Genomic DNA, 115,343 nt, shown 5'->3' with positions numbered 1-115,343 from the left:
TATGGAGATCGACGTATTCAGAGAGTCTGAAGTTTATGAAGAAGACATCAGTCTGGAAGAATTTACCGACGAGATAGAAGACTGGGTAATTGCCGAACTGCGTCGTATTGGTTTGGATACCGCCAAGAGCGTACTGGCCGTGAGCAAGGAAGACCTGCTGCGCCGCACCGAGCTGGAAGAAGAAACGATAGACGATGTATTGGCTATCCTGCGCGAGGAGTTGGAAGAAGAAGACAATCAATAGTTGTGCATTGTGTCTCATTCCTCTAATTTTGAAGAAGTAAGACACAAACTATAGTTTATAGTAAGGCAACGAGTTATTTATATTAAGATTAAAAGACAGCATATTAGAACAACATGGCAGAAGAACAAATAAGGAGGCTTAAACAGGTTGCGACTACGTTAAACATTGGTACATCTACCATTGTGGACTACCTTTCTGCTAAAGGTTTTGACGTGGAAAACAAACCCACTACCAAAATCACAGCAGAGCAGTTCAATATGCTGGCTAAGGAATTCGCATCCTCTATGCAGGATAAAATAGAGGCCGAAGAACTTAATATTGGTAAAAAGCCGCAGAGCAATCAGGTGGTAGAATCGGATGTTCAGCATCACGAACCAAAGAAAACAGCTGAACCAGAGCAGGAGATCTTTATTAAAACCGTGCACCAGCAGAAAGGTGAAGCACAAGAGCAGAAAGCTCCTGAAGCACCTGCACCCGCACCAGCTCCTGAAAAGCCAGCTGCTCCTGAGCCTAAGCTACCAGGGATAAAAATTCTTGGCAAGATAGACCTGGATGCAAAAGGCAACCCAATTCCGAAGCAGGCACCGAAACCGGCACCAGCTCCTGAAAAACCAGCTGCTCCTGCAGCAGAAAAACCTGCAGCACCTGCACCGGAAGCTCCGGCTAAAAAAGCAGAAGAGGCTCCAGCAGAAAAACCAGCTACACCTGCGCCATCGCAACCGGCAGCTCCGGTAGCTGAAAAACCTGCTGCTCCGGCAACACCAGCAGCTCCGTCTGAGAAACCTGCTGCACCAGTAGCAGAAAAACCAGCGGCTCCTGCCACAACGGCAGCACCTGCTACTCCTTCAGAACAAGATTCAGAAACAATAGAAACAATTACAGCAAAAGCCGACCAGTTAAAAGGCCTTACTGTATTGGGCAAGATCGAATTACCAGACAGCTCACGCAGAAAAGGAACCAAACCGGTTGCTTCCTCAGACGACAGGAAGAACGGCAAAAAGAAAAAGCGCAAGCGCATTATAGTACCAACTGAAGGCGGTCAGCAGCAGCCACAGCAAGGTGGTCAGGGACAAGGACCAGGTCAGGGCCAGGGAGGTCAAGGTCAAGGTCATGGTCATGGACAGCGACCTGGTGGCCAGCATGGCGGGCCACGACCAGGCGGTGGTAAAGGCGGCAGACGCGAACCATTTGTTCCACGTCCTGAGAAGGCTGAAGTAACCGATAAGGAAATTCAGGAGCAGATTAAAGCTACGCTTGCTAAACTGAGCGGTGGCAAAGGTGGTGGCGGTAACCGTGCCAAGTATCGTAGAGAGAAACGTTCGGCGATAGCAGATGCTACCGAGGAACGTCGTATGATGGAGGCCGCAGAGTCGAAAACACTGCGCGTAACTGAATTCGTATCAGCAAACGACCTGGCATCCCTGATGGATGTGAGCGTTAACGATGTGATCAAGGTATGTATGCAACTGGGCATGTTCGTTTCCATTAACCAACGCCTGGATGCTGAAGCCATCACAGTTATTGCTGACGAATTTGGCTATAGTGTAGATTTCATTTCTACAGAAGATGAGCAGGCACTGGAGCAGTTAGAGGAAGATGCAGCAGAAGACCTGGAAGAACGCGCTCCTATCGTTACGATCATGGGCCACGTTGACCACGGTAAAACATCCCTGCTTGACTACATCCGTGATGCAAATGTAACTGCCGGCGAAGCGGGTGGTATTACACAGCACATTGGTGCCTATAAAGTTAAAACCGAAAGCGGACGAACCGTTACATTCCTTGATACGCCTGGTCACGAAGCCTTTACAGCGATGCGTGCCCGTGGTGCCAAAATAACAGACGTTGTTATTATTGTGGTAGCAGCCGACGACTCTGTGATGCCACAGACCAAGGAAGCTATCAACCACGCACAGGCAGCCGGTGTACCGATAATTATTGCACTAAACAAAATAGATAAGCCTACTGCTAACCCGGATAAAGTTCGTGAAGAACTCGCTCAGCTGAACATCCTGGTAGAAGAGTGGGGCGGTAAATACCAGTCTCAGGAAGTTTCAGCAAAAACCGGATTAGGTATAAACGACCTGCTGGAGAAAGTATTGCTGGAGGCTGAATTACTAGAACTGAAAGCCAATGCTAACAGGAAAGCAGTAGGTACTGTAATTGAAGCTGCTCTGGATAAGGGTCGTGGATATGTCGCTACCATGCTGGTCCAAAATGGTACACTTAAGATTGGTGATGTAGTACTGGCTGGCTCACACTACGGTAGAGTAAAAGCCATGACTGATCATCGTGGCCGTAAGATGAAAGAAGCAGGACCATCTACACCAGTACAGTTGCTGGGTCTTGATGGTGCGCCGCAAGCAGGTGATAAATTCCTTGTAATGGAATCGGAGCGTGAGGCCCGTGAGATTGCTACAAACCGCTCGCAGGTGCAGCGCGAACAGAGCTTACGTACCCGTAAACACATTACACTTGATGAGATCGGTCGTCGTCTGGCAATCGGTACCTTTAAGGAGCTTAATGTTATTGTAAAAGGTGACGTGGATGGTTCGGTAGAAGCACTTTCTGACTCGTTGCTGAAACTATCTACACCAGAAATCCAAGTTAGCATCATTAACAAAGGTGTTGGCGCCATCTCAGAGTCTGATGTGTTACTTGCATCTGCATCCGATGCGATCATCATCGGCTTCCAGGTACGTCCGTCGCAGAACGCGCGCAGGCTGGCAGAGCAGGAGCAGATTGATGTACGCCTGTACTCTATCATCTACGATGCGATAAACGAAGTGAAAGATGCAATGGAAGGTATGCTTGCTCCTACCCTGAAGGAAGAGATTACCGGTAATGCTGAAGTTCGCGATGTATTTAAGATCACGAAGGTAGGTACCATTGCAGGTTGTATGGTTACCGATGGTACGATACAGCGTAACTCGAAAGTACGCCTGGTACGTGATGGTATTGTAGTACACGATGGCGACGTACTGGCACTGAAGCGCTTTAAGGATGATGTTTCGGAAGTGAAACAAGGTTACGAGTGCGGTATCAGCCTGAAGAACTATAACGACATACAGGTTGGCGACGTGATTGAAGCCTACGTAGAAAAAGAAGTGAAGCGTACCCTATAGTTTTACTCTTCAATTATAAAAAGAAAAGCCCCTGATGCTATATCAGGGGCTTTTCTTTTTATAATTGAAGAAACTAGCGTCGGCTACGTGCCAACATGCGCTTATCGCGGCGATGCTTCTTATGCATTTCTTTCTCCTTCTTCTCTATTGCTTTCATCTTTTTGCTTTTCACACGCTTCTTATCGAAAGCTGATTTTCTACCACCCTTGGTTTCATAATCGTTGTAGCGCTTATCTAAGCCAGTGGCACGCTGCCCTACTTCATCTACAGAAGCACCACGTGTCTGCGTTTTAGTTGTCCCCCAAAATTCATCTTTTGTAGAAGACCCACTGCTGGCAGAATTCTGTGCAGATGCATCCGTAAAGGCAAATAATAGGCCCAGGCTAAAGAAGGTGAACAGTAGTTTTTTCATGCGAAAAGTTTGTTTAAAGGTGTAAATATAACGGAGTATAATCCGAAATTGTATATAACCGCCTGTAAAACAATAAAAAAAGATTAATAATTCGCTTAGTCGAACTTATGTGACAAGCCAATACCAAGACTCTGTTTTACCTGCAGGCGCGGCCCACGGGTAACAGTTCCATCAGGATTATGGCCTGTTTTGATCTTGATATCGTCGTCGTAAACTATGTGCAGGAATACGCTGGCAGATAAGAAACGGTTAATTTTCATATCAACCTGACTTTCCCAGTTTAGGTCTACGTTCTCCGGGTTGCGCATATAATTCGAGAACAGGTCCAGCTTCGACTGTAGTACAACGTTTGTCAGAATTTCGTTTTTATAACGTACGTTCACAAATCCCCCGAACTCACGGCGGAGGTTCTGCCCGGTTCCTGGTATCAGGTTTCCTTCCAGGTCTTTCCTGGCTGCCTGCACACCAAAGGCTCCGGCATCGGCAAGCTCCTGGTTAAGCACTACAGTATATTTACCAGTAACCGGCGATATAAACACCGAGAGCTTATCATTTGGCTTATAGTCCATACCCAGCGACGTGAGCACATACCCCGGCGACAGGAAGTTTGACAGAATAGTATCGCGAGTAATATTATAAGTTGGCAACATCTGGCTCTTGAAGTTAATCTGGGCAGAGTAAAACCAGTCTGTGGAAGCATTACGACCATATTTAATGTTCAGCTCGAGGCGGTCGTCGCTTTTACGGATTCGCTGGTCCTGCAATTTTACAGTTCCATAAGTTAAGCTCAGGGTGTTGTTCCAGGTGTTTTTACCTTTCTTATAGTTGCCGAACATGCCGGCTGTTCCTAAAACCGACAAAGAGCTTTGTCCCCCGGCGGCCCAGTTGCTCAGGCTTACCTGACTAAAGTTTATAGTTCCGGCCCCGCCAAAGTCCCAGTTCTTCTGAACAGTCTCAAGGGAGTCGGTAAGGGTGTCTTGTGCAATTGTATGGTGGTGGGTAACTATAGTTATTAAAAGAACCGCAACAAGGCGTAGTAACATTCGGGGCATAACAGGTAAACTTATTAATACACATTAAACCGGGCACACTAGCGGGCTTCCGGTTTATTTTTCAGGATATCTCGGATTTCGGTGAGTAGCATTTCTTCTTTGTTAACCGGCGGTGCAGGGGCAGCAGCTTCTTTCTCGCGAAGGCGGTTGATGGTGCGTACCAGCAGGAAAATCGCAAATGCGATGATCACAAAGTTAAAAACCGACTGTATGAACATGCCATAGTTGATAGAAACTGCCGGCGCAACTATAGCTCCGTTCTCTACAACAGCTTCTTTCAACACAAGTTTCAGGTTACTGAAATCAACCTGGCTGATGAGCAACCCAAGGGGAGGCATAATGATATCGTCTACCAACGATTTGGTGATACCGCCAAAAGCAGCACCAATTACAACACCCACAGCAAGGTCAATTACGTTACCTTTAACAGCAAACTTTTTAAACTCTGACAGAAACCCCATTCGCATGATCTTAAAGAAGTTCAAATATAAAAAATATTGCGCGATGAATTAAACTGACTTTACCCCGCCTGCAATTGAGCGGGAAGACCTCTGCACAGATAAATTAAATCAAATCACTATATTTGTGGTTTAAACAAAGAAATTTTAAAGAGCTGAAAATAACCTATGGGCACTTACGAAAACCTGTTACTGCAACTTGAGAACGGCATTTTAACGATAACTATAAACAGAGCAGATAAATTGAATGCTCTGAACATAGATACCGTTCGCGAAATAAAAGCAGCCATGCAGCAAGTGTATGATGACGCTACTATAAAAGCGGTTATTATAACAGGTGCAGGCCAGAAGGCATTTGTTGCCGGCGCTGACATTGCCGAAATAGCAGAACTGAGCGAAGTGAATGCACGCAACTTTGCCGAGCGCGGCCAGGATATTTTCAGTATGATAGAGAACTGTAACAAGCCTGTAATTGCAGCCATTAATGGTTTTGCACTGGGTGGCGGCTGCGAGCTGGCCATGGCCTGCCATATGCGCGTGGCTACAACAAATGCAAAGTTCGGTCAGCCGGAAGTTAACCTTGGCCTGATACCAGGCTACGGGGGTACACAGCGCCTGCCCCTGCTGATTGGCAAAGGCAAAGCCATGGAGCTGATGATGACCGGCGACATGATTGGCGCAGACGAAGCCAAAGCCTTGGGTTTAGTAAACCATGTAGTTGCTCCGGAAGAACTGATGTCAACCTGCCAGACTATCCTGAACAAAATCATGAGCAAGGCACCACTGGCTATCGGGCTGGTGATTGAGTGCGTAAATGCTGCTTACGACAAAGAGGAGAACGGCTACCAGACAGAAGCCAACTCGTTTGCCCGTTGCTGTGCTTCCGAAGATTTTGTAGAAGGAACAAACGCTTTCCTTGAAAAACGCAAGCCGGAATTTAAAGGCCTGTAAGCCCATTCTTTTTCCCGACCTGAGATAACACCATGAGTATAGCCAAAAAGCTGGTCGGGCAGACTGCTGCCTATGGTTTAAGTAGTATAGTTGGGCGCATGCTCAACTATATGCTTGTGCCGGTGTATACAGATGCCTTTCTGCCACCGGAGTTCGGTGTAATGTCTTATCTGTATGCCTTTGTGGGCTTCTTTAACGTGCTGTATACCTATGGCATGGAAACCGCCTTTTTCAGGTTTGCCAACAAGCCTGATGCCGACCAGCGGAAACTATACAGCCAGGTATTAAGCATTATCCTCAGTACCAGCCTTGCCTTATCGGCGATCATAATGCTGCTGTCCGGCAAAATAGCCGACTATAAGAACTATAGTTCGCAGGAGCAAAGCTATATTATTATGCTGGCTGCCATATTGGCCATAGATGCTATAGTTGCCATACCATTTGCCTGGCTCCGTTTGCAGAACAAAGCAGTAAAGTTCGCTTCTATAAAACTTGCCAATATTGTAATCACGGTAGTTGCTAACCTGTTCTTTTTATGGTTCTGCCGTGAGGTATATAACGGAACATTTCTGCAGGCACTGCGTCCGTTTGTAACTATAGTTTATAACCCCGATTTCGGTATAGGCTACATTTTTACGATAAACCTGGTAGCCAATGCACTGCTGATCCCGATGCTTTGGAAGGAGTTAAGTATTTTCAGGTTTCAGATAAACTGGGAGTTCTTAAAACCGATGCTGGTGTACGCTTACCCGCTGATGCTGATGGGCATGGCCGGCATGGTGAACGAGATGATAGACCGTATTTTATTGGAAGACTGGCTGCCCGAAAGTTTTTATCCTGACCACAGCAACAAAGCTATAGTTGGTATTTACAGCGCCTGTTATAAGCTTTCTATCTTCATGACGTTGGTGATACAGGCCTTCCGTTATGCCGCCGAGCCGTTCTTCTTTTCACAGTCCAGCGATAAAAATTCACCGCAGACTTTTGCCCTGATCATGAAGTGGTTTGTGATAGCCTGTGCGTTTATTTTCCTTTTCGTGTCTGTTTTCCGAGATGATTTTGGCTACGTTTTCCTGCGCAAGCCTGAGTACCGTGAGGGCCTGATGGTAGTACCGGTGCTGCTGCTGGCCAACCTGTTCCTGGGTGTGTACTATAACCTGTCGGTGTGGTTTAAGCTGACGGATAAAACGCGGTTTGGTACTTACATTAGTTTTGGTGGCGCCTTTGTAACTATAGCTGGTAACCTGCTGCTGATTCCGGTGTTGGGTTATATGGGCTCTGCTATTGCCACTTTTATCTGCTATTTTGGTATGGCCCTGGCAAGCTACCTGCTGGGTAATCGCCACTACCCTATTCCTTACCCGGTTAAAACTATGGCAGGCTATATCCTGTTAGCAGTTGGTCTGGTATGGGCAACTATAGTTATTGATATCGAGAACTGGTGGGTACGCCACGCTTTTCAGCTGTTTGTATGTGCTGCATTTGTAGCTATCGTATGGCTGTTTGAGCGGAAGCGCCCGCTTAAACTATAAATCTTTACAAAAGATGAACAACAAGAACTTAACAGTTAACGTCATTAACCAATCCAAGCACGCGCTGCCACATTACCAGACCGAGCATTCGGCAGGAATGGACCTGCGTGCTAACCTGGAAACACCTGTTACTTTAAAGCCTTTACAACGCGCCCTTATACCAACCGGCTTGTTTATAGAATTACCGGAAGGCCACGAAGCACAAATTCGCCCAAGAAGCGGCCTTGCATACAAACACGGCATTTCTATCGTTAACACCCCGGGAACTATAGATGCTGACTACCGTGGCGAGATAAAAGTGTTGCTCGTAAACCTCTCGGACCAGGATTTTGTGGTAGAAGATGGCGAACGCGTAGCGCAAATGGTAGTAGCCAAATATGAGCGCGTAGCATGGCAGGAAACTGAAGCGCTATCTGATACCGAACGCGGCGCCGGTGGCTACGGCAGTACAGGCACGAAGTAATTGTTGGGTATTAGTTATTTGAATTTTGATTCAAACTATAACTATAGAAAACTAGCAACCAATAACTATCAACTATAACAAAGCTACAGTACAAAGCTGTGGCAACAACTATAACTTATACTTAATTTAAATATCAGCTATGAGGATAATTATACCAATGGCGGGAATGGGCAAGCGTATGCGCCCACATACTTTAACGGTACCTAAACCATTAATTCCAATTGCAGGCAAACCGATTGTGCAGCGCCTGGTAGAAGATATTGCAAAAGTTTGCCACGAACCTATTGAGGAAGTTGCTTTTATTATTGGCCATTTTGGCGAAGCAGTAGAGAACGACCTGAAAGCCATTGCTAGCAAGATCGGTGCAAAAGGAACTATAGTTTACCAGGAAGAAGCGCTGGGAACTGCGCACGCCATTATGTGTGCCAAGGACTCTCTGGAAGGTAAAGTGGTAGTTGCATTTGCCGACACCCTTTTCAAGGCCGATTTCCAGCTGGACACAAACGCCGATGGTACCATCTGGGTGCAGCGCGTGGAAGACCCGCGTGCTTTTGGCGTAGTAAAACTGAATGACAGCGGCGAGATCACAGACTTTGTAGAAAAGCCACAGGAGTTTGTTTCTGATATGGCCATCATCGGTATCTACTACTTCAGAGATGGTGCTTACCTGCGCAGCGAGTTGCAGTACCTGCTGGACAACAACATTATGGACAAAGGCGAATACCAGCTAACCAACGCGTTAGAGAACATGAAGAACAAAGGCACCAGGTTTATACCTGCTGTTATCTCTGAATGGCTGGACTGCGGAAATAAAAACGCAACAGTTTATACTAATCAACGCTATTTAGAGTATATAAAGAACGAGCAAGGCCTGGTAGCAGCTACTGCTAAAGTGGTAAACTCAGTGGTTATTCCGCCGGTATATATCGGAGAAAACGTGGTGATAGAGAATTCTGTAGTAGGTCCGCATGCTTCTATCGGCAACAGCAGCATTTTAACTAATTCCATCGTGAGTAACTCAATCGTGCAGGAGAACACTTCGATCAAAAACGGGAACATAACAAACTCAATGTTAGGCAATTTTGTTTCCTATGAAAGAAGCCAGTCAGACCTGAGCCTTGGCGACTACAACACGCTTTTAGAATAGGATTACCATGATACTACAGTTCAGAAACATCGTGCTGGCTACCTGCTGTTTTGTCTTAGTGGCAACCAGCGCTGCCAATGCCCAGTCGGGTAAAAAAAGGGGCAAAGCTAAACAGCAGCAAACTGCTGTAACAGAGGCTCCGGTACAGGCGCAGCCAACGGAGCAGGAAAAGCAGATAAGCGAGTCGTTGTTTCTGGATGGAGTAAAACATTTTATGCTGGAGGACTTCGAAAAAGCCCTCCAGCTTTTTCAGAAAGCATATACCCTTACCCCTGATAATGCGGCTATAAACTATAAAGTAGCTGAAACTTACCTGGTGCTCAAAAACCCGAGAGCTGCCATTCCTTTTGCCCAGACCGCCATCAGCAAAGAGCCTAAAAATGCTTATTACTACCTGCTACTGGCGCAACTCCACACTGAGCAAAAGCAATATACCGAGGCTGCACAGGCTTACAACAACCTGATGCAGAACGTTCCGGGCTCAGACCAATACCTTTTCCAGCTGGCAGACCTGTACCTTTCGCAGGCAAAGTACGCAGATGCGCTGAAGACCTATGACCGGATCGAGAAGCAATTCGGGCCAATGGAACAGCTGAGCATGAACAGGCAACAAATTTATCTGCGTCAGAAAAATGTACCAAAGGCCATAGAAGAAGGTGAAAAGCTACTTGCCAAAAACCCTACTGAAATACGTTATTTTCTGGCACAGGCCGAACTATACAACGCCAGCCAGCAGCCAGATAAAGCTATTTCCACGTTACAGCAGGCCTTACGCATAGAGCCTAACAACCCGTATGCCCACCTGATGCTGTCGGACCTGCACCGCCAGAAAGGTGACCGAGCGCAATCAGAAAAAGAAATTAAACTTGCCTTTGCGAGCCCTGAGCTTGATATAGATACCAAAGTGCGTATCCTGGTAGATCTGATCCGCCAATTGCCTAACACCGAAATTGAAGACGTATCGCTGGAATTGGCAGACCTGACCATACAAAACCACCCTGAAGAAGCAAAGGCTTACGCTGTAGCCGGCGACCTGCAAACTATAGTTGGCAAAAGACTTAAAGCCCGCGACAATTACCTGAAAGCTGTAAAGCTGGATGATTCGCACTTTAAGATCTGGCAGCAGATCGTGTTACTGGATGCTGAACTGAATGAATCTGCTGCGCTGGTAGAGCACTCGGAGCAGGCCCTGGAGTTATTCCCGAACCAGGCCGTATTCTGGTTTTACAACGGCACAGGCCATCTCATCGAGAAAAATTATGACAAAGCAGTAAAAGCTCTGGAGCACGGCAAACGCCTCTCGGCCAGTGAGCCGGAACTGGTGGCGCAATTTAACATGCAGCTCGGCGATGGCTATAACTTCCTGAAAGACTATAAACGCTCCGACGAATCTTACGAAGCCGTACTGACGCATGACCCGGATAACGAGCATGTACTTAACAACTATAGTTACTTTTTATCGGTGCGTAACCAGAACCTGAACAAGGCTAAGGAAATGGCATCGCACCTGGTCCAGAAGTACCCGAATAACCCGACTTACCTGGATACTTATGCCTGGGTACTTTACAAGTCAGGCGACTATAACAACGCACTAAAATACCTGGAACAAGCAGTAGCACTATCTGATGACGCAACTATAGTAGAGCATTATGGCGATGTGCTGTTTAAGCTTGGCCGTAAGGATGAAGCCCTTACCCAATGGCAGCGCGCCAAAGTAAAAGGAGAAGCTTCTGCGTTTATCGATAAAAAGATAAAAGATAAAAAGCTCTATGAATAGAAGCCTGCTCTGCGGCCTTGTCGCTCTGCTGTTACTGGCTGGTTGTAAAAAAGAAGTGATCCCTACCGATGCCGCTACTGTTACCGAAACGGTTGGCCGAGTGTCGGTTAAGAACATCGACTTTAATTACCTTACCGCCAAGGGCCAACTGAAACTGGAAGATAAAGGCGAAACCACTACATCGGGGTACACCATGCGCGTTAAGAAAGACAGCGTGATATGGGTATCGGTGCAACCGGGATTGGGCATAGAAGCAGCCCGCCTGAAAATCACCCAGGACTCAGTGCTGCTCATCAACCGCATACACAAGGAAGTGCTGGCTACAAACTATAGTTTCCTGAGTAACCGATTTAAAGTACACCTGAACTTTGATGTGCTGCAGGCAATTTTGCTGGGCAATTACCAGCCACAAGGCCAGGAAAAGGTAATGGAAGCAGCGCAACTACAGCATATACAGCAATTACGCTCTAACCTGCTATTTGACTATTTTATCTCGCGCGACTCCCAAAAACTGCAGCAACTGAACGTGCAGGATCGCCTGAGCAGCAGTACCATTACCGTTAAATACAACAACTTTCAGGAAGTAGGGCAGGTTGCCTTTGCACACCTGATGGCTGCCGAAGTACAGCAGGCAGGTCAGGCATCGGTATTCACGCTGAACCATAGTAAAGTAACCATCACCGATGAAATTCTGACTTTCCCGTTCGCAATTCCTGCCGACTACAAAAGGCTATAGTTTAATAAATTGCTGGTGCTGTTGGCAGTTGGCATATAGTTTTCCATATTTGTAAGTTCAGAGCAGAGAATACCATAGCTGATGAAGGCCCTTTACAAAATAGTCCTTCTCTTGCTTATAGTTGTGTTTCCGTTTACTGCCGACGCGCAGAAACAAAAATCGAAAGCACAACTGGAGCGGGAAAAGAAGGAAAACCTCACCCGTATAAACGAAGCAAACCGCATTCTGAAGCAAACCAAAGCGCAGAAGGAAGCGAGTATTGGGCAACTCAATGCATTAAAAGAGAAGATTAATGTACAGCAGGGTGTTATCAAGAACATCTCCCGTGAGCTAAACTATATTGAATCCGATGTTGCTGAAACGGAAGGGATAGTTGGTTCGCTGCAGGCCGACCTGGAAAAGCTGAAAGCAGAGTACGCTGATATGGTGTATGCTGCCTCCAAAACTGCCAGTAACTATAACAAGCTGATGTTCTTGTTTGCCTCCGAATCTTTTAACCAGCTGGTTATGCGTCTGCGTTACCTGCAGCAGTATTCCGAGGCCCGCCAGAAACAGGTGCAGCAGATAAACAAGGTACAGGCTGTATTGTCAGGGCAGATAGAATTCCTGGAACAGAAGAAAAGAGAGAAAAAGAACCTACTAACTATACAGCTGACCGAAACAAAAAACCTGCAGACCATGAAGGTACAGCAGGATAGCGTAATTAAACAGCTGAGCAAAAAAGAACAGGGGCTGCAGCAGGAAGTAGCCCAAAGACAGCAGGCTGTTAAAAAGCTCGATAACCTGATCGCTGACATTGTGCGGGAAGAAATTGCGCGGGCAGCCCGTGCGGCACGTGCATCAGGCAAAGCAACATCCGGCAGCAGCAACAAAGTAACCTTAACACCGGAGGCCGCTCTTATCTCATCTTCGTTTGCCGGAAACAAGGGAAGACTGGCCTGGCCTGTAGAACGCGGCTTTATTTCAGAAAAATTCGGCAGACACAATCACCCTGTACTGAAGGGCGTAGTTGTTGAGAACAAGGGCATCGACATCCAGACATCACAGGGAGCAGCAGTTCGCGCCATTTTTGAAGGAAAGGTAGTAACAGTAGCTAACGTGCCCGGCATGAACAACATTGTTATGATCCAGCATGGCGAGTATTTTACCGTGTATGCGAAGCTAAAGAACGTATCAGTAGAAACCGGGCAAACCGTGAAACTGAAGCAGAACATAGGCACAGTTTACACTAACTCCGAAGGTACATCTGAGCTTCAGTTTCAGGTTTGGAAAAATAACGTAACGCTTAACCCACAAACCTGGATCAGCCCTAAATAGAAACTGAAACTAAAATAAAAAGACAGAGCCGCAACTATAGACTATAGTTGCGGCTCTGTCTTTTCAGGGTAAAGATGATCAAACCAAACCGCCCTAAAATAAAAAAACACCCTACAATGCAGGGTGCCTTTCCAAGCTATGAAAACAAACTTAATTTTATATATCTAAACATCCCGGAATGAATCCCGATCTGCCAGAAATACCATACTAAGGTACAACAAAGGCTGTACAACTACAAATATCACACTTCTTGTACAGCGTTCCAATCAGCCATTTAAAGGTAAATTCGGGGCTTCTCCCCTACTCTGAAACTTTCGGTGTTGTAATCTGCAATCCGTATAAACAATTCCGGTGCCAAAAACCTGAAAATACGTAAGTAACTGATTTGCAGTATAAATATACGAAACCACTAATACTTAGATTCCCAAAACAGGAAATATTTTTACAAGAATGGGAATAAATTCAGGCTAACTCTCAGAAAAACAGGATGCTTCGAGCCTAAAAAAAATTTTTTATTTTTTTTCAAAATGGGAGTTAAGCGCCAGCAGAAAGCGGTTTTATAAAACCAAGTCTTAAATTACAGATCGCTTCAGTAGTGTTATACGAGATTCATGCGTAATAGGATCCGGTATGTGCAATGGCTTCAGGTAAATCAAATGTAGGCAGGTTTTATAGTTGCCCGGCTCCTCAGATTTAAACTACGCCTTAAATAAACTAATCTGCTTTGTTGTGAGTTTATTTAAAATATAACCTGTAATTTTGTGGGCATTTACCTTTAAATCTAACATCATGAGTATTACCACCATTTTCTGTTTTCTTCCGAACCTAGGGGGCACTGAACTTATACTGATTATGCTTGCTATCCTTTTATTCTTTGGTGCTAAGCGTATTCCTGAATTAGCGCGCGGTCTAGGTAAAGGTATCCGTGAGTTTAAGGACGCTACCAAGGAGATCAAGAGCGAGGTAGAGAATTCAGTAAACGACGAACCTGCTAAGAAATAATAAATAGAATACTTTAAGCTATGTGCTTGGGTACAATACTCCTCTTCCTGGGTGACCTGGGGGGAGGCGAGATGATGGTTATATTAACCGCCATCTTATTACTGTTTGGCACTGATAAACTTCCGGGTATGGCACGCGGCCTGGGTCGTGGTATCCGGGAATTTAAAGATGCCACCAACGAAATCAAACAAGAACTGGAACGTACTATCGAGGACGATAACAAACCTAAAAAAGTTTGAGACCATACAACTCCCTACGCGACATCCGCACTGATATTGCCAGCGGGCAGGTTACGTGCAAACAATTAGTTGAGCATTATCTCCGTAACATTAAGGAGAAAGCCAACCTGAATGCCTTTTTAGAAGTTTTTGAAGAAGAAGCGCTTGAGCAGGCCGCTGCCGTAGACCAGAAACTGGCAAACGGCACTGCCGGTAAGCTGGCAGGCATGGTGATTGGCGTGAAAGACGTGATCGCCTATAAAGGCCATAGTTTGCAGGCTTCCAGCCAGATTCTGAATGGGTTTAAGTCGCTGTATACAGCTACGGCTTTGGAGCGCCTTATTGCTGAGGATGCCATTATTATTGGCCGTCAGAACTGCGATGAGTTTGCCATGGGAGCCTCAAACGAAAATTCATCTTTCGGTCCAGTACTCAATGCCGATGATACGACCCGTGTGCCGGGTGGCTCATCTGGTGGTTCTGCTGTATCGGTGCAGGCGGATATGTGCCTGGCAGCGCTCGGTTCTGATACAGGTGGTTCTGTACGTCAGCCGGCATCGTTCTGTGGTGTGGTTGGCCTGAAACCTACCTATTCCCGTATTTCCCGCTACGGCCTTATCGCCTATGCCTCTTCTTTCGACCAGATTGGTTTGTTTACGAAAAGCGTAGAAGATGCCGCCCTGTTGCTGGAAATAATGGCCGGACCAGATGAGTTCGACAGCACAGCCAGTCATCAGCCGGTTCCGAACTATAGCACTTTGCTGCAATCAGACAAAAAGTATAAGATCGGTTACATCCGCGACTGCTTCGAGAGCGAAGGCCTGGATACGGAAGTAAAAGATACAATACTTGGCGTTAAGGATAGACTACAGGCAGAAGGCCATCAGGTAGAAGCTGTTGAGTTCCCATACCTGGATTACATGGTGCCGACCTACTATATTTTAACCACGGCAGAGGCCAGCTCTAACCTGGGCCGCTACGATGGTGTAAAATATGGTTACCGCAGCCCCAATATCTCAGACCTTACGTCGTTGTATAAAAAAACCAGATCAGAAGGTTTTGGCAAGGAAGTACAGCGCCGCATTATGCTGGGCACTTTCGTGCTAAGCGCTGATTATTATGATGCCTATTACACAAAGGCTCAGAAAGTTAGAAGGCTGATAAAGGAAAAAACAGATGAATTGCTTCAGAAGTATGATTTCCTTATCTTGCCTACTGCCCCGACAACAGCCTTTAAAATCGGGGAGAATACAGCTAATCCGTTAGCAATGTATCTGGCTGATATTTTTACAGTACAAGCTTCTTTGGCAGGTGTTCCGGCTATCTCTATACCAGTTGGTCGCGACACAAATGGCCTTTCCATCGGGTTACAGTTGATGACCCGCTCGTTTGATGAAGCAGCCTTGCTGGCTTTCTCGAATTACATACTGGATAAGATTCCCGTAGAAGCCTAATATAAAATGACTTATTCTAAACGCTTTACCGTAGTTGCGGCTATTGTTGGCAGCATCTGGGCAAACTATGCCCTTGCCGATCCAATCAGCTCCAAATATGATTTTCCTGTAACCGAAGACACACTGCTGGCTTTGGGAGATACAACACTGCTCTCGCCGGAAGAGCTGGCGCTGCTGGTTGAATATATCCCCAATGAACCAAACGAGGTGATACAGGATCGCTTAAGCTGTATAGAATCAGAGATCCCGCTTACATTCAACCCGTTTGTCCGCAACTTTATAGATTACTTCACTATCCGCAACCGGAAGTACTCACGTACTATGATCTCGCGGCAGAATGTTTATTTCCCGCTTTTTGAAAAGTACCTGAAGAAGTATGACATGCCGGACGATATCAAGTACCTGGCTATAGTTGAGTCGGGGCTTAACCCGAAGGCTGCGTCGTGGGCAAAAGCGGTTGGCTTGTGGCAGTTTATACCAACAACCGGCAAAGAGTATGGTCTGGACCAGAACGCTTATATTGACGAGCGCATGGATCCAGAGAAGGCAACTGATGCGGCATGCCGTTTCCTGAAGCGCCTGCACAAAACCTACGGTGACTGGGAATTGGCACTGGCTGCTTATAACTGCGGACCTGGCAACGTAAACAAAGCAATACGCAGAGCGGGTGGCGGCAAAAAAACATTCTGGGAAATCTTCCCATACCTTCCGAAAGAAACACGCGGCTACGTACCATCCATGACAGCCGTGATCTACACCATGAACTTTGCACCGCATCACAATATCTTCTCCGATTCTGTTCTGTATGCCCATGATGTAGAAACGCTAACTATTAACCAGGCCATTGATCTGGAGAAACTGGCAGAAGAGCTACACGTGGAACCTGCTACGCTGCTGGCGCTTAACCCAGAGATAAAGAAAAATGTATTGCCAGCATCTACCCGCAACTATAAACTGCGCGTACCCGCGGATCGTGCTCCTTTATTGGCTTCAGCTGCAGATGTAAGCTGCATGATAGCGGCCGCATCGCCGATGGCTCCTGCACCTGCACCGGTTCTGCAACCAGAACCTGCAACCGCTCCTGCCTTGTTGGCTTCTACAGCTACTCCAGCTCCGGCTGCTACTAAAACAGAAGAGCAGGTATATATAGTTAAGCGCGGCGATAACCTTTCTGCTATAGCAACGAAGCATAACGTTACCATAGACCAGCTAAAAGAATGGAACAATCTGCAGCGATCAACTATAGTTGTAAATCAGAAATTAACGCTACAGCAGCCTGCCAATACTGAGGCTTTAGCTATGGCTACTCCTGCTGAAGAGGCAAAGCCAGCGATGGCCAAGCAGCCGGTTAAACCTGCAGCAAAGCCAACACAAAAGCAACAGGAACTTATCCATCATGTACAGCCAGGCGATACCCTTTGGACAATTTCGCAACAGTACGAAGGCATAACTGTAGAGCAGATCAAGAAGCTTAACAGGCTCAAGAATAACCAGATCAAACCTGGTCAGAAACTGATTCTTGGCTAGATCAGAAACTATAACACTTTAAAAAACAGCACTCCTCCTCGGGGTGCTGTTTTTTTATTAGAATCAACTATACTTTAGCGTGTATAGCAGTATCTTTAACACCTGTTTTTTTGATAACCAACAATTTCTTTGGAAATTGGCTGATTCCGGACAATTGAAACGAGAGGGCGCCTGCCCTTATCAGATAGAATTTATTAATACCTATGATAAAAGTTAACAAGCAAGACGCCCTGAACTACCATATGGAGGGCAAACCAGGCAAAATAGAAGTTATACCTACCAAAATGGTAAGCACACAGCACGATCTGGCGCTGGCTTACTCGCCTGGCGTAGCTGAACCATGTAAGGAGATCGCAGCCGATAAAGACAATGTATATAAGTACACTGCCAAAGGTAACCTGGTAGGTGTGATATCAAACGGTACGGCTGTTCTGGGGCTTGGAAATATTGGCCCGGATGCGTCTAAACCGGTAATGGAAGGAAAAGGCGTACTATTCAAAAAGTTTGCTGGCATTGATGTATTTGATATTGAGATTGACTGCACTGACCCTGCTGAGTTTGTACGCATCGTAAAATCGTTGGAGCCAACATTCGGCGGTATTAACCTGGAAGACATCAAAGCTCCGGAAAGCTTTAAGATAGAGAATGCTCTAAAAGAGCAGATGAACATTCCGTTGATGCACGATGACCAGCACGGTACAGCTATCATATCGGGCGCAGCACTACTTAATGCCCTGGAGCTTGCAGGTAAGCGTCTGGATGAAGTGCAGATCGTGATAAATGGTGCCGGGGCAGCTGCCATTGCTTGCACCAAACTATACGTAGCACTGGGAGCACAGCTCGACAACATCGTGATGTTCGATAAAGACGGCATTATTCGCCCGGAACGTAACGACCTGGATATTTACAGAGCTCAGTTTGTAACGCTGCGCAAAATCAATACTCTGGAAGAAGCCATGCACAACGCCGATGTTTTTGTTGGCTTGTCTGCAGGGAATGTATTGCCGCCAGAGTACGTAAAACTGATGGCGCGGAATCCGATCATTTTTGCATTGGCTAACCCCGATCCGGAAATCGATTATGACCTGGCCATGTCTACTCGCGAAGACCTGATCATGGCTACTGGCCGCTCCGATCATCCTAACCAGGTAAATAACGTGCTTGGTTTTCCATACATTTTCCGTGGAGCGCTGGATGTAAGGGCCACTGAGATTAATGAGGAAATGAAGCTGGCTGCCGTATATGCACTGGCAAAGCTGGCAAAAGAGCCTGTACCGGAAATAGTGCATAAAGCCTATGGCGATAACACGATCTCTTTCGGCAGATTTTACCTGATCCCTAAACCACTGGATCCACGCCTGATCACGACAATTTCGCCGGCTGTAGCCAGAGCGGCCATGGAGAGCGGAGTAGCCCGCTTCCCGATCACAAACTGGGAAGCATATGAGCACGAGTTACAGGAGCGCATCGGTATCGACCAGAAACTGATGACGCGTATCACCAACCAGGCCAAGAAAGACCCGAAACGTGTGGTATTTGCCGAAGCCGACAACTATAAGATACTAAAGGCAGCTCAGACTGTAAAAGAGCAGCGCATTGCCGATCCGATACTGCTGGGTAACCGCAGCCGCATCGAGGCTATCATTGCCGAAAACAACCTTGACCTGCAGGGTGTTCCGATCATCGATCCGTTTGAAGAAGATGCGAAACGCGAAGAATTTGCTCAACTACTTTACCAGAAGCGCCATCGTAAAGGACTGACGCTATTCGATTGCCGTCGCCTGGTACGCGACAGAATATATTTCGGCAGCCTGATGCTGGAAACAGGCGAGGTAGATGCACTAATCTCAGGCCTTACCCGTGACTACTCCAGAACAATACTGCCGGCCATACAGGTAATTGGTGTAGAAGATGGTGTGAATAAAGTGGCGGGTATGTACATCATCCTGAACAAGAAGGAACCTTATTTCTTTGCTGATACAACCGTAAACGTAAACCCAACAGCCGATGAACTGGTAGATATAATCGGCCTGACAGCACGAACCGTACGCTTCTTTGACCAGGAGCCGAGAATGGCCGTATTGTCTTACTCAAACTTCGGTTCGGTGCAGGGCGATATACCTAACAAAGGTGCCGAAGCGGTGCGTAAAGCCAAGATGCGTTACCCAGATCTGCTGATAGATGGCGAGATGCAGGCAAACACTGCCCTGAATAAAAACCTGCTACGCGAGCACTATCCGTTCAGCGAACTGGCAGAAAAAGGAGCAAACACACTTGTTTTCCCGACGCTAACCTCAGGCAATATTGCGTATAAGCTACTGCAGGAGATTGGTGGTGCCGAAGCCATTGGTCCGGTGCTGATGGGGATGCGAAAACCTGTTCATATTCTGCAACTTGGCAGCTCTATCAGAGAAATTATAAACATGGTAGCCATTGCTGTCGTAGATGCACAAAACTATAACGATAAACATATATAGATGATAGCCTATATTGACGGCAAGCTTGCTTATAAAGATCCGACCTATGTCATCATTGATGTGAATGGCATAGGGTATCAGATCAAAATCCCATTAAGCACGTACTCTTCACTGCCAGAAGGTGAGCGTTGCCGGCTTCATACTTACCTACACATCAAAGAAGATGCCCATACCTTGTATGGCTTCATGACCGCAGCAGAAAAAGAGACCTTCCTGCACCTGATCTCCATATCAGGTGTGGGCCCTAATACGGGACTGATGATCTTGTCGTCGTTGTCGGTAGATGAAGTGCAGCAGGCTATAGTTCGGGAAGATGTGCGCACTATACAGCATGTAAAAGGTATAGGTGCCAAAACTGCCCAGCGTATTATTCTGGAGTTAAAAGATAAGATTAAAAAAGAAGTGATGCTTGCCGATGCCGGCGTGCTGCCGGCAGGTTCAGCACACAATACCAACCGGGCCGAAGCGTTATCAGCATTAGTTACCTTAGGATTTGCTAAAAACGTGGCTGAAAAGACCCTGGATGCCATAATTAAGCGGGAAGGCAACGGCCTGAGCGTTGAAGAACTAATAAAATTTGCGTTAAAATCGTCTTAGATTTATACCCGTTTGATCTGGAAGAAAGAAAAGAGCAGCCTTGTATTTGCTTCGGTTGTTACTATAGCTTTGCTGGCCTGGTGGTCGCAGGCGGAAGCCTTGCGCCTGCCGGGTATGTACCGGTATAGTAACCTGGCTTCTCTTATTTCTCAGGATACCATTCGAAAGGATACAGCTTACCTACCAAGCCGTAGACCAACCTTTGTACCATCAGACAGGCGCGGCAACCCGTTCAGCGACCGGAAATATAGTTCGCCCCTGCTCTTGGGGCAGCCAGGCAACATCCAGCTAAATGTGGAGTACGATGATAGCCTGCAACTATACAATATAAACGAAACAATAGGCGACAGCATACCTTACCGCACGCCATCGTCGATGACCTTAAAGCAGTTCTCGGAATTGCAGCAGCGCCAGGCGATCCGCGATTACTGGCGTACCAAGTCGGGTGGTTTGGATGGCGAAGACCTGACCAGCAGCCGCAGATTGGTACCCAAGATCTACATCAGCCCGGTGTTTGACCGTATTTTTGGTGGTAACTATGTCGATATCCAGCCAAATGGTAATATCTCGCTGAAATTTGGGGCCCGCTTTAACCGCAACCAGAACCCAACTATACCACTGCGTCAGCAGCGTACCGGCGACTTCGAATTTGACCAAAACATCTCGCTTAACCTGGTTGGTAAGGTTGGTGAGAAATTAGCGATCAATTTTAACTGGGACAACAACGCCAACTTCGACTTCGAAAACAACATGAAGCTGGATTACACTGGCTACGAAGAAGAAATAATCCGGAAAGTAGAAGCGGGTAACGTGAGTCTGCCCCTGAACAACTCGCTGATAACCGGCGCGCAAAACCTGTTTGGTGTAAAAACACAACTGCAGTTTGGCCGCTTAGGAGTTACAGCCATCGCATCGAACGTGCGCGGCCGCAACGATGAAGTGATCATCCAGAATGGCGCTCAGAATCAACCTTTCGAAATCCGTATAGACCAATACGATAAAGACCGCCATTTCTTTCTGTCGCAGTTTTTCCGCAACCGTTACGACAGGTCACTGGCTACACTTCCGCTGGTAAATTCTGGTATTGTTATCCGCAGGCTGGAACTGTATGTAACCAACAACAACCGGGCTACAGAGAACCTGCGTAACATGGTTGCCTACATGGACTTAGGCGAGCCGGACCCTTACCGTAACCAGTTTGAACGGATAACTACAGCCCCGGCCAGCAACGCCGTAAACACACTCTATAGTTTAATAGCCAATAACGCTACTGCCCGTAACAATGCCCAGGTAGATGAATACCTGCGTAGCCAGGGATTACAAAAGGGCATTGATTTCGAACACGTACGGGCCCGTAAGCTGGACCCAAGAGAGTATAAATTCAATCCGCAGCTTGGTTACATTTCACTAAATACAGCACTGTTGCCAGATCAGGTGCTGGGTGTGGCTTTTGAGTATACTTTCAATGGCAAAACCTATAAAGTAGGTGAGTTGATGGAAGATTACCAGAACCTGCAGGACGACCAGATCATCCACATGAAGTTGCTGAAAGCCACAAACCCATCATTAGAATACCCAACCTGGGACCTGATGATGAAAAACGTGTATAGCCTAGATGCAACACAGGTGAACCGCGAGAACTTTCAGCTGCGCATTGTTTACAAAGACGACGAAACAGGTGTAGACATCACAGCCCTGACCGAGCAAAGCCCGATACAAGGCATACCGCTGGTAGAAGTATTTAACCTGGATAATGTAAACTCCAATAACGACCGGCCGAGCGACGGTAACTTCGACTTTTTGCCGGGCATAACGATAGACCCTGAAACAGGGCGAATCTATTTTCCGCAGGTAGAGCCCTTTGGAGATTACCTGCGCCAGCAGTTCCGGAACAACCCGGAGCTGGCCGAACGCTATGTATTTGAAGAACTATACAACCAGACCCAGACGGATGCCCAGCAGAACAATGTAAAAGCCAAGTTCTTCCTGACAGGTAGAGTACAGGCTACCTCTGCCGATGAAATTGTGCTTCCGGGTTTCCGGATTGCAGAAGGCTCGGTGGCAGTATACTCCGGCGGTACACGCCTGACTGAGGGCACAGATTACCAGGTGTTTTATGACATGGGCCGGATCAAAATCCTGAACCCAAGCTATATCAGCTCGGCCAGCGACCTGCGGGTAACCTATGAGAAAGCCGAACTGCTGAACATACAGCCGCGCGCGCTGGTGGGTGCCCGCTTTGATTACCGCCTGAACAACGATGTGAATGTAGGGGCTACGGTGCTGCACATGAGCGAGCAACCTTACATTAACCGCGTAAGCATAGGCGATGAGCCAACCAACAACACCATTTACGGCTTCGACATTAACCTACAGAAAGAATCCAGGTTACTGACCCGAATGACCGATGCTTTGCCACTGATTCAAACCAAAGCGCCTTCAAGCATTACTTTTAGCGGCGAATTTGCGCAACTCGTACCAGCCAAAACCAAATCGCCAGCTAACGAGGATGGCACTTCTTACATAGATGATTTTGAAGGTTCTGAAACACCCTATAGTTTAGGAGGATTCAGCAACAACGGTTGGCGCCTGGCGGCTACTCCTGCCCCGCTGGTTCCCGGCGAAGGCCTTGCCTATAGTTACAACCGCGCCAAGCTAGCCTGGTACACCATCGATCAGATCTTTTACCGAAATTCGGATGGTCTGAAACCTAACAACATTACTGATGAAGAGCTGAAGAACCATTATGTGCGTGGGGTACGTCGAAACGAGGTTTTTCCAGGTCGTGACCCGGAAGTATCTAACACCTTTGAGTATACTTTTGACCTGGCTTATTACCCGCGCGAACGTGGCCAGTATAACTATAACCCGAACCTTACCCCTCAGGGTTTGCTCTCTGGTGACCCTCGTAATAATTGGGGCGGTGTCAGCCGCGAAATTACCTTCGATACCGACTTTGATAATGCGAACGTAGAGTACATCGAGTTCTGGATGATGGACCCTTTCATTTCGGGACAGAATGGCCGAAAAGATGCGCAGGGCAACCCTATCCCTAACAATACTGGTGGCGAACTGGTATTTAACCTGGGTAGCGTTTCAGAAGACATTCTGCGTGACAATGTTTATTCTTTTGAGAACGGATTGCCTACGTCGCCTGAAAACGCTTTACAAAATGTGCAGGAAACGATCTGGGGCCGTGTAACCACGCAACAATTCCTGACCGACGCCTTTACAGGAGTAGCAGGTGCACGCCAGTTCCAGGATGTTGGTCTGGATGGTTTGAACGATGCTGCAGAGGCTGATTTTTTCCGCAACTCTTTCCTGAACCAGATACCGGGAACACCACCGCAGATTGTAGTGGACGACCCATCGGCTGACAACTTTCTGCATCACCTGGATCCGATTTACGACCAGCAGAACGCCGGTGTACTGGCACGTTACAAGAACTTCAACGGCATGGAAGGCAACTCTCCTGAGAACAGCCGCTTTGCTAACTACGCTTTCCCGGACAAAGAAGACCTGAACCGCGACAACGTAATTAACGACGTAGAACAGTACTATGAGTATAAGATAAACCTGCAGCCAGGACAGCTGAATGTAGGACAGAACTATATCGTAGACCAGGTATCACAAAATGTGAACGGTGATAATGTAACCTGGTACCAGTTCCGTATTCCGGTGCGCCAGCCAACAGGCAATGTGGGCAATATCAGCGGCTTTAAGTCTATCCGGTTTATGCGTATGTACATGACCCAGTTCCAGGACCCGGTGGTGCTGCGCCTTGTGCAATTCCAGTTTGTAGCTAACCAGTGGCGCGAATTCCTGCAGCCAATTACCGAAGGCCGCCCATGTCTCACCTGTACCGACGACGCCCGTAACTTTACCATCTCTACTGTAAACATCGAGGAAAATGGCCAGGTAACTGAAGGCAACATTCCATATGTAGTACCGCCAGGTATTGAACGTCTGCGAGACTATGCTTCTACCAATAACCGCCGCCAGAACGAACAATCGTTGCAGTTGTGCGTGGAAGACCTGCGCGACTCATTCTCGAAAGCCGTGTACAAAAACATCTCGTTAGACATGCTGATTTATAAGCGCCTGAAGATGTATGTACACGCCCAGACCCAGGACCCGAACACCCGCAGTGGCGACGTGCAGGCTTTTATCCGTATTGGTACCGATTACACTCAGAACTATTATGAGTATGTAGTGCCGCTAACTATAACACCACAGGGCAGCACATCGCCTAACGATATCTGGCCGCAGGAAAATATGGTGGATATTGCTCTCGAAGAACTGGTAAACGCCAAAGTAGCCCGAAACAGAATTGCCGGATTTGACAAAACAATACCTTATGAGGTACAGCTGGGTAATGGCAAGATAATACGTGTAGTCGGTAACCCTGATTTCAGCGAAGTACAGGGTGTGATGATTGGCTTGCGTAACCCAACTATAGCCGGCTCCGATGCCCGTCCGCACTCGCTGTGTATGTGGGTAGATGAGCTACGCGTGACAGACTTTAAAAACAGCTCGGGCTGGGCTGCCAATGCGCGTCTGAACACCAAACTTGCCGACTTTGCCAATGTAACAGCTACGGGTGCCTATACTACAGTTGGTTTTGGCGGATTACAGCAGAAGATAGCTCAGCGCTCCCGCGAGAACACGGCTATGTTCGATGTGAGCGCCAACATTGTAGCAGACAAGTTTCTGCCAGAAAAAGCAGGTATCAGAATTCCATTGTCGGTGCAGTATGGTACCCTGAACAGTGAGCCACAGTTCGACCCGCTGGACAAGGACGTACCGCTGGAGCAATCACTTTCTAAGTTCGACTCCAAGGAAGCGCGTGATGCCTATAAGAAAGAAGTAACTACCCGCGAAACCCGTAAGAGCTTTAGTTTACTGAACGTACGCAAAGAGCGCACCGACCCCAACGACAAAGTACGCCCTTACGATATCGAAAACATATCGCTGAACTATGCTTATGCCGAGCGCCTGTTCACTGATATCGAAACGGATCGTGATTTTACGAAAAGCTATACTGGTGGCATTGCCTACAACTATAACAACCCAACAGCGAAGAACTATGCGCCTTTCGCCAACTCAAACTCTTTTAAATCGCCGTACCTGCGCCTGATAAAAGACCTGAACTTTACACCGCTGCCAAGCAGTTTTGCTTTCCGAGCCGACCTGGACCGTCGGTATAACGAGACTTTCCTGCAGCGCCGCGATCCGGTTACTGGCCTTACCACTACCCGTGGCATACAGCCTACGTTCCAGAAGTTCTTCTACTTCAACCGTATCTACGATATGAAGTGGGACATCAGTAAAAACCTGTCGCTAGACTATACAGCTACCAACCGCGCTGTAGTTGATGAGCCGGACAACCGCATTAACAATGAAATCGACTCGCTCAGGTATAAGAACAAGATCATCTGGGAGAACCTGCGACGTGGTGGCCGTACCACCAACTTTAACCAGCTGATTGCCCTGAACTATAAACTGCCGCTAGATAAGTTTCCGCTGGTAGACTGGATTGGTGCTGAGACACGCTATGCTGCCACTTATATCTGGACAGCAGGCTCAACAGCACTGAACAGCGACGATCAGTTCAGGTTAGGAAACACCGTGGAGAACAACAAAGAGTTTACCGTTAACGGTCGCCTGGACCTGGTTAAACTATACAATAAGGTAAAATTCCTGAAGAACGCGAACACGCCGCCTGGCCCGGTACCGGCACGGCCTGCTAATGATACGACAGCCAAATCAGGTTCTGATAGCAAGATATTTAACTCAGTTGCCAGGTTCCTGATGATGACCCGTTCTGTTAACTTTACCTACCTGCAGAACCAGGGAACCATGTTGCCGGGCTATTTGCCGAGCACCAAGTTGCTGGGTTTTGATGATGGCTTTGATGCACCCGGCCTGCCGTTTATTCTGGGCCGCCAGTATAACCTGGACGACTTGTACAACCGTGCAGATCGAAACGGATGGTACACAGACAGCAGCCAGTATCTGAATACTCCGTTAAGCGCCATACTTACCGAATCGTTTACAGCGAGGGCTAACCTGGAGCCGTTTAAGGCCTTCAACATTCAGCTGGATGTAATGCGTAACAAATCAGAAATAGACGAAGTATTTTACCGCCGCGAGTTTGATGATTTTGGTAACCTGAGTAACGAAGCCCAGCGCCAGAACCCAATCACGACCGGAGCTTTCAGTACTTCGTTCCTGGCATTGGGTACCTTGTTTGAGGCAGGCGATGCAGGCGTATCCGGAGCTTTTGAGAACTATATCCGGTACCGTTACGAAATACGTGAGAAACTTGTAAGTGCCAACCCAATTGCCGGTGATGCAGGCTACACTCTGAACTCGCAGGATGTGTTGCTGAATGCCTTCCTGTACGCTTACCAGGGCCGCGACATAAATGGGTACAAAGCTGAATCGAAGAGCCCTTTCAGCAGGCTGCCTATACCAAACTGGCGACTGGACTATAACGGGCTATCCACACTTCCATTCTTCCAGCAATGGTTCAGCCAGGTAAACCTGACGCACGGCTATAGTTCAACGTTCAACATTACGAACTTTACTACGTCGCTAGCCTACACCAGCAGGCCAAATGGTTTCCCAACGCAGATAAACGAGTTCGGTCAGATCATTCCTTATTACATTGTTACACAGCTTACCGTATCGGAGAGGCTGGCGCCGCTGCTGGGTGTAAACTTCCGTACCAAAACAAACATGACGGGCCGCCTGGAATACAAAGTAGAGCGCAACCTGTCGCTGAACCTGACCAACGCCCAGATAACAGAAACGAACGTGAAGGATTATGTGATAGGGTTGGGTTATGTAGCTAACAGGTTCAGAATTCCGATCCGGATTGGCGGCGAGCGTAAAGTTTTGGAGAATGAGCTAAACATGCGACTGGACTTCTCTGTTAGAGATAATCAGACAGTGCAGCGCGCCATAGCCCGCGATGCGCAAGGCAACGAAACCAGCCAGAACCAGATCACGAACGGTACGCGCCAGCTGCAGCTTCGCCCAACTATAGATTACCTGCTGAGCGAGCGTGTAAACATTCAGTTCTATGTGCTTCGCACGGTGTCCGATCCTAAAATATCGACATCGTTCCGCAACAGTGTAACGGAGGGCGGCATACAGCTGAGAGTTAGTTTGCAATAAAGTTTTTGCATTGCAAAAAACAACGTATTTTTGAGTCAGTCATCAATTAAACAGATATAAAAATGAATCTACCAGAAAACCTGAAGTATACGAAAGACCACGAGTGGGTACGCATTGAAGGAGACGTAGCAGTAATCGGCATCACTGATTTTGCACAGAGCGAACTTGGCGATATCGTTTATGTTGATATTGACACTGTTGACAAGCAGATCAACCAGAACGACGTGTTTGGTACAGTTGAAGCTGTTAAAACAGTATCTGATCTGTTCAGCCCACTGAGCGGTACAGTTCAGGAGTTTAACGACAAGCTGGAAGGCAACCCAGAGCTTGTAAACTCAGATCCGTATGGCGATGGCTGGATCATTAAAATGTCTATCGACAATACTTCGGAAGTTGATGGTTTGCTAACAGCAGATGCTTACCGCGAACTGATTGGCCGCTAGTTGTAATCTGATACCTGTACAGGTTTGATTTTACGATACAATTTTTTTACCATACTGTGGGCAGCAGCAATCTTACTTACCACGCTGCTGCCCTCAGCTTCCATGCCATCGGTCTCACTCTCCGACCTCTTTTCGTTCGATTCCTTTGCCCACGCCTGCATGTTTGCCGTGCTGTGTTTCCTGATGATCGTGGGGTTTACCAAACAATTTACTTACCCTAAGCTGCAGCACTTCGCTGTCCGGGCATCGCTGCTCATTTCCACCCTATTTGGCATCCTGATCGAGATCCTGCAGTTTACGCTGGTACCAGGCCGTACTGCTGAGATCATGGATATTGTGAGCAATACAATTGGCTGCATCATCGGGATTATCATTTTTAAGTGGGTTTACATCTGGTAACCAAAGCAAAACTATGGCCTTGCCTTCCTATATTTAAGGCATGAAGCTATTCCGATACATCCTTATACTTTTCTTCTGCTTAGGCTCCTTGCACCTGTATGCACAAGATATGCTACGTGTGCGCCAAACTATAGATACCCTAACCAGCTCTTACTTTCATGGGCGCGGGTATATTTTTGAAGGCGACACTCGGGCCGCAAACTACATCCGCGACAGGTATAAAGCAGCAGGCTTGCAGCCGGTTGGCAGTTCGTACATGCAGGAATTTACCTTGCCCGTAAACCGCATTACCGAAACACCGGAGCTACAGGTTGGCAACTATAAACTCACCGCCGGAACAGATTTTGTAGCCAGCGCCCGCAGTAGCAGTGGTAAGGGAAAAGCCGATGTTCTTTACCTGGATACTTTGGTGTTCTCAAACGAGGCTGCTTTACAGAAATTCTTCGCGCATAACTTCCGGAAAAAAGCGCTGGTTTATCCTCAGAAATTTCAGAAGCAACTATGGGAACTGCCCCTTCCCTATTTGCAGAAATTAAGCAGCGCCGCTCTGCACATTGTGCTGCAACCAAACGGCCTGCTCACCACTGTAGCCGCACAGGCCGCGCCGTTGCCTATCCTGGAAGTAAAACAGAGTGCCTGGCCGGCTGGTGCCCGTAAGCTAAAGTACAAGGTTGTTTCAGACCATACTCCAAACTATAGAACCCAGAATGTAATTGGTGTGATACCTGGCGCTGTGCAACCCGACTCGTTTATAGTTTATACTGCCCATTACGACCACCTGGGAGGCCAGGGCAAGGGTGTATATTTTCCGGGCGCAAACGACAATGCGAGTGGTACTACCATGCTGCTGGAGCTGGCAGAATACTATAGCAAGCCTGAAAACAGGTCAAACTATAGCATTGCATTTATAGCTTTTGCTGCCGAAGAAGCAGGTCTGCTGGGCTCCTTCCATTATGTAAACAACCCGTTGTTTCCGCTCTCCAACATCCGCTTTCTGGTAAACCTGGACCTGCTGGGCACCGGCGACGATGGTATGATGGTCGTGAATGGCAGTATCCACCCGGCAGAATTTGCGCAACTACAAACTATAAACAAGAAGCACAACTACCTGCCACAGATAAAAATGCGGGGCAAAGCAGCCAACTCCGATCATTATCCGTTTTCTGAGCGTGGCGTTCCAGCTTTCTTTTTCTATACACTGGGCGGCACAACAGCTTACCATAACACCAATGACCAGGCCCGGCAGCTGCCACTTACCAAATTCAGCGAAGTATTCCGGCTGATCACTGATTTTGCCGCTGCGCTGCAAGGGCAACGTTAGGGTCTTAATTCGCTGTTGCAACGCTGAGTTTTTACGCAATTCAATGCTCCCCGAATTGTGAAATTAACTGACAATAAGTACATTGTACTTCTTAATTTTAAAGGAATACTGTTTGCAACACTTTTTACAGACTGCTGTGGGAGAACGATGGAATAGCCTTGTAAAGCTAACGCGATGGGCACTTTGTATAAGTATAGTTTTGCTGAGCATTCTGGATACCTTTGCTCAGCAACAGCCTTCAGCAAAGCCTTTTCATAACCGCCTTGCTCCTGGCCTGCAGCAAAGCATACGCAGCCACAATGCGGTTCGGGTGCAGGTCAAAGATAAAGCGCAGTTCCTGCTCTGGCTTTCAGAAAATAACATTCAGAGCAATGTGCAGCACACAAAATCAGACCGTATTGTTACGCTGAGCAATGTTTCTGAGAAAACGCTGCAGCAATTGGCCAATTCGCCTCATGTAACTTACATCGATAAACCTAACCGCCAGGCCCGCGAAGAAATAGAACTCCGGGATGCCGATTTCTCCATCAATACTATTTATGCCTCGCTGGGCGCATTCCCGCAGTTAAATGGCCAGCAAATGGCGGTGTCAATAAAAGAAGGCGCTTTCGACCCGAATGACTTAGACCTGAAAGGCCGTGCCATTTCTCCGGAAATTTTTGGAGATGAATTTTCTATACATGCCACTACGATGGCAACTATAATAGCAGGAGCCGGCAACACAGGTCCCAAAGGAAAAGGAATTGCACCCTATGCTAGGCTTGGCTTTTCTGATTTTGCAGAACTTTTCCCGGATCAGAGTCAGGATTTACTCAGTAAAAACATCCACCTGCAGAACCATTCTTATGGTGTAGGCGTGGAGAACTACTATGGCCTGGAATCAGCAGCATACGACCGGGAAACCTATCACAACCCTACCCTGCTGCATGTTTTTTCTTCGGGTAACAGTGGCGATAAAGCAGACGAAACAGGTAACTACGCCCATATAACCGGATTTGCCAACCTGACGGGCCAGTTCAAGAATTCGAAAAATACGTTGAGCGTAGGTGCTGTAGAAGCCGATGGGCAAGTGGGCGTGCTCAGCTCCAGAGGTCCTGCCTACGACGGACGTGTAAAACCGGAGTTGGTAGCGCATGGTAAAGGCGGCACCTCAGAGGCCGCAGCAGTGGTGTCGGGGGTGGCATTGCTGGCGCAGCAGGCGTACAAGGAAAAGTATAACGCCCTGCCGCCTGCAGCACTCATAAAAGCTGTGCTCATAAACAGCGCCGATGATGCCGGAAAGCCCCAGGTAGACTTCGAGACCGGGTTCGGAAATACGGATGCCCTGGGAGCAATACAAACGATAGAGCAGGCAAGATTTTTTCAGGCTGAAGTGGCTCACGCTGCTGAGAACCTGCACCTGATTACAGTACCCGCCGGTACCCAGCTACTGAAAGCAACATTGGTCTGGCACGACACCGAAGGTAACCCGGAAGCAGCCAGCGCGCTCATTAACGACCTGGACCTGGAACTGATTAATGTTGCAACCGGCCAGACCTGGAAACCCTGGGTACTCAGCAGTTATCCGCATCCTGATTCACTTGCCCTACCCGCAAAACGCCGCACAGACCGACTGAACAATGTAGAGCAGATCACGCTTGAGCTACCTGCTGCCGGAAGTTACCAGCTAAAAGTACGCGGGTATAATTTGCCAGCGGGCCGACAGTCCTATAGTTTAGCATTTGAATTTTCGTCGGGTATAGCGTGGGTGTATCCGGTAAAGGGGCTTAGCTTGCAGGCTGGCGCAAATAACCGGATCCGCTGGCAGGGCGCTGGTACAGAACCGGCCAGGCTGGAATACAAACTTTCCGGCAGCAACGAGTGGCAACTTCTTGCTGATAACCTGCCTGTTGATGCGCAACACTACGACTGGAAGACACCTGATATAATTACCCAAGCAGAACTTCGCCTTACCAGCAACAGCAATACTGCTACTTCAGGTCCATTTATTCTTAGCAAGCAATTAAAACTGAACGTAGGCTATAACTGCGATGACCAGATAATGCTGCACTGGCCTGAGCTACTTAATGTTAAGGAATACCAACTATGGCAGGTAGGCAGTACCCACCCCGAGCTATTAACTACTACCGCAGATACGCTGATCATCCTTTCCAGGAATGAGACTCAGGCTTTGCCGGAATATGTTAGTGTGGCCCCGGTAATAGCCGGCGTTGCAGCACAGAGCAGCGGCGCTATAGCGTTTAGCCAGCTGGGGGTAGCCTGTTATGTTAAAAGGTTTATGCCAGAGCAGTTTGTGGCTAAACAGGCAGCTTTACAACTCGAGCTGAGCTCATTATATAAAGTAGCATCTCTCACATTAGAGCGGATTTCTGGCAATAACTACGAAGCCATCCAAACTATAGCTCCTGTAACGCAACTCAACTATAGCCTCCTGGACTCTTCGCCTGCTTTAGGTAAAAATCTATATCGCGTAAAAATCACCACTACCGAAGGCAAAGCTTTTTATAGCCATACTGAAGAGATTCTTTTCACCAACGACAGTTTCGTACAAATTTACCCTAACCCGGTACCAGCAGGTCAGCCCTTTTATATTGCCATCGCTGCCGATGTTGCCGTCGTGCAACTATACGATGCGCTGGGCAAGCTGGTGTATGCGTCGGAAGAGTTTGGAATGGTGAAGGAGATTCCTACCAACAAACTGCGAAATGGGTTATACATCATCCGCATAAAGACAGAGAATGGTACTGTGTTATCTGGTAGAGTACTTGTGTTGTAGCTTCTTATATGTTCTATAGCTAACTATAGTTGCTGAATTGCCATCAAGCAGTTTGTGCTATAGCCACCATTTATCCTGAGAGCTCTACTCACCTACCGTTTCAATTTGGCTTTGGTGCGCTCCCGGCCGCGGGGCCCCGTCTTCGGGCATCGCGCGGTGTACATTTCTTTTGCTCCTGCGTCGCAATGGCTGCGCCACCAGAAATCTACAAGGCGCTCAACCCAAAGACTGTGATCATTCGATAGCTAATCTATAGTTTGTTGAACAGCTATAGTTGCTTAGCCTTTCCGTGGTAGTAGTTCCAAGGGGCAGGCTGCGCCTGCCTGCACGTGATCTGTAACTATAGCACTATAACCTAAACTATAGCAAAGGCAGAATTCCCCTCTTGGGAGAGGTAGGGGTGGGTTAATTGCCAACTATAGAATTATACTCCAAACTATAGAATGGCATAAGTTCTCTTTCTTCTGTTTTAGGAGAGTGCTGGTGTGAGGTAAAATTCCCCGCCTTGGATAAGGAGGGGTAGGGGTGGTTGGACAAACACCAACTATGAAACTATAGCTCCAACTATAAGTGATGACTTAATCCCCAAACCCATCCAATCACCCCAATCTCTAGTTCAAACAAAAAAGGCTCTGCCATTTCTGACAGAGCCTTCTATAGTAAAACTCAATTGTTCAAAAATTCAGTACTAAGCCAGATTAGAACACGTAGCGCACATGCAGGGCAGAATCCCAGAAACCGCCGCCGGACGGTATGTTAATATAAGGCTTGATGTCTGCACCGATGGTAAATGGAATGTCGCGGATGTAATATTCCAGACCAAGCACGCCGTCTACACCTAAGGCTACTACATTGTCGTGGTAGTGTTTGTGACCATGATCATAGTAGTGACGGCCTTCGTGAAAACCAACGTGACCACCTATACCATAGTACCACTGCAGGCCACGCGCGTTAAAGGCAGGTGCATGCTTCTCATACAAAACTGTAATTACAGTACCGCGGTGTCTGAAACTGGTGCTCAGAATACCTTCAATGGCAGCATCACTTTTGATAAAGTGCTTAACAGTAAGTCCCGAAGCAACACCGCCTCTGAAACCAATACCTGTCTGGTAGCCACTCTGGGCATTTGCACTAAAACCTACTGACAGAACCAGCGCCAGTGCAAAGAAAATTCGATAAAACGTCTTCATAAAAGGTTAAAAGTTGAAATTTGTGCGATCGGCAAAATTGTACTGCCGGTGCGGTAAAATTAAAACTTCTAACGCATTAAAAAATAAATATTGCACTACACAGTTACTTTTTAGGCGCTGCTTTGTAGCTCTGCAGGTAAGCAGTCCGGCGTGTACGACGGCCGATGAGTTTAAAGAATGATATAAACCGCTGATCATCAAACTTTAGCGCTTTTGCAAAAGCATCTGGTTTTTTCTCTTGCTCAAAATCTTTAATGTAATGCTCGCGCACCACGTCAGCTTCGGAAAGTTCTTCTGCAGCTTCAATTTGTACTAATCCGGTTTTTTTCCATAGTTTTCGCCACCACTCAATACTATGTATAAAGTACCAGTAGTTCTTATAGTCGCGGCGCAAAAACTTCGGCACTTCTTTCAGGCTTTCTATCTCTCTGGTAAAGCACACATCAACTATAGCAATGTACCCATCAGGCTTCACAAAGCGGGCAATGTAGGGCAGATACTTCTCGTCGGTTCCGAAATAGGTGTAAGAATCTACTACAATCACGGCGTCAAAATACTCTTCGGCAAAAGGCAGCGAGCGGGCATCAGCTTCGATAGGGATTACCATGTCTTCACATCCTTCCTCCAGTATGCGCTCATAGTTGTCGCTGGCCGAGATGGCTTCGTCCACGGCCCAAACCGTTACGCCAAATTCTTTTGCCAGGAAAATAGAACTGATAGCTTTGCCACAACCCAGGTCGAGCACGCGCATGCCTGGCTCAAGGTGCAGTGATTTGGTAAGGCTTTCGAGATTAAAAAGTACGTTCTCACCCATAGAGTGCTTGCGTACCCACTCTGGGTCGTATTGAGAGGCTTTCGGGAAAACGTGCCGGAGCTGGCGTTGCTTCATAAGGTATAGCTTTATTAGGTGCTATGCCTTTACGAACGGGTACAGCTATAGTTCGGCAGCCATCTCTGCTATTTTATCGGAAGGATAAATATGAACGCCACCGGTATTGTGTGTAGCAGCATGCACCATGGCCTTGGCCACATCTTCACCGGCAATAGGCTTGTACTTACGTAACGGCCCAACCATTAACTTGCTGAGTGGTGTCATTACTTTGGCTGCAAATTCTTCGCCGGTGCGGTGCTCTTCGCGCTCGCCCAGCAACAACGATGGCCGGAAGATGTGTACTCCCCTGAACTCCAGGTCCTGTATATCGCGCTCCATTTCGCCTTTTACTTTGTTGTAGAAGAACATAGAACCCGCATCAGCGCCCATCGCCGAAACCACCAAGAATTGCGCGGCATTTTTAGCTGCTGTAAGCCGGGCCAGTTCCACCACATAACTGTAGTCTACTTTGTAAAAGTTGGCCTCCGACCCTGCCTTTTTTATAGTTGTGCCCAGGCAACAGAAGACATCATCAGCAACCAGTTCGGTGCTGTACTTTTTCAGGTTATCGAAGTCGATTATTTTCTGATCGAGCTTGGGATGTATGAGCGGTAACTCGCGGCGACCGATGGATATGACCTGGCTATACCTGTCGTTGTTTAGGAGCAGGCGCAGGCAGTGGCTACCCACCAGCCCACTGGCACCGGCAATTAACGCATTTCGGGTTTTTTGCATAAATAGCAGTAGGTTTTCAGCTTATGCAGAGATTACGTTTTTTATACTAGCATAGTCTATATAGTATAATAATTTTACCGAGAAATTATTGTTCTGCGGCGCCTGTAGCATTTTGTTCATATTCTCGATATAGCGCTTCTGTATTTCATGCTGTCTTTCCTCTATAGCATTTTTCCAGACCACCATTAACTCACTGCCCGGGGCAAAACGCCAGCTATACACCAGGTCTATGTTAAAGGTGTTATAGTTGATGTTGTTAAAGCCAAGGTTACCATTGCGCTCAGGCGTGGCTGGCAATAAGCCGCCCTGCCTGGTTAACTCATAAAACTTCTGATACTCTGCCCTGCTCCAGTAGTGGCGCATGTTTAAAGTAAGCCCCGTTTTCTCGTTAAAGATATATGCTCCGGATAAAGTGGTAGTTAAGGTCGTAACAGTTCTGTCGCCAAAAATTGTGTTCTTGCTCTCGTCTCTGCCAGCATAGCCAATGTTGCGAAGCTCTTTTCTATAGTTGTTGCTGTTAGTAAGCAGCAGCTTATCGTTTACCCTGAAACGCGGGCTGAAATTACCCCACCAGCTGAACTGATCGTAACGGTCAGAGCGCCATAAACCGGAAGAAGCATCCAGGGCAAGGCGTTTGCGGTAATCAGTGCTGAAACCGGCATTTGTTTCGTAGGCAGATGGCTTTATGTAAACCTGCGGAAAACTTCTTGCCTCAAAATAATCGTAGGCATTACCCGGTCTGAAACTGGCATTCCAGTATGCACTCATGAAATTACGGAAGCGCACGTTTGTGCTTGCGTTCAGGTTCATGCTCACAAACTCGCGCGGCGCATATAGCATACTCTGGTTCACACTCAGGCTGTTGCTCCAGCTCAAGAACTTCCAAACCGGCTGGTAGAAGTTATAGCTGATGCTGGCACTGTTACTGATCTCGTTGTTATTGCTCAGGAAACCCATGTCGTTTATCTCATAGGTATCTGACTCTACGTGGTGGTTCAGGCCGAAACGCAGATTGCCGCTTATCTTACTGAAGTTTACATTGTACTGGTGCCCCAGGTGCAGGTTTTCTGCTAAGGTATCGCCACGAAGTATAATGTTACTGCCGTATAGTTGGCTCAGGTTACCTCCTGCTCTTATTGCAAAGTTGTTTGTTCTGTCAGCAAAGCGAAGTTGCAGCCCCGATACGTTGGCATCGTAAACGCCTTTAGTGCGAGAAACATTGGTATTGGTAAACGTAACAAACGAATTGCGTGGCAGGGTCTGGTCCAGCACAAACACGTTATAGTTGGTAAAAGGGTCTGTCAGTATCTCGCGTTCTTCTCCAGTCTCTTCGTTCTTTACAGTGGCAAACATGTTGCGGGTAATAGCATTCAGAATGCCGATACCTAGCCCTTTTCTCGTCCTTCCGGATAACTTGGTCGCATTTAAAAGCCCGCTTATAGTTGGGTTTTCCACTATAGTTTCATTCTCTTCTTTTTGCCGGCTTACTAAACCTCTAAACAAAGGAGTTCCCCCGATGCGTCGTGAGTGAAAGATGCCCGCCTTGTTAAACAGCTCTGTGCTTTCAGTAAAGAACTGGCGGTTCTCGCCAAACTTCACTTCAAACGGACTCAGGTTCAGCACCTGGTTATCAGACTGTGCCTGGGTAAAGTCCGGTACCAGGGTTACATCTAACGTAAAGGCATCATTAATACCATACTTTACATCCATACCACCACTCAGGGCATGGCTATAGTTGCTTTTAACTTCGGCATTGCCGGAGTAGTGGTTCAGTGCTCCAGACACATATGGCGTAACCTGCAACCGCACCGGCGACTGTATACCTTCTATGCCAATGGCACGGCCTTCCTGGTTCACAAAGCCTTCTACTGAGTTATCCACGTGGTTCCAGTACGACTTTTCACGGGTGCGACGGATGACACGCATAAAGTTTACACCCCATGTCTGCACCTCAGCTTTCGGGAAACGGATAGCACCGTAGGGTATCTTCATCTCCACTACCCAGCCCTGCTCATTTTTTTTCACGTTACTGGCCCAAACGGCATCCCAGTTCCAGTCTTCACGGCCCTGCGAGAATTTAATATCCGTCTGCACGCCTGCTGCCGAAACCATAAAGGCAAAGGCATTCTGCTTGTCGTTATAAGTATCCAGGTATACGGCAAACATATCGGAGTTATTCTCGCCTGAGTCGCGGGAACCATATTGCGTAAGAATTGAATCCGGTGCCGTATCGTAGAGCATGGCGCCTACATAAACAGCATCGTTATCATATAAAAAGTATACCTCTGTTTTCTGCGACGATGGCATACCGTTGTGCGGGTCATAACGCACAAAGTTGGTTGCCGGTGTAACTGTCTGCCAAACTTCAGGCTCAAGGTATCCGTCCAGCACAGGGGCTTTGGCTGCACGCGTAACTACAGTGGTTTTGCGCTTTAGCTCTGCAGCTTCCGGACCTTTGTTTTTATCGTTATGAGCGGTTGCGGCGTTGACAGAAAAAAAAGTAAAAGTTAAGGCAAAGACGAGATATTTGTAAAACATGGTATTACGGCGCCTGACGAAAGCGCTGCTGTAAAAGGTTGTTAGTCTGGTTAAGGTAAGAGTTTGCGGAAGTATAGCTAACTAGCGCCTGAGCTTGATGTAGTCTTCAAAAATCTCGATCGTACCTGCTTTATACAGGTTGCCGATCGCGCGCTTGAACATCTTCTTGCTCATCCCAACTATACGGTAAATATCTTCCGGGTCACTTTTATCAGACAGGTTTAGGGTACCGTTTTGCTGCTCCAGCAATTCCATTACTTTAGCAGCTGTTTCGTCCATCTCGCTGAAGGTGTCAGCATCGGGTTTTCGTAGCGTTACGTCTATTTTGTTATCCGTGCGGATGGATTTGATATAACCCGGCAGCTTATCGCCTATTTCCAGTTCTTTGAATACCTCATTTCGGTAAAGCAGCCCTTTGTATTGGTTATTGATGATCACGTTGTACCCCAGATCAGTATACTCGGCAACCAGGAGCTCTACCTGTTCGCCTTCTTTTACCTGAATGTCATCGCTATTCAGGTACTTATTTATTTTTGCCGAACCTACAATCCGGTCCGAGGCATCATCTAAATAGATATACACACAGTATTTGCGGCCAGGCACCATTTTCACCTTCTGGTTATTGAGCGGCACCAGCAGGTCTTTTTCCAACCCCCAGTCCAGGAAAGCGCCGAAGCTAGATGTATCTTTACACAGCAAACCAGCAAACTCCCCTACCGTGGCATAAGGCTGCAGGTTGGTGGCAATAACACGGTCTTCGGAATCGCGGTAAACAAACACGCGCACAAAATCCCCTACTTTAGCACCTTCGGGCACATACTTGGCAGGCAGTAGAATATCTCCATCTTCTGAGGTTAAGTATACTCCGAAGTCTACTTCACGTGCTATCTCCAGCTCGTTATAGTTGCCTAAATCCACCATATGTGTTATTGTTTGTTGTGTCTGCTGCCTTTCTACAAATCTAACGAAAAGCTGGGCACATTAAAAAGAGCAGAATGCGCTTTAACTCAAACTATAGGATTTGCACTTTATTTAACACAACTTAATACAACTACAACTATAGGTTATAGTTAGCAAATGCTTACTTCACTAACTGCTTTCTCCTAATGAGCAGCAGTGCCTGTGAAACCAAGCCTAAAACGGGGAGTTCTACCAGCGGGCCTACGACCAGTGCCAATGCTATAAGCGGTATATCTGGAAATGCAGCAACAGCTATTGCTAACGAAATTGGTGAATTTCGGGCCAGTGTGGTCAGGCTCAGGCTTGCCGAATCTGCGTAATTGAGACCTACCCATTTACCTGCAAACAAACTGAGCACAAAATTTATGATGAAGAAAAGCAGCAGCGGAATGAGCATAGTGTACACTACGCTCAGGTTATCAAGCAAAAGTTTTCCTTCTGAAGCAAACATTGCCATTATGGCCAGACCAAGAAATATGATCTGCATCGACTCAAAAAATGGTAGTAACCTGTCCTGAAACAGCGTTTGCCTTTCTGGATTTATCATGAAGTCCCTTGTAGTCTGTGCAAGAATGAATGGCACGGCAATGACCAGAACAATACTCTCCAGCAAGGCACCAATTGGCAGAATGCCTGTCTGGTTAAAAAACAGCAGCAGATAAACCGGCAACAGCACGACCTGCAGCAGTAGATTTAGTGGTAATATGGATGCTGCAAGCACTGTGTTGCCCCTCGCAATACCTGTAAATATGATGTACCAATCAGTGCAGGGCGTCACCATCAGCATTACGAAACCAATCCACAAAGCCTGCTCACCTGAAAGGAACAAATACCCTAACAGGTAGGCAAGCAACGGCGTCCATACGAAGTTGAAGAGCAGGTTTATAGTTAAAAACCTTTTATGCAGAAAGCCTTGCTTCAGCCCTTGCAGCGGCATGGCTAAAAACAAGCCATAAAGCATCAGCATTAAGAACGGGATGATAAAAGAGGCGGCATATGTAGCTACAAAAGGCACCTGTGCAAGAAACAGCCCAAGCAATACAGCAACTAATATAATCAGTGTATGGAGTTTGTTAAGAAGACTCATTGCCTGTTAATCAAATACTAAGTCTATTATTACTCGTGCAAAAGAGAAAATACTGACATGTCAGTATTGCCCGGGAGCGATGCATTTACAAAATGAGATCATGACCCGCAGCGAAGGTACGAGTACAGGACAGGATGGCATTAAATACTGCTACCTATAGTTACGACTCAAACAAAACAGGCTGCCCGGTTAAGACAGCCTGTTGTTTTTATCTTGGTTCAAACGTACCCAGGTTAGCGTAACCCGAGTCGCGGAGGCGTTGGCTCATGGCTTCGTAAAGTATGATACCCGTGGCAACCGATACGTTTAGTGACCCGATCTGTCCTAGCAGCGGAATCCGGACTTTAGCATCGGCACGTTTCAGGTATTCCGGCGAGATGCCATCTTCTTCGCTACCCATCAAAATAGCAGTAGGGCCTACCATGTCCAGAGATCCGTCAGTCAGGTTGGCATCTGTTTTTTCAGTACAGGCTACAATCTGCACGCCGTAGTCTTTCAGGTAATCTATAGTTTCCTTGAGGTTCGGTTCGCGGCAAACCGGCACCAGGTTCAATGCCCCTGCCGATGTTTTCATAGCATCTGCATTTATCTGGGCGCCACCACGGCTTGGGATCACGATAGCATCAACACCCATACATTCAGCGTTTCGGGCAATTGAGCCAAAGTTGCGCACATCGGTAATCCGGTCCAGTATCAGCAGCAGCGGGCTCTTACCCTGCTCAAACAGAGATGTTACAATCTCGTGCAACGGCTGGTAGCTGATAGGCGAAATAAAAGCCACAGCTCCCTGGTGGTTCTTACGCGTTAGGTTGTTTAATTTTTCTACCGGCACTGTAACTACAGGCACATCAAAGCGGCGGGCTTCTGCTATAATCTCGTCGGTGGTTGGGTTTTTGGCTCCTCTAAGCAGGAAAATCTTCTCCAGCGTTTTACCGGCCAGCATGGCTTCAAGTATCGGGCGGGAGCCGAATATCATTTCCAGTTTTTCTTCTTTCGGGGCTCTTGGGCTGCCGTAGCGGTTACCGCTTACATATCTGTTATTCCTGCTCTCCATTTTGCTACTGTGCTGTACCAGCTTTCTTCGTACTCACGACGCCGTATCAGCTCATAATGATTTTCGGTAAAGTTATTCTGTTTTTTTGTAAAAACGAACCTGACATAGAGCTGCATTTCCGTTTCGCGGTAGATCCAGGTCTCGGTGTTCCCTACACGGCTTACATCGCTTGGTGGCCCGTAGATCAGGTAAATCATGCCACGGTCGGTGGCCCAGCCCGGCTTAAATGATGTGTATAGTTTATTTGCCTCTTCTACGCGGCCATAGTATGTTCTGATTAACTCCCTGGCAAGCTGCTTCTCTCCTGCTATTTCCATCCAGAAATCATCTACTGCTTTTTTAACATCAGGTGCATTAAACATCCGCTCACGTTCTGTTGAGGTAGTAAGGTAAATTAGCGGATCCAGCAATTCGCGGGCCATTGTCACCTGCGGAAAATACCAGGGCCTGACTACCAATCCACGTGAAAATTCGCTACGTGGCCAAAGCAGGTAAAGCCCTTCCTGTGGCAACATAAAAGTATCAGCAGCAGCAACTATAGTTGAGTCTAAAGGCTTAACAGCGGTTGGCACTGCTTCCTTCCGAGTAGACATCGGGGGCAGGGCCGGCAAAATATCAGCATTAAACCGGTAAATCAACATGCTGGCAGTATCAGTGCTCTGCAGAACCAAGGAATCTGAGGTGGTCATATAGCCCCGCAGCAGGGGTTTGCCTGTACTTTTGTGTAACAGAATGCCTTGTTTGGTCAGCATATAAGGCTGCAGCTGCACTTTAAATGCTGTCTGCATTCTGGCCTGCCCCGCAAACTCCTGCCATAGTTTAACCTGCAGCGTGTTCGATGCAGCAACCAGCTGGTTTGGAATACTGATACTGGCAATAACCTCATCGGGGCTGCCGGGGCCGGTAATTGTAGCGACTTTGACGGTATCGCGCAGCAAAATTGCTTTGGTGTCGTTAGCCGTTACATCGTAGGTCATGTTGCTGGCTGATCGTTGCAGCTGCATCAGTCGGCTCACATCCGAGAACAGAAAATAAAGCTTCAGGCTGTCGGCACCCGCCTGGTAAGTGTACTGCATTGTAACTTCGGGCCGGGCTGTTGCATTAGTTGCAGCTCTGGCCGGATTTCTTGCCCCCTGTGTGGGCATATTTGTTGGCATGCGCTGGCTGCAGGCAGCTGCCACTATACTTATAGTCAGTATCAGCAATCTATAGAATGCAGCTTTCGGTGCCATGCCAGGGATGATTTAATGAATAATGAAAAGGCCGGAGCGCATGATGTGCTCCGGCCTATTTCTACTGTAAATAGTCATATTTTGTTTAACGACGCATACGCTGCAGGTACTGCATAAACTGTTGCTCCAGTTGTGCTGCACGCTCGTTCATGCCCAGCTCCTGCGCTGCAAACACTAATTGCTGCATCATCAGCATATTTGTCTGTATTTCCATCTCAAACAGGGCACCTTTTGTCAGGTAGTAATTAAGTGCGTCTGTTGAGTATTTCACCATACCTTCCAACAATTCCTGTGCTTTCTTTTCCTCGCCAAGGTCAGCGTAAATAGTGATGAACTGTGGCGTATAGTAATCGTAAGGCACATTTTCTACAGGCAGTACCGTAAAGCAACGGTCTACGAGCGCTTTAGCACGGGTGGTGTTTCCTTCAGCCAGGTAAGCGGCGGCCAGCTTAGCAAACTTGTCACGGGCATTTGCTGTAAAGCGGTAGTAGTTCTCGTCGTAGAAAATAGATGGATCATCGAAGTTGCGGAAAGCAAACTTATTCATCAGGTTATCATACATCACTTCCTTGTTCAGGTATCCCGGGCTGCTCAGGAAAGAACGTTCATCCTGCTCTGTGGTTTTAACAGGCACTACACGGTAGGCCAAACCATCCAGCTGGAAGTAGTCTGACAGACCAATATAGTCAGAACTGTTAACTGTAGTTGAGAAATACACAGGTCGCTCCCAGTTGTTGGTTGCCAGCAGGTCTAAAATTACCAGGTGCTTTTTCTCCAGTAATGATTTGTTTATCACCCATCGCATCTGGTCTACAATTTCGCCTTGTTTCTCTTCCGGTATAAAGTCCATCTGTTTTACCTTCTCCTTATCCACATGCAGCACAAAGGTTTTTGTCGGGAAGGTTGTCAGGGTAGTACCCGGACCGTATTGTACTCTCAGAGCAGGGTGGTTCTGCTTCACAAGCTCTATAAACTGCTTCAGGTCAATACCAGCGGCAACCTGAGGCTTTTCGTCGTATGGCAGGTAGTCGTTAGTTCCCTGGCGGTAGTTTTCAATACCCAGTGTTAGTGGCCATGGCGCAGACTTATAAGCAGGGCGCATCATCTGCTCCACATACCAGTCGGTATTAAGGTAGCTCAATACGGCTACGCGAACATCTGTTCTGTAACCTTCCACTTCCTGGGCATACCACAGCGGGAATGTGTCGTTATCGCCGTTTGTGAATAGAATACCGTTTGGTGCAACAGAGTCAAGCAGGTTCTTAGCTGAATCTACAGACTGATAACGTTTTGACCGGTCGTGGTCGTCCCATCCTTCGGCAGCCATAATAGCTGGTGCCAGCAAGCAAACTATAGTTGCCACCGCAGCACGGGATGTATGGTTACGCAGTACTTTTTCCAGCAATCCGGCCATACCTACTACACCCAGGCCAATCCAGATACTGAAAGCATAGTAAGAACCCGCAAAAGTATAATCACGCTCGCGCGGCTCGGTTGGCGGCTGGTTCAGGTACAACGCAATGGCCATACCAGTAAAGAAGAACAGCAAACCAACTATAAATGCATTCTTTTCATCTTTACGGATCTGCCAGATCAGGCCAAGGATACCTATGATGAGCGGAATTGCAAAGAAGTTGTTACGCGCTTTGCTGTTTGCTACCTGATCAGGCAGGCCAGGTTCGTCTACAAACCATACCACCCCGGAGTTCTGCACATCGCCTTCGCGGCCTACAAAGTTCCACAGGAAGTAGCGCCAGTACATGTGCCCCAGCTGGTAGTTTATCAGGAAGCTCAGGTTCTGGCCGAAGGTCGGCATCTGTCCTTCCTGCAGGTTTACCCATTTCTTGTATTCTGAAATGTGCTGTGGCGCATCGCTGTAAATACGTGGTAACAGCGTCAGGTCCTTATCATCGTACACAGGCTCGATCTTCGGCTGCGTAGCAATGTACTTGTCTTTGCCTTTTATGTAGCGCATGGCACCCTCTTCCTGACCAATTGGCTGGGCATTGTATTGCGGGCCATACAACAGCGGGCGGTTACCATATTGCTCACGCTTCAGGTAAGCCACCATGCTCATAATATCATCCGGGTCGTTTTCGTCTATAGTTGGCTCATAAGAAGAACGGATCGGGATGATCATATAAGAAGAATACCCGATCAGCACAAAAGAGAGGCACAGAAGGGCTGTATTCAGCACACGCATGTTGCGCTTGATAGAATACATGATGCCATAAACTATAGCACCCACAACCAGCAGTACAAAGAAGATAATACCAGAGCCAAACGGCATGCCCAGCGAGTTAACAAAGAACACCTCTACATTACCGGCAATAGAAGGCAGGCCAGGAATGATACCCCAAAGGATAGTTACAACAATTACGGCGCTGATACCAAAAGCGATAAGCCCACCCATAAGGGTAGGTTTGTATAAGCGATAATAATAAATAAACGCAAGCGCCGGTATAGTTACCAGGTTCAGCAAGTGCACTCCTATCGAAAGACCTACCAGGTAAGCAATCAGAACCAGCCATTTATCAGAGTGTGCTTCGCCAACTTTGGCCTCCCAGCGCAACATTGCCCAGAAAACTATAGCTGTAAAGAACGATGACATGGCGTATACTTCCGCTTCTACGGCAGAGAACCAGGCAGAATCAGAGAAGGTATAAGCAAGGGCACCAACTGCGCCCGCACCCATTACCAGCAGGATATTGCCCTTAGTTGGGGTTTCGCCTTCTTTAATCAGAATCTTTTTAGCGAAGATAGTGATGGTCCAGAACAGGAAAAGCACTGTAAAAGAGCTGCAAAGCGCAGAAAGCAGGTTTACCCACCAGGCCACCTGTGTCGGATCGCTGGCCATCATTGAGAACATACGGCCAATTAGCAGGTAGAACGGCGCCCCCGGAGGGTGTGGTACTAAAAGTTTGTAAGAGCAGGCAATAAACTCACCGGCATCCCAGAAACTGGCAGTAGGCTCCAGCGTTAGCACATAAACAATTGTCGCGATCAGGAATACGATCCAGCCTGTAATGTTATTTATCTTCCGATAGTCTGTCATGATAGTTTTAAGGATTGCGCCCCGAAAATACTAAAATATGTGAAGTGTTAGATATAATTGTTGATTGCCGGCTATCGAATATTGAATTATTTACCAGTCAAACTATAGTTTACAGCGCTCTGCTTTTATAACTCACAACATCTGAAACAATTGCCTTAACATATAAAAAGCCGACCATGGGCCGGCTTTTTATAATATATCGTTCATTCTTAAGGTTATTTCTGAAGGATCAGTCGCTTGGTTTCAACAGTTTTATCGTTAACCAGCAAACTATAGAAGTACACACCTGATGGGTACGGACTCATATCCAAGGTAATTTCTTTGGCTTCGGTAGCAGCCAGGTCTTTTGTAAAGATCACGCGGCCAATGGTGTTAGAGATACGGATCTTATAGTTATCACCTCCGGACTGGCTAAGCGTAAGACGTGTAAAGCCTTTAGAAGGGTTTGGATAAGCATTGATAGATGGAACAGCCTTTACATCGCGGGATGGCGTGAAAGACGCCAGCGTAACAGATGCGTACAAACTCTTATCGCTTTTAGGAGCCTCCATGTGAAAAGAAGGCGCTACAGCAGCAGCATATATTTTAGAGCAGGTGTGCTCTTCATCAGGTGCTAAAAACACGGGGCGTGCATTTTGCGCAGAAACAACAAGGCCACCTTTCTTTTCCTGCATCAGCTTCCAGACGGTGTTACCGCCTTTGTAGATCGGGGCATTCCCAGCTATAGCTTCGGCGCTTGCGGCTAGTGCTGCCCCCCCGAGCAGGTGCGAGCTGATAAGGGTGGTTATAAATAATAGTTTAGTAAAAGTCTTCATATAGGGTACTGTTGTTAGATAGACCGTCCTTTATTCAGGATGATCAAATATAGTATAAAAGCTTAAATATATAACTTTTGTATCTGAAAAATCTGATAAATAATTCCAGAAATCATATCAGATCAGCTATCTGTACCCATTTCAAAAATAGTGCCTAACCCCTGATTTATCGCGCTCATATTTTGTAACACAGTTACCAAACTATAGCCTTACACCTAATAAGACAATACACAAATTATAACTTTTACAACACACCGACACAAATAAAACAGCCCCTAAAAACCAAAATAATTACATCCCAAATTCGCTCTCACCTATATTCATATATACTAATTAGTCTATAAACAGCGCTGAAATAACAACACAATTATACTTTACAAAGAACTTGATTGCACCTAATCAACAATACAACAATATAGTGCAACTGCCATAAACCAGCCCCGTTACAACCATTATTAAACTTATTTTAGATTACCCATGAACTGAACTTTACATGAAACCCTATATTTTTTATACCCTGATGATCCTGCTGACCTGGCAAACCGCCGGTGCACAGACTGATCAGCGGCCTTCCGGATGCAGCATCACGGATGGCTGTATCACCTACTCCCTTAATGGGGCCACCCGCTACGATCAGGATACTTACGTGTTAAACTATAGCTTAACAGTTAACTGCTTCAGCCGCCTAGAGTACATTGCTTTTGAACTTCCCGAAAGTGCAGACGCTGATGAGCCATCCAATTTCTTTGCCCGACAAAGCGATTTTATAGTTCACGATGGCAAAACCAGTGGCACAAAACTGGCCACAACTTTCAACGCCATTCAGTTTACAGCTAAAAAAAAGACCGACATCAGCAATGGGAGAACTTATACATTTGAGTACCCCATTTCTGTAACAAACTACAATGCGCTGCCAAATACAAGAGTGCAGGTTAAAGTAGCGGGCAGCTCACCCAGCATCAACTCCATAGACCACCGCACCTGCGCGCCGTTAGCAGGCCAGTTTATGCCGGATTGCCGGATTGACCTGGGCTCGGCAGTTTTCGGATTTACGGGGGTTAGCAATTCGACAAATGGCACAACTACGCTGGGCTTTGTAGTTCAAAACAACATGCCTGACGATGTACAAACTATAGCAATTGAGATTCCGGGCGCACTGAAGGGTGTTAGAGCAGTAAGCAACAACAACGGAAGCAGCTACCAGGCCAACTATAAATACAAAAGCACTTACAGCGACGGACTCCTCATATTTGAATCACAAAACACACGCGGGTTCGCTAATGGCGCCCTGGATCATTTTGAGTTCATTATGCCAGCCGGCACTTTTAACCCAGACGAAAGCTTTACTATAACACTACAGACAAGACAAACTATAGTTAGTACCGGCTTTAACACCGTTACATGCGAAGACATGCCGATCACTCCGCTTCCTGTTGAGCTGCTTTCTTTTAAAGGCAAAGCTACACAGAGTGGCATCGAACTGCAGTGGGAAACTGCATCAGAGCAAAACAACGATCGCTTTGAGGTTGAGCGCAGCACCGACGGGCAAAGCTTTAATAAAATTGGTGAAATAGACGGAGCTGGTAATTCCAGCATTAAGCTTAACTATAGCTATACAGATCCCGTGCTCCGCCAGGGTATTTACTATTATCGCCTGCGCCAGGTAGACCACGATGCAACCGATAGTTATAGCAAAACAATTGCCGTGCAGTTGAGAGCGTTGCCGGGAAGTGGTAAATTCCAGGTGTATCCTAACCCAGCTACAGGCAATGTGATCACGGTATCGGTACTGGGCACAGGCGCTGATGTAAATGGCGGTAACCTGCAGATTGTGGACATGAGCGGTAAAACTCTATTTACAACCGAAATAACAGCCGGCAGCAGGCAACTCGAACTGCCGTTACAACAACTGGGATTAGCGAAAGGCCTCTACATTGTAAACCTGCTGCAGACCTCCGGCACGCAAACACAGAAACTTATAGTTCCTTAACTACCCGCAACACCAGCCATAGTATACCAAAAGGGAAGCAACAGTAGTGCTTCCCTTTTTTAAATATCCTGCTTTACCTAAATCACATAACTGATTTCCTTGAACCCGAAAAACTGGAGCTCGCCGTTGAAGTTCACTCCCAGGCGGCCATCTTCATCTATACCAACTATACTTCCGGGCTCGGTCTTACCGTTAACTATAAACAGATGCTGTTCCTGGTAACGATAGAGGTTTTGCAGGTACTCGTATTTCAGGCGGGCCTGTTTGCCGTTGCGTAGTTCAAGGTAGCGTTTCTCAAGCAACTCGAGCAGGCGGGCCGTAAGTTGCTCCAGGTTTATACCAGTACCGGTAACGGCAGCCAGCGAGGTGGCTGTATCCACACCAAAGTATAACTGATTTATATTTAAACCAATACCCACAATACTATGTTGTAAGGTAGAGCTGCTTATGGTATTCTCAATTAAGATCCCGCCCAGCTTTTTGTCATTAATATAGAGGTCGTTAGGCCACTTAACCTGCGCATCGGTAGCGCCTTTTTCGTGCAAAAGATCAAGCACGGCCAGCGAAACCGCCATGTTCAGGTAAAACTGCTGCCTGACAGGCACGAAAACAGGTGACAGAATAACCGAAAGTGTAATGTTTTTACCGGGCTCAGCCTCCCACGAATTGCCCCGCTGGCCACGCCCTTTCGTTTGTTCGTCCGTAATAACGGTACAGCCTTCTGTGGCTTTATTTTTGATGAGAAGCTGATAGGCCTCAGAGTTTGTAGATTCACATACCGGCAGATAATATAGCTGCTGGCCTATAAACAGCGTATTAGGCAACATAACTTTGACAAAATTTAATATTTTTGTATTTCAAAATTAATCAGCACAAATGAAAGATAGTAAGGTTGAGGCTAATTCAGACATATTGGCAGAGCTTGTAGTAAAAGGAATGCAGGAAAAGAAAGCGTCCGATATTGTTGTGATGAACCTTAAATCACTTAAAAATGCAGTCTCCGACTACTTTATTATAGCATCAGCAAACTCCGACACACAACTGGAAGCAATTGCAAATGCCATAGAAGAAGAAGTTTTTAAAGCAACTAAGCAGAATCCGTGGCAGACCGAAGGCCGTACCAACAGAGAATGGGTGCTGCTGGACTATGTGGATGTGGTAGCACACGTTTTCCTGAGAGATAAACGCGAGTTTTATGCACTGGAAGAACTATGGGGCGACGCACACATCAAGCACGTAGAATCTGTTAACTAACTCAGGCTCTCAAAACAATTTGAAGCGGCCGGAGTTTTTCAAACATTTGATAACTAAATCATGGCAGAAAAGAACAAGAAAGGAAATAACAAAAAAAAGAAGCCGATAATACCTACCACGCCCCCACGCCCAACAATGCAACTTTGGATGCTGGCGGTGCTGATTATGGTGATTTTCGGTCTTACCTATCTTAACCGGAGTAACTCTTCGGTAGAGACCTCGCAAAAGGACTTTGAAGAAATGTTGCTTAGCGGCGACGTAAACAAAGTTACGATTGTAAATAACAAGACCGTAGAAGTATACCTGAAGCAGGAAGCGCTTGAGAACGAAAAGTACAAACAGGAGCTTTCAGACCGTGGTATGATCACGAAGGATAAAGGCCCTCAGTACCACTTCCAGGTAATTTCTGCAGAGCTTTTTAAAGAAGACCTCGACAAACTACAGGCCGATGTGCCGCGAGCTGAACGGGTTCCGATCTACACCGAAGACCGTACCGGCTTCATGGACTTCTTCGCAACATGGGGTTTCCTGATATTGCTGCTGTTTGGTTTTTGGTTCCTGATGCGCCGCGTAACAGCAGGTGGTTCGGGTGGTCAGATCTTTAACATAGGCAAATCTAAAGCTGCCCTGTTTGATGCCGAGAATAAGGTAAAGATCACATTTAAGGATGTGGCCGGCCTTGAGGAAGCAAAAGAAGAAGTGCAGGAGATTGTTGAGTTCCTGAAGAACCCAAGCAAATTCACGATACTAGGTGGTAAAATACCAAAAGGCGCCCTGCTTGTTGGCCCTCCGGGTACAGGTAAAACGTTATTAGCGAAAGCCGTAGCCGGTGAAGCCGATGTTCCGTTCTTCTCTTTGTCGGGTTCCGACTTCGTAGAGATGTTCGTGGGTGTGGGTGCTGCCCGTGTACGCGACCTGTTTAAGCAGGCAAAAGCCAAAGCGCCATGTATCATTTTTATAGATGAGATCGATGCGATTGGCCGTCACCGTAGCCGTGGCCAGGTGCCAGGTGGTAACGATGAGCGCGAAAATACACTGAACTCCCTGCTTGTAGAGATGGATGGTTTCGCAACCGACTCAGGAGTAATTATTCTTGCCGCTACGAACCGTCCTGATACGCTTGACTCTGCCCTGTTGCGTCCGGGACGTTTCGACCGCCAGATCAGTATCGACAAGCCGGATATTAATGGCCGTACCGAAATATTTAATGTACACCTTGGCCCGCTTACGCTTGCGCCGGATGTAAACGCTAAAAACCTTGCTGCTCAGACACCAGGCTTTGCCGGTGCCGAAATTGCCAACGTGTGTAACGAAGCTGCCCTGATTGCGGCGCGTCGTAACAAGAAAGCAGTAGACCAGCAGGACTTTAACGATGCCATTGACCGTGTGATTGGTGGTCTGGAGAAGAAGAACAAGATTATCTCTCCGGAAGAGAAGAAAATTGTGGCTTACCACGAAGCTGGCCATGCGGTAGCTGGCTGGTTCCTGGAGCACGCCGATCCGTTGGTAAAAGTAAGTATAGTTCCGCGTGGTGTAGCTGCGTTGGGTTATGCACAGTATTTACCAAAAGAGCAGTTCCTGTATACTACAGAGCAGTTGATTGATGAGATGTGCATGGCGCTTGGTGGCCGTGCTGCTGAGGAGATCGTGTTCGGTAAAATATCAACCGGTGCGCTGAGCGACCTGGAACGCATTACCAAAATGGCCTACAGCATTGTAACCATGTATGGTATGAACCCTAAGATCGGTAACGTATCGTTCTACGATTCGAAGCAGTCGGATATGCAGTTTAACAAACCATATTCTGAAGCCACAGCCGAAACGATAGACGAGGAAGTACGCTCCCTGATTAAAGCTGCTTACGACCGTACTATAGCCCTGCTTACCGAGAAGCGCGACAAACTGGAGATCATTGCTCAGGAACTGCTTGAGAAAGAGATCCTGTTCCAGAGCGACCTGGAGCGCCTTGTTGGTCCTCGTCCGTTTGACGCACTTACAACGTACCAGGCACACACTGCAGGTACCGACCGCAGCCAGACCAAGAGCGAAGTTGAACAGAATCATCCGGTAGAGTTTGGTAATACCCAGCCTGATGAAGATGTGCCAAGCTCTGCAAACGGAAATGGCCAGTCTGCTACCGAAAAGGAAGATAACCTGAATACAAGAACAGCTTGAAGCTAAACAGGCATGTACGAAGCAAAAACCAAAGAAATAGTATTAAGAAAAGTAAGAGAGGCGCTGGCTAAGCCAGCGCCTTTTCTGCCTCCTACCCCTGATTTCACTTCTCCACTGCACCACACTGCTACCGATGATCTGTCTGTGGTGTTTGTAGAGGCTTTTATTAAGAACAGTGGTACCTTTGTTTACTGCGAAAACGAAGAAGATTTCTTTGATCAACTTTATACGTTTAAACGTGAGCAAAACATTGAGCACCTGTTTGTGTGGGAAGCAAACCTGCAGAAAGCACTTTACCATGCCGGCATAGAGTACACCGACTCTGAACAGGATTTTGTACAGAAAGCTCAGGCAAGCCTCACCACCTGCGAGTCGCTTATTACACGCACAGGCAGTATTCTGGTAAGCTCTGCCAATGCTGGTGGCCGCCGGTTAAGTATTTATCCGGAAACGCACCTGGTGGTAGCAAAAGCCAGCCAGCTGGTACCCGACATTAAGGATGGCCTGCAAAAGCTGCGCGATAAGTATAAAGAAAATTACCCGTCAATGGTATCGCTGGTGAGTGGCCCAAGCCGTACTGCCGATATCGAAAAAACCCTTGTTATGGGTGCTCATGGCCCAAAACAACTCGTACTTTTCCTGATAGATGACCTTCCGAATTGATCAGCTTGCCCCGGGCAAGAAAATATATTTTGCATCTGATTTTCATTTGGGAGTGCCGGACGCTGCAACCAGCAGAGCCCGCGAACAGAAGATTGTGCGCTGGCTGGACCAGGTAAAGCACGATGCGGCGGCTATTCTCCTGCTCGGCGACATTTTCGACTTCTGGTTCGAATACCGCCACACGATACCCAAAGGCTTTATCCGGCTACAAGGTAAACTGGCCGAAATTACTGACTCTGGTATACCGGTGCTGTTTTTCACGGGTAACCACGATATGTGGATGTTTGACTACTTTCCGAAAGAGCTAAACATTCCTATTCTCCGTGAACCCATCTCGACAACTATAAATGGCCACTCTTTTTACATTGGGCACGGCGATGGTTTAGGTCCCGGCGACCACACCTATAAGGTCATCAAAAAAGTATTTGCCAATAAAGTCTGTCAGTGGGCCTTTGCACGCATCCACCCGAACCTGGGTATCGGCATTGCCAACATGTGGTCGCGCAAGAGCCGCATCAGCAATGTTGAGAAGGATGAAAAGTTTTTAGGTGAAGATGAGTGGCTGGTACAATACTGCCGTGAAGTGGAAGCTGAACAGCACCACGATTACTATATTTTCGGGCACCGGCATTTACCGCTCGATTTACCTATTGGCGACAAAAGCCGCTATGTGAACCTGGGAGAATGGGTTAATTTTTGCTCTTATGCTGTTTATGACGGACAGAACCTAACCCTTGAGCATTTTGAAGCCTGACAGAACGATAGCGATATTTTGTCTGCTACTGCTAACTATAGCCAGTAGTTTTGCTCAGGAGCGGCAACCCCAGTTTCTGCAAACTATACCTGTTGGCTCTACAACCGCAATTTCTGCCGACCGCAACGGAAGTGTATACCTGCTTAACCCACGCCGTAACCTGGTGCATTTAGATTCGCTGGGCAGGCTGGTTACGGTTTACTCGCCGCAAACCATACTTAGCCGCAACACAACTGTAGACGCCGGCAACCCGCTTAAAGTACTTGTCTTTACACCCGATCGTCAGGAACTGCTCCTACTCGACCGGTTCCTGCGCCCTATTAGCAGCACAAGCCTGTCAGAATTTGGGATAGCCGAGACAATACGCGCCGCTGCACTTGCTTCTGACGACAGTTTCTGGCTGTTTAATGAAACTGACTTTGCACTGAGCAAACTGGACATGCGCATGCGTAAAGTAGTGTTCGATACACCGCTCAGCCTGGTGCTTGACCAAAACCGGTTTGATGTGAGAATGATCCGCGAATACCAGAACCAGGTTTACCTGCTTGACTACAACGGCGGTATTTATGTGTTTGATAACCTGGGCAACTATAAACAAAAGCTTCCGCTAACCGAGGTACCGTTTATGGGCTTTCTGGGCAATGAACTATACTTTGTAAAAGAAGGCAACCTGCACTTTTACAACCTGTATAAGCAACAGCAGCGCACCATATCTTTCCCAAAAGAGAAGAAATACACTACAGCGCTGGCTACCAAAAACCGTTTATACTTATTCTCGCGTAACAGCGCCGACGTTTACAGTTGGTAACTATTTCGTCTCCCCAGAAAAGATCTTAAGTCCTACCACGCCAGCTATAATCATCAGAATGCAGACGATACGAATAGCATCGCGTGGTTCGTTTAGGAAAACAATACCCAGAATTGCGGTGCCGGCTGCTCCAATTCCAGTCCAGATACCGTAAGCTGTTCCCAGTGGCAGCTCTTTCATGGCCTGCGCCAGCAGCACGAAGCTCAGGATCATAACGGCAACGGTTACAACGCTCACTACTGGCTTTGTAAATCCTTCACTGTATTTTAGTCCGAAAGCCCAGCCTATTTCACAAATTCCAGCCAATATCAGGTATATCCACGCCATTTCAGATAGGTTTATAGTTCACGCAAAAGTAATGTTTTAGAGGCTGATGTTTATGTAGTCTTGCTTTGTTATTTAACTATAGTTTTCTTTTGGCATCCCGAGCATTCTTAAGACGAGAGTCGAAGAGAGCCAGCGTAGCTGTGAAGGTTCTTAGATATCCTATAGTTAACTTCTGTTCTGTCATTTCGAACATCGTGAGAAATCTATTACAAACTATAGTTGAGGTTGTCGTTCTATAGCTAACTAACATTACAACTAGATACAAGCAGCTTATTCTATAGTTACCTCCTATCCTGGGAGCTTTACTGGCCTACTGTGCTATAGTTGCTTTGTTGCGCTCACGGCCGCGGGGCCCCGTCTTCGGGCATCGCGCTGCTGCCTTCTTGCTACCCTCGCTGCGCTCGTGTTGCCTGACGGCACCGCAACAAGTCAAAGGCGCTCAACCCAAAGACTGTGATCAATCGATAGCTATAGTTCGTTTATAGCTTGAGTAGCTATAGTTGCATCGCCTTTCCGTGGTGGTAATTCAGCGGGGCAGGCTGCGCCTGTCTGCCCGTGGTTTGCAACTATAGCAGAATAGCCCAAACTATAGAGTGAACAGAAATTCCCCTCTTGGGAGGGGTAGGGGTGGGTTAATGCTAACTATAGAACTATAGCTGCAACTTTAGCGAAAACGTAAGTGTCCCCTTGAGGGGACCATAGGGGTGTTAAATGTCAACTATAGAACGATAAAATAAACTATAGTAGGAACAACTCCCCGCCTTAGACAAGGAGGGGATAAAGGGGTGGTTGGACCAATGGCAACTATAGAACTGTAGCTCCTAACTATAGTAAACAACCCAATCCCAAAACCCATCAAATCCACATTAATCCACGGTTCACACAGCCAATATTCTATTCCAGTGCCATGATCATCTCAAACTGGCCTAAAAAGCGGGTGAAATTACGACGTTTCAGGAATGAGATGAAAGCAACTGCTTCAGTATCTACATTCAGCAGCATTAAGGCCGGAGCTATAGTTAAGTTCTTAACTTCCTTAAGCAAGGCTTTCCCAATTCCTTCGCCCCGGAAAGCAGGCACTACAGCGAATTGTGCAATGGCTCCGGTCTTCGGGAAAAATGCAGCGTACCCAACCAGTTCATCACCTGCATCACGGGCTTCTAAAACGACCTTCTCATCAGGGCTGCGGACTATGGCGCCAGAGGTATTCTGCCAGGTGGGTGCCACATCACAGAAATGGCTATAGTTGACCCAGTCGGGTTTAGAAACCTGCGCAATCTTAATATTTTCTGGCAGCGATACATTAAGCAGTAAATCATCTTTCTTCGCCCTGAAACAATCCAGCGAACGGGTAATCTTCAGGCCAATGGCTTCATAGGATTTGAGCGCCGGCGTATTCTCCTGTATTACCTCCAGCAGACACTGCTCCATGCCACTCTGCTTAAGTTTTATTAGCAGGTGATCGTACATCTTTTTGGTAAGGCCATGGCCTCTGTGTTCCGGAACTACACCTGTACCTGCATTATATCCGGTCGGTTTTTGGTTATAGTTGCCAATACCTGTGAGTATAAACCCGACCAGGTTTGCACCTTCGTATGCGCCCACACAAAAGGTTGGTTCAATGCTTTCGCGTTTCAGCTTGGTGTAAAATTGCTCTTCCGTTAGCTGTATTGGCACAAAATAATCAGCAAATGCTTTCAGAAACGTCTGGTGCACTTCAGGCATATCCTGCGCGCGCAGAAAGCTGATGGTATAGGGGCTATCTTTCATAGTTTTATAGTTTTAAGGGCAAGCTGTAAAATTATGGGGTATTGCAGGTAATCGCAACGTTGTCCACCAGATACGCAGTTTATAGTTCCAGTTTACCCCGATAGGCTACTGCTGTTGCCAGCGCACCAACACATGCCACAATAGTAACTATAACTTTAACCCCTATTGCAATTGTAGCCAGACTGTATACTGCTACAAGCAGCAAAATGGTGAGCAGTAACCACGCAATCGGGTAATAAGGCACAAGAGAAGTGCTACGGTAGGCTTTCATGTAAAATCCGGCATAGCCCATGTACATAAGCGAAGCAAACGTGGTATAAGCTGCGGCCTGGTAGCCAAAGATCGGCACAAAAATAAAGTTAAGTACTACGTTACCTACTCCTGCCACCACCGAGATCTGCCATAGTTTATCTGTTTGTTCGCGGTAGGTCAGCGTATTGATCACGGCTATGTACATGGGCCTGTAGTTGCATGCCATCAGCATAACTATAGCCAAAGGATATGCCTGTTGCAGGGTTTCGTTCTTTATCAGCAACAAAAAAACCTCCCGCATCCAGAGCGAGCCCAGGGTAGTAGCAAACAAAAAAAGCACCTGCAGTAAAAAAGTCAGCCTACGAACCTGCAGTGCAGCTTCATAAGTCCGCTCCTGTGCCAGGTACTTCATGTAAAACGGTGAGGCTGCCTGCATAACGGCGCTGGTTGCCAGCATAAAATAACCCCCAAAACTGGCAGCCAAATTGTATAAACCGATTCGTTGTATGGGCACACGCAACACATCCAGCACCAGCCTGTCAGAGGTATCCATCATAAAAAGCGCCATGTTGTGCGGCACAACCGGCAACGATACCCGAAGCGAATGCCTGATCCGTTGCCACTTAAACCTGAAGATAGGCCATAGTTTAAGCCTGAAATACAGGTGATGTCCGTTCAGAATAAAACCTACTGCGGTAGCAATAAAAGTAGCGTAAAACCAGCCTCTGTAAGCAAGTCCGAGGTAAGCGATGGTATAAACATTGAGCGCTACAATCAGGGCGCCAACTATAAAAGAACGGATAGCCAGCGGCACCGGGCGTTGTGCCAGTTGCCAGTAGATTGTACTCTGTGTTTCCGTCATTTGGAACAGCATGATAGGCACACCGCAAAGCAAGGCTATTTCCAAGCGGTGCGCGTCGGCCTCGGCGGGTACCAGAAAGTACAAGCTAACTATAACCAGCAGGCCATACACCAACGACCAAACCGAAATAAAACCGTTGAGTTGCCGCCATATCCATCCAAAACGCTCCGGGTGCCTGGCATAGCTATTCACCAGCACCACATTTACCCCCAAACTCTGCAGCATCGTAAACACTGACACATAAGCCATTACCACACCTGCCACGCCATAGTCGGCGGAAGTAAGGTAACGGGTAATTATAGGTAACGTAAACACACCGGCAAGCCGGGGCGCCTGTGCAGCCAATCCATAAATTACCGCATGTGTAAATAATTTGCGAAGCATTGCTTAAAATTATAGTTTAAATCCCAGCATCTTGCATACAACATAATTTTTTGCAGTGCATATGGGGCGCAGTTGGCTCCTAAGCTGTACATTTAAACCTGTGCGACACCATTGGCACAAAAAATTAGTATATTTGTTACTTATCAGATTAAGAAAACAAGAATTCATAGCTATATAAAGGAGATTAAAAGTGGGTTGTAATTCATGTTCCAGTGGCGGATGCGGCACTAGCACCAAACCAGGTGGCTGCAAAAGCAACGGCGGCTGCAGCACAGGAGGCTGTAACCGTTTAAATGTCTTCGACTGGCTCAGCGATATGGAAATACCTGTATCGTTTGAGGAGTTCGACATTGTAGAAGTAAGATTTAAAGGAGGCCGCAAGGACTTCTATCGCAATATTAACCGGTTAGACCTGACAACCGGCGACGCTGTAATTGTAGATGTGCCCAACGGCCACCATGTAGGCTTTGTTTCGCTGAAAGGTGAACTCGTGCGCCTGCAGATGCTGAAGAAAAAAGTGGAGAACAACGAGGAAATCCGCAGCATCTACCGCATCGCTACCGAGCAGGACATGGCCAGGTTTAACGAAGTTCGTGACCTGGAAAGCGGCGCCATGTACCGATCGCGCGAGATCATTCAGCAACTTGGCTTAAGAATGAAGCTCTCGGATGTAGAATACCAGGCTGATAAAAGCAAAGCTACCTTCTATTACTCTGCCGATGACCGCGTAGACTTCCGTGACCTGATTAAGAAGCTGGCTGAAGAGTTTAAAGTACGTATTGAGATGCGCCAGATAAGCCTGCGCCACGAAGCTGGCCGCTTAGGTGGCATCGGCTCATGCGGTCGTGAACTATGCTGCTCTACCTGGCTCACCGATTTTAAAAGTGTTTCAACTACAGCAGCGCGTTACCAGAACCTTTCGCTCAACCCAAGTAAGCTTTCGGGGCAGTGCGGCCGCCTGAAGTGCTGCCTGAATTATGAGTTGGAAACGTACATGGAGGCGCTTAAGGACATCCCAACCGTAAACCGCCCGCTACAGACCAAGAACGGAGACGCTTTTCTGCAGAAAACCGACATCTTTAAAAAGATGATGTGGTTTGGCTTTAAAGGCGACAACAACTGGTACCCGGTGCCGGTAGAGCGCGTGCAGGAAATTCTGGAGCAAAACGCCAAAGGCATTGCGGTAGACTCGCTGGTAGTGGAGGTTGAAGAAGAACCAAAACACAACGAGTTTGTTGCACAGGTAGAAGGTAGCCTGGAGCGCCTCGACGACAAGTATAAGTCGAAGAAGAAAAAGAAGAAGAAAAAGAAAAAAGATACGGATGCCGTAGCGTCTGCAGATGCCCCCGCCGCACAGGTTAAAGAAAAGAAACAGCAGCCTGCCCAAGACCAGCGCGAAGGTGAGCCTCGACAGAAACGACAGAAGCCAGCCAACCGCAACCGTGGCCGCGATAACCGTGAACGGGACAACAACCGGGAACGCGATGGAAGCAGAGAACGTGGTGAGCAGGGTCAGAACCGTGGCAACCGCGAACCTAGAGCGCCGCGCGAAGGTGGCAACAGACCTGCTCCGGCAGCACAGGCGCAACCAGGCCCGGATGGACAGCAACCACAGCAACCTAAAAAACAACGATCACGCAAACCGTTCCGAAATAGAAAACCGGATCAGAATAAACCTGGCACCGATGCATAAGAACCTGATATGCTGGGCAGCAGCAATGCTGCTGTTGCTCACATCCTGCGACCCGGCACGTGTGTATGAACAAAACGTAGATATGCCCGATAACAGCTGGGCGATAGACAACGCACCCGTGTTCGAGTTTGAGATTACAGAGCCCAACCAGCAGTATGCCATTTATGTGAATGTGCGCTACGACCTGGAGTATGCTTTTTATAACCTGTACCTGCAGCATGAGCTCACCGGTCCCGACGGAAAGGAGATATCACAGGAACTGCATGAGGTACTGCTAATGGATCCTAAAACCGGAAAACCACAGGGCAAAGGCTCTTCCGACACCTTTGACATGCAGCAACTTATACTCGACAATGTGACCTTCCCGGAGGCAGGTAAGTATAAAATTAAAATCACACAGTACATGCGCCGCGACCCGCTGCCGAACATAAAGGCCATTGGGGTGAGAGTAGCCAAAAAGTAAGATTATAGTCATATCCGGCAAAGCCCGCAACGCAATTTACACACGCGCTGCGGGCTTTTTCTTTTAGCTTGTCCGGATTTATAGTTACTGCGTAGTATAGGTATTGCAAATTGAACCTCATACATATACCTAATATCTGGTCCTACAACGAAGCATGGAAACTACCCTTGTCATTCTTGGATTCCTGTTCACACTTTTTTCCTTTCTGCCATTCCTTAAAGTGCCCTGGTGGTGGGTACGCGTGCTGGACTTTCCGAGGCTGCACGTGGCTGTACTATTAACTATTGTTACGGCAGCTTACTGCTTACAGTATTCGCAATGGACCATTACCGAAATTGCTATGCTGGCACTATGGATTATAGCCATTCTGAATCAGGTGCGGTATATTTATCATTTTACGCCACTTGCCAAAGTAGAAGCACTGCGCACCGAAAAACAGCAGCCAGCCAACGCCTTTACCATGATGATTGCGAATGTGCGTATGGTTAACAAAAAGTATCAGGCGTTTATGGAACTGGTACTGCAAGAAGACCCCGATATACTGGTGATGAACGAGCCGGATGAAGCCTGGCATCAGAATGTACGCAAAGAGTTTGATACCCGCTTCCCATACCACATTAAGAAGCCGCTTGACAATACGTATGGCATGATGCTGTACAGCAAACTTAAGTTAACCGGCAGCGAAGTAAGGTTTCTGGTGGAAGATAAAATTCCGTCGTTTTACACACAGGTAGAGCTGCCCGGAGGAAAAAGGTTTGAGCTTTACACAGTACACCCCCAGCCACCACGCCTGCTGAAAGATACAGAAACACGCGAGGCAGAGCTGCTGCTGGTAGCCAAAATGGTAAAGAAAACCGGGCGCCCCAGCATTGTAGCCGGCGACCTGAACGATGTTGCCTGGTCCAGAACGACAAAGCTCTTTAAGCAGATAAGCGGCCTGCTTGACCCACGCGTTGGGCGCGGTTTTTATAACACCTACAATGCCTTTGTACCCTTGTTCCGCTATCCCCTCGATCATGTTTTTTATGATCCGTCTTTCCGGTTACTGGGTTTGCGCCTGCTCGATAAGTTTGGTTCAGATCACCTGCCCATCATTATCTCGCTGAACTATGAGCCGGAGCGGGAAGACGAACAAGATGTACCGGTAGCAGATGCCGAAGATTACCAGGAAGCAAATGAACTGATACAGGAGGGATTGGAGAAAGGCGAGGAACGCAACGAGAAAAAGCAGAACAAGGGCTAATAAAAAACCCGCTCAGCGAACTGAGCGGGCTAAAAATGATGAATGAGCCCGAAGGCTTATATTGTTAATAACTTAGATTTTCTCTACGTTAATAGCATTCAATCCTTTTTTACCGTCTTTAACGTCGTAAGAAACGCGGTCGTTCTCACGGATCTCGCTCGTAAGACCTGTCTGGTGTACGAAGATCTCCTGGTTTGTATCGTCAGCGATGATGAAACCGAAACCTTTTGATACGTTAAAGAATTTTACTTTACCTGTTTGCATGATAAATAATTTTTTAATAATTGCAGTAAAGGTAACAAACACTGACCAATACAATTGCTATTCTGCTCAATTATTTTTTTACCCGAACATTTCATGGGTTCACTTTTACCGCTCTAAAACTGCTCCATGCACTCTCCCGGTTTCGTAAAATTTCAGAGGTTGCATTGTGATATAGCAATAACCATGTTCCACTAGGTGCGTATAGTTAAAGCGATCAGTTTTGCTTTACGGGCACATTTCAAAGCCTGAAGGAGGGAAACGGAAAGTGGCTGATACACCGGCTCTAATCGCGCCGGCAGCCAACATCGCGCTAATTATTAACTACTATAAATCCAGGAGATTAAACTATGAAAGACAACGAAAAAAATCAGAACTCGGGCAGCATGTCCGGCAGCACTTCAGGATCATCAAATGCAATGTCGGGTACTGGCAGTACAGGCATGAGCAGCTCAGGATCCAGCAGCTCTACAGGTTCCAAGTCCGGATCTGGTTCTTCAGGTTCATCAGGTACACAAGCTAAAAGCGGCAAGTCTGCTTCTACAACAACCGGCAGCACTTCTGCATCATCCACAAAAGCAAAATCCAGCAGCACTGGTACCAAAGCCAAATCAGGCACCTCATCTTCTAAATCAGGTAAAAGTTCAACATCAGGCTCTGACTCAGACCAGCAACAGTCTGGCAACATGGGTGGCTATGGCTCTATGAGCACCGGCTCCGGTAGCAGCATGCAGCAGGGCAACTATGGCTCGTCGCAGCAGGGTGGCCAAAGCAACTATGGCTACGAAGGTGATTTTGGATCATCGTCTGGTCAGGGTAACTATGGTGGCCAGAGCGGCCAGCAGAGTGGCTATGGCGCACAGGGCGGTTATGGTTACGGATCGCAGCATGGCAACTATGGCGGCCAGAGCGGCTATGGTTATCAGGGCGATTATGGTTCATCATCATCAATGGGTAGCGGCATGCACCGTGGCTCAGGTATGCAGAGCGGCTACGGCAGCCAGGGCATGAGCGGTGGACAAGGTTCGTCGCAGAGTATGTCTGGTGGTTATGGTTCGCAGAGAAGTCATGGCAGTAGCTCAGGTTCCGACTCAGGTAACTGGGGAAGCCAGGGTGGCTATAACTATGGCAACCAGGGCGGCATGGAAGGCAACCGCGTTCGCAGCCAGGATAACTATAACCAGGGATCTTACGGCAGCTATGGCGGTATGCAGGGCGGCTACTCCGATCGCGAAGGCGATGAGCAGGGCGGTTACGGTGTAATGAACGACCAGGGCGGCATGGGCAGCTACAACCAACGCAGCGGCGAAGGCCGTTCGGGCTACGGCGGCAGCTCACAAAGCAACTTTGGTAGCCAGGGTGGCTACGGATCATCGCAGGGAGGCTATGGCTCTCAGAGTAATTTCGGTGGCCAGGGCTCATCAGGTGGTTATGGCGGAAGCGGCTCTATGAGCAGCCAGGGCCGTGGCAGCCAGAGCAGCTATGGTTCATCTTCTGGTAGCCAGGGCTTCCAGGGCGGATCAAACTATGGCTCATCTTCTATGGGTAGTGGTCATGGTTCACAAAGCAGCCATGGCAGAGGCGGCAGCCAGGGTGGCTACGGCTCGTCAGGCTATGGCAGCGGTCAGGAGGGTTATGGCTCCAGCATGAGTGGTTCAGGTTCATCCAGACCAGGTATGCAGGGCGGCTATGGCTCCAGCTCAGGCTATGGTAGCCACGACAGCGACAGAGACCGACATGGATCGATGGGTTACGGATCATCTCGAGGCATGAGTGAATACGACCGCGATGACTATGGCTCATCAAGAGGGTATGATTCTCAGAGCTCTATGCGCGGTGGCTATGGTTCTCAGGGCGGTTACGGCTCAAGAGGCGGTTCTTATAACGATGAGTATCGCTCGTCTCGTTACGGCTCTCAGGGTAGCGACTACGGCCAGGGTGGATATGGCTCATCCCGTGGTTCGTATAGCAGCGATTACGATCAGGGCGGTTATGGTTCCTCATCGGGTCGTGGCTCGCAGGGCAGCTATGGCAGCCAGGGCGGCTACGGAGACAGCAACTTTAGCCGTGGCATGAGCGGCGGTTATGGTTACGGATCAGGTAGTTCAAACCAGGGCAGCTATGGTAGCGGCTATAGTTCAGGTGGCTATGGCCAGGGTGGCCGAGGCGGCGACCAGGGCCGTTATGGTTCTATGGACAGTGGTACCTCTTATTACAGCGATAACCGCGGGTCAAGCTCAAGAGAGAATTTCGGTGGCTACGGTAGTGGCCAGGGTGGCAGTAGCCAGCGAGACCGTCACCAGGGCAGCGATTACCAGACCCACCGCAGCGACCGTTACCGCAACCTCGACTCTGATTATTAATAGGTATAAACTATAAACAAAAAACCACTCCTGAATAAGGAGTGGTTTTTTTATGCCTGCTGTTCATTCTTCCAAACTATATAAAACAGTCTTTATAATCGTGTGCAAACTGCCGGAAGGTATGCGGCTTGCAACCCGTAAGCTGTTCCACCTGGTGGTTTGTTGTACCTGCATGCCCCGCACGCTGCACACCGCATAGTTCAAGAAACGATGATATAAACCACTCTGGCAGCTGTTGCTGCTGCATGCTTTGGCGGGCTGCATCTTCCGGCACATCCACATAAGTTACCGGTTTACCTGTTGCAGCACTCAGGGCTTCGGCAATCTCAGCACCAGTAAGCTCTTCCGGGCCGGTCAGGTCATAAATTTTGCCTTCATGCCCATTGCCCGTCAGAGCCTCTACTGCTACAACTGCAATGTCGCGGGCATCTATGTATGGTACTTTTCCTTCACCGGTAGGCATATATAGTTTGCCTTCCTCCTTTATAGTTTGCGCGTTATAGTTTTCGATGTTTTGCATAAAGCTGGATGGCCGCAAAAAAGTATAAGGAATCCCACTCTCTTTAATATAGTCTTCTATTTCGCGGTGCCAGCGGCCGAGCTGAATTCCATGTTCTGCCCCTGCTCCCATTGCTGATAATTTTACGATGTGCTTTACGCCGGTACGTCTGGCTTCGTCAACGAGCTTTTTGGCCATCTCTACCTGCTCATCCGTAAACGGTGTGATCAGGAAAACTTTATCGGCGTGTGTAAAAGCGGCGTGCAGCGAGTCGGGGTCTGTAAACTCCATTTCCACTATCTCCACATCGGGCAGGCGGCGCAGGTTTTCGCCTTTTATAACGGAATGCACTCCTGCTCTTACCCTGATGTTATCCAGCATGGCCAGCTGTTTTACCACTTCTCTGCCTACAGTGCCGGTAGCGCCTGTAACTAATATTGTCTGTTGCATCTTGTTCTGCGTTGGTCTGTAGCTATAGTTACGGGAGAGCAGCTTTTCAGGATGAAGCGATGCGTATGGTGCAGGATGCTGTTTATCTGGGCTGGTAGGTTACACGATAGACTTTTCCTTTCTCGTTGGTGATGAGCAACTGCCCCGGCTCCAGAAACAAAATAGCTTCGGCCTGGCCTGTACGCCCGAGCGGCAGGCAATAGCGTTTCCCTTGCAGGTCTATCGTTCCGTTTTCTGGCTCAAACAGGTACAAGCGCCCGTATCCCAAGAGTGCGTAAGCTGCCGTATCCGGAGAAATATCGGCGGCCGTAACAGGTGATTTTAATTGTAAGCGGGCTACTGGAGGTAAGGCCTGCCTGTTGCCGGCAACTGGTAGTTTGTATAGTTGCGTAACCGGCCGGGCTGCCCAGCTTTTAGTAAAAAGATACAACGAATCGCGGTGATAAAAGAAGGCTTCCAGGTCATAATGCTTGTCCTTGCGGGGTGGTGGGAACTCAGCCTGGTCGGCAAAGCTGAATTGGAGTGTATCTGTTACCTGCATGGTCTTTTCCTGCAGCCGGTACACTTTCAGGTCGCGCCGTTGGTTACTGTTGTTCCCGAAATCGCCGATATACAGGTTGCCATTCTGATCCTGCGCCAGGTCTTCCCAATCCTGGTTCGGGATGGGCAACGCTATCGTTTGCAGCAGCTCGCCGTTCAAATTAAACTCGTATAGTTCAGCCGGCAGGCCACTGTCGGGGTTAGTGTAAAAAGTGGAGTCGGTAGCACGGGCCAGGCCAGAGCTTTCCTTTATGCGTTTATCCATTCTGCCGAGCTTCTCTACCTTTACTTTATAGTTCGCGCGCATGCGTTCAAAATCGCTGTTGCGTATATCCGGCCCGCAACCGCAGAGCGCTGTTTGCAGGTACACGTAAAGGGTAAAGAGCTTTATCAGCATTCGTTATTTTTAGTTATAAAATTGGTAGATGTAAGCTATAGTTTCGCCCCGGATGAGGAATCATAAACTCTTGAACTCCAGAACTGCGTCAATTACCTTAGCCTTGTCTGTCCAGTACTGGCGGCTGTAGATTTTCTGGTACGGCCACTGGCGCTGCTGCAGCAGTTTGGGCACATCGGCGTGCGTATGTTTGGCAGATAAGTAACTATAGTAGAGATCATCATCGGTTAAGATAGCTGCTATATAGTTGTCGTTCTCAACTATAGTTAAGTCTGCAAAGGGTACCGCTTGCTTCAGGTCCGGTAGCTGGCGCACCAACAATTCTTTCAGCAAAGGTACCTGTCCCGGCAGCGCTTCTGTTTTAGGCTGATAATGGAAGTTACCTTTGCTGACCTGCAGTGCATAGTGTAGATAAGCTTTCAGTAGTTTGGGGCCGGGGTGTAGCGTGTTTTCTACCTGCAGTTGATCCGGAGTGATACTTGCCACCACTATAATTTTACGCCTGGCCCGGGTTACAGCCACATTCAGGCGGTTTTCGCCACCAGCCTGGTTCAGGCTACCAAACTGCATGGCAAACTTCCCTTGCTCATCAGGCGCATACCCCACCGACAAGATGATCACATCCTTTTCATCGCCCTGCATGTTCTCGATGTTCTTTACCAGAACGGATGAAGGCAAAGCTATAGTTTGCTGTCGCGCCTGCTCTTCCAACACATCCTGCACCAGCATCTGTTGGTTATAGTTAAAGGTGATCACGCCTATCTCCTGCTGCCCTTGTCGCAATAATTCTAAAACCAGATCTGCTGTTTTTTGTGCCTCCGGCAAGTTGCTGTTATCCTGCCACAGGCCATTAACTTTAATGTACTCTATAGCTGGTATAGCCTTGTTCAGTTCGGGCAGGTCGGGTATCAGCTCGAGTTTGCTGCGGTAAAAGTGCTGGTTCGAGAATTCAATCAGTTCGGGATGATGGCTGCGGTAGTGCTGCGTGAGCATGGTTTGCGGCAGATACAGACTGCACAGCTGCAACAAAGATTCGGCAGATAATTCCTCTATTTCATCGGCGGCGAAATCGCTCCAGCGGGCGCGGTACAGGTCCGATGGTTTAAGCTGCTGCTCATCGCCGGCTACCACTACCTGCGTTCCGCGCAGCATGGCCGGAATACCCGTTTCTGCAAAGCACTGCGAGGCTTCGTCAAAGATCACCACATCAAAGCAGCGCTCCAACGGCAGCACCGCCGACACCGTTTCGGGGGAAGCCAGCCAGCAAGGCACCAGTTTCAATATCTCATCCGGGAACAAACCAAACAGCTTCCGGATCGGGTATAGGCTTCGTTTTTTGCTCACCTGCGCCTGCAGTCTGCGGTAAGTTACGGCGTTGCCCAGCCGGTTAAATTCCATATCGGCATACGTCCGTTCGCGCAGCTGCGACAGCACAATCTCCTGGCTCAGGCGTTGCTTTTCGGTTAATAACTGCTGCAGCTCTTTTTCCAGATTATCCAGTTCGCCACTCGAAGCCATGCGCAGCTCCGGATGCCGGTTTTCCAGGTCGTAAAGCCAGGCCAGGTACAGACTGTTCAAAAAAAGCTGTTCTCCCTGCTCAACCGAAACTATAGTTTGCGACAAGATTTGCCGGACTGTTTCCAGCTCCGCCTCGGTAAAAGAAGCCTCCAGTGCATCATGCGCCACCAGTTGCTCAAAATACTGCCCCAGCTCCTGAAGCAAAAGGGTTCTATAGTTGCTATCCTTTATAAGGCAACTGATCTGATCCTCGGTGAGCCGGTTTAGCCAGTAACTATAGTTTGCCTGCAGTTCGTTGACCTGGTCTGTCAGTTTTTGGAGCTGTGCCCGCAGGGCTATAGTCTGCTGTTGTTTCTCGTGCAGTATTTTTTCGCGGTGTAGTTTTCGGAGCAGCTTCCTAGCATGCAAGGCCTGTTCTATAGTTGCCACTTTTTGCAGTACCTGGTTTGGGTAATCTGTAATTCTGAAACTGGCACCTATACTTGCATTTATAGTTTGTGTCAGCTGCTCGGCCTGTTCACGGAGTTGCAATCTGCGCTGCAGTTCTCCGATACCGGGTTCGTTCAGTTCCAGTTTATAGTTTGCCAGCGCCTTTTTCAGCACTTTTTTATCAGCCGAGAAAGGCCAGCTTACGCTTTTCAGCAGGTTGTTTTTTTGCTGCTCGTGGGCAACTATAGCTTGTTTTATAATTGGTAACTCATGCTCAGGCAAAGCTGCATCCGGAGCCGGGCAAACCAGGTATAGTTCTTTTAACTGTTGTAGTTGCTGCGTTAGTTCTTTGGAGGCATGCTGCTGTAAAGTCTGCAGGGTTTCCGCTATTTCCCCCTGCGCCAGTAGCTGCTGTAATTCGGCTATAGTTGGCAGGGCTGCTTTATAGTTCTCCAGCATTCCCAGCTCAAAACCAAAACCACTCAGCTCCCCTATAGTTTGTTTTAGTGCTGCATATTGCTCCGGTAGCTGCGCTATAGTTTGCTCCAGTTCCTGGCGCTGCGGCCAACTATAGTTTTTAAAGCTGCGCCGGTTTTTCCACGTGAAATTCTGCTGGTTGAAAACGATAGCGTTTTCCAGATAGCGGCGCAAATTCGGCAGAAATTCAGCGGCTATAGTTGCGGTAAAGAGCTTATAGTTTGGCAGTGTAATGTGGGGCTCCTGCAGGTTGCTGCGCAGGTAAAGTTCCTTGGCCGACCACCCGCAATGGCTGCTATCAAATAAAGCTCTTTTAGACTGATCCAGCTTTTCGGTGCAACGGTTTATGCCACGGCTCACTTCCAGAAAGGCGCGGTCGGTATAAATGCTGTTGAGGGCCAGGTTTTGCTTTTTATACTCGGCTAGTTGCTCTATCTGTAGTTGCAGCTGTTGAAAAACAGGTTTGCGGTCGGCGTTGATGTCGTGCACCAAAGCGGCAAATTTTCCCAAACCGGCTTCCGACAAGCGTTTGTGCACCACATCCAGCGCGGCACGTTTCTGGCTAACCACCAATACCTTCTTGCCCCGAGCCGTAAAATCCGACACCAGGTTACAGATTAGCTGCGATTTGCCTGTACCTGGCGGCCCCTGCACAACTATGGAGCGGCCTTGTTTTACCTGTTGCAGCGCCTCCTCCTGCGAGGCATCTATATTAAATGCTGTAAATGTATGCTGCGCCTGCGCCGGCTGTGCAGCAGCTTCAGGAGCTGCGAACAAATCCTCCATCGTCTGCAGGTCTTCCCGCTTCAGCAGTTCATCGTAATCAGAAAGCAGATAAGACGCTGCCTGCGGATAAATGCCCAGAACGGCTTCTGGCTCCAGGTATAGTTGCCCCGGCTTCAGGTCTGCTTCGTATTCCGCTTTTTTATAGTTCCGGAAAGGCTTCAGCTTATCAACGAAAAACTCCCGCCCGACATGCACGGCCAGTTGCCCCGACTTCAGCAATTCATATACCTGCGTTCTGAATTCCAGCGCATGGGTTGGCAATGTGCCTACATCCAGCTCCAGCAGGTTTTCGGCTACCGGGGTACCGCTATAGTGCGCATAAGCCAGCAAAAAACTTTGGTTAAACCGCGGCTGTTGCTCCGTGCTTTGTACCAACTCCCACTCCTGCGCCGCATTAACCTGCAGCTGCACCGGGTACAAAAACAGCGGACAACGCACTGCAGTGCCATCGGCAAACTTACCATGCACAAAAGGCCAGCCCAGGTAAAGTTCCTGACTCCCGCGTTCCTCCAGAATCATGTCGGTGCGACGCTTAATGTAGCGCAAACGCCTGCTGAGTGGGGCAACAGGGGCATAACGGCTATCAGCTACCGGGCACAGCCGAATTTTCCGGGTACCAGCTACCAGCCTGTTTATAACATTAAAAGCAGGGGTGCCCAGAATAAAGTCCAGCGACTCCACATCCAGGTGTAGTTCAGCAGACAGGCGCAGCAGCAGCAGGGCTCTGTTGTTGCTGCTCAGGTTCAGTAGCCTGCGCTGGTAATTCTTCAGGATGTGCTTCATCGGGTATACAATCAAAAGCAAGTTAGCAGGTTTTGCCTATAGTTGGAAGTGAACCATAGCCACAGCTTTTGTACTGGTAAACAGAAAATCCGGGCGGGTAGATTAGTTTTTCATATATTTCAGCGTTGTAACAGCCCTAACGCAACAAAACCTACAAAAATCAGTTTTAACTAATCTCTTTTATAGTTACAGCCCACCACATGCGTGCCCTTACATTGCTCAGAAATAACGTTGTTATCTGCCTGTATGCCTTTGTTCTGATGGCGCTTGTGGCTGCCTGCAACAAGCCTGAAAACAAAAAGAAATATGTAAAAGGCGAGCGACTGGAGCAGTTCACTACCACCAAACAATATCCCGGCAAGGTTGCTGATGAGAGCCTCAACGACTGGAAGAAAAAGATCCCGGAAATTGAGCAGATTTCCATCACCTCTACCGCTGACGGAGAAAAACAGCCAGCCTTATATTATGATTCCGGCTCACCCGATAAAAAGCCTTTACTGGTTGTACTCCATAGTTGGAGCAGCGAATACCTGCAGGTGGTTAGCATACCTTACGCCATCTGGGCCAAGCTAAACGACTGGGTTTTCATTCAGCCTAATTACCGGGGCGCATTCAAAAAGCCCGAAGCCATGGCTTCCGACCTGGCCGTTCAGGATATCATAGATGCGGTAAATTTTGCCAAAGGCAGTTCTAATATAGACCCCTCGCGGATATACATTGTTGGCTCGTCGGGTGGTGCGATGACGGCACTGGTCACAGCTGGCCGTCACCCTGACATATGGGCTGGAGTAGTGGCCTGGGTACCAGTTTTTAACCTTGTTGATTGGTATAAGTTCAGCCAGAATTATCCCCACCGCGACTATAACCGTCACATTGTAAATGCCTGCGGAGGTGAGCCAATACCCGGCACTCCTGCCGCCGCCGAGTGCCTGCGCCGAAGCCCGAGCACCTACCTGCAAAACGTAAAAGGCGTACCGGTATTTCTGGCCCACGGAACAATAGATGTGCTGGTGCCACCAGACCATTCCATCCGGGCCTATAACATGCTGGTAGATTCGGCAGACCAGATTCCGCAATGGCAAATGGACTCGCTGGTGAGATATCAGAAAATTCCAGAAGGCATGGAAGGCGATGGCCCGAGCAAGTACTTTGGCCCCAAAGACCCGAAAGTACTTTACACTAAAAAATCCGGTGTAGTAGATTTGGTGTTGTATTACGGCGTGCACGACATGGCCTATAACCCAAGCCTGCAGTGGCTGAGCGAGCAAAAGAAATAACCTGAAAACAACGCCACGCTATAGTTATGCCAGACAAAGCACCAGAGCCCGGCAATAGTAAGCCAAAGCTACCTATAGTTAGCCAGGTATCGGCAGGTGGTGTGGCATTTAGAGTTACTGGTGACACTATAGAAGTAGCCCTTATATCGGTAGGAAAAGAGAACCGCTGGCAATTACCCAAAGGCATTGTTGATCCCGGCGAAACGCCTGAAGTTACCGCTGTGCGCGAGGTACGGGAAGAAGCCGGCCTGGCTACTGAACTACTGCAGTTGCTCGAAAAGATAGAATACTGGTACGTGGGCAACAAAGGCAGCCAGCGCGTGCGGTTTCATAAGTTCGTATATTTTTACCTGCTTCGCTATAGTTCCGGCAATGTGCAGGACCATGACTGGGAAGTGAACGAAGCCCGTTGGGTAGAGATAAACCAGGCGCAACAATTGCTCGCCTTCAAATCCGAAAAACAGGTAGTAACCAAAGCCGCCAAACGTATTGCTCTGCTAAATTAAGATCAGGAATTTTGCTCCAATTATAGTTTACTTAACTATAGCTTCTTACAACCAGCATTAGCCTTTCTCCTTTTTTCCCGCACTATAGTTATCTTTCGGAATGATTCTTCCTGACATTTGTTAAGAACCGAGCTGTCTCAAAAAATATTTGAAAAATTTTTCATAAAAAGCATTTCTTCATTTTGTCTTCATCTTGACATTATAGTTTTGACGCATAATCTTATTAAACCGACAAAACGAAATGAAAAAATTAACCCTAGTAGCTATCGCTGTACTGAGTGCAGCCACTACATTCGCCCAGACTTCATCATCAGATATCAAATCAACTGCAAAAGGTAACGGCAACATAAAAGCCGATACACACGGTGCCACGGTTAGCGGTACGGCCACATCGGCCACAACTGTTAGCTCAACAAACAAAGGTGCTATAGTTAGCGAAGTTGCCACCAAAGCCAATGCAGCTGCCAAGGCAGAAGCGAAAGCTGAAGCAAAAACCAGAAAAGAGTTGAAGAGAGCTGAGCGCGAAGCCAAGAAAGCAGCGAAACAGAAAAAAGAAAAAGCAAAAGCCACCACCGAGGCAGCTGTAGAAACAACTATAGAAGCCGGCACCGAAGCTAAAACAAAAGCAGAGAACCACGGCCAGCAGGTAGCACAATTTGCCCAGACCGTTACTGCAGAAGGTAGCGCCAAAGGCGAAGCCATCAGCGAAGTGGCAGCCAGCAATGCCAAAGCAGTAACCGAAACATCAGTAGAAGCAGTAGTAGAGACCGAAGCGGATGTTGCCACAACGATTGATGCCCAGACTGCCCAGGACGACAAAAAGGCAAAAGCCAAGAAAGAAAAAACTGCCAAAGAAGTTAAAGACACACATGGCCAGGTAGTATCCGAAACTGCTAAAAATGTAGATGCCACGGTAAATACAACAGGCAATGTGGTAAAAGAAGTAGCCTCTGCCAAGCGCCAGGCGAAACCGGTTAAAGTAGAAGCAGGTGCTGATGCTAAAGTTGATGCACAAGGTGCCGCCCGTGTATCTGCAGGCAGACCAACAAGTGCAGGCCGCCCGGTAAAAGTGCTGAAAAAAGCTGGCAAAGTTGCTCCTGTAAAAGTTAATACCGGTGCTAAAGTAGGCGTTGGTGTTAAAGTAGGTAAAAACTAAGTGACCCAAACTCATAACAGGGCTTCCGGTTTAGCCGGGAGCTCCTGTTTTATATTCACCCTGACATGAAAAACCAACTATACTTGTGGATATTGCTGGCGTGGGCGCTTGTTGGTTCTGCTCATGCCCAAACAACAGAAGATTCTGTTACTACCCGCAAAGCATCCTGGAACGTAGCCCTGGAAGCTGCCAATAACTCTTCGTTCTATGGCCGCAATACCGTTAAAAAATACCCTTATGCTGCCGCTACTTTAACCTACGCGCACGTATCGGGTTTCTGGGCATCGGCTACAAGCTACCAGCTTTTTAATACCGAAGATTACCTTGATGAGACGGATGTGTCGGTAGGTTTTGCTTTCCCGATCAGTAAACGCATGAATGCCAACCTGAGCTACTCACGTTTCTTCTTCAGCGAGAATGCGCCCATGGTAAAGTCTGTGACCGAAAATGCTGCCACAGTAAACACTACCCTGGACTGGAAATACCTGTACACCTCGCTTAGCACCAGCTATTTTTTTGGCGAAAGCAACGACGTGATCGTGCAGTTGGAGAACTCACGCTACATTGGCCTTAACCCGATCTGGAAAGGTAAAAACCCGGTTGGCCTTGATCCTAAAATAGGTATAACCGGTGGTACGCAGGAGTTCTCGGAGACTTACACCGTAGAGCGTAAGCCTAAGGTAAGCGATGTGGTGGATGACATCCTGAAACCGGGAAAAGGCAATAACCCTAAAACGACGACTACCACTACTACCAAGCACAAGTTTCAGGTGCTGAGCTACGACTTTTACCTGCCGCTGGTGGTAATGTTGGGCAATTTTGAACTGGAGCCTACGTACCGCTATTCCATACCGGTAAATAAACTGGAGGGCGACGAGTCTGAAGCGCAGTCTTTTGTATCTGTTAAAGCGAGCTATACTTTCTAGACTATAACTATAGATTATGCACGTACTGGTTGTAGAAGACGAAGCCGGCCTGGCTGCCGAATTAATGCACTTTTTAAAACAGGAGCACTATAAATGCGACTGGGCCTGCAACGGTGAAGATGCATCTGAAAAAATTGCCGTTAACCGCTACGATTTTATATTGCTCGACCTGGGCCTGCCGGATTATGATGGCCTGGACCTGCTGCAGGAAGCCCGCGAAACCGAATACGAACCAGCTGTAATCATACTTACTGCCCGCGGCGAACTCGAAGACCGTGTAAAAGGATTAGGCTTGGGTGCTGACGATTATTTACCAAAACCATTCTCATTGCTCGAACTGAAGGCGCGTATGCAAGCCGTGTCGCGACGTAAGTTTCAGGTAAAGTCGTCGGTGCACGAATTTCATGGGTTTGAGCTGGATAGCACAGCCCGCACTGTAAGTTATAAAGGTCAGAACATTTCACTTACCAAAAAGGAGTTTGACCTGCTGCACTACATGCTGCTGCACAAAAACCGCATCATGACGCGCCTGCAGCTAACAGAGCACATCTGGGGAAACATCCTGGAAGATGATTACGACTCGAACTATATAGACGTACACATTAAAAACCTGCGCAAAAAGCTTTCTGCCCACGCTCCCACCGACTGGATCGAAACAGTTCGTGGTGTTGGTTACCGGCTAACTCTATAGTATGCGGCTTCAATCCAAACTCACCCTTTTTAGCGCTGTCTCCAAAATAGTGGTAGTGCTGCTGTTGGTTGCGCTGCTTCCGCCGCTCATAAACCGCGTGGCTATGGTTAACACCGACCACCGCCTGAACGAGAAAAAAGACAGCGTACTGGATATTATCAGCAACCAGGGCATCGAAAACTTTGTGGCCGAAGGCAGCGAAGGAGCCTATGGTAGCTATAACCTGCTAAAGGAAGAGTTTATTTCGATAGAGCAGATACCCGAACCTATTGCTTTAGATACAATAGAAAATTCGCTGCGCAAGGTTGAGAATGAGATTGTAGAGTACCGCGTACTGAGCCTAACCTTTGAAGTAGATGGGAGTTATTACCTGCTGGAAATTGGCCGGAGTATAGATACCATTCAGGAGAGTATAGCAACCATGCAGTATTATGCACTGTACTTTCTGGCGGCTGTTATCCTGATCACCGTTTTTATAGACCTGGCTTTTAACAAGATCCTGTTGCAGCCGCTTATAGTTATTGTAAAGCGCCTGAAACGCATTGGTCACCCCAGCACTTTTACGCCTAAACCCATCAACACCACCACTTCCGATTTCCTGTACCTGAACAACACCATTAACGACATGATGGGCCAGATTCAGGATGCTTTTTTAAAGGAGAAAGAATTTATCGGCAATGTATCGCATGAGCTGCTAACGCCTATCTCTATTCTGCAAACCCGCATGGAGAACCTGCTCACCGACCCTGAAATGCCGGAGCACTTGCTCGTAAAACTCGTGGATAATCAGAAAACACTGCACCGTTTAAAGAGCATTATACAGGCACTGTTGCTAATATCCCGCATCGAAAATGAGCAGTACCTGAAAAACGAAGAGGTAAGTATAACTGTGCTGGCCAACGAAGTAGCCGAGGAAATCGCCGATCGCGCCGAAGCCAAAGAAATAAAGTTGCACCTGAACCTGGAAGACGACTGGACGCTGCCTCAAGCTAATTACTCGCTGCTGTTTACGATGCTGTTTAATGTGGTGAGCAATGCCATCAAGTATAATAAGCCAAACGGAACTATAACGATAAGCGGAGCACCCAAAGGCAAAGGGTACGAACTATGCGTTACCGACACCGGTGTAGGCATAACCCAGGAAAATCTTCCGCACATTTTTAACCGCTTCAAGCGCCTGCAGGGGCCAGACAATGAAAGCCACGGCCTGGGCCTACCTATAGTTCAGACTGTAGCACACTTCCATAAGATCAAACTCACTGTAGATTCAACTATAGGTGTGGGCACTACCTTCTGTTTCCGGTTTGGCAATAAGTAACTATAGCTTAACGATTTAACTATGGCGCGGGTGCCCTCACTCGTGACGAACTATAGTTTAGGCCTCAGAGCAAGTTGGATTGCAAGCTTAAATCAGCAAAGTTGACCCACCCCTACCCCTCCAAGGAGGGGATTCTTTTGAAACTTTTGCTGTTCCGGACATCCTTGTCCGGAACTTAAGCTCCTGCGGACTTCCTAGTCCGCGTTATCCACATCACGGGATTAGGAAATCCCCGGCAGATAGCTTTCGGACACAGATGTCCGAAAGAGCATTAGTAGCTTAAGCTATAGTTCCCAAATCCGCGCCTGTGATGGGAATGAAAACCCGGGCTTCCATAAAAGTCCCTGATTCCTCAAAAGAGCTTGGTTTATAGTTCAGCCCATCAATTACGTAGCACTTAGCCATTATTGCAGGATTTTAACTATGTTTAGCTTTTTATAAAAGCTACCAACAAACCTATTTATGATGCTACGTACCTTATACACCCTGCTTTTTCTTGTCTTTTTAGCTGCATGTGCCACTACCCAGCACACCGCAAAAGCTCCTGAAACGTTCCAGCAGAAACTGGCAGCCTATTGCGGTAAATCCTTTGCCGGTCAAACCATTTACCCTGAAGGCAACACCGATCCGTTTGCCGGGAAAGCGCTTGTAATACACGTGCAGAGCTGCGACGAGACTGGTATCAGAATTCCGTTTCATGTTGGTGAAGACCGCTCCCGCACCTGGGTACTGACGAACATGCCGGATGGCCTGCAACTGAAACATGACCACCGCCACGAAGACGGTACACCTGACGAAGTTACCATGTACGGGGGCATCTCTACACTGCCGGCAGATTCTCTGGCACAGCGTTTCCCGGCTGATGTGTTTACGGCTGAACTACTGCCTGCCGCTGCTACCAACGAGTGGACAATGGCCCTGAGCCCGGACGGAAAAACATTCAGCTACATTCTGAAGCGCGACGGCAAACTACGCTACCGCGCCGATTTTGACCTGACCAAACCACTGAACTAAATACACAATCGCTACTAAAACAAAAGCCCTGCTGTGAGCATATCATAGCAGGGCTTTTGTTTTAAAATCAGGCGTTGCACTATTCTACCCGCAGCACGATCTTGCCGATGTTCTTGTTGCTTTCCATGTAACGATGTGCTTCGGCTGCATCTTCCCAACTATAGACTGAATCAATAACCGGTTTTAGTTTACCTTCTTTAAACAGCGGCAGGGCAAAACGGCTCATGTCTTCGGTTAATTTTATCTGATAGTCTTTGGTGCGGGAGCGCAGCGTAGAGCCCATTACCTGTAGCCTCTTTGAGAGAATCTTGCGCAGGTCTACCTCCTCTACTTTGCCGCCTCCCAGGCTTGCCAATATAACCAGGCGACCATCCAGGCGCAGGCAGTCCAAGTTCTGATTAAAGTAAGGGCCGGCTATAAAATCAACTATAACATCTACACCTTCATTATTTGTATAGGCCAGCACTTCATCCTCAAAAGGTACTTCTTTATAGTTAATGGCTTTATGTGCGCCCAGATTTAAGCAGGCTTGTATTTTGGTTTCTGATGCCGTTACCAGTACCTCAGCCTTGTGGGCGCGGGCTAACTGTATAGCAGCCGTACCTACACCGCTGGCGCCGGCATGTATCAGCGCGCGCTCACCGGCTTGTAATTTGCCTAACCATATCAGGGCCTGCCAGGCTGTTAGAAAAACTTCTGGTATGGCGGCGGCTTCTTCAAAGTTCAGGTTATCGGGCATGGGCATTGCCATGGCCTCGTCTATAGTTGCATATTCGGCATAGCCACCGCCGGGCAGCAATCCGAAAACTTTATCGCCTTTCTTAAAACGCTTGCAGTTTATTCCGGCTTCCTCGACCACCCCAGCAATCTCTAGGCCGAGTATCGGGCTAGCACCTTTTGGTGGTGGATATTTGCCTTGTCGCTGCAAGGTGTCGGCACGGTTAAGGGCAGTGGCATGTACTTTAACCAGCAGCTCGGTTGGGCCGGGCAATGGTTGTTCGTACTCGCCCAATATAAGTTGCTCGGGTCCGCCGGGTTGTTTTACAAGTATCGCTCTCATAGTTTCTGTAGTTGTTATAGTTTATAACTATAGTTTAGGGCAGCTTGTTTTATTCCCTCCGGATGGCATCTACGGGGTTAAGACGGGCAGCACGCATGGCTGGGTACGTACCAAACACAATACCGATAACTATAGCGATGATCGTAATGACCATAAATGTGTTTAAAGTATAAGCCGCCTCAAATGGTACATCGGCAAAGGCTTTAATAACAGGCACGGCCCCCATAGCAAACAATATCCCAAACACCAGGCCCAGCAAACTGCCAAACAACGACACCGTAACCGACTCGGCCAGGAACTGCAGCAGAATGTCGCGCTTTTTGGCGCCCATGGCTTTGCGCACCCCAATTTCAACAGTCCGCTCATTTACCGAAATCAGCAGCACGTTCATCACACCTATTCCGCCAACTATAACCGAAATCCCCACGATCATGCCCATCACGATCCGGAACAGCAAAAAGCCTTTAGCGGCCTGCTCCACCCTGCCTTCGTTGGTCATTACTCTGAAATCGGTGGTGTCTTTGGCCACATTGCTCCTCAGCCATAGTTCAGCATCTTTCTTAAATGCCTGTACCTGCTCTACCTCATCTACCTCAAACATAACGCGTGGCGGGTCAGCTTTCAGTTCATCATCAGAGAATAAACTTATAGGCAAGTATAGTTCCGGTTTTTCACGTCCCTTGGATTTAAGTACACCTACTACTTTTACCACCTTATCTTTATAAGCTATAGTTTGTCCCAACGCTGTATCTACAGAATCTTTTCCTGCTACCTGTTTAGCAAAACTATAGTTTGCAAAGGCAACAGGTGTTTTAGCGGTTAATTCCTCTGCCGTAAATAACCTGCCGGTCTCCAGTACCGCTAATGTCGGATGCAGCGCGTTTACACCATTCACGCCAACACCAACTTTGCTGCTATCGGACAGCAACACTTCGCTGTTCTTTCCGAACTCTATATAGCCTGTAGCTGGTATGGTTATAGCTCCTGAAAAAGTTTTGAACCGTTCATAGTTTAGATAGCCATAGTCTTCTTTTTGTACGCCCACATCGTTTACGCGCTTATAGGTATTGGTTTCTATCATCACGGCTTTCAGCGATGTAGTGGTGGTTATCTGCTCTTTGGCGAACTTTTCCAGGCCATCTATCAGCGAAAGTACCGTTACTAAGGCTCCTACTCCTATTACAATACCCAGAATTGAGAGCAAGGTATGGAACAACCTGGTGCGGATGTTATGCAGCGCCAGCGCAAAAGAGTTGAGTAGTTTTTTGAACATAGGTTTTTGGGTGAGGTATAGTTCTTAGCGGTTTTCTAAAGGTGGTGTAAAGTTAATCGTAGCTCTTACAGGTGGAGGCGGAAGATCTGACCACGGCGGAGCAGGACCTAAACCAAAGCTCTGGTTATTAACTATTGGCACTATCACAGCATCTTCCGGTACAGATTTATTTACTGGCTCAAGTTCCTTACTTTCTGTTAAGGCCAGCACAAAATCTGTAAACCGCTGAAATCTTTTATCAAGCCTTTGGGATGTAAAGTAGTGAATTCTTTCTTTTCCGGCGTGGCTATAGTTTGTATAAAAAGTTAGCCCGCAATACAGCGTTCCTTCAGGTGTTTTAGGGGTTATCAGTTTGCCGTTTTTATATTGTTTGCTGGCTTCTGTGTAAGCAACTATAGCCGGGTGTCGTGAGATATTTTTAATGTATCCTGCGCGGGCCACTGTCTGTGGCACATCAAGATAATGCCGTTTGTGCTGGATATAAACAGAATCAGTCTGTAGGTTTATATAACAATAATAGCCGGGTCTAAAGCCTTTGTTTTCTTTTGTAGGATTTTCAGACAGCCCGAAAGTTACCAACTCAATTACGCTTCCGCTTCGGATAGGCGCTTCCTTAACTATCGTTTCGTCGGAGCAACTATAAAGTAAAATAGTTGCAATTAGTAAACTAACTATAAGCTGCTTCATATGCAATGTGGAATCAAACTGGTCTTATCCTGAATTATATTATTTAGCTTTTGCTCTAGCTGGGGGTGGCGGTAAAGGCTGCGGAGGAGGTCTGAAATTAAAACCCGGAAGGTTGACGACTGGCACTGTAACCTTGTCTTCATCCAGCGACGGAGTGGTATCTGTCAACCTGCTATCAGATTGCAGTGCTACCAAAAAGCGGGTTGCCAGTTCGATGCTGTTGTCCAGTCCATGTGTTGTATAAAAATGAAATCTCTCACCATCCTTGTTTGTATACTTGCTGTAATAAGTGGGTCCGCAATATAACGCCCCTTCTTCAATGGGAGTGCTCAGAGTCGTTCCATTTTCGTATTTAGCGATGGCTTGCTGGTACGCTAAAATTCTGGGTTCTTTTGACAATCCTTTTATAGTTCCTGTTTTCGCTATAGTTATGTAATCGGGACGCGAATCTGTTCTGTATTGTATAAATACAGAATCCGTATCAAGGTCTGCATAGCAATAGTAGGCCACTCCAAAGCCTTTGTTTTCTTCTGTAGGATTATCCGCAAACCCGAAAGCGACAAGTTCTATCGTGTGCCTGGCTGGCTCAGGTGCTTTGGTCAGTGTATCGTCGGTGCAGGATACCAGGCCAAAACAAAGCAGCAGTATGTAAACTATAGTTCGCGGCATAGGCGACAAAACCAGATTGAGTAGATAAGGTACAGAGTTTTCCATACCTAACCAATACTATAGTTCAACCTAAAATTGATAAACTATAAAAACCTGCTTCCTGAGCCGCAATCGCACGCCCAAAAAATAATTACGAAACATTCGTAGCTTTTATTACGAACATTTCGTAACTATACGAAAACATCGTAACGATATGGAAAAGCTGACGCAACAAGAAGAAGACGCCATGCTGGTAATCTGGGAAACCGGCGGCGGTTTTATAAAGGATTTTCTGGAAGAGTTGCAGGAGCCCAAACCACCCTACACTACGCTGGCATCTACGGTAAAGAACCTGGAGAAAAAAGGCTTTGTGCAGGGCGAAAAGCTGGGCAACACCTATCGCTATACTCCTATTATAAAGCAGGAAGACTATAAAAAGCGCTTTATGAAAAGTTTTGTAGGCGACTACTTTAAGAACTCCTATAAAGAACTGGTGGCCTTTTTTGCCCAGGACAAGAAAATAAGTGCCGATGAGCTGAAGGAGATCATCAGCATGATCGAGAACAAAAACGCGAAGTAGCCATGCCTGAACTACTGATATATTTACTTAAAGTAAACGTAGCGCTGGTTCTGTTTTACCTGGCCTACCATGTAGCGCTTCGCCGGCTCACGTTCTACCACCTTAACCGGATGTTCCTGGTGTTCGGTATTGTGTTCTCTACGGTGTACCCTTTTATAGACCTGGCCAGCCTATTTGAGAGTAAAGAACAACTGGCAGCGGCTTACCTGGTAACTATACCAGCCTGGGCCTATACCCCACAAACTATAGTTACAACTTCCGAAGCTTTTGATTACTGGCAACTGCCGGTTTACTTTTTCTGGGGCGGGGTTATAGTTATGCTGGTGCGGTTTATAGTTCAGTTGGTCTCGCTCTATAAAATTCATACAACCTCAGAGCCGGCCAACTATAGAAATATCGGCTTCAGGAAAGTTAAGAACATTGATCAGGCCTTCTCGTTCTGGCAAACCATTTACATTAATCCAGAGCAGCACCAACGCGATGAACTGGAGAAGATACTGCACCACGAACTGATACACATTACCGGCTGGCATACCCTGGATGTGCTGCTGGCCGAACTGAGCACTGTGTTTTACTGGTTTAACCCGGGAGCCTGGCTCATGAAAAAAGCTGTGAAAGAAAACCTGGAGTTTATTGCCGACCAGAACGTGGTAAACACCGGAATAGACAAAAAAGAATACCAATACCTGTTACTGAAAGTTGTAGGCGCCACGCAACCTCAGATTGCCAATCAATTCAATTTTCCATCATTAAAAAGAAGAATTGCCATGATGAACAAAATGCCTACCAGTAAGGCCGGTAAACTCAGATTGCTGATCGCCTTGCCCCTTGCCGCTACCCTGCTCTTCGCGTTCCGGAATGCGGAGCCGGTTACCGAAACATTGAATCTTATAGCAGAAGATAACCCACAAAACATTTCAGATGCATATAAAAACGACAAGGTAAATATTGAAACTGCAACGTATGCAGACAATGATCCTTACAAAGCTTTTTATGCCCGAAACCCGCAGGTAAGTGAAGTAGCCTGGCTATCTGGTGGCGAGATTTTAGTTAAACTGAAGTCTGGCAAAGAGGAAACTTACCAGTTTGGCAACAAACAGAGCCTGGCTACAGCAGAGGAAAAATACGGCAAGTTACCAAGTGCTCCACCTGTAGTTATCCGGGATAAAGACCAGGGATCAGGGCAAAACTCAAATGTTGCGGAAGCCCTTATAAACGAACTACAGCGTAACCGTGCTATAAAGAATGTGCGCAGCAGAAAAGTAGATGGCAAGGATGCCATTGTTATTAACCTGAAAGGCGGCGGCACTGAAGTTTATTTTATCGGTGATGCAGCAAGCTTAGCTGAGTTGAAGCGTAAGTATGTAATGCCGGAGCTTCCGCCACCTCCTCCACCAGCGCCTGCCCCTCCGGTTGCACCGCCAGCGCCACCGGTTCCGGCAAAAGAGCAATTGCCACCTCCTCCGCCAGTAGGAAAAAATCTCCCAGTACCACCGGCACCACCAGTTAAACCAGAAGAAAGTAACATGCTACTCAACATTCCGGATGGAGTTGTTTATTACCTGGATGGGAAAGAAGACAAAATCGAAGCCTACAAGAAACTGGACCCAAAGAAAATCCACAGCATTATTGTGGTTAAGGGTGAGCGTGCCCAGAAAACAGTTGGCAGCAAAGCTGTTAACGGTATAGTTTCTATTGTAACAGAGAAAAACAAAGACTCCAGGGAGGTCAAAGAATTCGAGCAGAAGTTTGAAGCATTGCCTGCACCACCACCACCTGTAAGGAACGAAGGGGCACTGGTTCCGGCATCAGGGGCAAAGCTTGTAGAAGATGAGAAATCAGTAACATATATCCTTTGGCCCAACGATGTCACAAAGCGGGAATTTGAAGTAGCGCAGCAGGCTTTTGATGCCAATGGCTTCGACCTGAAATTCAAAGAGTATAAAGACCTGAATGGGGGAGACGCTGTAAACATTACCTTAGCGTCCAAAAAACTAAATACCGGAACCAGTGTAGTACATAACCTGAAAGACCTGACTACATATAATAATGTAGTTGTAGTAAAAGGCTTTAAAGAAACAGGCAAATTTATGATAGGCACTACCATTCCGCCAGAGAAATAGCGCAGCTATAGCCTAATCAACAAAGCAGAACTATACCCCATAGTTCTGCTTTGTTTTTAAACCGGCATAAAAACTATAGCACTCCTACAGGCAACTATAGTTCTTTAAGCGCTATTGCCTTGATTTTCGGTAATTTATAGTTCGGTGTTGCAAATAAAATAAAGTCTTCCTATCTTTGTGACCATTTTTCGAGAACCGAAATACAATTATTCATTAATAAATAAATCGCTTACTACCACCAAAAATGGATCATTTAAGTTATAAGACCCTTACTGTCAACAAGAAGACAGCCAACAAAGGCTGGGTTATCGTTGATGCAGGTCAAGGAAGCTTGGGTCGCGTGGCGTCTGAAATCGCCAAGATCCTGAAAGGCAAAAACAAGCCTTCGTACACACCAAACGCTGACTGCGGTGACAACGTGATCGTTATCAACTCTGATAACCTGCGTTTCACAGGCCGCAAGTGGGATCAGAAGTATTACCTGTCGCACACTGGTTACCCAGGTGGTCAGAGAAGAACTTCTCCACGTGAGCTAAAGGCTAAATCATCAACGCTGCTCGTAGAGCGCGCAGTTCGTGGCATGTTGCCTAAAGGCCCACTAGGTCGCGAGCTATTCCGTAATCTTCATGTTTTTGCAGGAAGCGAGCATCCATTTGCAGCTCAGCAGCCTAAAGAATTAACCTTCAATCTATAATTAATTAATGGAAGTTATCAATACATCTGGTAGAAGAAAAACCTCGGTGGCACGTATCTATATGACGGCCGGGCAAGGGAATATCACTATTAACGGTAAAGATATCAAGGCATACTTCCCTAACGAAGTATTGCAAACTATAGTGAATCAGCCGTTTCAAACCTTGGATCTGATTGGCAAGTACGATGTTACTGCTAATCTAAAAGGTGGTGGTGTAAGCGGCCAGGCTGAAGCACTTAGACTTGCTATCGCAAAAGCACTGGTAGTAGAAAACGTCGAAACTAAGTCAGTTCTGCGTAAAGAAGGTTTCGTAACACGTGACCCTCGCATGGTAGAGCGTAAGAAGTTCGGTAAGCGTAAAGCGCGTCGTTCATTCCAGTTCAGCAAACGTTAATATTTTAGGTGTATCAACAACATGGCAAGTACTAATTATAAAGAATTACTGGAAGCTGGTGTACACTTTGGTCACCTTACCAGAAAGTGGGATCCGAAAATGGCACCGTATATCTTCATGGAGAAGAACGGTATCCACATCATCGACCTTAACAAAACGCTGGTAGCCCTTGAAGAAGCTACTTCAGCTATCAAGAACATCGCAAAATCTGGTCGCAAGATCATGTTCGTAGCTACTAAAAAGCAAGCGCAGGACATCGTAGCGGAAGAAGCGAAGCGTCTTAAAATGCCTTACGTTACCGATCGTTGGTTAGGCGGTATGCTTACTAACTTCGCTACCGTGCGTAAGTCTCTTAAGAAAATGTCTACCATCGATAAGATGATGAAAGACAATACAGCTTATGCAGCTATCGCGAAGCGTGAGAAACTGATGCTTTCTCGTGAGCGTGAGAAACTGGAGCGTGTACTGGGCGGTATCGCTGATCTGTCTCGTCTACCAGCTGCTCTTTTCATCGTTGACGTAAAGCGTGAGCACATTGCAGTTAAAGAAGCTCAGAAGCTGAACCTGCCGGTTTTTGCTATCTGCGATACTAACTCAAACCCTGAGCTGGTTGACTTCCCAATCCCTGCAAACGACGATGCTTCTAAATCAATTTCCCTGATCGTTTCTATTATCGGTAAGGCAATTGAAGAAGGTCTGTCTGAGCGCAAAGTGGACAAAGAGGAAACTGAGCGTAAGCGTTCTGAAGAAGAAGGCATCAAGGCTAAACAAGAAGCTGACGAACAATAAAATTTGTTCATATAGCAACATATCAAACTGAACATTGGGCAGACTGCTTCAATGTTCAGTTTGTTTTAGGGCATTGCGAAGATACAACAGCTATCAGACACAGTAACTTACTGCTAACTATAGTTTGATTCCTTCTCAAAACCCGCAAAACAGAATTCATAATTTATAATTCATAATTCTTAATTATAAAAAAATGGCTATTACAGCACAAGACGTTAACAGACTTCGCCAGGAAACTGGTGCTGGTATGATGGATTGCAAAAAAGCGCTTACTGAAGCAAACGGCGACTTTGAAGCAGCTAAAGATATTCTGCGCAAGCAGGGACAGAAAATTGCCAGCAAGCGTGCTGACAACACTACATCTGAGGGTATCGTGCTTACGCAGGTATCTGCAGATGGCACAACTGGTAAAGTAGTAGCTCTTGCCTGCGAAACTGAGCCAGTATCTAAAGTAGAAGATTTCAGAAACCTGGCGCAGTCTGTACTGGATGCTGCTGTTTCTACAAACGCTGCTTCTAAAGAAGAATTACTTGCTACAGCACAGGCTGATGGCCGTTCACTGCAGGATCACATCACAGATCTGATGGGTAAAATCGGTGAGAAAATTGATGTAGTTTCTTACGAGTCAGTTAACGCTGAGAAAGTTGTAGCTTACAACCACTCTAACGGTAAACTGGGCGTATTAGTAGGTCTTAACAACACAAACGGTACTGATGTAACTGAGGTTGGTAAAGACATCGCGATGCAGATCGCTGCTATGAAGCCAATCGCACTGGATAAAGACGGTGTTGATTCAGCTACTATCGAGCGTGAAATCGAGATCGGTAAAGAGCAGGCGCGTGCTGAAGGTAAGCCAGAGCAAATGCTTGAGAAAATTGCAATGGGTAAACTGAACAAGTTCTACAAAGAGAACACCCTGCTTAACCAGGAGTTCGTGAAAGATCCATCGCTTTCTATTTCTCAGCTGCTTGAGAAAACCAGCAAAGGTTTAACAGTTACTGATTTCAAGCGTGTAGCTATCGGCGCTTAATTAGACTTGAGCTTATAACTAAAAAGCCCGCTTTCAGCGGGCTTTTTTTATGCTTGTTTGCTCAACGGCTTCAATTGGTTAACAGCCGACTCCCAGTCATCGAAGAAGGCTTTCACCAGATCTGCATGCTGGTTTTTGCCCGTACCGTGGATAATTATCCGGCAGTTGGCTGGGCTGGTAGCGCCGCCATCATGCTCATTTAACATAAGCGAAAAATCCTTTGTCTGGATGCGCTTTCCGCCATAGATAAACCAGCTAAAGGTTTCCACTTCAATAGCGTCTGCGTTGATACGCAAAGTAGAAACCAGGTTATTGATAAAACGGCCCTTCCGAACTATAGGCGTAAAAAATGCCATGAGCAGCACGATACCTGCCGGAATAGCTAAAAGGTATGCTACATAAATACTCCACCCCGAAAGTAGCCAGGCAACTATAGCAAAAAGCAATAACAGCACAGGACCAATCAAGTACACAGATTTACGGGCTTCTTTTAAAGTTTTATTATAAAAAGCCTGCCCAAGTTCGTTGATGCGGTATACTACTTTTGTGGGGTTTTGCTCCATATCTATAATATCAGATAGCCACAACTATAGCTTTACCCGGTAAGCGCTATAGTTGTAATGTTTATAACTACTTTCTTATAGTTATTTCTTTCCTGGTCATTTTGTAGCAGCCAAGCAAGGCGGCTAGTGCAGCTATTAAAAGGATTGCTACTGGTACAGTTTTACCAAGCTGGCTCGCTGCCAGGTAGCCACCTAGCAGCAGGCCCTGTACAAAGCCTGCAAAAACAATCAACTGAAATCCCTTCTTGCTGATAACTATATTCCCGATTTTTAACTCCATGGTTGAATATAACGTCTAAGAACAGTTTTTCCTAATTTGCCTGAATGCTACCTGTATTAATTATGCCTTCTGATAGTGCTTACAAAAGCATCGCGCATATCAACAAACCGGTTAACTACGGCCTCTATAAACTCATCATCAATTAGCTCAAGAACACCTTCGTCGCCGTTTACTTCGGTTTCTTCTATTTTATAGATTTGCTCCAAGTTGGCCTTCTCTAGTTTAATAAGGTACTTGCCGTTGTAGGAATGTAAAGTGATTTTTACGTGTGGGTTTGGTATGTCTGCTACTACTCTCATAGTTTATAGTTTAGTGTGTTTATTGTTTGTTAATCAGGGAAGAAATAACCCACCCCTACCCCTCCGAGGAGGGAATTAAAATGCTCTCTTTTGTCCTTTGTCAAAAACTCTTTTGCCAATAAAGCTATAGTTACTCTTCTTCTATAGCAATGCCCATGAGCTGCATAAGCTTACTGGCATTAAAGCTGCGGCAAATACCGCGATGGAGTTTATAGTCAAACAGAATCTTATCACCTTCTATCGTGCTGTTAAAACTATAGTTCTCTACGCTGCCTTTCAGTTCTTCTTCCATAGCGCCAAGCTCCAGGTCGTGTGTTGAGATCATGCCTGAACTATAACGCTGGTGAAGCTGCCTGATAAGTGCCATCGCGCCTAAATGCCGGTCACGGGAATTGGTACCTTTCAGTATCTCGTCCAACAGATAAAATACTGGTTCGCCCTGTTCCGTCATGTTAAGCAGTATACGCAGGCGTTTAAGTTCGGCATAAAAAGACGATGTACTTTCGGCCAGGTTATCTACGGTGCGCATGGCGGTATATACCTGCACCGGTGCCACGCGCATTCTGCGGGCACACACCGGAGCACCAGTAAATGCCAGCACCATATTTATACCCACCGTACGCAAAAAGGTAGTCTTGCCCGACATATTAGAGCCCGTAACTATAATAGTGTGGCCCACACCCTGCATCGCAAAATCATTGGAAATCCGCTCTGATGAAAAAATGAGTGGGTGCGCCAATGCCTCTGCTGTAACCTCGAAAGGCACTTCGCTCAGCTCAGGCACAGCATGGTCTGGGTTAGAATATTGATGAGCGGCAATACTAGCCACACTCTCAAAAGCAGCCAACACATCCAATGACCCTTCCACCTGTTTAAGGTAGCGCTCGCGCCAGTTCTCCAGGCGGTAGATCCAGATAAAATCCCACATCAGGATTGTATTCAGGAAAAATGCCATTAGGGTGCTTAACCTGTAAGAGAAAAAATCAATGATAGTGGAGAGCTTGCCTAAAGCAACAGATGCTTTAACATTGCCAGCGTGCAGCTTTTGGTGCAGCTCCTTTAGCAATTCGCTTTCAAAACTATGCTCTTCGATGTGGCGAATCTGGCGGCTGTAGCTTCGCATCACTTCATACATCGCCATACTGTTCTCGTAAAAGTCGTCGCGTGCTACGCGGTGCTGATAACACAACAAAGACTGCACAACAAGCAGTGCAACCGCAGGGTAACCCGAATAACCATACATCCAGGCCAGTATAGCAGCTACAGTAAGTACCGGCAGTATAAAGACCAGTATTTTTAAATAAGCGTGTTTGCTGAAGAAATGATTCTCCATCAGCCACGAAAAGAAGTCCTTTTTCTGATCCTGCTCGTGCTTATAGTGCCTGGAAATAGCGATCAGGTTTTGCAGCCAGTCCAGGCGTTCGGGTTGACTTAGTTCAGCCACTGCCTGTTGCCGTTGCAGTACCTGATGCGGCAATGCACGATGCTGTAGCCAACCTGCCAGTTTACGCTTCCCAATGTCTGTAACAGAACGGTTCAGTAACTGAAACAACGAATTAGGCCCGAAAATATCCAGATCCGAACTATAGGGATGGTGGTCGTTGGCAAATTGCTGTCCGCTTTCAAGTTTATTCAGGTTGCCCTTCAGCCGGTCCAGCTCTTCCTGGTTCAGCTCATGCAGCAGGCTGTATTGCTTGCGTTGGTACTCCAGGCGACCATGCCAGCGCATCACCAGAATAAACAGCATGTAGCCGGCAACTATAGTTAGTGCACCCGCCAGGTTGTTGCCGGAGTTAAAGAAAAAGTAAGCTGCAGCGACCACCGCCACAAACACGCCTACACGTAACCACGATACGCGCGTAGCTATGCCCGCTGCCGTCTGCTCCTGCTGCTTAAAGTCTGCTGCCCTGGAAGTGTAAATCTCGGTGGGTTGATGCATAAACTAGATCGTGGCGATACACTTCAGCTCAATAGCAATTGGTGTAGGCAGGCTATTGATTTCTACTGTTGTGCGGCAAGGCTGATTATCTTTGAAATACTCGGCGTAAATGCGGTTGTAGGTGGCAAAATCAGCTTTCATGTTTGTCAGGAATACCGTTACATCCACCAGTTTGTCCCAACCAGAACCCGCATCTTCTAAAATGTAGCGCACATTCTGGAAAACAGAGTGGCACTGCGCTTCAATGTCGTAAGAAAGAATGTTGCCAGCCTCGTCCAGCTCTACACCGGGTATTTTCTTAGAGCCGCGCTCGCGTGGGCCTACGCCAGATAAGAATAACAGATTACCCACTTTACGGGCATGCGGATATAAGCCTACCGGTTCAGGTGCTTTAGATGAATTGAGAACTTCGTTTGGATTTGCCATAGTCAAATATAAGCATTGTAGGCTAAACTATAGTTACCCAAAGCAAAGAGCCGGCAGTGTTGCCGGCTCCGAACTATAAAAAAAACAACTTACACAAACACAGGTCTTTTATTGCGTAAAGCGCACATCGCCATATTTCGATGTAATAGAAACCGCAGCTTTGGATGCATTACTACCAAACCGGCCTTTGTAATCGGCAGAAGTATAATCCTTTTCCATCGACGTGATGTTTACCAGGTCTTTGTTTACTTTGAAGTTGCCGTACTGTACATTCACATCAAAGTCGAAAGCTGTATTATCGGCAAAATTAAGCGAGATAGGAGTATACGTACTGGCTACCCTTATATTGTTAATCTTATTGCTAATGTTGTTCACCCGGAACGAACCATACTTCATCTCCATTGTAATTTCTTCGCCCAGGCTACCTATAGTCAGATCGCTGTATTTACTGTAGCCATTCAGCGATTTTGCATCGGCTACATTCATGTTGAAATAAGCTACCTGTAGCGAGCCGCCATTTATAAAGCTGCAGCTTCCGCTGCCATAGGTTAATTTCAAATTGTTATTAGGGTTACTTAGACGGTCGCATTTCAAGTTGCCATATTTTATGTCAATATTGGCCTTGCCTTTTAGTGCTGCCAGATAGATATCGCCGTAGGTATTCTTTACTGCAATGGCGTTTTCCTCAGGCATATATATCGTATAGTTTATTTCTGAAGAAGTTGGTCCTGGAGTCCGGCCTGGTTCAAACACAGTTTTAAGGCTTATCGTTTTGCCATCACGGGCTTCCTCTATTCTCATACGGTTCAGCATGTCGGTAGCGCGGCTCTCAGAACCTGCTTTCGCGATCATATCTACCTTCACTACAATCTCATTCTTATTCCAGGTATTCACGTGTACACGGCCATATTTATTCTCGATACTCAGCATATCAGAGCTGTTTACCTTATAGGTCTTCTCAAAGGTCTTGCGCTTTTCGGCATCAAATACCATAGCCGGGTGAGAGGGCTGCACGTGCACGTTAACCTTAGGAGGAGTGACAGCAACGGCCGCACCCTGGCAGGGGGCCGGTGCCGGCGCTGGTGCCGGAGGAGGTACAGGCAGCGATGGCCCGTCGGTAGCTTGGCGACCGAATGCCATAACAGGTGCCATTACCAAAAGAATGGCCAGGCATCGTAGAGATTTATACATTGGTTTCATTGTTTAGCTGTTCTTCTGTTGTTTGTTTCTGAAGGGTCTCTATTTTTTGTAATACTTCCAACTGGCGATTCAGCACTTCGATCCGTATCTGCAGGTTCTGGATCATGGCGTTCATCACTTTGTCGGTATTGGGGGCAGTTAGTAATTGCTTCTTAAGTTGGATGTAGCTGCTGTCAAGCCGGGCAAGTTCGCGGTCTATTCCTCTTTTCTCATCCAGGCCCAGCACTTTCAGGTCGTAGGCGCTCAGCTCTTCTTTCTTATGTTTTAGCTGGCTTGTATAGTAAGCTTCTATATCAGTTAATTCTGGCGCAATCTTCTGTATGGCAGGTTTGCTGGTTGTAGCTAAGGTGTAGTTACCTTCCGGTATGTTATGTTTTGTAAACCATAACGTCAGGCCACAACCAATAAGCAGTATAACAGCGGCAGCAACGCGCATAAAGGCCATATCTCCGCTAAAGCTGAAGCTGTCTCCAAAGCTGAACTTTATCACTTTGGTTTCTTCTTTGCGTTTGGCCGGAATTTGCTGACAGATCTCCTGCCACAGCTCAGGCCTCGGCTCGTAAACATCGAACTCCTCCCGATGCTCACTTATAAAATCTTTCAGTCTATCTTTCATTTTTGTTGTTGTTTGTTTCTATAATCAGGCCGCAAAATGTGGCTCACGCATTATTTCCAATAGCTTTTTTCGGGCCCTGCTGTACTGCGATTTTGAAGTAGACTCCGAAACACCCAGTATCTCGCCTATTTCAGCATGGTCGTAGCCATCCAGCAGGTACAAGCTCAGTACCACGCGGTAACCATCGGGAAGTCTCTGAATAGCGCGGCGTACTTTGTCTATCTGCCACTCCACATCGTTATCGTCGGGCACCTCATCGGGTACTTCAGCTACCATGCGCTCATCCATCGGCACCAGCTCGGAGCGTTTTTTCCGGATGGAGTTTATGGCAGCATTTACCACTATTTTTTTTAGCCAGCTTCCGAATGAAGCTTCGGATTTGTAGGTGTGCAGATTTTTGAAGGCACTGATGAACGCTTCCTGCAATACATCTTCTGCTTCGGCGTAATCGTTGGTGATGCGCATGCTCACGTTGAACATGGCTTTGGAGTATAGCTTATAGAGTTCGTACTGTGCCCGGTTGTCGCCACCCTTGCACCGTTCAACTACCTGCTGATTAACGTCCTGATAAGTAGATGTCTCCAAGTTACTCCAGTTTAGGAACCGTATTTTGTTATTTCACCATCGGCAATGCCGTTTCATTTATACCATCTGCTCTTTTCTTCCCTACTTCCACACTAAAGACAAGAGCATTTGGCGGAGGTTGCATCAAGTTGCAAAATATTTGCAGATATTCTTACGTTGCCTCAACTATAACTATAGTTCGCTTTACTATAGCTGGTAATTCACAAAAAAAGCCAGCCCTTTACAGAGCTGGCTTCTTGCCTTATCCTTGAATAATATAGATTATTGGATTTACAGGAATTTAAATATCGGATGTCAGTTCTAAATCTATAGTTGGGCTATAGTTTCATAGCGGAGATACGAGGTGTTGCGTCTCTACAGATTCTGTAATTTCCCGACTCCTCATTCATCCAGGCCAGATAGCTTAATCCATGATATCGAACTTAATCCCTTGTGCCAGTGGCATTTCACGGCTATAGTTAATGGTATTGGTCTGGCGGCGCATGTAAATTCTCCAGGCATCGGAACCGGACTCACGGCCACCGCCTGTATCTTTTTCGCCACCAAAGGCACCGCCAATCTCTGCTCCGGATGTACCAATGTTTACGTTAGCAATGCCACAGTCAGAACCCCAATGGCTCAGGAAAGCTTCTGTTTCTAAAAGATTGGTAGAGAAAATGGATGACGACAGGCCTTGCTTCACACCATTCTGTAGCTCAATTGCATTTTCCACGTCGCCACTGTACCGGATCAGATACAGGATCGGAGCAAAAGTTTCTTCCTGCACCATTTCGAAGTGGTTTTCAGCTTCAACTATAGCCGGAGTTACATAAGTACCCGTTTTATAGTTTTCGCCACTCAGTATTTCACCACCAATAAGCAACGTACCGCCCTCCTGCTGTACCTCCTGCAGTGCGTTGGTAAAGGCATTTACGGCATCTTTGTCTATCAGTGGGCCAACCAGTGTCGTGCTGTCCAGCGGGTGCCCGATTGGCAGATTATCATATACTTTCAGCAGGCGCTCTTTTAACTGGTCGTAAACGGTATCGTGCACTATAATGCGGCGGGTAGAGGTACAACGCTGTCCGCAGGTACCTACGGCACCAAATACAATAGCACGAAGCGCCATCTCCAGATCAGCATTTTCGGTAACTATAATGGCGTTGTTACCGCCCAACTCCAGTAACGAGCGGCCTAAACGGGCTCCTACGGCTTCACCTACTTTTTTACCCATCCGGGTAGAACCTGTAGCTGACACCAATGGTACACGCGTATCCTTGCTCATCAGGCTGCCAATTTCAGCATCACCTATCACCAGGTTAAAAATACCTTCCGGCAGTTCGTTCTCGGCCAGTACTTCTCTTAATATGTGCTGGCAGGCAATAGCGGTTAAAGGCGTTTTTTCAGATGGTTTCCAAACTATAACGTCGCCACATACGGCGGCCAGCATGGCGTTCCAGCTCCAGACTGCAACCGGGAAGTTGAAGGCCGAGATAACACCAACTATACCAAGCGGGTGATACTGCTCGTACATGCGGTGCTGCGGACGCTCGGAATGCATGGTAAAACCGTGCAGCTGGCGCGATAAACCAACAGCAAAATCACAGATATCGATCATCTCCTGCACTTCTCCCAGGCCTTCCTGCAGAATTTTACCCATTTCGTAGCTAACCAGCTTGCCGAGGGCTTCTTTGTGCTCACGTAGTTTCTCTCCTACCTGCCTCACAATTTCGCCGCGTTTTGGTGCCGGCACTTTGCGCCAGGTTTTAAAAGCTTCCTGCGCTGTGGTAATTACCTGCTCATAATCTTTAGCCGTGGCCATGTTAACGGTAGCTATCAGGTTGCCATCTGCCGGAGAATAGATATCGCGGGTGGTTTTATTGTTGCTGCCGCCCCATTTAAGGCCGGTGCTGTAAGCAGGGTTGCTTTCTTTGATACCTAGCTGCTTCAGCACAGTAGCAATCTCCTGTTGTAGCGGTAGCTGATCTATGGTCTGTTTCATAAATTTTATATGTGTTTGATACCTGCTGTAGTGATGGCAGCAGGAATAAGTGATACAAAGAGGGTCTTTTACAAAACTATAAAATAAAAAAGCTTCTGCAAGTTTGCAGAAGCTTTCTGTATGTTAACAGATTATGATTAACCTTTCCCAATCGGGTAATAGGCTTTAAGTCCATCCGGATAAACACCTTCGATATACACTACACCACCTTCAAAGTTCTTCAGATGTTTCTCTACATCAGAAGGCTGGTTCACAGGGTATTTATCTATTCTGGTAATAATAAAGCCATCTTTTATACCAGTGTCGCGGAACTTGCTGTTTCGCACACCTGAAATTTTAGCGCCACCATCAATACCCAGTCGGTTCATTTCCTGCTTGGCTACAGGCTCAAATGTAGCACCATCAAAAGTTACTGCTTTGGCTGTGGCACGTTTGGTAATTTCGGTGCTGGCATTCAGGTTCTTAAGTGTTACGTTTGCAGTACGCTCCTTGCCATCGCGCAGGTAATCCACTTTTACTTTATCGCCAGGGCGGTAACGGGCAATCTGCTCCAGTAATTGCGAAGATTTTTTGATGCCTACACCGTTTATAGAGGTAATTACATCGCCTTCTTTAAGACCGGCATCCTCAGCACCACTGTTCTCTGTAACGCGAACAACATACACGCCATTCAGTGTTTTCAGGCCTTTCTCTTTGGCAAAAGCAGCATCAATTTCCTGAATGTTGGCACCCAGCAAGGCACGCTGTACTTCACCGAACTTGAGCAGATCGTCAACCACTTTACTAACTATAGCTGATGGCACCGCAAACGAGTAACCGGCAAAAGAACCAGTTTGTGAGGCAATTGCCGTGTTAATACCTACCAGGTCGCCGTTCAGGTTTACCAGTGCACCACCTGAGTTACCAGGGTTTACAGCTGCATCTGTCTGAATAAACGATTCGATGGTCATGTCGCCCATCTGACCGTTGCTACGCTGGTTGGTGCTCAGGATATTAATGTTACGGCCTTTGGCACTTACAATACCCGCTGTAACTGTTGATGTCAGGTTCATTGGGTTACCAACAGCCAGTACCCACTCACCTACCTGCAGGTCATCAGAGTTTCCGTAGCGAATAACAGGCAGTTTGTCAGCATTGATCTTCAGCAGCGCAAGGTCTGTGTTCGGATCTGAACCCACTAAAGTGGCTTCAAACTTACGCTTGTCGTCCAGTACAACTTCTATTTTATCTGCTTTGTCGATTACGTGGTTATTTGTAACAATATAACCGTTAGAGGCAACAATTACCCCGGAACCAGAGCCCATCTGCGGGCCTCGCGGAATTCGTTCGCCGAAGCCATCGCCAAAAAACTCGCGCAGGAACGGATCCATTGGGCTACTATAGCGGTCCGATGAGCGGACGCTGTACTCGGTCATGACGTGAACTACAGCCGGTGTAGATACCTGTGCTGCTTTAATAAAGTTAAGTCCCTCTGGTACTGCCGTTGTGCTGCTCCGCATTTCGCTGGTATAGCGCACATTCGGATACTGTACCTGTTGTTGCTGTGTAGTTTCAGGGGTGTCGCCTTCGAGCAGCTTATAGCTACCTACTGCAACACCACCGCCTAACAGGGCTGAGAGTGTGAGGCCAACGATAAACTGTTTTGTCTTCATGTACTATTTTCTTAAACTTTTAATATATAATCTAAACTATATTACTGATATACAACGCTAATTTAGTATACGGTAGTATCTGTTTGTAGTAAAGCTTAGATACTCTAATCTATAAACAAACAAAAAAGAGGCCAAATTTTCCCGGCCTCTTTTTGTTTTATTCAACATCATTAAGCTTCCACGGACTTCCCGTTATCTGAAGCTTTTACTTTTTTTGTTTTAGAAGTGCTGCTCCCGGCGGCTTCGTCGCTATCGGTAATGCTGATGCGGCGCTTCATTGTTTTATGTTCATCTTTGGGCACGTGCACCTGCAGCATGCCATTTTCCATTCGGGCAGCTATCTGGTCAGGATTCACGTTATCAGGCAGATAGAATGTACGGCTAAAAGAGCCATACTGTGTCTCCAGTATCTGGTAACGTTTGCCATTACCTTCCTGCTTTTCAAACTTACGCTCACCGGAAATGGTTAAACGGCCTTCCTGAAAATCTATAGTTATATCTTCTTTTCTGATGCCTGGCAGTGCTACTTCAATTTCGTAGCCATTTTCGGTTTCGCAGGCATCTACATGTGGAGTGAAGCTGCTCAAACCTCTTGTGTTTACTGGTTCATTAAAGAATCTGTCGAGCATAGAACTGAATGTCTGTGGCATGGCATTCTCCATACCTGAATATCTTGTTAGTGCCATAGTTACCTCCTTTTTTAAAGTCCTTTAATTAACTTTCAACTATAGAATAGTAAAAACTATGCCATTCAAAATATCCTTAAAAATCCTGAGATAATGTCGTTTTAAAATACAGGGAAACTATAAAACACTGACGCTTTTACAGTTACACGCAGGCTAATAGGTAATACTGGCAGTTTGAGGAGTCTTACCGATGGTGTATTTAACTGTGAGGCCTACTACCGGCATTACCCGGTTGCGCTTAGCGGTATAGCCCTCTTCTGAAAGCTGTTCGCTCTCATCGTAAACGGGGGGCACCAGCACATAGTAGTACTCCGTTTGCCGTATAAAATAAGGATTGATGCGCAGTCGTTCGGTCACCTCAAAGTTCAGGCCCAGGCGCAGGCGGGTACGGTCTATCGTTCGCTCTTCTGCATTATCATCCTCTTTGCCAAACTCAGAGCGCAGCAGCGCTTCATAGCTTATACTTGGCGTAACAAACTTACTTTTCAGGGGCAAGCGCTTGCCCAGTTCTGCCGAAAACCGAAATCTTCCGAATGCCTCCATCCCTTCCTGGTCGGTATATTCGGCGAGCAGCTGCTTGTTAAAGTACAGGCTTTTTATTGCCCCGTTATGGCGAATGAATAGTCCATAAAAAGCAGTTTCAGGAAAGTTTTCGATGGCGTAACGATAAATGGCACCGGCCCGCCAATGGTCAGAGAAGGTATGCTCGTACCCCAAGCTAAACTCTACACGCTCAAAGCTGCTCAACACACCCGAATCCTTCAGATCGTTATATCGGCTGTCGGTGCTGATGCGGTATTGGTTCCGAATAAATAGCACGCCATCTTCTCCTACATCGGCGCTTAACTGCAACTCCGGCCAAATACCCGTAGGGGCAGCAATTTTGCTTTGGGCCATTGCGGTTGCCGGTAGCACAAGTAGCAGTAAAATGTATAGTTTGTTCATGCTTAGCAGCAGTTAAAGTATAGTACCACTTTTTGCTGTGGTTTAGAGTAAGCTATCCAACGCCCATCTTCCTTGCCGATCAGGTAATAAAAGCCAATAGCGGTTTCATCTGCTTCAATTTCTTCCCAGATCGCTTCATTTCCATAGTTGGAATCAAATGTCATATCAGCAGTTATGGCCGGAACTTTAAAGTTCGCTTCATCAAAGAAAGTATCGATCCGGTTAAGGATAAACTCGTCGCGCTGAGTTGGGGTCGGGTTAAGCGGCGTATCATAGTTAAGCAGATAATTGGCCGAGAAAGATTCGCTATACAACACCCTGCCATCATGACCCACAATCTCAAAAGTTGCCATAGCCATATGTATCGAGTCACCTACCAACTTAATTCTGAACGTATCCTGTTTAGCAGGGTCAGAAAACGGGTGTAGCACCATGTTAGAGGTAAGTACTGTACCGCTTACCTCTATAGTTTCGCTTCCAACCTGCCCTCCATCCTGCTCTGCGGCGCTACAAGCCAATAGCAGGATACAACTACATATAACCAGGAAATTCCTCATACCTATAGTTTAAGCGTTCAACTCCTGTAAGGCTACAAAAGCCATCAGCCCGATGCTTATCTCCAGCGCTGATTCGTCTATATCAAACGTTGGTGTGTGCACCCCGGATGTAATACCACGGGCTTCGTTGCGTGTACCTAGGCGGTAAAAGCATGCCGGTACTTCCTGCGAGTAATAAGCAAAATCTTCGGCGCCCATCCACAGGTCCAGGTCTACAACATTCTCTTCGCCCAGGTATAGTTCGGCGGCCTGGCGTGTACGACCAGTCAGTTCCGGGTCGTTTTGCAAAAAGGGATAGCCATTCTTGATGTCGATATCGCAGCTGCCGCCCATACTTTCGCAAAGGCTTTCGGCGAGTTTCTTTATTTTCTGATGCGCTTCCCTTCTCCAGGTTTCGTTCATGGTCCGGAAAGTGCCCTCAATTTTTACTTCGTTCGGGATGACGTTGGTGGCACCTTTAGCTTCCAGTTTACCGAATGATAGTACTGTTGGCACTTTTGGACTGGCGTAGCGGCTTACAATCTGCTGCAGAGCAACTATAAGGTGCGCGGATATCAGAACCGGATCGATGTTCATTTCAGGTAAAGCGGCGTGGCCACCTTTGCCTTTTACTGTAATATAGATCTCATCGGCGCTGGCCATGTACATCCCCGATTTAAAGCCTACTTTACCAGCCTGCAGCAACGGAAACACGTGTTGCCCTATGATACCTTCCGGGGCCGGGTTTTGCAGCACACCTTCTTTTATCATGATGGATGCACCACCCGGAAACTTTTCTTCGCCCGGCTGAAATACCAGTTTTATAGTTCCTTCAAACGTATCGCGGAGTTCCTGCAGAATACGAGCCGCACCCAGCAACGAGGCCGTGTGCACATCATGCCCACAAGCATGCATTACGCCCTGGTTCTTCGATCTATAGTCTACTTCATTGGCTTCAACTATAGGAAGTGCATCCAGGTCGGCACGCAGGGCAATTGTTTTCTTTTCGGGGTTTTTGCCTTTTATTAAAGCTACCAGCCCGGTTTCTGCCATCGTTTCTGAGGCAATCCCATAGTTTGCCAGCGTTTGCTTTACATAGGCAGCGGTATTATACTCCTCAAAGCTAAGTTCCGGGTTGGCGTGTATGTGGCGGCGCACCTGCACTATTTCAGGCGCATACACTTTTGCCAGTTGTTTTATTTTATCTGCTGTGTTCATGTGTTCCATTGTTGCAGGGGAAAGTATAAACCCACCCCAGCCCCTCCTGAGAGGGGAATTTTTCCTTTTAATATAGTTGAAACTATAATTTTATAGTTTGCGCTCTTGGGTTGTCATCTTCTACCCCGTTTGATGTGGGACACTCAGTAATGTGTAATTCCAATTTATAGATTTACAATATCTGACAAAATCCTCTCTTGAAGGCAGGGTCATCTCATTCTACTCATTTTGTCATCCTGAAAGGATCTTGTCGGCCAGTTGCATAGGCTTAAGATACCTTTACCAAGTTTCTTTACTGAATGATTAGAAGTTTAGCTGGGCCATAAGTTTGATATGGGCTAAGATGCTCTTGTTATAGTTTTTCCATACTAAAGGTAGCAAAAATAAAAAACGCTGCGAACCTGTTTGGCTGCAACGTTCTTTTATAGTTTAAGGCTGTTACCTACTTTATGTTGATCTGGTCCTGTACGATCTGGGCATTGGGAATCAGGTCAGAGATTTCGTTAAGTACCTGCTGGGCTTCCAATCGGGAAAAGAAATCCCCTACTTTTAACCTGAAGTTGGGCTGTGTATAAGTCAGATAATCTTTTACTTCCGGCACACGGCGGGCTATAGATTTACGCAGGTTCATTACGGTTTGCCTTTCAGAGCCATTGTAGGCCAAAATGCGATAACCCTGCGCATACTTTATATTTTTGTTTACGCTGGCTACGGTGTCCATCAATACTTCCACTTTTTTGTTTACGTGGTTGGTTGGCTCTATACGCGCAACCGGTGCTGCTTCTTCTGAGGTGTTATATTTTGGCCGGTAAATACTCAGGTCTTCTACTACTTTATCTTTTCCGCCGGACTTTACAGTTTTATCAGCCGTACCCGCCGATGACGCGCAAGCAGCTGTGGTAAAAACGATAACCAGCGAAAGTAAGAGGTTAATTATTCTGTTCATGGGTAACTATTTGAATACTGGCTGAGCAGCCTAACCTGTCGGCGCCCGCCTTAATTAACGCCTGTGCATCCTCGAATGTTCTGATACCACCGGCAGCTTTAATTTTTATATGTGCCGGCAATACACGGCGCATCAGCTCTACGTGTGCTACTGTAGCACCAGCAGCCGCAAAACCAGTTGAGGTTTTAACGTAATCTACGCCGGCATTCGCACAAAGCTCGCAGGCTTTTACAATCTCTTCCTCCGTAAGTAGCGCCGTTTCGATAATCACTTTCAGCTCCACATCCTTTAAATGGCAGAACTTGGCAAGCTCGCTCAGCTCGTTTTCTACTTCGCTGTACTTACCGGATTTGAATGCTGACACGTTGATTACAACATCAATTTCGGTGGCGCCATCGGCAATAGCCTGGTGTGTTTCCAAAAACTTTACTTTGTGATGCTGGTACCCCAACGGAAAGCCAACTACGGTTGCTACTTTTACCTCAGTACCTTTCAGGCGATCGGCAGCGATTTGCACGTAACACGGAGGAATACATACTGCGGCAAAACTATAGTTGCGCGCCTCGTCGCATAACTGCAGCACCTGTGCTTCGGTAGCATCAGGCTTAAGAATGGTGTGATCTATATAAGAAGCAAGATTTCCTGCCATAGTTTTAAAATGAAGGACAAAAGACGCTCGCTTATGTCTTCCTGAATTTTGTGTAAACATAAAGCAGCCACTAATTTAAGTTAGTGGCTGCCGTTTTTTTATTCTTCGATCAGTACACAGCGGTTGTGCAACAGGTCGTCTTCTACAGTTTTGTATTTAACGTCTTTCAGCACGCGGCCATCCGAATACTGCACGCTTACGCGGTCGTTGCGGCCTGCCACCTTTTGCGAGTGAGCCGGCATCACTTTCTCTGGTTCAGGAGCCGGCATGGAGGTATGCCCTGCCTGGTTCTCTAAAGAAGAATGCACTTCCTGCTTCTGCTCTTTCAGTACAGGGGCTTTTGGAGCCTGCTGCGGACGAGGTGCCTGCACCTGGTCAGGAGCCTGAACCGGTATAAAAGCTTTGAACAGGAATTCGATGGTCTGCTCGTTTACTTTACCAATCATGCGCTTGAACAGCTCAAACGACTCAAACTTATAGATCAACAGTGGATCCTTCTGCTCGTACACAGCATTCTGCACACTCTGCTTCAGGTCGTCCATCTGGCGCAGGTGTTCTGTCCAGGCCTGATCTATAGTTCCCAGCGTGATGATTTTCTCCATAGAACGGATCAGTTCCATGGCATGGGTTTCGTATGCTTTTGTCAGGTTGGCAACAGCGGCTAACTGGCGCTTACCATCCGTAAACGGCACTGCCACGTTTTCAATCATCGGGCCACGGTTCTGGTGAATATCCGCGATGATCGGGAAAGCATGGTCCGCTATCTGCTTGTTACGTGTCAGATAATGGTTCAGGGCTTCGTTGTATAGGCGCTCTACCAGTTGGTTAGCTTGTACAGTTTTAAACTCTTCTGTTGTGATAGCGCTCTCAATACCGAATACACGCAGTACATGCAGCTGGAAGTTTTCGTAGTCGTTGATGTTTTTATAGCTCACGATCACTTCTTCGCTGATATCGTAGATCATGTTCCAGATATCAAGCTCAAGACGCTCGCCATACAGTGCGTTACGGCGGCGTTTGTACACCACTTCACGCTGAGCGTTCATCACGTCGTCGTACTCCAGCAGTCGCTTACGCTGCCCGAAGTTGTTCTCTTCTACTTTCTTCTGTGCACGCTCAATAGAGTTGGTGATCATCGAGTGCTGAATCACTTCGCCTTCTTCCAGACCCATACGGTCCATCAGGCGGGCAATTCTGTCAGACCCGAAAAGACGCATCAGGTTATCTTCCAAGCTCACGAAGAACTGCGAAGAACCCGGGTCACCCTGGCGACCGGCACGACCACGCAACTGGCGGTCTACGCGGCGGGATTCGTGACGCTCTGTACCGATAATGGCCAGACCACCGGCTGCCTTAGACTCTGGCGTAAGCTTAATGTCAGTACCACGGCCAGCCATGTTAGTAGCTATCGTTACCGTGCTTGCTTTACCAGCTTCTGCCACAATTTCAGCTTCTTTCTGGTGCATTTTAGCGTTCAGTACCTGGTGCCTGATCTTACGAAGCGTAAGCATACGGCTCAGCAACTCCGAAATCTCTACCGAAGTAGTACCAACCAGCACCGGACGACCAGCTTCTGTTAAAGCTACGATCTCGTCGGCAACGGCATTATATTTCTCACGAACAGTCTTGTATACTTTGTCGTGCTCATCTTTTCTGGCAATTGCACGGTTGGTAGGTATCACTACCACGTCTAGTTTGTAGATGTCCCAGAACTCGCCTGCTTCAGTTTCGGCAGTACCCGTCATACCAGCCAGTTTGTGGTACATACGGAAGTAGTTCTGCAGCGTAACGGTAGCGTAAGTCTGTGTGGCATCTTCTACCTTCACATTCTCTTTCGCTTCAATAGCCTGGTGTAAGCCGTCAGAATAACGGCGGCCTTCCATTACACGGCCCGTCTGCTCATCTACAATTTTAACCTTGTTATCCGGCGTAACAATGTACTCTGTATCTTTCTCGAACAGGGTGTATGCCTTCAGTAACTGGTTTATAGTATGGATGCGCTTTGATTTCTCCTGGAAGTCAGCGATCAGCTTTTCTTTTGCGTGCAGCTGCTCCTCATGCGAGATTGCCTTGTTGTTTTCGATCTCGGCTATTTCCATACCGATGTCCGGCATGATAAAGAAGTTCGGGTCTTCGCCCTGCCCTGTGATCAGGTCAACGCCACGCTCGGTAAGCTCGATCTGGTTGTGCTTCTCATCAATCGTGAAGTAAAGCGGCTCATCAGCTTGTGGCATCTGCCGTGAGTTATCCTGCAGGTAGAAGTTCTCTATCTTCTGCATGATGGCACGGTTACCAGTCTCGCTCAGGAATTTGATAATCGGCTTGCTCTTAGGCAGACCGCGGTAAGCGCGGAACAGGGCAAGTCCGCCATCCTGTGTATTTCCTTCTTTGATCAGGCGCTTGGCCTCGGTCAGGAAGTTATTAACAACCTTACGCTGCGCGTCTACCAGCATGGCAACGCGTGGCTTCAGGATATGGAATTCGTGCTCATCGCCACGCGGAATCGGACCGGAAATGATCAGCGGCGTACGGGCATCGTCGATCAATACAGAGTCAACCTCATCGACCATGGCGTAATGGTGCTTGCGCTGCACCAGGTCTTGTGGCTCGCGGGCCATGTTATCGCGCAGGTAATCGAAGCCGAACTCGTTGTTTGTACCGTAGGTGATGTCTGCTTTGTAGGCGTTGCGGCGGGCTTCGGAGTTTGGCTGGTGTTTATCTATACAGTCTATAGTTAAGCCATGGAACTCAAACAGAGGTGCCATCCACTCCGAGTCACGACGGGCAAGGTAGTCGTTAACTGTTACCACGTGTACGCCACGACCGGCCAATGCATTCAGGTAAGCTGGCAGGGTTGCCACTAAGGTTTTACCTTCACCGGTCGCCATCTCGGCAATTTTACCCTGGTGCAGCACAATACCACCAATCAGCTGTACATCGTAATGCAGCATGTCCCAGGTAATTTCGTTGCCTGCAGCTTCCCACTTATTTGCCCAGATCGCTTTATCGCCATCGAGCTGTACGTTTGGTTTGCGGGCAGAAATGGCGCGGTCCATATCGGTAGCGGTAACTACCAACTGGCCGTTTTCTTTCCAGCGGCGGGCGGTTTCTTTAACTATAGCAAACCCGACAGGCAGCACTTCCATCAGCACTACTTCCAGGTCTTTGTTGCGCTGTTTTTCCAGTTCGTCTATTTCAGCAAAAATGGCTTCTTTCTGCACAATGTTCAGCTCCGTTTCTTCGGCTACGCGCTTGTACAGAGCGGCAATCTTTTCATCAACAGGCTTCAGACGCTCATCTATAATACCTTTGATCTCAGCAGTCTTCTGCCGCAGCTGATCATCCGTAAGGCTAGTAAGTTTTGCGTACTCCTGGTTTATTTTAGATACATAAGGTACTACCTCTTTTATATCTCTGTCGGACTTGGTTCCGAATAGTTTCGCAACGGTTTTACCGAAAAAATCAAACATCTGTGTCGGTTGTTCTTAAATGAAATCTTCTGTTTGCAATATCGTCAAAAATAGGGGTTTTTCCGATATTTCTAATGTTCTGTACTAAAACAATACCATATTAATTACTGTTCATGATATCTGACATATTTACCGATAAAGCATAGAGGTTTTACTATTTATAGTTGTACGCGGCTAAGCAACTCTGACAAAACAGGTAGGTTTTTGTGACTGAGGTGTTAGAGCGTTGACTGTCTTGATACAGCGATTATAGTATTATAGTCACCACGCTCCATTTCAAACCTTATTTCACCGCTTTTTGTGACACCAGTTTGCTGCCAGCCGGCTTTGCGATAGAAAGATTCTGCTCTGGTTCCGGGGCCGGTTGAAAGCCATAGTTTGTCAGTTCCCTGCTCAAAACTATAGTTCAGCATCAGGTCATGCAGTTTTCTGCCAATGCCTTTCTTGTCGTGGTTGGGGTCTACAAACAGCGCCCAGATGTTGGCATCCGAAAGATCAACTATAGCAAAACCAACTATAGCCTGGTCTACTTCACACACCCAGCCTGCGCCTTTCTCTTCTATCATCTCGCGGTAAGATGCAGGCGTAACCAAGTCGGGGTTAGAAAGAATATTTTCCTTTACCGCCATCCGCACCCGCGACATACCGGCAATGTCGGCTATAGTTGCCCTCCGGAACAGCATGCTATAGTTTAGGTTTGCTGTTTAATAGCTGCTGCATTTCCACTACATCTTCCCAGCCATCGGGCGTTAAAAACCACTCTTTGCGGATGCCTACCTGGGCAAAACCGGCTTTTGTGAAAAGGTGAATACTTGGCAGGTTGGTGGAAGTAACCGAGCAGTAAACCTGATGAAGTTTTAATGTATCACGGCAGTAATTCAGGAGCAGTTCCAAAGCGTCGGATGCATGGCCATTGCCCCGGTACTCGGCTGTAATTACAATGCCAATTCCGGCACGGCGGTGCAACGGATCAAAATCATAGAGGTCGATGGCGCCGATGGCTTTATTCTCAGTGTTACAAATAACCAGGCGAAGTTGCTTTACGGTGTAGATGTCGAGGGCAGCATTCTCGAGGTACTGCTCCAGCACAAATTTGGAGTAAGGCGTTAATGTGTTTCCCACATGCCACACAGTTGTATCATTCTCCAGCGTGTACAGGAAATCAAGGTCTGTAGGCTCAAGGGCACGCAGGTACGTTTGGTCTGTTTTCAGAAACACAGGCGTAAACTTTTGTTCTATAAGACAAGCTACATAAAAAAGAAAAGACTCTCAACAATTTATAGTTGCTGAGAGTCTTGTTTTATAGTTGGAGCCAAGTTTAATGCTGTATTTAACCCACCCCTTCCCCTCCCAGGAGGGGATTCAGGCTTTTGCTATAGTTGGAGCTATAGGCTATAGTTGGAGCTATAGTTCTACAGTTGCTTTGTTCGCTGGCGCGGATTTGTAATCCTTGCTTTATAATGATGCTAAGTTTGTACCTAAATAAGAGTACGAGCTGCAAGCTCGCACCAGCATCTTATCTATAGTTTAAACCGCAACCGAACCGTTGAAAACTGGCTTTGCCGGGCCGATCAGGTAAATGTATTTGAAGGTATCTGCATCGGTTTGTTTGAAAGCTACTTCCAGCTCGCCGCCCAGCACTTTAACTTTTACCGGGCTCTGCATGCCTTCCAGTCCTGCCACTAAGGCCGCAGCAGTTACGCCTGTTCCGCACGACAGTGTCTCGTCTTCCACACCGCGTTCGTAGGTGCGCACAAAAATCTCGTTGTCGCTTAACTTCTGGACAAAGTTCACGTTGGTACCTTCTGCTGCAAAACGGTCGTTGTAACGGATAGCGCGCCCTTCCTCAAACACATCTATAGTTTGCACATCCTCTACAAACCGAATGTAGTGTGGCGAGCCGGTATTCAGGTAATAATCGTTGCCAATTCTTTCCACACCCTGCACGTCGTTCATTTTCAACTGGATCAGGTCGCGCTCTACGCTGGCCTGGTGCTCGCCGTCAGCTGCTAAAAAGCAGGCTACGTCTTCTATCACGCCTAGTTGGCGGGCAAAACGTACGGTGCAGCGCGCTCCGTTTCCGCACATAGATCCTACACGGCCATCGGCATTGTAGTATACCATCTCGAAATCGTAGTCCGGGTGGTCCTGTAATAGTATTAGTCCATCGGCGCCAACGCCCACGCGGCGGTCGCAAAGGTGTTTTACCAACGCTTCATTCTCGCCCGGGAAAGTCATTTTCCGGTTATCGATCATCACGAAATCGTTGCCGGTGCCCTGGTATTTGTAAAAACTGATTGCCATGTATCTGAAACAATTAAAACTGCAGGTTCGTGCCCTATTAAGGTGTGGCAGATAATGCGTAATTTTACCACCTTATAGGCGCTGCGCCTGAAATAAACGACAAAGATATGTATTCCTTTCTTACAACAGAAAACTGGGCCGATTACGAATTAGTGGATAGTGGCAACTTTGAAAAACTGGAGCGTTTTGGCCAGTATTACGTAGCGCGCCCCGAGCCGCAGGCCATCTGGGATAAGCACCTGCCCGAGCAGGAATGGCAGCGTATGGCCAACGCCGTGTTTACCCGCGACAAAGGCAGCCAGGAAAAAGGCCAGTGGAAATTGAAGAAAGGAATGCCGGAGCAGTGGTTCATCAACTATAAGTATAACGGACTGAAGCTGCGTTTCCGGTTGGGTTTGTCGTCGTTTAAGCACGTGGGCCTGTTTCCGGAGCAGGATGCTAACTGGAAATTTATTTACGACACAACCCGCAAGCTTAAAACCCCGCAGCCCAAAGTACTGAACATGTTTGCCTACACCGGTGCTGCCACATTAGCTGCCAAAGCTGCCGGTGCCGACGTAACCCACCTGGACTCTATAAAGCAGGTTAACTTCTGGGCCCGCGACAACATGGAAGCCAGCAACCTGGACAACGTGCGCTGGATCGTGGAAGATGCCATGAAATATGCCCGCCGCGAAGTGAAACGTGGCAACAAGTATAACGGCATTATACTTGACCCGCCAAGCTACGGTCGCGGCCCGAACGGCGAAAAATGGCAACTGGAAGACGAACTGAACGAAATGATAAAGCTCTGCCGCGAAATGCTGGACGGCACCGATTATTTCCTGCTGATAAACCTATACTCGATGGGCTTCTCGGCGATGGTACTTGACAACCTGATGCGCGGTACGTTTGGGGAGATGGTGAAGAACGAAGAGCTCGGCGAACTATACCTGCACGATAGCGGTGAACGGAAATTGCCTTTGGGTACTTTCTTTAGGTTTACTTCGGTGGGGAGGTAATACTAATAAATTAAAATTTGAAATTGATTAGTTAACCACACTTTATAAAGGCCGCACCTATGTCAGACAGTGTTATATTTCATCAAAATCCTAAGCTTGATTATCTGTTTGGATATTTTGGTAAAGTGCAAGTACGGACAAATCAAGACAAGTATAAGCCAATAAATGTAGCTATAGTTAATGATGATGGTGGTGAAGAAATCCTGAAGGACTTCTATATTAAAAATCCTGACAGCCAGTCTATCCAAGATTTCAAGAATTTAATACAGAAACTCGCTAAAGGCTATTTTAGAGAAGACAATAAAATCCAAAAGCCTTACGAAGTTGAAATTGTTTTAAGTGTTACAATGTCTGAAAGTCGGTTTAAACAAGTAGATGTTGACAACATTGCAAAAACAATTCTGGATTCTTTAAATGACATAGTCTTTGAAGATGATTCACAGGTATCAAGCTTAATTGTTAATAAAAGTATTCATCCAATGAAGGTCGATAGTTTGCTTATTGGAATCACTAAATTAACTGCAAACAGAAGAGGCTTTATTGATGACATCTACTTATTCAAAGAGAATAAGTGAAAAAACCATTAGTTAACACTGCACTTTTAAAAACTATATTTAGCTACATATGAACAACCGCCTTGCACTGATCGATATGGGTACGAATACATTTCACTTGCTGGTAACGGAAGTGAATGAGCAGGGGCAGTTGCGCGACCTGTATAAAACCAAAGTACCGGTGCGTTTAGGCCAGGGCGGCATCAGCAACGGCAACATTGCACCTGAAGCCTACGAGCGCGCCCTGAAAACACTGAAAGATTTCCGGAAGGTGATTGATGAACATGGCGCTGAAACGGTTCGGGCCATGGCAACCAGCATGGTGCGCAACGCAGCTAACGGCGACGATTTTGTAAAGGATATCTACAAGCAAACCGACATTGAAGTAGAAGTAATAGACGGTGCCCGCGAAGCCGAACTGATCTATTACGGTGTGCGCTTCGCCGGCGTGCTGGACGAACAAACCGCCCTGCTCATGGATATTGGCGGCGGCAGCGTGGAGTTTATCCTTTGCAACAACCGGGAAATCTTATGGAAACGCAGCTTCGAAATCGGAGCCCAGCGCCTGATGGACCAGTTCTTTACCGCCGATCCGATACCCGCCGAAAGTATAGCCGCCGAAAAAGCTTATTTAGCTGAAAAGCTACAACCCCTTACCGAAGCCGTAGCCACCTATAAACCAACTATACTCGTAGGTTCATCCGGCACCTTCGACACACTTTGTGACATAGATGCATTGCATAAAGGCGATACCTCACGCCAGCAAACTATACCGCCGGCTTCCAAACTGGCGATAGCTGATTTCTATAGTATCTACAAAGACCTGCTTCACAAAACCCACGACGAACGCCTAGCCATCCCCGGCATGCTGGAAATGCGTGTAGATATGATCGTACTGGCAACTATAGCTGTAGACTTTGTACTGGAAAACTATAAGCTGCAAGAGATTCGGGTATCGTCGTATGCGCTGAAAGAAGGTGTGTTGCAGCAGATGCTGAAGAAATAGCTGTCTGAATCAGGATTTTCAGGATTAATGGATTTTCAGGATTAGATTATTGTTTATAGCCTGCCGTTCTATAGTGTGCTTTTCTCTTTTTGTCATCCTGAAAGGATCTTGCGGGCGATTTGCGTTAGCTTTTGCTATTGTTCTATAGTTGGTGTTAGTCATCCCCCTCCCCCCTTCGAAGGGGGTCTATACGGCTATTGCTATAATTTAGACTATAGTTCTATAGTTAGGAATTAACCCTCCCCTCCCAAGAGGGGAGTATTCTGCTATAGCTTAAGCAAGAACTATTGTTCTTTAGTTACAGACCAAGAGCGGACAGGTCGCAGCCTGCCCCAAGGAATTACAACCACGGAAAGGCCAAGCAACTATAGTTATTAAAACAATTAGAACTATAGCTATCGAATTGATCTCAGTCTTTGGGTTGAGCGCCTTGTAGTTTTTTGGTACCGTAGGTATTGCGAGGCACGAGCAAAGGAAATGTTCACCGCGCAATGCCCAGGACGAGGCCCCGCTTAAAGAGGGCCCCTACCCCCGCCGTGAGCGCACCAAAGCATCTATAGCAACTGTAGGCTGGTAAAACTCCCAGGATAACAGCTAACTATAGCATAAACTGCTTGTAGCAAGTAGCAACTATAGTCAACTCATAGCTCCAACTATAGTAGATGCAGAAGCTCCCCTACTTGGATAAGGAGGGGTTAGGGGTGGTTGGACCAACACCAGATTTAGCATATCATCAACTATAGCCTGAGATATATTTCTCGACTTCGCTTGAAATGCCAGAGTATGGAAACAATAGCATCCTCTATCAACCAGGGTGGCATCTAACCAAGTATCACACAAACCACAAAGGCAGAATATTCTCCTGCCTTTGTGACTTTAAACTTTTGCTTTCGCTAAACGCTTCCTTTCTTTCTCATAAGCTTTACGCAGCTTCTTCAGGTCGCGGTTATTATTAGTATGCTTCATGGCCAGGGCTGATGCAGCATCTTTAAGACCTAGCTGTACATCCTGAGCGGCGAGCTGCTTGCCCAGTTGCTCCTGTACACTCTTTGTTTTTCGGTTCTTGTAATCCTTCTGCAGTAAGATAGTTAACAAACTGATGGCAACTTCTTCTTCACCCAGGCTGGCATAATATTGCACCACTTCAGCTGTGAAGGGCAGCTTTGTCGTTTCGTGGGCGTAGTTGTAAAGCGAAATATGGTTCAGGCCAAAACGGTTTACTTCGTAGGCCTTATAGTGCTTCTCGGCCTGGTTGTAAGTTTGCAACGCTTCGGTGTACCTGCCACTTGCTACAAAACGATTCACATCTTCCAACATTTGCTGGTAACGCACCGCTGGTAATATGGCTTCACGACCATCTTTTGCTGTAAAGTCGGCGAGCTGGCAGATGGTGTTATCGGAAGCTACACCAAGTGCTGACAGATAAGCTTTGTCGGCGGCCAGGTATTGTTTGTTGCGGGCCAGCTGTTTTGCGTTTTGTACGTGCTCATCGTAAGCGTACTGTGCATTCTGGCATTCCTGGGTTACAATGCGGTCGCGGAGCAGGTTATATTTGCTAATCACTTCGGCATCTTTATCCAGCCCGTAACGGCCCTGCATGGCAATTGCTTTTGAGGCCAAGGCGCGTGCATCGACTAACTGGTTGCGCATTGCCTGCTCGTAGCCGGTCTGTAGCTCGGCCAGCAGCACCGGTTTGGCAGCACGCTTAGCCAGCGCATCCAGTTCCGGAATCTCTCTGAAACTATAGGCAGCCTCCAGGTCCAGCGCAGCATCAAACTGACTTAAAGCAGCACCATAGTTCTTACTATTCAGGTAGCTTTTTCCTTTGTCAATATGCTCAACATAATAGGTGTATTTTACCTGGTTCTGTAGTTCAATGGCTTCAGTTGGCTGTGGCAGCACATCTCTGTAATCACTCTGGAAGCGTAGTGCCTCCTCTGCTAATCTATCTGCCTGCGCTATGTTGTTACGGGTTAGCTCGCGCTTTCCTTCAGCAATAATGTTTCGGTAAATGCCATTGGCAGCACGGCCTTCACCATCGCGCAGGGCAGGCATGTTACAACCTAAACCACTTACTGTTTTACATAGCTCACGTGCAGAGCCAAAAGCATGCAGCGCTGCATTGTAATCGCCGCGGTTTGTCAGGTTATGGCCCTGGCTCATGTGGGCACCATAAATATCGTGCGCAAGTACCTGCAGCATCTGGCGGGTTTCCGGGTCAATGCGCATGCGGGTAAGTACATCCAGTATGCGGGCAGTGGCTTCGTTCAGGTAGCCGTTTATAAAATCCAGGCGGGCCAGCTGCAGGTGCGATGGAGCAAATTTAGCGTTCACCCCAAGCGATTTCTCAAAATAAGACCGTGCAGCATTGGTGTTCCCGTTTGCAACCAGGCTCATCCCTTTGTTAAAGAACTGCAGATCCATAGTGCTGAGCGCATAGTCTACGGCACGGCGGCGTTCCTGCATCAGGCGGTTCAGGTCAGTCATTTTCTGGTCGAGGCGTTGCGGGTCGTACAGGCGCAGGTTCAGTTTCTCTTTATAATTCTGCTCTTTCAGGCGCTTGTACATATCCTCCATCTGTCGCAGGTTGTGGTTATGCTGACTGATGCGGTCTACATCTTCCGGCTGAATAAGGTTGATATCCTGAAGCGCACGAGTTATAGTTGCATCGGCTGCATAATAATCACCAATCAGACCCAGGTAATTTCTGAATTTACTTACGCTGGCAGCTGTATAGTTCAATCCCTTGGCTTCCACCACTAAACTATAGTTTGGGGCAGTTTTGGTGGTATCAGGTATGGTTACATCCAGCAGGGTAAAGCCTTCTTTTTTAAAAGGGATGTTGGTCAGGTTAAATGTCTGAAGCTCTTTCTTTTTGCCGTCAAGCAGTTTCACTTTCACGTTCAGCATTTCCGGCAGCAGCACATCCTCTACACCAAAGCCTTTGTAAGAAACATCGCTGTTTACGCTGATCTTGCTGAGCTGTACTTTCAGTTGCAGTTTGTCGCCGGCATCAGCAATTCGGGCCTGCTGCTCCATGCGTACCACAAACTCCGGAGTGCGTGCTGAGGGTCGGCCACCGTTCTTTTTCACATCCCCTTCCTTCAGGAGATTTATAAGCGTGTTCAGGTATGTCTGGCTACTACCTCCCGTGGTGCTATACTTCATCAGGTACGCTTCCGGGGTAGTTTCTTCAAAAATGAGTTTAGTCTGCGCCTGAACTGCAACAGCGGCAAACAATAAGAAAACAGAAAGTATAGCTCGTATCATAGAAAGAATATCATTAGCCTAAGGTGCAGAAAACAAAATCTGTTCCACAATCTTAAGCCGGCTTAAAAGTATATAAAAAAATACATACTTGCAGGCCACCACGCAACTATAGTACTGTGTGCTACAACTATAAACACAGATTTTACTGAGTGTTTGGCAACAGAATTTAGTAATTTGCCACGTTTGATTATCGCAACTCAGAATTCATGTATACCTATCGTCACTTGTTCGATTTCACGAACGAAATATTTTTAGCTATCGGCTGCCCGCCCAAAGATGCCAAGCTTGCAGCCGAAGTTTTACTGGAAGCCGATTTGCGCGGTGTAGACTCGCATGGCGTGGCCCGTTTGAGTGGCTATGTTCGCCTGTGGGAAGCTGGCCGCATCAACCCAAACCCCAATATGCAGATTGTGCACGAAACGCCAAGCACTGCCACGGTAGACGGCGATGGTGGTTTAGGTTTGGTAATTGCACCTAAGGCCATGGATATTGCCATTGAGAAAGCAGAGAAAGTAGGTACGGGCTGGGTATCGGTGCGTAACTCCAACCATTTTGGTATTGCCGGTTACCACGCCATGGAAGCACTGAGCTCCGATATGATTGGACTAGCCATGACTAACGCCAGCCCACTGGTTGCCCCGACGCACTCTGTAGACCGCATGCTTGGCACCAACCCGATCGCTGTAGCTGTACCAACTCATAAACAACCACCTTTTGTAGCCGACTTTGCCACGGCATCGGCCGCTAACGGTAAACTGGAGATACTGCAGCGCAAAAATAAAAAAGCACCTGTTGGCTGGATTCAAACCGCCGAGGGCGATGATACCGATAATGCCAATGAACTGAAAGACGGTGGCGCTTTGCTCCCGCTCGGCTCAGACCTGACACACGGCAGTCACAAAGGATATGCACTGGCATCTATAGTTGATATTTTCTCGGCTGTGCTGTCGGGTGCAAACTATGGCCCGTGGGTGCCGCCGTTTGTAGCGTTCCTTAACCCGCCTGCCGATCCGGTTGGGAAAGGAATAGGCCACTTTTTGGGAGCGATGCGTATTGATGCCTTCCGCCCTGCCGATGAATTTAAAGAGAACATGGACCGCTGGATAGAAACCTTCAGAGCTGCCAAAACCAAAAAAGGCGAGAAGGCTGTGCTTATCCCCGGCGACCCGGAACGAGAAATGACCGAAATCCGACTCAAAGAAGGTATTCCGTTGCTGGACCCTGTGGCCGAAGATTTGGAGAAGTTAGGTAAGAAGCTTGGCATTAAGTTTTAAACTAAAACTATAGCACCAACTATAAAGCCATGAATCTATCCCTCCGGTGGCTGCTAATGCTTTGCTTGCTTGCAACTATAACAACGGCAACGGCACAGAAAACAGAACGCTTTTATACTGCTGCTATAGCTGATACTGCCCGTAACTATACCTTGGTTATTCAGCCTGAAAAAGGAAGGCCAGCTGGCATGGTACTGCTGTTCCCAGGTTTTGGAGAGACTCCTGCTGACGTGCTAAAGGAAACGACCTTCTCGATGGCTGCGACGAGAGCCGGATACGTGGTAGCTATAGCTGTGATAGACGGTAATGCCGGGTTATATTTAACGGATGCCAAACAACAGCGGATTGCGCAGTTAGTGCAGGACCTGCAGAAGAAATATAAGCTGAAGGATAAGAAGTTAGCGGTTGGCGGTTTCTCGATGGGTGGCACAACAGCTGTTAAATTCGCAGAGTATAGTTTGGCTACTTCTGCTGGTCCAAAAGTGTCTGCTCTTTTTGCCGTGGACCCGCTGCTGGATATGGAACGTTTTGAGCGTAGTGTACTGAAGGCTGTTCAACGTGATCAGTCGCCGAGGGCCAAGCAAATGCTGCAGTATATGCAGTTACTGCTTCAGCAGGATTTCGGTGCTACTCCAGTACAAAACCCGGAGAAATTCTACACCATCTCTCCCTATGCTTATTCCGACACAGCAAATACCGCTATTAAACCACTGAAACAGCTGCCTGTACTTTTGTTTTCAGAACCAGATGCCATTAACCAGTTTAACACAAACCACCGCGATCTATACGACCTGAACACTGCTGACTGCATGAGTATGATTGCTGACCTGCAAAGCATGGGCAACCAACAAGCTCAACTCGTTCTTACAGCAGGCAAAGGCCGCCGTACCGATGGTACTGTTAATCCGCACTCGTGGTCTATACTGGATGTCGAGCAAACTATAGCTTGGTTAAAACTGCACTTGAAATAAGGCACATAGGCCAGCAACTATAAAACAGAATCGCCGGCAATTTATAGTTGCCGGCGATTCTGTTTTATAGTATATCGGGCCAGAGGCCCGACTATAGTTCGTCACGAGCGTGAATGCCCGCGCTATAGTTGTAATTACTCAATCTTCTTGCCCGTCATGGCTTGTTTAATTGAGATTTGCATGACGCGTTCTGCAAACGGGCTCGTCTGTTCTTCCAGAATATCCACGGCTTTCAGGATCGCATCCTTATCACCACTGTCCAGCACGTTTTTCAGGTTCTGCACATTGGTTCTGGTCAGCTCTATTTCTTCGGCAGTAAGGTGCTCGCCGTTCTTCTCTACAAAGCGCTCTACCTGGTAAATCATCTGCTCTGCTGTTGTGCGGGCTTCGATCACCATACGGGTAGAAACGTCTTCTTTAGCGTGCGTGATAGAGTCCATCAGCATCTGCTCTACCTGCTCATCAGTTAAGCCATATTGTGGTTTCACTTCCACTTCCTGGCGCACACCGGAGCGAAGCTCAATAGCTTCCACTTTCAGGATACCGTCAGCATTCAGAATGAAATTCACATCTACTTTCGGGAAGCCAGCCGGCATGGCAGGTATACCTTTCAGGTCGAACTCTGCCAGTTTACGGTTCTCTTTTACTAAGTCGCGCTCCCCCTGGTAAACAGAAATCTTCATGTTCACCTGTCCGTCTACCGAAGTGGTATACTGGCGGCCTGCTTTGGTTGGTATTTTAGAGTTTCTCGGGATGATAGAATCCATCAACCCGCCCATTGTTTCAATGCCTAAGGTTAGTGGGGTTACGTCCAGCAGCAGAATATCTTTACGGTTACCGGCCAATATGTCAGCTTGTATGGCCGCGCCCAGCGATACTACCTCATCCGGATTCAGCGAATTATTGGCAGCTTTACCAAAGAACTCCGACACGCCATCATATACCATCGGCACACGTGTTGAGCCACCCACCATAATCACGGCATCAATCTGCTCAGGCTGTAGTTTGGCATCGGTCATGGCCTGGCGGCAGCTTTCTATCGTTCGTGCAACTATAGGTGCGATCAAAGTTTCAAACGTATGGCGCTCTATGTGGCAATCTATAGTTCCGTTTATAGTTGCTGTGTAAATCGGCTGCGAGCTCAGGGTTCTTTTAGCTTCTTCGGCCTTTAAGCGAAGTTCCTGCTGCAGGCTCTTGTCTTGATTTATAGTATCAGCAATCAGCTGATTATTTTGTATCCAATAGTTGATAATGGCGCGATCAAAGTCATCGCCACCCAGGTAGGTGTCGCCGTGCGTTGACAGCACTTCGAAGATGCCCTGATGAATGCTCAGGATCGAGATATCAAAAGTACCGCCACCCAGGTCGTAAACTGCAACTGTTTTCTCTTCGTTCGGGTCAATGCCAATGCCATACGCCAGCGCAGCAGCAGTTGGTTCGTTTACAATGCGCAGCACCTCCAGTCCGGCCAGTTTGCCGGCATCGCGGGTTGCCTGTCGCTGCGAGTCGTTAAAATAT

General features: G+C 47.3%; 96 protein-coding genes (2 of these 96 cut by a window edge). 48 read left to right on the top strand and 48 right to left on the bottom strand.

Going from position 1 to position 115,343, the window contains the following annotated elements; genetic code table 11:
* A protein-coding gene (gene nusA, locus GXP69_RS04245; RefSeq protein WP_163912685.1) for a transcription termination factor NusA crosses the window boundary here: on the top strand, positions 1 to 244 show its 3' portion. 1,010 nt of this gene lie to the left of the window's left edge; the window shows 244 of its 1,254 coding nt (coding positions 1,011-1,254); the start codon falls outside the window, past its left edge; the stop codon is at positions 242 to 244.
* Positions 245 to 357: 113 nt separating this feature from the next.
* Positions 358 to 3,369: a translation initiation factor IF-2 gene (infB, locus tag GXP69_RS04240; protein WP_163912683.1), complete on the top strand. Its 3,012-nt coding sequence runs from the start codon at positions 358 to 360 to the stop codon at positions 3,367 to 3,369.
* 73 nt (positions 3,370 to 3,442) lie between these two features.
* On the opposite strand, the gene GXP69_RS04235 is transcribed toward infB, so the two are convergent.
* From GXP69_RS04235 to mscL, 3 genes are all read right to left on the bottom strand, one after another.
* The gene (locus GXP69_RS04235; protein ID WP_163912681.1) at positions 3,443 to 3,781 is read right to left on the bottom strand and encodes a hypothetical protein; all 339 of its coding nucleotides are present in this window, start codon (positions 3,779 to 3,781) and stop codon (positions 3,443 to 3,445) included.
* A 95-nt stretch (positions 3,782 to 3,876) separates the two neighbouring features.
* Entirely contained in the window at positions 3,877 to 4,824 is a 948-nt protein-coding gene (locus GXP69_RS04230; protein WP_163912679.1) for a DUF3078 domain-containing protein, read from the bottom strand.
* Between the two features lie 47 nt (positions 4,825 to 4,871).
* Positions 4,872 to 5,294 (bottom strand): large-conductance mechanosensitive channel protein MscL, encoded by a 423-nt coding sequence (gene mscL, locus GXP69_RS04225; protein WP_163912677.1) that lies wholly within the window; start codon positions 5,292 to 5,294, stop codon positions 4,872 to 4,874.
* Between the two features lie 165 nt (positions 5,295 to 5,459).
* Here mscL and GXP69_RS04220 point away from each other — a divergent pair, with 165 nt between their 5' ends.
* From GXP69_RS04220 to GXP69_RS04135, 18 genes are all read left to right on the top strand, one after another.
* Positions 5,460 to 6,242 (top strand): enoyl-CoA hydratase/isomerase family protein, encoded by a 783-nt coding sequence (locus tag GXP69_RS04220; RefSeq protein ID WP_163912675.1) that lies wholly within the window; start codon positions 5,460 to 5,462, stop codon positions 6,240 to 6,242.
* Positions 6,243 to 6,274: 32 nt separating this feature from the next.
* A complete protein-coding gene (locus GXP69_RS04215) occupies positions 6,275 to 7,774 on the top strand; it encodes a lipopolysaccharide biosynthesis protein (RefSeq protein WP_163912673.1) in 1,500 nt (499 codons plus the stop codon).
* Between the two features lie 13 nt (positions 7,775 to 7,787).
* Positions 7,788 to 8,237, top strand: coding sequence for a dUTP diphosphatase (dut, locus tag GXP69_RS04210; RefSeq protein ID WP_163912672.1), 450 nt, complete (start codon positions 7,788 to 7,790; stop codon positions 8,235 to 8,237).
* Between the two features lie 139 nt (positions 8,238 to 8,376).
* On the top strand, positions 8,377 to 9,384 hold the full coding sequence (locus GXP69_RS04205) for a sugar nucleotidyltransferase (RefSeq protein WP_163912670.1): 1,008 nt from the start codon (positions 8,377 to 8,379) through the stop codon (positions 9,382 to 9,384).
* A 7-nt stretch (positions 9,385 to 9,391) separates the two neighbouring features.
* A complete protein-coding gene (locus tag GXP69_RS04200; protein WP_163912668.1) occupies positions 9,392 to 11,161 on the top strand; it encodes a tetratricopeptide repeat protein in 1,770 nt (589 codons plus the stop codon).
* Positions 11,154 to 11,897, top strand: coding sequence for a DUF4292 domain-containing protein (locus GXP69_RS04195; RefSeq protein WP_163912666.1), 744 nt, complete (start codon positions 11,154 to 11,156; stop codon positions 11,895 to 11,897). Before GXP69_RS04200 ends, GXP69_RS04195 begins: the two co-directional genes overlap by 8 nt.
* 81 nt (positions 11,898 to 11,978) lie before the next feature.
* Positions 11,979 to 13,214 (top strand): murein hydrolase activator EnvC family protein, encoded by a 1,236-nt coding sequence (locus GXP69_RS04190; protein WP_163912664.1) that lies wholly within the window; start codon positions 11,979 to 11,981, stop codon positions 13,212 to 13,214.
* A gap of 789 nt (positions 13,215 to 14,003) precedes the next feature.
* Positions 14,004 to 14,216: a Sec-independent protein translocase subunit TatA/TatB gene (locus tag GXP69_RS04185; RefSeq protein WP_163912662.1), complete on the top strand. Its 213-nt coding sequence runs from the start codon at positions 14,004 to 14,006 to the stop codon at positions 14,214 to 14,216.
* Between the two features lie 20 nt (positions 14,217 to 14,236).
* The gene (locus GXP69_RS04180; RefSeq protein WP_163912660.1) at positions 14,237 to 14,455 is read left to right on the top strand and encodes a Sec-independent protein translocase subunit TatA/TatB; all 219 of its coding nucleotides are present in this window, start codon (positions 14,237 to 14,239) and stop codon (positions 14,453 to 14,455) included.
* The gene (gene gatA / locus GXP69_RS04175) at positions 14,452 to 15,888 is read left to right on the top strand and encodes an Asp-tRNA(Asn)/Glu-tRNA(Gln) amidotransferase subunit GatA (RefSeq protein ID WP_163912658.1); all 1,437 of its coding nucleotides are present in this window, start codon (positions 14,452 to 14,454) and stop codon (positions 15,886 to 15,888) included. The genes GXP69_RS04180 and gatA overlap by 4 nt, the downstream gene beginning before the upstream one ends.
* Before the next feature lie 6 nt (positions 15,889 to 15,894).
* The gene (locus tag GXP69_RS04170) at positions 15,895 to 17,415 is read left to right on the top strand and encodes a lytic transglycosylase domain-containing protein (RefSeq protein ID WP_204281892.1); all 1,521 of its coding nucleotides are present in this window, start codon (positions 15,895 to 15,897) and stop codon (positions 17,413 to 17,415) included.
* Positions 17,416 to 17,618: 203 nt separating this feature from the next.
* Entirely contained in the window at positions 17,619 to 19,892 is a 2,274-nt protein-coding gene (locus GXP69_RS04165; protein ID WP_204281891.1) for an NADP-dependent malic enzyme, read from the top strand.
* Entirely contained in the window at positions 19,893 to 20,489 is a 597-nt protein-coding gene (gene ruvA / locus GXP69_RS04160; RefSeq protein WP_163912656.1) for a Holliday junction branch migration protein RuvA, read from the top strand.
* A gap of 12 nt (positions 20,490 to 20,501) precedes the next feature.
* Positions 20,502 to 27,671, top strand: a complete 7,170-nt coding sequence (gene sov, locus GXP69_RS04155) for a T9SS outer membrane translocon Sov/SprA (RefSeq protein WP_235925547.1) — start codon at positions 20,502 to 20,504, stop codon at positions 27,669 to 27,671.
* 62 nt (positions 27,672 to 27,733) lie between these two features.
* Positions 27,734 to 28,114 (top strand): glycine cleavage system protein GcvH, encoded by a 381-nt coding sequence (gene gcvH, locus GXP69_RS04150; protein ID WP_163912654.1) that lies wholly within the window; start codon positions 27,734 to 27,736, stop codon positions 28,112 to 28,114.
* Positions 28,115 to 28,138: 24 nt separating this feature from the next.
* Positions 28,139 to 28,513: a VanZ family protein gene (locus GXP69_RS04145; RefSeq protein ID WP_235925546.1), complete on the top strand. Its 375-nt coding sequence runs from the start codon at positions 28,139 to 28,141 to the stop codon at positions 28,511 to 28,513.
* A 40-nt stretch (positions 28,514 to 28,553) separates the two neighbouring features.
* A complete protein-coding gene (locus GXP69_RS04140; RefSeq protein ID WP_163912653.1) occupies positions 28,554 to 29,834 on the top strand; it encodes a M28 family metallopeptidase in 1,281 nt (426 codons plus the stop codon).
* A gap of 199 nt (positions 29,835 to 30,033) precedes the next feature.
* The gene (locus tag GXP69_RS04135; protein ID WP_163912651.1) at positions 30,034 to 32,610 is read left to right on the top strand and encodes a S8 family serine peptidase; all 2,577 of its coding nucleotides are present in this window, start codon (positions 30,034 to 30,036) and stop codon (positions 32,608 to 32,610) included.
* Between the two features lie 698 nt (positions 32,611 to 33,308).
* Here the strand turns inward: GXP69_RS04135 and GXP69_RS04130 are convergent.
* The 10 genes from GXP69_RS04130 to GXP69_RS04085 all read right to left on the bottom strand — a co-directional run bounded on the left by GXP69_RS04130 (position 33,309) and on the right by GXP69_RS04085 (position 46,147).
* Positions 33,309 to 33,800: a hypothetical protein gene (locus GXP69_RS04130; protein ID WP_163912649.1), complete on the bottom strand. Its 492-nt coding sequence runs from the start codon at positions 33,798 to 33,800 to the stop codon at positions 33,309 to 33,311.
* A 103-nt stretch (positions 33,801 to 33,903) separates the two neighbouring features.
* Positions 33,904 to 34,689, bottom strand: coding sequence for an SAM-dependent methyltransferase (locus GXP69_RS04125; RefSeq protein WP_163912647.1), 786 nt, complete (start codon positions 34,687 to 34,689; stop codon positions 33,904 to 33,906).
* Between the two features lie 45 nt (positions 34,690 to 34,734).
* Positions 34,735 to 35,406: an oxidoreductase gene (locus tag GXP69_RS04120; RefSeq protein WP_163912645.1), complete on the bottom strand. Its 672-nt coding sequence runs from the start codon at positions 35,404 to 35,406 to the stop codon at positions 34,735 to 34,737.
* Between the two features lie 21 nt (positions 35,407 to 35,427).
* Entirely contained in the window at positions 35,428 to 37,944 is a 2,517-nt protein-coding gene (locus GXP69_RS04115; RefSeq protein ID WP_163912643.1) for a DUF5916 domain-containing protein, read from the bottom strand.
* An 81-nt stretch (positions 37,945 to 38,025) separates the two neighbouring features.
* A complete protein-coding gene (locus GXP69_RS04110; RefSeq protein ID WP_163912642.1) occupies positions 38,026 to 38,865 on the bottom strand; it encodes a CvfB family protein in 840 nt (279 codons plus the stop codon).
* Positions 38,866 to 39,025: 160 nt separating this feature from the next.
* The gene (locus GXP69_RS04105; protein ID WP_163912640.1) at positions 39,026 to 39,991 is read right to left on the bottom strand and encodes an arsenic resistance protein; all 966 of its coding nucleotides are present in this window, start codon (positions 39,989 to 39,991) and stop codon (positions 39,026 to 39,028) included.
* A 208-nt stretch (positions 39,992 to 40,199) separates the two neighbouring features.
* Positions 40,200 to 41,045 (bottom strand): 23S rRNA (guanosine(2251)-2'-O)-methyltransferase RlmB, encoded by an 846-nt coding sequence (rlmB, locus tag GXP69_RS04100; protein ID WP_163912638.1) that lies wholly within the window; start codon positions 41,043 to 41,045, stop codon positions 40,200 to 40,202.
* Entirely contained in the window at positions 41,018 to 42,277 is a 1,260-nt protein-coding gene (locus tag GXP69_RS04095) for a GWxTD domain-containing protein (protein WP_235925545.1), read from the bottom strand. Before GXP69_RS04095 ends, rlmB begins: the two co-directional genes overlap by 28 nt.
* Positions 42,278 to 42,362: 85 nt before the next feature.
* Positions 42,363 to 45,332 carry a glycosyltransferase family 117 protein gene (locus GXP69_RS04090; protein WP_163912636.1) on the bottom strand — a complete coding sequence of 990 codons (2,970 nt, stop codon included), beginning with the start codon at positions 45,330 to 45,332 and terminating at the stop codon, positions 42,363 to 42,365.
* 215 nt (positions 45,333 to 45,547) lie between these two features.
* Positions 45,548 to 46,147 (bottom strand): T9SS type A sorting domain-containing protein, encoded by a 600-nt coding sequence (locus GXP69_RS04085; protein WP_163912634.1) that lies wholly within the window; start codon positions 46,145 to 46,147, stop codon positions 45,548 to 45,550.
* A 493-nt stretch (positions 46,148 to 46,640) separates the two neighbouring features.
* On the opposite strand from GXP69_RS04085, the gene GXP69_RS04080 reads away from it, so the two are divergent.
* Positions 46,641 to 48,137 carry a T9SS type A sorting domain-containing protein gene (locus tag GXP69_RS04080; RefSeq protein WP_163912632.1) on the top strand — a complete coding sequence of 499 codons (1,497 nt, stop codon included), beginning with the start codon at positions 46,641 to 46,643 and terminating at the stop codon, positions 48,135 to 48,137.
* A 77-nt stretch (positions 48,138 to 48,214) separates the two neighbouring features.
* On the opposite strand, the gene GXP69_RS04075 is transcribed toward GXP69_RS04080, so the two are convergent.
* The gene (locus GXP69_RS04075; RefSeq protein WP_163912630.1) at positions 48,215 to 48,964 is read right to left on the bottom strand and encodes a biotin--[acetyl-CoA-carboxylase] ligase; all 750 of its coding nucleotides are present in this window, start codon (positions 48,962 to 48,964) and stop codon (positions 48,215 to 48,217) included.
* Positions 48,965 to 49,013: 49 nt separating this feature from the next.
* Here GXP69_RS04075 and rsfS point away from each other — a divergent pair, with 49 nt between their 5' ends.
* The 5 genes from rsfS to GXP69_RS04050 are packed head-to-tail and all read left to right on the top strand — an operon-like array spanning position 49,014 to position 53,791.
* Positions 49,014 to 49,391, top strand: a complete 378-nt coding sequence (rsfS, locus tag GXP69_RS04070) for a ribosome silencing factor (RefSeq protein ID WP_163912628.1) — start codon at positions 49,014 to 49,016, stop codon at positions 49,389 to 49,391.
* A 60-nt stretch (positions 49,392 to 49,451) separates the two neighbouring features.
* Positions 49,452 to 51,566, top strand: a complete 2,115-nt coding sequence (gene ftsH, locus GXP69_RS04065) for an ATP-dependent zinc metalloprotease FtsH (RefSeq protein ID WP_163912626.1) — start codon at positions 49,452 to 49,454, stop codon at positions 51,564 to 51,566.
* A 12-nt stretch (positions 51,567 to 51,578) separates the two neighbouring features.
* A complete protein-coding gene (locus GXP69_RS04060; RefSeq protein ID WP_163912624.1) occupies positions 51,579 to 52,229 on the top strand; it encodes a LutC/YkgG family protein in 651 nt (216 codons plus the stop codon).
* A complete protein-coding gene (locus GXP69_RS04055; protein ID WP_163912622.1) occupies positions 52,213 to 52,983 on the top strand; it encodes a UDP-2,3-diacylglucosamine diphosphatase in 771 nt (256 codons plus the stop codon). The genes GXP69_RS04060 and GXP69_RS04055 overlap by 17 nt, the downstream gene beginning before the upstream one ends.
* Positions 52,964 to 53,791 (top strand): hypothetical protein, encoded by an 828-nt coding sequence (locus tag GXP69_RS04050; RefSeq protein ID WP_235925544.1) that lies wholly within the window; start codon positions 52,964 to 52,966, stop codon positions 53,789 to 53,791. The genes GXP69_RS04055 and GXP69_RS04050 overlap by 20 nt, the downstream gene beginning before the upstream one ends.
* Here the strand turns inward: GXP69_RS04050 and GXP69_RS04045 are convergent, their stop codons facing one another.
* The 3 genes from GXP69_RS04045 to GXP69_RS04035 form a co-directional block, all read right to left on the bottom strand.
* Positions 53,792 to 54,118: a DMT family transporter gene (locus GXP69_RS04045; RefSeq protein ID WP_163912620.1), complete on the bottom strand. Its 327-nt coding sequence runs from the start codon at positions 54,116 to 54,118 to the stop codon at positions 53,792 to 53,794.
* 894 nt (positions 54,119 to 55,012) lie between these two features.
* The gene (locus GXP69_RS04040) at positions 55,013 to 55,888 is read right to left on the bottom strand and encodes a GNAT family N-acetyltransferase (RefSeq protein WP_163912618.1); all 876 of its coding nucleotides are present in this window, start codon (positions 55,886 to 55,888) and stop codon (positions 55,013 to 55,015) included.
* A 79-nt stretch (positions 55,889 to 55,967) separates the two neighbouring features.
* Positions 55,968 to 57,386, bottom strand: a complete 1,419-nt coding sequence (locus tag GXP69_RS04035) for a lipopolysaccharide biosynthesis protein (protein ID WP_163912616.1) — start codon at positions 57,384 to 57,386, stop codon at positions 55,968 to 55,970.
* 316 nt (positions 57,387 to 57,702) lie between these two features.
* Here GXP69_RS04035 and ricT point away from each other — a divergent pair, with 316 nt between their 5' ends.
* The 3 genes from ricT to GXP69_RS04020 all read left to right on the top strand — a co-directional run bounded on the left by ricT (position 57,703) and on the right by GXP69_RS04020 (position 60,785).
* A complete protein-coding gene (ricT, locus tag GXP69_RS04030; protein ID WP_163912613.1) occupies positions 57,703 to 59,079 on the top strand; it encodes a PSP1 domain-containing protein in 1,377 nt (458 codons plus the stop codon).
* The gene (locus GXP69_RS04025; RefSeq protein WP_163912611.1) at positions 59,072 to 59,542 is read left to right on the top strand and encodes a gliding motility lipoprotein GldH; all 471 of its coding nucleotides are present in this window, start codon (positions 59,072 to 59,074) and stop codon (positions 59,540 to 59,542) included. Before ricT ends, GXP69_RS04025 begins: the two co-directional genes overlap by 8 nt.
* A 154-nt stretch (positions 59,543 to 59,696) precedes the next feature.
* A complete protein-coding gene (locus GXP69_RS04020) occupies positions 59,697 to 60,785 on the top strand; it encodes an endonuclease/exonuclease/phosphatase family protein (protein ID WP_163912609.1) in 1,089 nt (362 codons plus the stop codon).
* 72 nt (positions 60,786 to 60,857) lie between these two features.
* On the opposite strand, the gene GXP69_RS04015 is transcribed toward GXP69_RS04020, so the two are convergent.
* Complete coding sequence (locus GXP69_RS04015; protein WP_163912607.1) at positions 60,858 to 61,049, bottom strand: cold-shock protein; 192 nt, start codon at positions 61,047 to 61,049, stop codon at positions 60,858 to 60,860.
* Between the two features lie 347 nt (positions 61,050 to 61,396).
* On the opposite strand from GXP69_RS04015, the gene GXP69_RS04010 reads away from it, so the two are divergent.
* Entirely contained in the window at positions 61,397 to 63,409 is a 2,013-nt protein-coding gene (locus GXP69_RS04010) for a hypothetical protein (protein ID WP_235925543.1), read from the top strand.
* 76 nt (positions 63,410 to 63,485) lie between these two features.
* On the opposite strand, the gene GXP69_RS04005 is transcribed toward GXP69_RS04010, so the two are convergent.
* From GXP69_RS04005 to GXP69_RS03995, 3 genes are all read right to left on the bottom strand, one after another.
* Positions 63,486 to 64,358, bottom strand: a complete 873-nt coding sequence (locus GXP69_RS04005) for an SDR family oxidoreductase (protein WP_163912605.1) — start codon at positions 64,356 to 64,358, stop codon at positions 63,486 to 63,488.
* An 82-nt stretch (positions 64,359 to 64,440) separates the two neighbouring features.
* The gene (locus tag GXP69_RS04000) at positions 64,441 to 65,295 is read right to left on the bottom strand and encodes an SdiA-regulated/phytase-like domain-containing protein (RefSeq protein ID WP_163912603.1); all 855 of its coding nucleotides are present in this window, start codon (positions 65,293 to 65,295) and stop codon (positions 64,441 to 64,443) included.
* Between the two features lie 60 nt (positions 65,296 to 65,355).
* Positions 65,356 to 69,309 (bottom strand): AAA domain-containing protein, encoded by a 3,954-nt coding sequence (locus GXP69_RS03995; protein ID WP_163912601.1) that lies wholly within the window; start codon positions 69,307 to 69,309, stop codon positions 65,356 to 65,358.
* 179 nt (positions 69,310 to 69,488) lie between these two features.
* Between GXP69_RS03995 and GXP69_RS03990 the strand changes: the two genes are divergently transcribed.
* The 6 genes from GXP69_RS03990 (at position 69,489) to GXP69_RS03965 (ending at position 75,162) form a co-directional block, all read left to right on the top strand.
* Positions 69,489 to 70,565, top strand: coding sequence for an alpha/beta hydrolase family protein (locus GXP69_RS03990; RefSeq protein ID WP_235925542.1), 1,077 nt, complete (start codon positions 69,489 to 69,491; stop codon positions 70,563 to 70,565).
* 26 nt (positions 70,566 to 70,591) lie between these two features.
* Positions 70,592 to 71,071: an NUDIX hydrolase gene (locus GXP69_RS03985; protein ID WP_163912599.1), complete on the top strand. Its 480-nt coding sequence runs from the start codon at positions 70,592 to 70,594 to the stop codon at positions 71,069 to 71,071.
* A 241-nt stretch (positions 71,072 to 71,312) separates the two neighbouring features.
* Entirely contained in the window at positions 71,313 to 72,227 is a 915-nt protein-coding gene (locus tag GXP69_RS03980; RefSeq protein WP_163912597.1) for a hypothetical protein, read from the top strand.
* Positions 72,228 to 72,292: 65 nt separating this feature from the next.
* The gene (locus tag GXP69_RS03975; protein WP_163912595.1) at positions 72,293 to 73,153 is read left to right on the top strand and encodes a hypothetical protein; all 861 of its coding nucleotides are present in this window, start codon (positions 72,293 to 72,295) and stop codon (positions 73,151 to 73,153) included.
* A 16-nt stretch (positions 73,154 to 73,169) separates the two neighbouring features.
* Positions 73,170 to 73,844 carry a response regulator transcription factor gene (locus tag GXP69_RS03970; protein WP_163912593.1) on the top strand — a complete coding sequence of 225 codons (675 nt, stop codon included), beginning with the start codon at positions 73,170 to 73,172 and terminating at the stop codon, positions 73,842 to 73,844.
* A gap of 1 nt (position 73,845) precedes the next feature.
* Positions 73,846 to 75,162, top strand: a complete 1,317-nt coding sequence (locus GXP69_RS03965; protein ID WP_163912591.1) for a sensor histidine kinase — start codon at positions 73,846 to 73,848, stop codon at positions 75,160 to 75,162.
* 279 nt (positions 75,163 to 75,441) lie between these two features.
* Here the strand turns inward: GXP69_RS03965 and GXP69_RS19125 are convergent, their stop codons facing one another.
* Positions 75,442 to 75,567 carry a hypothetical protein gene (locus GXP69_RS19125; protein WP_262887399.1) on the bottom strand — a complete coding sequence of 42 codons (126 nt, stop codon included), beginning with the start codon at positions 75,565 to 75,567 and terminating at the stop codon, positions 75,442 to 75,444.
* A gap of 57 nt (positions 75,568 to 75,624) precedes the next feature.
* Between GXP69_RS19125 and GXP69_RS03960 the strand changes: the two genes are divergently transcribed.
* Positions 75,625 to 76,176: a hypothetical protein gene (locus GXP69_RS03960; RefSeq protein WP_235925541.1), complete on the top strand. Its 552-nt coding sequence runs from the start codon at positions 75,625 to 75,627 to the stop codon at positions 76,174 to 76,176.
* A gap of 79 nt (positions 76,177 to 76,255) precedes the next feature.
* On the opposite strand, the gene GXP69_RS03955 is transcribed toward GXP69_RS03960, so the two are convergent.
* Genes GXP69_RS03955 through GXP69_RS03940 form a run of 4 tightly spaced genes read right to left on the bottom strand, consistent with a single transcriptional unit; the run spans position 76,256 to position 79,910 of the window.
* Complete coding sequence (locus GXP69_RS03955; RefSeq protein WP_163912589.1) at positions 76,256 to 77,236, bottom strand: NAD(P)H-quinone oxidoreductase; 981 nt, start codon at positions 77,234 to 77,236, stop codon at positions 76,256 to 76,258.
* A 49-nt stretch (positions 77,237 to 77,285) separates the two neighbouring features.
* The gene (locus GXP69_RS03950; RefSeq protein ID WP_163912587.1) at positions 77,286 to 78,509 is read right to left on the bottom strand and encodes an ABC transporter permease; all 1,224 of its coding nucleotides are present in this window, start codon (positions 78,507 to 78,509) and stop codon (positions 77,286 to 77,288) included.
* A 24-nt stretch (positions 78,510 to 78,533) separates the two neighbouring features.
* Complete coding sequence (locus tag GXP69_RS03945; RefSeq protein WP_163912585.1) at positions 78,534 to 79,196, bottom strand: hypothetical protein; 663 nt, start codon at positions 79,194 to 79,196, stop codon at positions 78,534 to 78,536.
* Positions 79,197 to 79,235: 39 nt separating this feature from the next.
* Positions 79,236 to 79,910 (bottom strand): hypothetical protein, encoded by a 675-nt coding sequence (locus GXP69_RS03940; RefSeq protein ID WP_163912583.1) that lies wholly within the window; start codon positions 79,908 to 79,910, stop codon positions 79,236 to 79,238.
* A gap of 148 nt (positions 79,911 to 80,058) precedes the next feature.
* Here GXP69_RS03940 and GXP69_RS03935 point away from each other — a divergent pair, with 148 nt between their 5' ends.
* The 6 genes from GXP69_RS03935 (at position 80,059) to tsf (ending at position 85,454) form a co-directional block, all read left to right on the top strand.
* A complete protein-coding gene (locus tag GXP69_RS03935; RefSeq protein WP_163912581.1) occupies positions 80,059 to 80,424 on the top strand; it encodes a BlaI/MecI/CopY family transcriptional regulator in 366 nt (121 codons plus the stop codon).
* A gap of 2 nt (positions 80,425 to 80,426) precedes the next feature.
* A complete protein-coding gene (locus GXP69_RS03930; protein ID WP_163912579.1) occupies positions 80,427 to 82,547 on the top strand; it encodes a M56 family metallopeptidase in 2,121 nt (706 codons plus the stop codon).
* A 244-nt stretch (positions 82,548 to 82,791) separates the two neighbouring features.
* Positions 82,792 to 83,241: a 50S ribosomal protein L13 gene (gene rplM / locus GXP69_RS03925; protein ID WP_163912577.1), complete on the top strand. Its 450-nt coding sequence runs from the start codon at positions 82,792 to 82,794 to the stop codon at positions 83,239 to 83,241.
* Between the two features lie 7 nt (positions 83,242 to 83,248).
* Complete coding sequence (gene rpsI, locus GXP69_RS03920) at positions 83,249 to 83,635, top strand: 30S ribosomal protein S9 (RefSeq protein ID WP_163912576.1); 387 nt, start codon at positions 83,249 to 83,251, stop codon at positions 83,633 to 83,635.
* Positions 83,636 to 83,656: 21 nt separating this feature from the next.
* Positions 83,657 to 84,424, top strand: a complete 768-nt coding sequence (gene rpsB / locus GXP69_RS03915; protein WP_163912574.1) for a 30S ribosomal protein S2 — start codon at positions 83,657 to 83,659, stop codon at positions 84,422 to 84,424.
* 193 nt (positions 84,425 to 84,617) lie between these two features.
* Positions 84,618 to 85,454, top strand: coding sequence for a translation elongation factor Ts (gene tsf, locus GXP69_RS03910; RefSeq protein WP_163912572.1), 837 nt, complete (start codon positions 84,618 to 84,620; stop codon positions 85,452 to 85,454).
* Between the two features lie 47 nt (positions 85,455 to 85,501).
* On the opposite strand, the gene GXP69_RS03905 is transcribed toward tsf, so the two are convergent.
* From GXP69_RS03905 to dapF, 20 genes are all read right to left on the bottom strand, one after another.
* The gene (locus GXP69_RS03905) at positions 85,502 to 86,017 is read right to left on the bottom strand and encodes a hypothetical protein (protein WP_163912571.1); all 516 of its coding nucleotides are present in this window, start codon (positions 86,015 to 86,017) and stop codon (positions 85,502 to 85,504) included.
* A 67-nt stretch (positions 86,018 to 86,084) separates the two neighbouring features.
* Positions 86,085 to 86,297, bottom strand: a complete 213-nt coding sequence (locus GXP69_RS03900) for a hypothetical protein (protein WP_163912569.1) — start codon at positions 86,295 to 86,297, stop codon at positions 86,085 to 86,087.
* Positions 86,298 to 86,353: 56 nt separating this feature from the next.
* Complete coding sequence (locus GXP69_RS03895) at positions 86,354 to 86,596, bottom strand: hypothetical protein (protein WP_163912567.1); 243 nt, start codon at positions 86,594 to 86,596, stop codon at positions 86,354 to 86,356.
* A gap of 130 nt (positions 86,597 to 86,726) precedes the next feature.
* Entirely contained in the window at positions 86,727 to 88,535 is a 1,809-nt protein-coding gene (locus tag GXP69_RS03890) for a MutS-related protein (protein WP_163912562.1), read from the bottom strand.
* Between the two features lie 3 nt (positions 88,536 to 88,538).
* Complete coding sequence (locus tag GXP69_RS03885) at positions 88,539 to 88,961, bottom strand: RidA family protein (RefSeq protein WP_163912560.1); 423 nt, start codon at positions 88,959 to 88,961, stop codon at positions 88,539 to 88,541.
* A gap of 108 nt (positions 88,962 to 89,069) precedes the next feature.
* Positions 89,070 to 90,152, bottom strand: a complete 1,083-nt coding sequence (locus GXP69_RS03880; RefSeq protein WP_163912558.1) for a DUF4097 family beta strand repeat-containing protein — start codon at positions 90,150 to 90,152, stop codon at positions 89,070 to 89,072.
* On the bottom strand, positions 90,145 to 90,777 hold the full coding sequence (locus GXP69_RS03875) for a hypothetical protein (RefSeq protein WP_163912556.1): 633 nt from the start codon (positions 90,775 to 90,777) through the stop codon (positions 90,145 to 90,147). Before GXP69_RS03875 ends, GXP69_RS03880 begins: the two co-directional genes overlap by 8 nt.
* Before the next feature lie 24 nt (positions 90,778 to 90,801).
* Positions 90,802 to 91,362, bottom strand: a complete 561-nt coding sequence (locus tag GXP69_RS03870; RefSeq protein WP_163912554.1) for an RNA polymerase sigma factor — start codon at positions 91,360 to 91,362, stop codon at positions 90,802 to 90,804.
* A 403-nt stretch (positions 91,363 to 91,765) separates the two neighbouring features.
* Positions 91,766 to 93,343, bottom strand: a complete 1,578-nt coding sequence (amaB, locus tag GXP69_RS03865; protein WP_163912552.1) for an L-piperidine-6-carboxylate dehydrogenase — start codon at positions 93,341 to 93,343, stop codon at positions 91,766 to 91,768.
* 137 nt (positions 93,344 to 93,480) lie between these two features.
* Positions 93,481 to 94,995 (bottom strand): Do family serine endopeptidase, encoded by a 1,515-nt coding sequence (locus tag GXP69_RS03860; RefSeq protein ID WP_163912550.1) that lies wholly within the window; start codon positions 94,993 to 94,995, stop codon positions 93,481 to 93,483.
* 170 nt (positions 94,996 to 95,165) lie between these two features.
* A complete protein-coding gene (locus GXP69_RS03855) occupies positions 95,166 to 95,681 on the bottom strand; it encodes an Hsp20/alpha crystallin family protein (RefSeq protein ID WP_163912548.1) in 516 nt (171 codons plus the stop codon).
* Positions 95,682 to 95,834: 153 nt separating this feature from the next.
* Entirely contained in the window at positions 95,835 to 96,626 is a 792-nt protein-coding gene (locus GXP69_RS03850; protein WP_163912546.1) for a DUF2490 domain-containing protein, read from the bottom strand.
* Positions 96,627 to 96,628: 2 nt separating this feature from the next.
* The gene (locus GXP69_RS03845; RefSeq protein WP_163912544.1) at positions 96,629 to 97,183 is read right to left on the bottom strand and encodes a hypothetical protein; all 555 of its coding nucleotides are present in this window, start codon (positions 97,181 to 97,183) and stop codon (positions 96,629 to 96,631) included.
* Positions 97,184 to 97,192: 9 nt separating this feature from the next.
* Positions 97,193 to 98,380, bottom strand: a complete 1,188-nt coding sequence (locus GXP69_RS03840; RefSeq protein WP_204281923.1) for a M20 metallopeptidase family protein — start codon at positions 98,378 to 98,380, stop codon at positions 97,193 to 97,195.
* 442 nt (positions 98,381 to 98,822) lie between these two features.
* Entirely contained in the window at positions 98,823 to 99,326 is a 504-nt protein-coding gene (locus GXP69_RS03835) for a sporulation protein (protein WP_163912540.1), read from the bottom strand.
* Positions 99,310 to 99,975, bottom strand: a complete 666-nt coding sequence (gene deoC / locus GXP69_RS03830; RefSeq protein ID WP_163912538.1) for a deoxyribose-phosphate aldolase — start codon at positions 99,973 to 99,975, stop codon at positions 99,310 to 99,312. The genes GXP69_RS03835 and deoC overlap by 17 nt, the downstream gene beginning before the upstream one ends.
* Positions 99,976 to 100,073: 98 nt before the next feature.
* Positions 100,074 to 103,445, bottom strand: a complete 3,372-nt coding sequence (gene secA / locus GXP69_RS03825) for a preprotein translocase subunit SecA (protein ID WP_163912536.1) — start codon at positions 103,443 to 103,445, stop codon at positions 100,074 to 100,076.
* Positions 103,446 to 103,663: 218 nt separating this feature from the next.
* A complete protein-coding gene (locus GXP69_RS03820) occupies positions 103,664 to 104,128 on the bottom strand; it encodes a GNAT family N-acetyltransferase (RefSeq protein ID WP_163912534.1) in 465 nt (154 codons plus the stop codon).
* A 1-nt stretch (position 104,129) separates the two neighbouring features.
* The gene (locus GXP69_RS03815; RefSeq protein WP_163912532.1) at positions 104,130 to 104,663 is read right to left on the bottom strand and encodes a GNAT family N-acetyltransferase; all 534 of its coding nucleotides are present in this window, start codon (positions 104,661 to 104,663) and stop codon (positions 104,130 to 104,132) included.
* 309 nt (positions 104,664 to 104,972) lie between these two features.
* On the bottom strand, positions 104,973 to 105,749 hold the full coding sequence (dapF, locus tag GXP69_RS03810; protein ID WP_163912531.1) for a diaminopimelate epimerase: 777 nt from the start codon (positions 105,747 to 105,749) through the stop codon (positions 104,973 to 104,975).
* A 107-nt stretch (positions 105,750 to 105,856) separates the two neighbouring features.
* Between dapF and GXP69_RS03805 the strand changes: the two genes are divergently transcribed.
* The 3 genes from GXP69_RS03805 to GXP69_RS03795 are packed head-to-tail and all read left to right on the top strand — an operon-like array spanning position 105,857 to position 108,310.
* Positions 105,857 to 106,750, top strand: coding sequence for a class I SAM-dependent methyltransferase (locus tag GXP69_RS03805; protein ID WP_163912529.1), 894 nt, complete (start codon positions 105,857 to 105,859; stop codon positions 106,748 to 106,750).
* A gap of 59 nt (positions 106,751 to 106,809) precedes the next feature.
* Entirely contained in the window at positions 106,810 to 107,325 is a 516-nt protein-coding gene (locus GXP69_RS03800; protein WP_163912527.1) for a RusA family crossover junction endodeoxyribonuclease, read from the top strand.
* A 49-nt stretch (positions 107,326 to 107,374) separates the two neighbouring features.
* Positions 107,375 to 108,310, top strand: coding sequence for a Ppx/GppA phosphatase family protein (locus GXP69_RS03795; protein WP_163912525.1), 936 nt, complete (start codon positions 107,375 to 107,377; stop codon positions 108,308 to 108,310).
* Positions 108,311 to 109,186: 876 nt separating this feature from the next.
* Here GXP69_RS03795 and GXP69_RS03790 read toward each other — a convergent pair.
* On the bottom strand, positions 109,187 to 111,580 hold the full coding sequence (locus GXP69_RS03790; protein WP_163912523.1) for a hypothetical protein: 2,394 nt from the start codon (positions 111,578 to 111,580) through the stop codon (positions 109,187 to 109,189).
* A gap of 206 nt (positions 111,581 to 111,786) precedes the next feature.
* Between GXP69_RS03790 and GXP69_RS03785 the strand changes: the two genes are divergently transcribed.
* Positions 111,787 to 112,854: an Ldh family oxidoreductase gene (locus GXP69_RS03785; RefSeq protein ID WP_163912521.1), complete on the top strand. Its 1,068-nt coding sequence runs from the start codon at positions 111,787 to 111,789 to the stop codon at positions 112,852 to 112,854.
* Positions 112,855 to 112,883: 29 nt separating this feature from the next.
* Positions 112,884 to 113,825 (top strand): alpha/beta hydrolase, encoded by a 942-nt coding sequence (locus GXP69_RS03780; protein WP_163912519.1) that lies wholly within the window; start codon positions 112,884 to 112,886, stop codon positions 113,823 to 113,825.
* Positions 113,826 to 113,959: 134 nt separating this feature from the next.
* Here GXP69_RS03780 and dnaK read toward each other — a convergent pair whose 3' ends face one another.
* Positions 113,960 to 115,343, bottom strand: the 3' portion of a protein-coding gene (dnaK, locus tag GXP69_RS03775; RefSeq protein WP_163912517.1) for a molecular chaperone DnaK. It continues 479 nt past the right edge of the window; the window shows 1,384 of its 1,863 coding nt (coding positions 480-1,863); its start codon lies off the right edge, out of view — the gene reads right to left on this strand; its stop codon occupies positions 113,960 to 113,962.

It is taken from the genome of Pontibacter burrus, from assembly GCF_010686685.1.
In the GTDB taxonomy this organism is placed as follows: domain Bacteria; phylum Bacteroidota; class Bacteroidia; order Cytophagales; family Hymenobacteraceae; genus Pontibacter; species Pontibacter burrus.
Note: the sequence above shows the minus strand (reverse complement) of the source record. Positions and strands in the feature narration are given on the sequence as shown.

Coding starts and splice junctions, on each gene's coding strand:
- infB (WP_163912683.1), top strand. CDS start 358: ATGGCAGAAGAACAAATAAGGAGGCTTAAACAGGTTGCGACTACGTTA.
- GXP69_RS04235 (WP_163912681.1), bottom strand. CDS start 3,781: ATGAAAAAACTACTGTTCACCTTCTTTAGCCTGGGCCTATTATTTGCC.
- GXP69_RS04230 (WP_163912679.1), bottom strand. CDS start 4,824: ATGTTACTACGCCTTGTTGCGGTTCTTTTAATAACTATAGTTACCCAC.
- mscL (WP_163912677.1), bottom strand. CDS start 5,294: ATGGGGTTTCTGTCAGAGTTTAAAAAGTTTGCTGTTAAAGGTAACGTA.
- GXP69_RS04220 (WP_163912675.1), top strand. CDS start 5,460: ATGGGCACTTACGAAAACCTGTTACTGCAACTTGAGAACGGCATTTTA.
- GXP69_RS04215 (WP_163912673.1), top strand. CDS start 6,275: ATGAGTATAGCCAAAAAGCTGGTCGGGCAGACTGCTGCCTATGGTTTA.
- dut (WP_163912672.1), top strand. CDS start 7,788: ATGAACAACAAGAACTTAACAGTTAACGTCATTAACCAATCCAAGCAC.
- GXP69_RS04205 (WP_163912670.1), top strand. CDS start 8,377: ATGAGGATAATTATACCAATGGCGGGAATGGGCAAGCGTATGCGCCCA.
- GXP69_RS04200 (WP_163912668.1), top strand. CDS start 9,392: ATGATACTACAGTTCAGAAACATCGTGCTGGCTACCTGCTGTTTTGTC.
- GXP69_RS04195 (WP_163912666.1), top strand. CDS start 11,154: ATGAATAGAAGCCTGCTCTGCGGCCTTGTCGCTCTGCTGTTACTGGCT.
- GXP69_RS04190 (WP_163912664.1), top strand. CDS start 11,979: ATGAAGGCCCTTTACAAAATAGTCCTTCTCTTGCTTATAGTTGTGTTT.
- GXP69_RS04185 (WP_163912662.1), top strand. CDS start 14,004: ATGAGTATTACCACCATTTTCTGTTTTCTTCCGAACCTAGGGGGCACT.
- GXP69_RS04180 (WP_163912660.1), top strand. CDS start 14,237: ATGTGCTTGGGTACAATACTCCTCTTCCTGGGTGACCTGGGGGGAGGC.
- GXP69_RS04170 (WP_204281892.1), top strand. CDS start 15,895: ATGACTTATTCTAAACGCTTTACCGTAGTTGCGGCTATTGTTGGCAGC.
- GXP69_RS04165 (WP_204281891.1), top strand. CDS start 17,619: ATGATAAAAGTTAACAAGCAAGACGCCCTGAACTACCATATGGAGGGC.
- ruvA (WP_163912656.1), top strand. CDS start 19,893: ATGATAGCCTATATTGACGGCAAGCTTGCTTATAAAGATCCGACCTAT.
- gcvH (WP_163912654.1), top strand. CDS start 27,734: ATGAATCTACCAGAAAACCTGAAGTATACGAAAGACCACGAGTGGGTA.
- GXP69_RS04140 (WP_163912653.1), top strand. CDS start 28,554: ATGAAGCTATTCCGATACATCCTTATACTTTTCTTCTGCTTAGGCTCC.
- GXP69_RS04130 (WP_163912649.1), bottom strand. CDS start 33,800: ATGAAGACGTTTTATCGAATTTTCTTTGCACTGGCGCTGGTTCTGTCA.
- GXP69_RS04125 (WP_163912647.1), bottom strand. CDS start 34,689: ATGAAGCAACGCCAGCTCCGGCACGTTTTCCCGAAAGCCTCTCAATAC.
- GXP69_RS04120 (WP_163912645.1), bottom strand. CDS start 35,406: ATGCAAAAAACCCGAAATGCGTTAATTGCCGGTGCCAGTGGGCTGGTG.
- GXP69_RS04115 (WP_163912643.1), bottom strand. CDS start 37,944: ATGTTTTACAAATATCTCGTCTTTGCCTTAACTTTTACTTTTTTTTCT.
- GXP69_RS04110 (WP_163912642.1), bottom strand. CDS start 38,865: ATGGTGGATTTAGGCAACTATAACGAGCTGGAGATAGCACGTGAAGTA.
- GXP69_RS04105 (WP_163912640.1), bottom strand. CDS start 39,991: ATGAGTCTTCTTAACAAACTCCATACACTGATTATATTAGTTGCTGTA.
- rlmB (WP_163912638.1), bottom strand. CDS start 41,045: ATGGAGAGCAGGAATAACAGATATGTAAGCGGTAACCGCTACGGCAGC.
- GXP69_RS04095 (WP_235925545.1), bottom strand. CDS start 42,277: ATGGCACCGAAAGCTGCATTCTATAGATTGCTGATACTGACTATAAGT.
- GXP69_RS04090 (WP_163912636.1), bottom strand. CDS start 45,332: ATGACAGACTATCGGAAGATAAATAACATTACAGGCTGGATCGTATTC.
- GXP69_RS04085 (WP_163912634.1), bottom strand. CDS start 46,147: ATGAAGACTTTTACTAAACTATTATTTATAACCACCCTTATCAGCTCG.
- GXP69_RS04080 (WP_163912632.1), top strand. CDS start 46,641: ATGAAACCCTATATTTTTTATACCCTGATGATCCTGCTGACCTGGCAA.
- GXP69_RS04075 (WP_163912630.1), bottom strand. CDS start 48,964: ATGTTGCCTAATACGCTGTTTATAGGCCAGCAGCTATATTATCTGCCG.
- rsfS (WP_163912628.1), top strand. CDS start 49,014: ATGAAAGATAGTAAGGTTGAGGCTAATTCAGACATATTGGCAGAGCTT.
- ftsH (WP_163912626.1), top strand. CDS start 49,452: ATGGCAGAAAAGAACAAGAAAGGAAATAACAAAAAAAAGAAGCCGATA.
- GXP69_RS04060 (WP_163912624.1), top strand. CDS start 51,579: ATGTACGAAGCAAAAACCAAAGAAATAGTATTAAGAAAAGTAAGAGAG.
- GXP69_RS04055 (WP_163912622.1), top strand. CDS start 52,213: ATGACCTTCCGAATTGATCAGCTTGCCCCGGGCAAGAAAATATATTTT.
- GXP69_RS04045 (WP_163912620.1), bottom strand. CDS start 54,118: ATGGCGTGGATATACCTGATATTGGCTGGAATTTGTGAAATAGGCTGG.
- GXP69_RS04040 (WP_163912618.1), bottom strand. CDS start 55,888: ATGAAAGATAGCCCCTATACCATCAGCTTTCTGCGCGCGCAGGATATG.
- GXP69_RS04035 (WP_163912616.1), bottom strand. CDS start 57,386: ATGCTTCGCAAATTATTTACACATGCGGTAATTTATGGATTGGCTGCA.
- ricT (WP_163912613.1), top strand. CDS start 57,703: ATGGAAATACCTGTATCGTTTGAGGAGTTCGACATTGTAGAAGTAAGA.
- GXP69_RS04025 (WP_163912611.1), top strand. CDS start 59,072: ATGCATAAGAACCTGATATGCTGGGCAGCAGCAATGCTGCTGTTGCTC.
- GXP69_RS04020 (WP_163912609.1), top strand. CDS start 59,697: ATGGAAACTACCCTTGTCATTCTTGGATTCCTGTTCACACTTTTTTCC.
- GXP69_RS04015 (WP_163912607.1), bottom strand. CDS start 61,049: ATGCAAACAGGTAAAGTAAAATTCTTTAACGTATCAAAAGGTTTCGGT.
- GXP69_RS04010 (WP_235925543.1), top strand. CDS start 61,397: ATGAAAGACAACGAAAAAAATCAGAACTCGGGCAGCATGTCCGGCAGC.
- GXP69_RS04005 (WP_163912605.1), bottom strand. CDS start 64,358: ATGCAACAGACAATATTAGTTACAGGCGCTACCGGCACTGTAGGCAGA.
- GXP69_RS04000 (WP_163912603.1), bottom strand. CDS start 65,295: ATGCTGATAAAGCTCTTTACCCTTTACGTGTACCTGCAAACAGCGCTC.
- GXP69_RS03990 (WP_235925542.1), top strand. CDS start 69,489: ATGCGTGCCCTTACATTGCTCAGAAATAACGTTGTTATCTGCCTGTAT.
- GXP69_RS03985 (WP_163912599.1), top strand. CDS start 70,592: ATGCCAGACAAAGCACCAGAGCCCGGCAATAGTAAGCCAAAGCTACCT.
- GXP69_RS03980 (WP_163912597.1), top strand. CDS start 71,313: ATGAAAAAATTAACCCTAGTAGCTATCGCTGTACTGAGTGCAGCCACT.
- GXP69_RS03975 (WP_163912595.1), top strand. CDS start 72,293: ATGAAAAACCAACTATACTTGTGGATATTGCTGGCGTGGGCGCTTGTT.
- GXP69_RS03970 (WP_163912593.1), top strand. CDS start 73,170: ATGCACGTACTGGTTGTAGAAGACGAAGCCGGCCTGGCTGCCGAATTA.
- GXP69_RS03965 (WP_163912591.1), top strand. CDS start 73,846: ATGCGGCTTCAATCCAAACTCACCCTTTTTAGCGCTGTCTCCAAAATA.
- GXP69_RS19125 (WP_262887399.1), bottom strand. CDS start 75,567: ATGGCTAAGTGCTACGTAATTGATGGGCTGAACTATAAACCAAGCTCT.
- GXP69_RS03960 (WP_235925541.1), top strand. CDS start 75,625: ATGATGCTACGTACCTTATACACCCTGCTTTTTCTTGTCTTTTTAGCT.
- GXP69_RS03955 (WP_163912589.1), bottom strand. CDS start 77,236: ATGAGAGCGATACTTGTAAAACAACCCGGCGGACCCGAGCAACTTATA.
- GXP69_RS03950 (WP_163912587.1), bottom strand. CDS start 78,509: ATGTTCAAAAAACTACTCAACTCTTTTGCGCTGGCGCTGCATAACATC.
- GXP69_RS03945 (WP_163912585.1), bottom strand. CDS start 79,196: ATGAAGCAGCTTATAGTTAGTTTACTAATTGCAACTATTTTACTTTAT.
- GXP69_RS03940 (WP_163912583.1), bottom strand. CDS start 79,910: ATGGAAAACTCTGTACCTTATCTACTCAATCTGGTTTTGTCGCCTATG.
- GXP69_RS03935 (WP_163912581.1), top strand. CDS start 80,059: ATGGAAAAGCTGACGCAACAAGAAGAAGACGCCATGCTGGTAATCTGG.
- GXP69_RS03930 (WP_163912579.1), top strand. CDS start 80,427: ATGCCTGAACTACTGATATATTTACTTAAAGTAAACGTAGCGCTGGTT.
- rplM (WP_163912577.1), top strand. CDS start 82,792: ATGGATCATTTAAGTTATAAGACCCTTACTGTCAACAAGAAGACAGCC.
- rpsI (WP_163912576.1), top strand. CDS start 83,249: ATGGAAGTTATCAATACATCTGGTAGAAGAAAAACCTCGGTGGCACGT.
- rpsB (WP_163912574.1), top strand. CDS start 83,657: ATGGCAAGTACTAATTATAAAGAATTACTGGAAGCTGGTGTACACTTT.
- tsf (WP_163912572.1), top strand. CDS start 84,618: ATGGCTATTACAGCACAAGACGTTAACAGACTTCGCCAGGAAACTGGT.
- GXP69_RS03905 (WP_163912571.1), bottom strand. CDS start 86,017: ATGGAGCAAAACCCCACAAAAGTAGTATACCGCATCAACGAACTTGGG.
- GXP69_RS03900 (WP_163912569.1), bottom strand. CDS start 86,297: ATGGAGTTAAAAATCGGGAATATAGTTATCAGCAAGAAGGGATTTCAG.
- GXP69_RS03895 (WP_163912567.1), bottom strand. CDS start 86,596: ATGAGAGTAGTAGCAGACATACCAAACCCACACGTAAAAATCACTTTA.
- GXP69_RS03890 (WP_163912562.1), bottom strand. CDS start 88,535: ATGCATCAACCCACCGAGATTTACACTTCCAGGGCAGCAGACTTTAAG.
- GXP69_RS03885 (WP_163912560.1), bottom strand. CDS start 88,961: ATGGCAAATCCAAACGAAGTTCTCAATTCATCTAAAGCACCTGAACCG.
- GXP69_RS03880 (WP_163912558.1), bottom strand. CDS start 90,152: ATGTATAAATCTCTACGATGCCTGGCCATTCTTTTGGTAATGGCACCT.
- GXP69_RS03875 (WP_163912556.1), bottom strand. CDS start 90,777: ATGAAAGATAGACTGAAAGATTTTATAAGTGAGCATCGGGAGGAGTTC.
- amaB (WP_163912552.1), bottom strand. CDS start 93,343: ATGAAACAGACCATAGATCAGCTACCGCTACAACAGGAGATTGCTACT.
- GXP69_RS03860 (WP_163912550.1), bottom strand. CDS start 94,995: ATGAAGACAAAACAGTTTATCGTTGGCCTCACACTCTCAGCCCTGTTA.
- GXP69_RS03855 (WP_163912548.1), bottom strand. CDS start 95,681: ATGGCACTAACAAGATATTCAGGTATGGAGAATGCCATGCCACAGACA.
- GXP69_RS03850 (WP_163912546.1), bottom strand. CDS start 96,626: ATGAACAAACTATACATTTTACTGCTACTTGTGCTACCGGCAACCGCA.
- GXP69_RS03845 (WP_163912544.1), bottom strand. CDS start 97,183: ATGAGGAATTTCCTGGTTATATGTAGTTGTATCCTGCTATTGGCTTGT.
- GXP69_RS03840 (WP_204281923.1), bottom strand. CDS start 98,380: ATGAACACAGCAGATAAAATAAAACAACTGGCAAAAGTGTATGCGCCT.
- GXP69_RS03835 (WP_163912540.1), bottom strand. CDS start 99,326: ATGAACAGAATAATTAACCTCTTACTTTCGCTGGTTATCGTTTTTACC.
- deoC (WP_163912538.1), bottom strand. CDS start 99,975: ATGGCAGGAAATCTTGCTTCTTATATAGATCACACCATTCTTAAGCCT.
- secA (WP_163912536.1), bottom strand. CDS start 103,445: ATGTTTGATTTTTTCGGTAAAACCGTTGCGAAACTATTCGGAACCAAG.
- GXP69_RS03820 (WP_163912534.1), bottom strand. CDS start 104,128: ATGCTGTTCCGGAGGGCAACTATAGCCGACATTGCCGGTATGTCGCGG.
- dapF (WP_163912531.1), bottom strand. CDS start 105,749: ATGGCAATCAGTTTTTACAAATACCAGGGCACCGGCAACGATTTCGTG.
- GXP69_RS03805 (WP_163912529.1), top strand. CDS start 105,857: ATGTATTCCTTTCTTACAACAGAAAACTGGGCCGATTACGAATTAGTG.
- GXP69_RS03800 (WP_163912527.1), top strand. CDS start 106,810: ATGTCAGACAGTGTTATATTTCATCAAAATCCTAAGCTTGATTATCTG.
- GXP69_RS03795 (WP_163912525.1), top strand. CDS start 107,375: ATGAACAACCGCCTTGCACTGATCGATATGGGTACGAATACATTTCAC.
- GXP69_RS03790 (WP_163912523.1), bottom strand. CDS start 111,580: ATGATACGAGCTATACTTTCTGTTTTCTTATTGTTTGCCGCTGTTGCA.
- GXP69_RS03785 (WP_163912521.1), top strand. CDS start 111,787: ATGTATACCTATCGTCACTTGTTCGATTTCACGAACGAAATATTTTTA.
- GXP69_RS03780 (WP_163912519.1), top strand. CDS start 112,884: ATGAATCTATCCCTCCGGTGGCTGCTAATGCTTTGCTTGCTTGCAACT.